At 70.1% G+C, this 95,334-nt stretch carries 93 protein-coding genes, 1 tRNA gene and 1 pseudogene; 52 read left to right on the forward strand and 43 right to left on the reverse strand.

Going from position 1 to position 95,334, the window contains the following annotated elements; translation table 11 throughout:
* The first annotated feature begins 94 nt into the window (after positions 1-94).
* Genes ABZW17_RS09220 through ABZW17_RS09240 form a run of 5 tightly spaced genes read left to right on the forward strand, consistent with a single transcriptional unit; the run spans position 95 to position 4,280 of the window.
* On the forward strand, positions 95-937 hold the full coding sequence (locus ABZW17_RS09220) for a TIGR03621 family F420-dependent LLM class oxidoreductase (protein WP_354811321.1): 843 nt from the start codon (positions 95-97) through the stop codon (positions 935-937).
* 14 nt (positions 938-951) lie between these two features.
* Positions 952-1,794, forward strand: a complete 843-nt coding sequence (locus ABZW17_RS09225) for an LLM class F420-dependent oxidoreductase (protein WP_354811323.1) — start codon at positions 952-954, stop codon at positions 1,792-1,794.
* Positions 1,791-2,396: an ABC transporter ATP-binding protein gene (locus ABZW17_RS09230; protein WP_354811325.1), complete on the forward strand. Its 606-nt coding sequence runs from the start codon at positions 1,791-1,793 to the stop codon at positions 2,394-2,396. The genes ABZW17_RS09225 and ABZW17_RS09230 overlap by 4 nt, the downstream gene beginning before the upstream one ends.
* Positions 2,390-3,670 carry a hypothetical protein gene (locus ABZW17_RS09235; RefSeq protein ID WP_354811327.1) on the forward strand — a complete coding sequence of 427 codons (1,281 nt, stop codon included), beginning with the start codon at positions 2,390-2,392 and terminating at the stop codon, positions 3,668-3,670. Before ABZW17_RS09230 ends, ABZW17_RS09235 begins: the two co-directional genes overlap by 7 nt.
* Positions 3,671-3,701: 31 nt before the next feature.
* The gene (locus tag ABZW17_RS09240; protein ID WP_354811329.1) at positions 3,702-4,280 is read left to right on the forward strand and encodes an EndoU domain-containing protein; all 579 of its coding nucleotides are present in this window, start codon (positions 3,702-3,704) and stop codon (positions 4,278-4,280) included.
* Here ABZW17_RS09240 and ABZW17_RS09245 read toward each other — a convergent pair.
* Together ABZW17_RS09245 and ABZW17_RS09250 are read right to left on the reverse strand one after the other, a co-directional pair.
* Complete coding sequence (locus tag ABZW17_RS09245) at positions 4,277-4,549, reverse strand: helix-turn-helix transcriptional regulator (protein WP_354811331.1); 273 nt, start codon at positions 4,547-4,549, stop codon at positions 4,277-4,279. The genes ABZW17_RS09240 and ABZW17_RS09245 overlap by 4 nt on opposite strands.
* 114 nt (positions 4,550-4,663) lie before the next feature.
* Positions 4,664-6,283 (reverse strand): alpha/beta hydrolase, encoded by a 1,620-nt coding sequence (locus tag ABZW17_RS09250; protein WP_354811333.1) that lies wholly within the window; start codon positions 6,281-6,283, stop codon positions 4,664-4,666.
* 187 nt (positions 6,284-6,470) lie between these two features.
* On the opposite strand from ABZW17_RS09250, the gene ABZW17_RS09255 reads away from it, so the two are divergent.
* A complete protein-coding gene (locus ABZW17_RS09255) occupies positions 6,471-6,749 on the forward strand; it encodes a DUF3311 domain-containing protein (RefSeq protein ID WP_003057992.1) in 279 nt (92 codons plus the stop codon).
* Entirely contained in the window at positions 6,746-8,401 is a 1,656-nt protein-coding gene (gene mctP / locus ABZW17_RS09260) for a monocarboxylate uptake permease MctP (protein WP_354811335.1), read from the forward strand. The genes ABZW17_RS09255 and mctP overlap by 4 nt, the downstream gene beginning before the upstream one ends.
* Here mctP and ABZW17_RS09265 read toward each other — a convergent pair.
* On the reverse strand, positions 8,398-8,991 hold the full coding sequence (locus ABZW17_RS09265) for a hypothetical protein (protein ID WP_354811337.1): 594 nt from the start codon (positions 8,989-8,991) through the stop codon (positions 8,398-8,400). The two genes, mctP and ABZW17_RS09265, sit on opposite strands and share 4 nt — an antisense overlap.
* A gap of 32 nt (positions 8,992-9,023) precedes the next feature.
* Between ABZW17_RS09265 and ABZW17_RS09270 the strand changes: the two genes are divergently transcribed.
* On the forward strand, positions 9,024-9,599 hold the full coding sequence (locus ABZW17_RS09270) for a peroxidase-related enzyme (RefSeq protein ID WP_354811339.1): 576 nt from the start codon (positions 9,024-9,026) through the stop codon (positions 9,597-9,599).
* On the opposite strand, the gene ABZW17_RS09275 is transcribed toward ABZW17_RS09270, so the two are convergent.
* The 4 genes from ABZW17_RS09275 to ABZW17_RS09290 all read right to left on the reverse strand — a co-directional run bounded on the left by ABZW17_RS09275 (position 9,596) and on the right by ABZW17_RS09290 (position 13,232).
* Positions 9,596-10,525: a helix-turn-helix domain-containing GNAT family N-acetyltransferase gene (locus tag ABZW17_RS09275; RefSeq protein ID WP_354811341.1), complete on the reverse strand. Its 930-nt coding sequence runs from the start codon at positions 10,523-10,525 to the stop codon at positions 9,596-9,598. The genes ABZW17_RS09270 and ABZW17_RS09275 overlap by 4 nt on opposite strands.
* A gap of 223 nt (positions 10,526-10,748) precedes the next feature.
* Positions 10,749-10,910 (reverse strand): hypothetical protein, encoded by a 162-nt coding sequence (locus ABZW17_RS09280; RefSeq protein WP_354811516.1) that lies wholly within the window; start codon positions 10,908-10,910, stop codon positions 10,749-10,751.
* Between the two features lie 248 nt (positions 10,911-11,158).
* Complete coding sequence (locus ABZW17_RS09285) at positions 11,159-12,349, reverse strand: ATP-binding protein (RefSeq protein WP_354811343.1); 1,191 nt, start codon at positions 12,347-12,349, stop codon at positions 11,159-11,161.
* A gap of 154 nt (positions 12,350-12,503) precedes the next feature.
* On the reverse strand, positions 12,504-13,232 hold the full coding sequence (locus tag ABZW17_RS09290; protein ID WP_354811345.1) for a MerR family transcriptional regulator: 729 nt from the start codon (positions 13,230-13,232) through the stop codon (positions 12,504-12,506).
* A 171-nt stretch (positions 13,233-13,403) separates the two neighbouring features.
* On the opposite strand from ABZW17_RS09290, the gene ABZW17_RS09295 reads away from it, so the two are divergent.
* Complete coding sequence (locus ABZW17_RS09295; RefSeq protein WP_354811347.1) at positions 13,404-13,949, forward strand: DoxX family membrane protein; 546 nt, start codon at positions 13,404-13,406, stop codon at positions 13,947-13,949.
* A 49-nt stretch (positions 13,950-13,998) separates the two neighbouring features.
* Here the strand turns inward: ABZW17_RS09295 and ABZW17_RS09300 are convergent, their stop codons facing one another.
* The gene (locus ABZW17_RS09300) at positions 13,999-15,288 is read right to left on the reverse strand and encodes an acetyl-CoA C-acetyltransferase (RefSeq protein WP_354811349.1); all 1,290 of its coding nucleotides are present in this window, start codon (positions 15,286-15,288) and stop codon (positions 13,999-14,001) included.
* Between the two features lie 92 nt (positions 15,289-15,380).
* On the opposite strand from ABZW17_RS09300, the gene ABZW17_RS09305 reads away from it, so the two are divergent.
* Both ABZW17_RS09305 and ABZW17_RS09310 read left to right on the forward strand, forming a co-directional pair.
* A complete protein-coding gene (locus ABZW17_RS09305) occupies positions 15,381-16,715 on the forward strand; it encodes a 3-oxoacyl-ACP reductase (RefSeq protein WP_354811351.1) in 1,335 nt (444 codons plus the stop codon).
* Between the two features lies 1 nt (position 16,716).
* Positions 16,717-17,550, forward strand: coding sequence for a MaoC/PaaZ C-terminal domain-containing protein (locus ABZW17_RS09310; RefSeq protein WP_354811353.1), 834 nt, complete (start codon positions 16,717-16,719; stop codon positions 17,548-17,550).
* Here the strand turns inward: ABZW17_RS09310 and ABZW17_RS09315 are convergent.
* Positions 17,542-18,198, reverse strand: a complete 657-nt coding sequence (locus ABZW17_RS09315) for a TetR/AcrR family transcriptional regulator (protein WP_086843734.1) — start codon at positions 18,196-18,198, stop codon at positions 17,542-17,544. The genes ABZW17_RS09310 and ABZW17_RS09315 overlap by 9 nt on opposite strands.
* Positions 18,199-18,325: 127 nt before the next feature.
* On the opposite strand from ABZW17_RS09315, the gene ABZW17_RS09320 reads away from it, so the two are divergent.
* The 4 genes from ABZW17_RS09320 to ABZW17_RS09335 all read left to right on the forward strand — a co-directional run bounded on the left by ABZW17_RS09320 (position 18,326) and on the right by ABZW17_RS09335 (position 21,345).
* Entirely contained in the window at positions 18,326-18,982 is a 657-nt protein-coding gene (locus ABZW17_RS09320; protein ID WP_354811355.1) for an SCP2 sterol-binding domain-containing protein, read from the forward strand.
* Positions 18,983-19,039: 57 nt separating this feature from the next.
* On the forward strand, positions 19,040-19,591 hold the full coding sequence (locus ABZW17_RS09325) for an SCP2 sterol-binding domain-containing protein (RefSeq protein ID WP_354811357.1): 552 nt from the start codon (positions 19,040-19,042) through the stop codon (positions 19,589-19,591).
* A 6-nt stretch (positions 19,592-19,597) separates the two neighbouring features.
* Positions 19,598-20,077, forward strand: coding sequence for a SitI3 family protein (locus tag ABZW17_RS09330; RefSeq protein WP_354811359.1), 480 nt, complete (start codon positions 19,598-19,600; stop codon positions 20,075-20,077).
* Between the two features lie 68 nt (positions 20,078-20,145).
* Positions 20,146-21,345: a YDG/SRA domain-containing protein gene (locus tag ABZW17_RS09335; RefSeq protein ID WP_354811361.1), complete on the forward strand. Its 1,200-nt coding sequence runs from the start codon at positions 20,146-20,148 to the stop codon at positions 21,343-21,345.
* Here the strand turns inward: ABZW17_RS09335 and ABZW17_RS09340 are convergent.
* Together ABZW17_RS09340 and ABZW17_RS09345 are read right to left on the reverse strand one after the other, a co-directional pair.
* Positions 21,332-21,796, reverse strand: coding sequence for an FxsA family protein (locus ABZW17_RS09340; protein ID WP_354811363.1), 465 nt, complete (start codon positions 21,794-21,796; stop codon positions 21,332-21,334). The two genes, ABZW17_RS09335 and ABZW17_RS09340, sit on opposite strands and share 14 nt — an antisense overlap.
* Before the next feature lie 41 nt (positions 21,797-21,837).
* The gene (locus tag ABZW17_RS09345) at positions 21,838-22,389 is read right to left on the reverse strand and encodes a helix-turn-helix domain-containing protein (RefSeq protein ID WP_354811365.1); all 552 of its coding nucleotides are present in this window, start codon (positions 22,387-22,389) and stop codon (positions 21,838-21,840) included.
* A gap of 80 nt (positions 22,390-22,469) precedes the next feature.
* Between ABZW17_RS09345 and ABZW17_RS09350 the strand changes: the two genes are divergently transcribed.
* The gene (locus ABZW17_RS09350) at positions 22,470-23,366 is read left to right on the forward strand and encodes a zinc-binding dehydrogenase (protein WP_354811367.1); all 897 of its coding nucleotides are present in this window, start codon (positions 22,470-22,472) and stop codon (positions 23,364-23,366) included.
* On the opposite strand, the gene ABZW17_RS09355 is transcribed toward ABZW17_RS09350, so the two are convergent.
* The 5 genes from ABZW17_RS09355 to pdhA all read right to left on the reverse strand — a co-directional run bounded on the left by ABZW17_RS09355 (position 23,363) and on the right by pdhA (position 29,586).
* Entirely contained in the window at positions 23,363-25,309 is a 1,947-nt protein-coding gene (locus tag ABZW17_RS09355; protein ID WP_354811369.1) for an ABC transporter ATP-binding protein, read from the reverse strand. The genes ABZW17_RS09350 and ABZW17_RS09355 overlap by 4 nt on opposite strands.
* Positions 25,310-25,329: 20 nt before the next feature.
* A complete protein-coding gene (locus ABZW17_RS09360) occupies positions 25,330-25,920 on the reverse strand; it encodes a TetR family transcriptional regulator (protein WP_354811506.1) in 591 nt (196 codons plus the stop codon).
* 123 nt (positions 25,921-26,043) lie between these two features.
* Entirely contained in the window at positions 26,044-27,372 is a 1,329-nt protein-coding gene (locus ABZW17_RS09365) for a dihydrolipoamide acetyltransferase family protein (protein ID WP_354811371.1), read from the reverse strand.
* 16 nt (positions 27,373-27,388) lie between these two features.
* Positions 27,389-28,381: an alpha-ketoacid dehydrogenase subunit beta gene (locus tag ABZW17_RS09370; protein ID WP_354811373.1), complete on the reverse strand. Its 993-nt coding sequence runs from the start codon at positions 28,379-28,381 to the stop codon at positions 27,389-27,391.
* A complete protein-coding gene (gene pdhA / locus ABZW17_RS09375) occupies positions 28,381-29,586 on the reverse strand; it encodes a pyruvate dehydrogenase (acetyl-transferring) E1 component subunit alpha (RefSeq protein WP_354811375.1) in 1,206 nt (401 codons plus the stop codon). Before pdhA ends, ABZW17_RS09370 begins: the two co-directional genes overlap by 1 nt.
* A gap of 371 nt (positions 29,587-29,957) precedes the next feature.
* Here pdhA and ABZW17_RS09380 point away from each other — a divergent pair, with 371 nt between their 5' ends.
* Positions 29,958-31,376, forward strand: coding sequence for a M20/M25/M40 family metallo-hydrolase (locus tag ABZW17_RS09380; protein WP_354811377.1), 1,419 nt, complete (start codon positions 29,958-29,960; stop codon positions 31,374-31,376).
* Here ABZW17_RS09380 and ABZW17_RS09385 read toward each other — a convergent pair.
* A complete protein-coding gene (locus ABZW17_RS09385; protein ID WP_354811379.1) occupies positions 31,373-31,933 on the reverse strand; it encodes a TetR family transcriptional regulator in 561 nt (186 codons plus the stop codon). The two genes, ABZW17_RS09380 and ABZW17_RS09385, sit on opposite strands and share 4 nt — an antisense overlap.
* Positions 31,934-32,014: 81 nt before the next feature.
* On the opposite strand from ABZW17_RS09385, the gene ABZW17_RS09390 reads away from it, so the two are divergent.
* Positions 32,015-33,016 carry a saccharopine dehydrogenase NADP-binding domain-containing protein gene (locus tag ABZW17_RS09390; RefSeq protein ID WP_354811381.1) on the forward strand — a complete coding sequence of 334 codons (1,002 nt, stop codon included), beginning with the start codon at positions 32,015-32,017 and terminating at the stop codon, positions 33,014-33,016.
* On the opposite strand, the gene ABZW17_RS09395 is transcribed toward ABZW17_RS09390, so the two are convergent.
* From ABZW17_RS09395 to ABZW17_RS09405, 3 genes are read right to left on the reverse strand one after another with little or no spacing between them, the layout of a single operon-like run.
* Positions 33,013-33,855 carry a transglutaminase family protein gene (locus ABZW17_RS09395; RefSeq protein WP_354811383.1) on the reverse strand — a complete coding sequence of 281 codons (843 nt, stop codon included), beginning with the start codon at positions 33,853-33,855 and terminating at the stop codon, positions 33,013-33,015. The genes ABZW17_RS09390 and ABZW17_RS09395 overlap by 4 nt on opposite strands.
* The gene (locus tag ABZW17_RS09400) at positions 33,852-34,799 is read right to left on the reverse strand and encodes an alpha-E domain-containing protein (protein ID WP_354811385.1); all 948 of its coding nucleotides are present in this window, start codon (positions 34,797-34,799) and stop codon (positions 33,852-33,854) included. The genes ABZW17_RS09395 and ABZW17_RS09400 overlap by 4 nt, the downstream gene beginning before the upstream one ends.
* Before the next feature lie 10 nt (positions 34,800-34,809).
* Positions 34,810-36,468 (reverse strand): circularly permuted type 2 ATP-grasp protein, encoded by a 1,659-nt coding sequence (locus ABZW17_RS09405; RefSeq protein ID WP_354811387.1) that lies wholly within the window; start codon positions 36,466-36,468, stop codon positions 34,810-34,812.
* Between the two features lie 138 nt (positions 36,469-36,606).
* Here ABZW17_RS09405 and ABZW17_RS09410 point away from each other — a divergent pair, with 138 nt between their 5' ends.
* The 5 genes from ABZW17_RS09410 (at position 36,607) to ABZW17_RS09430 (ending at position 42,751) form a co-directional block, all read left to right on the forward strand.
* Complete coding sequence (locus ABZW17_RS09410) at positions 36,607-37,542, forward strand: ABC transporter substrate-binding protein (RefSeq protein ID WP_354811389.1); 936 nt, start codon at positions 36,607-36,609, stop codon at positions 37,540-37,542.
* 15 nt (positions 37,543-37,557) lie between these two features.
* Positions 37,558-38,490, forward strand: a complete 933-nt coding sequence (locus ABZW17_RS09415) for an amino acid ABC transporter permease (protein WP_354811391.1) — start codon at positions 37,558-37,560, stop codon at positions 38,488-38,490.
* Complete coding sequence (locus ABZW17_RS09420) at positions 38,487-39,260, forward strand: amino acid ABC transporter ATP-binding protein (RefSeq protein ID WP_354811393.1); 774 nt, start codon at positions 38,487-38,489, stop codon at positions 39,258-39,260. Before ABZW17_RS09415 ends, ABZW17_RS09420 begins: the two co-directional genes overlap by 4 nt.
* Positions 39,261-39,316: 56 nt before the next feature.
* Positions 39,317-41,620, forward strand: a complete 2,304-nt coding sequence (locus tag ABZW17_RS09425; RefSeq protein WP_354811395.1) for an oxidoreductase — start codon at positions 39,317-39,319, stop codon at positions 41,618-41,620.
* Positions 41,621-42,280: 660 nt separating this feature from the next.
* The gene (locus ABZW17_RS09430; protein ID WP_354811397.1) at positions 42,281-42,751 is read left to right on the forward strand and encodes an SRPBCC family protein; all 471 of its coding nucleotides are present in this window, start codon (positions 42,281-42,283) and stop codon (positions 42,749-42,751) included.
* Here the strand turns inward: ABZW17_RS09430 and ABZW17_RS09435 are convergent.
* Positions 42,741-43,316, reverse strand: coding sequence for a hypothetical protein (locus ABZW17_RS09435; protein ID WP_354811399.1), 576 nt, complete (start codon positions 43,314-43,316; stop codon positions 42,741-42,743). The genes ABZW17_RS09430 and ABZW17_RS09435 overlap by 11 nt on opposite strands.
* A 153-nt stretch (positions 43,317-43,469) precedes the next feature.
* Here ABZW17_RS09435 and ABZW17_RS09440 point away from each other — a divergent pair, with 153 nt between their 5' ends.
* Genes ABZW17_RS09440 through ABZW17_RS09450 form a run of 3 tightly spaced genes read left to right on the forward strand, consistent with a single transcriptional unit; the run spans position 43,470 to position 47,723 of the window.
* A complete protein-coding gene (locus ABZW17_RS09440; protein ID WP_354811508.1) occupies positions 43,470-45,281 on the forward strand; it encodes an NHL domain-containing thioredoxin family protein in 1,812 nt (603 codons plus the stop codon).
* Between the two features lies 1 nt (position 45,282).
* Positions 45,283-45,615 carry a co-chaperone GroES gene (locus ABZW17_RS09445; RefSeq protein ID WP_354811401.1) on the forward strand — a complete coding sequence of 111 codons (333 nt, stop codon included), beginning with the start codon at positions 45,283-45,285 and terminating at the stop codon, positions 45,613-45,615.
* 29 nt (positions 45,616-45,644) lie between these two features.
* On the forward strand, positions 45,645-47,723 hold the full coding sequence (locus ABZW17_RS09450) for a VanW family protein (RefSeq protein WP_354811403.1): 2,079 nt from the start codon (positions 45,645-45,647) through the stop codon (positions 47,721-47,723).
* 4 nt (positions 47,724-47,727) lie between these two features.
* Here ABZW17_RS09450 and ABZW17_RS09455 read toward each other — a convergent pair whose 3' ends face one another.
* Both ABZW17_RS09455 and ABZW17_RS09460 read right to left on the reverse strand, forming a co-directional pair.
* Positions 47,728-48,435 carry a leucine-rich repeat domain-containing protein gene (locus tag ABZW17_RS09455; RefSeq protein WP_354811405.1) on the reverse strand — a complete coding sequence of 236 codons (708 nt, stop codon included), beginning with the start codon at positions 48,433-48,435 and terminating at the stop codon, positions 47,728-47,730.
* Positions 48,432-49,271 (reverse strand): helix-turn-helix transcriptional regulator, encoded by an 840-nt coding sequence (locus tag ABZW17_RS09460; RefSeq protein ID WP_354811407.1) that lies wholly within the window; start codon positions 49,269-49,271, stop codon positions 48,432-48,434. The genes ABZW17_RS09455 and ABZW17_RS09460 overlap by 4 nt, the downstream gene beginning before the upstream one ends.
* Before the next feature lie 111 nt (positions 49,272-49,382).
* On the opposite strand from ABZW17_RS09460, the gene ABZW17_RS09465 reads away from it, so the two are divergent.
* The gene (locus tag ABZW17_RS09465; protein ID WP_354811409.1) at positions 49,383-50,798 is read left to right on the forward strand and encodes an MFS transporter; all 1,416 of its coding nucleotides are present in this window, start codon (positions 49,383-49,385) and stop codon (positions 50,796-50,798) included.
* 63 nt (positions 50,799-50,861) lie between these two features.
* On the opposite strand, the gene ABZW17_RS09470 is transcribed toward ABZW17_RS09465, so the two are convergent.
* The 4 genes from ABZW17_RS09470 to mug form a co-directional block, all read right to left on the reverse strand.
* On the reverse strand, positions 50,862-51,137 hold the full coding sequence (locus ABZW17_RS09470; protein WP_354811411.1) for a GlsB/YeaQ/YmgE family stress response membrane protein: 276 nt from the start codon (positions 51,135-51,137) through the stop codon (positions 50,862-50,864).
* A 139-nt stretch (positions 51,138-51,276) separates the two neighbouring features.
* A complete protein-coding gene (locus tag ABZW17_RS09475; RefSeq protein WP_354811413.1) occupies positions 51,277-53,112 on the reverse strand; it encodes an acyl-CoA dehydrogenase in 1,836 nt (611 codons plus the stop codon).
* 139 nt (positions 53,113-53,251) lie between these two features.
* Entirely contained in the window at positions 53,252-54,028 is a 777-nt protein-coding gene (locus tag ABZW17_RS09480; protein ID WP_354811415.1) for a response regulator transcription factor, read from the reverse strand.
* Between the two features lie 262 nt (positions 54,029-54,290).
* Complete coding sequence (gene mug / locus ABZW17_RS09485) at positions 54,291-54,851, reverse strand: G/U mismatch-specific DNA glycosylase (RefSeq protein WP_354811417.1); 561 nt, start codon at positions 54,849-54,851, stop codon at positions 54,291-54,293.
* A gap of 27 nt (positions 54,852-54,878) precedes the next feature.
* Here mug and ABZW17_RS09490 point away from each other — a divergent pair, with 27 nt between their 5' ends.
* Both ABZW17_RS09490 and ABZW17_RS09495 read left to right on the forward strand, forming a co-directional pair.
* The gene (locus ABZW17_RS09490; protein ID WP_354811419.1) at positions 54,879-55,523 is read left to right on the forward strand and encodes a class I SAM-dependent methyltransferase; all 645 of its coding nucleotides are present in this window, start codon (positions 54,879-54,881) and stop codon (positions 55,521-55,523) included.
* Between the two features lie 65 nt (positions 55,524-55,588).
* A complete protein-coding gene (locus ABZW17_RS09495) occupies positions 55,589-55,765 on the forward strand; it encodes a hypothetical protein (protein ID WP_003058066.1) in 177 nt (58 codons plus the stop codon).
* Here the strand turns inward: ABZW17_RS09495 and ABZW17_RS09500 are convergent.
* Positions 55,706-56,332, reverse strand: coding sequence for a VanZ family protein (locus ABZW17_RS09500; protein WP_354811421.1), 627 nt, complete (start codon positions 56,330-56,332; stop codon positions 55,706-55,708). The genes ABZW17_RS09495 and ABZW17_RS09500 overlap by 60 nt on opposite strands.
* A gap of 209 nt (positions 56,333-56,541) precedes the next feature.
* On the opposite strand from ABZW17_RS09500, the gene ABZW17_RS09505 reads away from it, so the two are divergent.
* The 3 genes from ABZW17_RS09505 (at position 56,542) to ABZW17_RS09515 (ending at position 59,892) form a co-directional block, all read left to right on the forward strand.
* Positions 56,542-57,621 (forward strand): Gfo/Idh/MocA family oxidoreductase, encoded by a 1,080-nt coding sequence (locus ABZW17_RS09505; protein ID WP_354811423.1) that lies wholly within the window; start codon positions 56,542-56,544, stop codon positions 57,619-57,621.
* Positions 57,622-57,834: 213 nt separating this feature from the next.
* On the forward strand, positions 57,835-59,526 hold the full coding sequence (locus tag ABZW17_RS09510; RefSeq protein WP_354811510.1) for a bifunctional metallophosphatase/5'-nucleotidase: 1,692 nt from the start codon (positions 57,835-57,837) through the stop codon (positions 59,524-59,526).
* Between the two features lie 39 nt (positions 59,527-59,565).
* Complete coding sequence (locus ABZW17_RS09515) at positions 59,566-59,892, forward strand: MmcQ/YjbR family DNA-binding protein (protein ID WP_354811425.1); 327 nt, start codon at positions 59,566-59,568, stop codon at positions 59,890-59,892.
* Here the strand turns inward: ABZW17_RS09515 and ABZW17_RS09520 are convergent.
* Both ABZW17_RS09520 and ABZW17_RS09525 read right to left on the reverse strand, forming a co-directional pair.
* Positions 59,882-60,418, reverse strand: a complete 537-nt coding sequence (locus ABZW17_RS09520; RefSeq protein ID WP_354811427.1) for a GNAT family protein — start codon at positions 60,416-60,418, stop codon at positions 59,882-59,884. The genes ABZW17_RS09515 and ABZW17_RS09520 overlap by 11 nt on opposite strands.
* Before the next feature lie 8 nt (positions 60,419-60,426).
* The gene (locus tag ABZW17_RS09525) at positions 60,427-60,804 is read right to left on the reverse strand and encodes a nitroreductase family deazaflavin-dependent oxidoreductase (protein WP_354811429.1); all 378 of its coding nucleotides are present in this window, start codon (positions 60,802-60,804) and stop codon (positions 60,427-60,429) included.
* An 88-nt stretch (positions 60,805-60,892) separates the two neighbouring features.
* Between ABZW17_RS09525 and ABZW17_RS09530 the strand changes: the two genes are divergently transcribed.
* The 3 genes from ABZW17_RS09530 to ABZW17_RS09540 all read left to right on the forward strand — a co-directional run bounded on the left by ABZW17_RS09530 (position 60,893) and on the right by ABZW17_RS09540 (position 63,217).
* The gene (locus tag ABZW17_RS09530) at positions 60,893-61,543 is read left to right on the forward strand and encodes a hypothetical protein (protein ID WP_354811431.1); all 651 of its coding nucleotides are present in this window, start codon (positions 60,893-60,895) and stop codon (positions 61,541-61,543) included.
* A gap of 97 nt (positions 61,544-61,640) precedes the next feature.
* Positions 61,641-61,991: a YciI family protein gene (locus ABZW17_RS09535; protein WP_354811433.1), complete on the forward strand. Its 351-nt coding sequence runs from the start codon at positions 61,641-61,643 to the stop codon at positions 61,989-61,991.
* On the forward strand, positions 61,988-63,217 hold the full coding sequence (locus tag ABZW17_RS09540; RefSeq protein ID WP_354811435.1) for a DUF6596 domain-containing protein: 1,230 nt from the start codon (positions 61,988-61,990) through the stop codon (positions 63,215-63,217). Before ABZW17_RS09535 ends, ABZW17_RS09540 begins: the two co-directional genes overlap by 4 nt.
* On the opposite strand, the gene ABZW17_RS09545 is transcribed toward ABZW17_RS09540, so the two are convergent.
* Positions 63,209-63,279, reverse strand: a tRNA-Gly gene (locus ABZW17_RS09545). The two genes, ABZW17_RS09540 and ABZW17_RS09545, sit on opposite strands and share 9 nt — an antisense overlap.
* Positions 63,280-63,390: 111 nt before the next feature.
* On the opposite strand from ABZW17_RS09545, the gene ABZW17_RS09550 reads away from it, so the two are divergent.
* Positions 63,391-64,584 (forward strand): oxygenase MpaB family protein, encoded by a 1,194-nt coding sequence (locus ABZW17_RS09550; RefSeq protein WP_354811437.1) that lies wholly within the window; start codon positions 63,391-63,393, stop codon positions 64,582-64,584.
* Between the two features lie 22 nt (positions 64,585-64,606).
* Positions 64,607-65,188, forward strand: a complete 582-nt coding sequence (gene dcd, locus ABZW17_RS09555) for a dCTP deaminase (RefSeq protein ID WP_003058109.1) — start codon at positions 64,607-64,609, stop codon at positions 65,186-65,188.
* 36 nt (positions 65,189-65,224) lie between these two features.
* On the opposite strand, the gene ABZW17_RS09560 is transcribed toward dcd, so the two are convergent.
* Positions 65,225-66,418 carry an FAD-dependent monooxygenase gene (locus ABZW17_RS09560; RefSeq protein WP_354811439.1) on the reverse strand — a complete coding sequence of 398 codons (1,194 nt, stop codon included), beginning with the start codon at positions 66,416-66,418 and terminating at the stop codon, positions 65,225-65,227.
* Positions 66,419-66,491: 73 nt separating this feature from the next.
* Between ABZW17_RS09560 and ABZW17_RS09565 the strand changes: the two genes are divergently transcribed.
* From ABZW17_RS09565 to ABZW17_RS09575, 3 genes are all read left to right on the forward strand, one after another.
* Complete coding sequence (locus tag ABZW17_RS09565) at positions 66,492-66,962, forward strand: MarR family transcriptional regulator (protein WP_354811441.1); 471 nt, start codon at positions 66,492-66,494, stop codon at positions 66,960-66,962.
* Positions 66,963-67,028: 66 nt separating this feature from the next.
* Positions 67,029-71,414, forward strand: a complete 4,386-nt coding sequence (locus ABZW17_RS09570; protein ID WP_354811443.1) for a hypothetical protein — start codon at positions 67,029-67,031, stop codon at positions 71,412-71,414.
* Between the two features lie 145 nt (positions 71,415-71,559).
* Positions 71,560-72,261, forward strand: a complete 702-nt coding sequence (locus ABZW17_RS09575) for a CAP domain-containing protein (protein WP_354811445.1) — start codon at positions 71,560-71,562, stop codon at positions 72,259-72,261.
* A 12-nt stretch (positions 72,262-72,273) separates the two neighbouring features.
* Here ABZW17_RS09575 and ABZW17_RS09580 read toward each other — a convergent pair whose 3' ends face one another.
* The 3 genes from ABZW17_RS09580 to ABZW17_RS09590 form a co-directional block, all read right to left on the reverse strand.
* Complete coding sequence (locus tag ABZW17_RS09580) at positions 72,274-73,287, reverse strand: cation diffusion facilitator family transporter (RefSeq protein WP_354811447.1); 1,014 nt, start codon at positions 73,285-73,287, stop codon at positions 72,274-72,276.
* Positions 73,288-73,304: 17 nt separating this feature from the next.
* Positions 73,305-73,754, reverse strand: coding sequence for a DUF742 domain-containing protein (locus ABZW17_RS09585; RefSeq protein ID WP_354811449.1), 450 nt, complete (start codon positions 73,752-73,754; stop codon positions 73,305-73,307).
* Positions 73,755-74,073: 319 nt separating this feature from the next.
* Entirely contained in the window at positions 74,074-76,287 is a 2,214-nt protein-coding gene (locus ABZW17_RS09590; protein ID WP_354811451.1) for a (Fe-S)-binding protein, read from the reverse strand.
* Positions 76,288-76,455: 168 nt separating this feature from the next.
* Between ABZW17_RS09590 and ABZW17_RS09595 the strand changes: the two genes are divergently transcribed.
* Positions 76,456-77,016: a TetR family transcriptional regulator gene (locus ABZW17_RS09595; protein WP_354811512.1), complete on the forward strand. Its 561-nt coding sequence runs from the start codon at positions 76,456-76,458 to the stop codon at positions 77,014-77,016.
* Between the two features lie 21 nt (positions 77,017-77,037).
* A complete protein-coding gene (locus tag ABZW17_RS09600; RefSeq protein ID WP_354811453.1) occupies positions 77,038-77,475 on the forward strand; it encodes a GNAT family N-acetyltransferase in 438 nt (145 codons plus the stop codon).
* Here ABZW17_RS09600 and ABZW17_RS09605 read toward each other — a convergent pair.
* The 3 genes and pseudogenes from ABZW17_RS09605 to ABZW17_RS09615 form a co-directional block, all read right to left on the reverse strand.
* The gene (locus ABZW17_RS09605; protein ID WP_354811455.1) at positions 77,472-77,585 is read right to left on the reverse strand and encodes a DUF397 domain-containing protein; all 114 of its coding nucleotides are present in this window, start codon (positions 77,583-77,585) and stop codon (positions 77,472-77,474) included. The two genes, ABZW17_RS09600 and ABZW17_RS09605, sit on opposite strands and share 4 nt — an antisense overlap.
* Positions 77,586-77,647: 62 nt before the next feature.
* Positions 77,648-77,809, reverse strand: a pseudogene (locus ABZW17_RS09610) (Scr1 family TA system antitoxin-like transcriptional regulator); the annotation flags it as partial.
* 81 nt (positions 77,810-77,890) lie between these two features.
* Entirely contained in the window at positions 77,891-78,424 is a 534-nt protein-coding gene (locus ABZW17_RS09615) for a YbhB/YbcL family Raf kinase inhibitor-like protein (RefSeq protein WP_354811457.1), read from the reverse strand.
* A 174-nt stretch (positions 78,425-78,598) separates the two neighbouring features.
* On the opposite strand from ABZW17_RS09615, the gene ABZW17_RS09620 reads away from it, so the two are divergent.
* From ABZW17_RS09620 to ABZW17_RS09650, 7 genes are all read left to right on the forward strand, one after another.
* Positions 78,599-79,369, forward strand: coding sequence for a DUF4097 family beta strand repeat-containing protein (locus tag ABZW17_RS09620; RefSeq protein WP_354811459.1), 771 nt, complete (start codon positions 78,599-78,601; stop codon positions 79,367-79,369).
* Positions 79,370-79,400: 31 nt separating this feature from the next.
* Positions 79,401-79,634: a hypothetical protein gene (locus tag ABZW17_RS09625; protein ID WP_354811461.1), complete on the forward strand. Its 234-nt coding sequence runs from the start codon at positions 79,401-79,403 to the stop codon at positions 79,632-79,634.
* A gap of 67 nt (positions 79,635-79,701) precedes the next feature.
* Positions 79,702-81,144, forward strand: a complete 1,443-nt coding sequence (locus ABZW17_RS09630; protein ID WP_354811463.1) for an alpha/beta hydrolase — start codon at positions 79,702-79,704, stop codon at positions 81,142-81,144.
* 222 nt (positions 81,145-81,366) lie between these two features.
* Positions 81,367-83,241, forward strand: coding sequence for a molecular chaperone DnaK (dnaK, locus tag ABZW17_RS09635; protein ID WP_354811465.1), 1,875 nt, complete (start codon positions 81,367-81,369; stop codon positions 83,239-83,241).
* On the forward strand, positions 83,238-83,945 hold the full coding sequence (gene grpE, locus ABZW17_RS09640; RefSeq protein WP_354811467.1) for a nucleotide exchange factor GrpE: 708 nt from the start codon (positions 83,238-83,240) through the stop codon (positions 83,943-83,945). Before dnaK ends, grpE begins: the two co-directional genes overlap by 4 nt.
* Before the next feature lie 30 nt (positions 83,946-83,975).
* Positions 83,976-85,145 (forward strand): molecular chaperone DnaJ, encoded by a 1,170-nt coding sequence (gene dnaJ, locus ABZW17_RS09645; protein WP_354811469.1) that lies wholly within the window; start codon positions 83,976-83,978, stop codon positions 85,143-85,145.
* A 5-nt stretch (positions 85,146-85,150) separates the two neighbouring features.
* Positions 85,151-85,576 carry a helix-turn-helix transcriptional regulator gene (locus tag ABZW17_RS09650; RefSeq protein WP_354811514.1) on the forward strand — a complete coding sequence of 142 codons (426 nt, stop codon included), beginning with the start codon at positions 85,151-85,153 and terminating at the stop codon, positions 85,574-85,576.
* Between the two features lie 99 nt (positions 85,577-85,675).
* Here ABZW17_RS09650 and ABZW17_RS09655 read toward each other — a convergent pair whose 3' ends face one another.
* From ABZW17_RS09655 to ABZW17_RS09675, 5 genes are all read right to left on the reverse strand, one after another.
* Positions 85,676-86,209 (reverse strand): DUF305 domain-containing protein, encoded by a 534-nt coding sequence (locus ABZW17_RS09655; RefSeq protein WP_354811471.1) that lies wholly within the window; start codon positions 86,207-86,209, stop codon positions 85,676-85,678.
* The gene (locus tag ABZW17_RS09660; RefSeq protein WP_354811473.1) at positions 86,206-86,964 is read right to left on the reverse strand and encodes a lytic polysaccharide monooxygenase; all 759 of its coding nucleotides are present in this window, start codon (positions 86,962-86,964) and stop codon (positions 86,206-86,208) included. The genes ABZW17_RS09655 and ABZW17_RS09660 overlap by 4 nt, the downstream gene beginning before the upstream one ends.
* Positions 86,965-87,111: 147 nt before the next feature.
* Positions 87,112-87,828, reverse strand: coding sequence for a dienelactone hydrolase family protein (locus tag ABZW17_RS09665; protein ID WP_354811475.1), 717 nt, complete (start codon positions 87,826-87,828; stop codon positions 87,112-87,114).
* Between the two features lie 74 nt (positions 87,829-87,902).
* On the reverse strand, positions 87,903-89,048 hold the full coding sequence (locus tag ABZW17_RS09670; RefSeq protein ID WP_354811476.1) for a globin domain-containing protein: 1,146 nt from the start codon (positions 89,046-89,048) through the stop codon (positions 87,903-87,905).
* Positions 89,049-89,358: 310 nt separating this feature from the next.
* Entirely contained in the window at positions 89,359-90,534 is a 1,176-nt protein-coding gene (locus tag ABZW17_RS09675) for a globin domain-containing protein (RefSeq protein WP_354811478.1), read from the reverse strand.
* A gap of 254 nt (positions 90,535-90,788) precedes the next feature.
* On the opposite strand from ABZW17_RS09675, the gene ABZW17_RS09680 reads away from it, so the two are divergent.
* The 3 genes from ABZW17_RS09680 (at position 90,789) to clpB (ending at position 95,256) form a co-directional block, all read left to right on the forward strand.
* Positions 90,789-91,274, forward strand: coding sequence for a MarR family winged helix-turn-helix transcriptional regulator (locus tag ABZW17_RS09680; protein WP_354811480.1), 486 nt, complete (start codon positions 90,789-90,791; stop codon positions 91,272-91,274).
* Between the two features lie 99 nt (positions 91,275-91,373).
* Entirely contained in the window at positions 91,374-92,561 is a 1,188-nt protein-coding gene (locus ABZW17_RS09685) for an MFS transporter (protein WP_354811482.1), read from the forward strand.
* Positions 92,562-92,658: 97 nt separating this feature from the next.
* The gene (gene clpB / locus ABZW17_RS09690) at positions 92,659-95,256 is read left to right on the forward strand and encodes an ATP-dependent chaperone ClpB (RefSeq protein ID WP_354811484.1); all 2,598 of its coding nucleotides are present in this window, start codon (positions 92,659-92,661) and stop codon (positions 95,254-95,256) included.
* Positions 95,257-95,334 lie beyond the last annotated feature (78 nt).

Here is a 95,334-nt window from a genome sequence, read left to right on the forward strand (position 1 = left end):
CCCCTGCCCCCCCCCCGCTGTTTGCGTTTTGTTTTTCGTCTTTCTCAATCACACCCACCCCCCCCCCCCACCCCGGCGGCGGTAGCTTCGCGACATGAGACCGTTCCGCTTCGGCGTCGCGATGTACGTGCCCGGCTCACGGGCCGAGTGGATGGCGAAGTGCCGCAAAGCCGAAGACCTCGGCTACGACGTCGTCGGCGTGGTCGACCACCTCGGCCGGGTCGCCCCGGTACCGGCGTTGGTGCTGGCCGCCGAGGCCACCGAGCGGATCAAGCTGAACACCTACGTCCTCAACGCGAGCTTCCACAACCCGGTGCTGCTGGCCCGGGACGTCACCGCGCTCGACGAGTTCACCGGCGGCCGGCTGGAGATCGGCATCGGCGCCGGGTACGTCCAGGCGGAGTTCGAGGCCGCCGGGATCGACTGGGGCACGCCCGGCCGCCGGTTCGGCCGGGTGGTCGAGCTGGTCACCGAAATCGAGCGCGCGTTCACCGACCGTCCACGGCCGAAGTTGCTGCTCGGCGGCCGCGGCGACCGGATGCTGACCTTCGCCGCGGCGCACGCCGACACCATCGCCCTCACCGGCACCGCGCCCGGCGCGGCCGAGGGCCGGCTGGCCCTGGCCGATTCCGCCGCGCTGGCCGAGCGGGCCGGTTTCGTGAAGCGGGTGCTCGACGGCCGGGACGCCGAGCTGAACCTGATGGTCCACTTCGTCCGGATCACCGGCGACCGGCGGGCGGCCCTGCAAGAGGCCCACGAGCTCGTGCCGCACCTCGGCGTCGAAGAGCTCGGCGCGCTGGACACGGTGCTCGCCGGTTCCGCGGACGCGGCGGCCGACCAGCTGCGGCGCACCCGCGAAACCCTCGGTGTCAGCTACTTCACGGTGCTCGAAGACGATCTGGACCGGCTGGCGCCGGTGATCGAGCGGCTGCACTGAGTACCTTGGGCAGCATGACTGGGGAATTCCGTTTCGGTGTCAACATGGTCGTGCCCGGCAGCCGCACCGCCTGGGTCGAGAAGTGCCGCAAGGTCGAGGACCTCGGCTACGACGTCCTGTCCGCGGCCGACCACCTCGGCATGGCCCCGCCGTTCCCGGCGCTGGTGCTCGCCGGCGAGGCCACTTCGCGCGTCAAGCTGAACACCTACGTGCTGAACTGCGCGTTCTACAACCCGACGCTGCTGGCCCGGGAGGTCACCGGCACCGATCAGTTCACCGACGGCCGCCTGGAGCTGGGCCTGGGCGCCGGGTACGTCCAGGCGGAGTTCGAGGCCGCCGGGCTGCCGTTCCCGTCCGCGGGCGAGCGCGTCGGCCATCTCGAGCGGACGATCACCGAGCTCAAGCGGTGGTACGCGGACCCGGAGCACAAGCCGGCGCCGGTGCGGAAGGCCGGGCCGCCGCTGCTGATCGGCGGCCGCGGCGACCGCGTGCTCGGCCTGGCCGTCGAGCACGCCGACATCATCGGCTTCACCGGCGGGGTGAGCGCGGAGCAGGTCGACGAGCGCGTCGCGTTCGTCCGCGCGAAGCTCGGCGACCGCGAGCCGGAGTTCAACCTGCTCGGCCAGTTCGTCACCATCACCAACGACCGCGCGGCCGGCCTGGCCGCCCTCGCCGAGCGCCTGCAGGGCCGCCTGACGGTCGAGCAGCTCAGCGAGCTGCCGACGGCCTTCATCGGCACGCCGGCCCAGATCGCCGACCAGATCCGCGGCCACCGCGAGCGGTACGGCTTCACCTACTTCACGATCCTCGAGATGCACCTGGAGGAGTTCGCGCCGGTCCTCGAGCACCTCCGGTGATCGACGCGAAGGCGCTCGGCGTCCGGGCCGGCGAGCTGTGGCTGTTCGACGACCTGGACTTCGGCGTCGAACCCGGCGAGTGCGCCGCGATCGTCGGACCCAACGGCGTCGGCAAGTCGACCCTGCTGCGCTGCTTCTACGGCATGCAGCGGCCGCAGCGGGGCCGGGTGCTGGTGGACGGCAAGGCGCCGGACGAGCGGGACGTCGAGTTCCGGCGCAAGGTGTCGGTGCTCTTCGACGACTCCGACTTCTTCGCCGAACTCACGCCGCTGCAGCACCTGGACCTGCTGTCCGGTTCGTTCGGCGCCGACCTCGGTGACCACGAGGAACTGCTGCGTGACGCGGGCCTCGGCGACCGCATGCGCGTGACGGCCGGGCACTTCTCCGCGGGCCAGCGCCGTCGCCTGCTCCTGCTCGGCGTCACCGCCCGGCCGCACCGGGTGCTGCTGCTGGACGAGCCGGAACGCGCGCTGGACACCGCGGGCAAGGAGTGGCTGGTCGAGGTGATCGGCCGGTCGACGGCGGCCGGCGCGGCGGTCGTGGTGGCCACCCACCACCCGCCCTTGCTCGAAGCCGCGGACAGCGTGCTCGAGCTGTGGTGACCATCGCGCCGAGACGGATGCGGATCCCGGGCCGCAAGCGGTTCGGCGGGATCTTCAGCGGTGACACCGCCTCCTTCGTCTTCCTGTTCGCCTTCGGGTTCCTGTTCACCGCGTTCTTCCACGTCGGCAGCTGGCGCCCGGCCCTCTACGGATCGTCCGTTGTGGACTTCCCGGCCGTGCTCGGGCTGCTGACGCTCTGCTGCGCGGTGGGCTGGCGCGGCCTGTTGCGCCGCGGCTTCGCGTGGGTCGAACCGGCCCAGCTGACCTGGCTCGACTTCGCCCCGGTGGACCGCGGCCGCGTCGTCACGCTGCGGCTGCTCGGCGCGTGGACCGGCGTGGTCGCGGTGACCGGCTACCTGGCCGCGCTGCTGCTCGCCGTCGGCGGCGCGGGGCTGGACCAGTGGCGGGCCGCGGTCGCGATCGTCGCCGCGACCGGCGTGGCGGCCTTCGCGACGGCGAGGCGGACGTCGCTGCGGCTCGACGCGCTCGGCCCGCTGGCGCTCGCGGTCCTCGGCTTGGGAATCGCCGCGCTGCGCCTGGGCCCGGTGGCCGTCCAGGTCGTCGCGGCCGGGCTGCTGGTCGCGGCCCTGCCGCTGGCCTTCGGCGGCGAGCCGGTGTCGGGCGCGGGCCGGGCGGCGCTGCTCGCCGGGTGGGACGGCCGGGTGCTGCGCTCGGTCGCCGTCACCTTCCTCGACCCGATGATGCTGCTCCCGCCGTCCGCGCCGGCCGGCAGGCTTTCGTTGCGCCGCCCGACACCGCTGCGGCTGGCCTGGGCGGGCACGCTCGGCCGGTCCCGGTACGCGGGCGCGGCGCTGCTGATCGCCCTCGCGGTCGTCGTCGCGCACATCGCCGTGCCGACGGTGCCGGGCGCGGTCCTGATCGGCATCGGCGCGTACGTCGCGCTGACGCCGTTCGGCGGCGGGCTCGGCGAGCTCTGGCGCAACCCGGGCCGCCGGCGGTGGCTGGGCTCGGCGGACCGCGAGCTCGTCCTGGCCCACGGCCTGGTGCTCGCCGGCGTCGGCCTGCTCTGGGCGGCGGTGCTCGTCGTGGTCACCCTCGCGGGTGGGACGTCGTTCGCCGCGACGGCGTGGGTCGCCGTGCCGCTGGCGGTGCTCTCGATCCTGCGCACGGTCACCCGGACCGCCGTTGACTACGCGAATCCCGGGTTCGTCGACACCCCGGTGGGCCCGATGCCGGCCAACCTGACCCGGCAGCTGTTCCGCGGTCTCGACCTGCTGCTGGTCGGCATCGTGCTGCTCGCTGCCGCCGTTTGACCTACCCTCGGTGCGACGAAGGGAGCAGCCAGTGGGCGGCGGACACGCACCGGGCGTCGGACGGCGGGCGACCAGCGAGTTCCCGGCCGGCTGGAGCGACGAGCAGATCGTTTCGGTGGTCAAGGACGTCGCCAACGATCCCAGCGAGGCCCGCCGGCAGCAGCGCAACGGCCGCTGGCGGTGTGCCGGCGAGCGGTTCAACGTGCACCTGATCGTGCTGGTCGAGGCCAACGGGCACGTGCACACCGCCTACCCGGTGGCCGGGCCCGGCGTGGTCCGCAACCCCGACACCGCGCGCGACCCGGCGAACCCTACGGTCGCCGACCTGCAGGGCAACCGCATCAGCTTCTTCGCCGACAGCATCCTGACCCACCTCGCCAACCGGCTCTCGCCGGAGGACTACACGCACTACCGCACGCTGCTGTGGGCCGGCGAGTGGGAGGAGCTGGCCGACGTGCTGGCCGCGCACGCCGTCAAGCTCGGCTTCGGCTTCTCGGCCGACGAGTTCTCCGACTTCGAGAAGCTGCTCAACAGCTACGACCTGCCGGTGCCGGGCTGCGCGTTCCTCAACGACCGCGAGCACATCCTCAAGCAGCTGCGCCCGGTCTAACTGGCCTGCGATAGCGGCCGTGACGCGGCGGGCGTGACGGCCGCGCGCAACTCCTCCAGCGGCAGCCCGACGGCGTCGGCGATGGCCGCGACCGTGAAGAACGCCGGCGTCGGGATGCGCCCGGTCTCGATCTTCCGGAGCGTCTCGACCGAGATCCCGGCTTCGGCGGCGACGTCGACCATGCTCCGGCCGGCTCGTGCCGCCCGCAGCGCCAGGCCGAGGCGCTCGCCCCGTTCGCGCTCTTCGTCCGTCAGCGGTACACGCACCATGACCGGGATTCTAATACCAGTAGTTGTCCACTGCCTGTGGACAACTCTGTGCACAGGTGTGGAAAAGCCCCGCCGATCCGGAGATCGGCGGGGCTTCCACAACACCTGGTGGTGTCAGGCGCCCGGAGGCACCGGAAGTGGCATGCCGGGCAGGCTCTGGTCGTTCGGCACGACGCCGTCGACCAGGTAGGCCTCCACGACCTTGTCCACACCCGCGTTGCCGCCGGCGTAGATGCCGTGGTCACCCTCGCCGGTGATCGTCAGCATTCGCGAACCCGCGAACGCCTTGTGCGCGCGGCGCGCGCCTTCGATCGGCGTCGCCGGGTCGTGCTCCGACTCGACGATCAGCACCGGCGGGACACCCTTGCCGTCCAGGACGGGCAGCGGGGCCGGCGGCTTCTTCCAGAACAGGCACGGCTGGATGAACCAGCCCGCGCCGAGCAGGGGCAGCTGCTGGTCGATCAGCTTCTGCGACTGCTTGATGGCGCTCTGGGTCGAGCCGGTCCACGGACCCTCGTTGCACGGGATCGTCCAGAACGAGGCGTCGTAGGCGTCACCGTCGGTCGGGACCATCAGCGGCTGGGCACCGGAGGTCTCGGTGCTCTTGTCGGCGGCCTTGACCTTCTGCGCGGCCGACGACTTGGCCTGCGCCGACGCGGTGCCCTGGGTCAGCGTGCGGACGCTGACCAGGTAGTCGGCCAGGCCCGGGAAGGACCGCTTCGAGTAGATGTTCGACGCGATGAAGGAGTCCAGGCCGTTGGCCGACACGGTCGAGCCGTCGGGCAGGGTGACCGCGCCCTGGGTCAGGGCGTAGCGGACCTGCTCGTAGGTCTGGCGGGCGGCCTCGCCGGTGGTGCCGAAGTGGTAGAGCTTGTCGTACTTCGCCACCCACGGGAGGAAGTCGGCCCGGAAGCGGCGCTCGAAGCCGAGCGGCTGCCAGTCGAACGACTTCTGCCAGGTCGTGGTGAACTCCGTCGAGGAGTCGAGGACGAACCGGCCGGTGCGCGTCGGGAAGGCCTGCGCGTAGTGCGCGCCCATCCAGGTGCCCGCCGAGTAGCCGACCCAGTTGATCCTGTCGCGGCCGAGCAGCACGCGCAGCAGGTCGATGTCCTTGACCGTCTGGTCGGTGTTGATCAGCGGGCCCAGCTCGCCGGACTTCTGCTGGCAGGACAGCGCCGCGTACTTCGTCGCCTGGAGGATCAGGTTCAGGTTCTGCTTGCTGCGGTCACGCGGGTCGAGGTCCGAGCCGGTGCCGATGGCGCCACCGCAGGTGATGTTCGTGCTCTTGCCGGTGCCGCGCGGGTCGAACCCGACGATCTCCTGGTGCTCGCGCAGCTTCGGCTGGTTGCGCAGGCGGGCCGGGAAGTTGCGCCCGGGCGCCCCCGGGCCGCCCGGGTTGGTGACGACGCTGGCCGTCGCGTCCTTGGTCGCCTTCAGCCGGCTGACCGCGATGGTCAGGTCGATCTGGGCGCCCGCCTGGTACCAGTTGCGCGGCGTCTTGTAGGTCGCGCACTCCATGTCCTCGGCGCCCGCGGGCGGGGCCGTCGGCAGCTCGGCGGGGACGGCGCACTTGTGCCAGTCCAGCTTCTGGTTCGCGTACTGCGGCGGGATGTTCGTGGAGTTCAGCGGCTGCTTGCCGGCCGCGACCTCCGGCCCTGCGAACGCAGGGGTGAACCCGGCCAGCAGGGTGCCGGCGACGGCCGGGATCACCACCGCGTAGCGGAGTCGTGTCATACGGTTGCCCCTTATGGGTATTCGCGTGTGGAGTCGGGCTATTGATATCGGGCCCGTCCGGGCGGGGCAAGCGACGTTGGTCGGCATCGGCGGCCGGGGCGATCAAATCGATATCGGACAGACGTGACTCCCTGTCACCCAGGTTCTAAGGTCAGGCAGTCGGTTACGGGAGTGTTAGGTGAGGTCGATGTCGACGGTGAAACACGACGGAAAGGTGCGCGGGTTCCAGTTCAGCCCGTGGAACCTGCTCCTGATCGTCCCGCTGCTTGTCCTGGTCACGCCCCTGTTCAACCTGGACGGCCCGCGGCTGTTCGGGATGCCGTTCTTCTACTGGTTCCAGTTCCTCATGGTGGGCGTCGGGGTGCTGTCCACCTGGATCGTCTACCTGATGACGCGGGACAAGCCGACCGCTGACGCACCGGACAAGCTGAGCGTCGACGACCTGGACGAGGGGGACGCTCGATGAGCAACCTGCAGTGGCCCGAGCTGATCATCTTCACGGTCCTGTTCGCGCTGGTCACCGTCCTCGGCTTCATGGCGTCGCGGTGGCAGCGGGGCAGCACGCTGGACCACCTGGACGAATGGGGCCTCGGCGGCCGCAAGTTCGGCTCGTGGATCACCTGGTTCCTGCTCGGCGGCGACCTCTACACGGCGTACACGTTCGTCGCGGTCCCGGCGCTGGTCTTCAGCGCCGGTGCGCTCGGCCTCTACGCGCTGCCGTACACGATCGTCGTCTACCCGATCGTCCTGCTCCCAGCCCTGCGGATGTGGTCGGTTTCGCGGGTGCGCGGGTACGTCACCCCGGCCGACTTCGTGCGCGGCCGCTTCGGCTCACCGATCCTCGCGCTGCTGGTGGCGATCACCGGCATCGTCGCGACCATGCCGTACATCGCGCTGCAGCTGGTCGGCCTCGAAGCCGTGCTGCGGACGATGGGCATCAACGGCTCCGGCATCGTCGGGCACCTGCCGCTGCTGGTCGCCTTCGTCATCCTGGCCTTCTACACCTACCAGTCCGGCCTGCGGGCGCCCGCGCTGATCGCGTTCGTCAAGGACATCCTGATCTACATCGTGATCCTGGTGGCGATCATCTACCTGCCCTCGAAGCTGGGCGGCTGGTCGCACATCTTCGACGCGGCGGCGAAGAAGCTCGGCACCCCGAGCCCGACCACCGGCAAGCCGGCCGGGTCGATCCTGCTGACGGCCAACAACCAGCTGCAGTACGCGACGCTGGCCTTGGGTTCGGCGCTCGCGCTGTTCCTCTACCCGCACTCGCTGACCAGCGTGCTGGCTTCGCGCGGCCGCAACGTGATCAAGCGGAACATGGTCGCGCTGCCGGCGTACTCGCTGGTGCTGGGCCTGCTGGCGCTGCTCGGGTACGTGGCGATCACGGCGGGTGTCAAGCCGCTGACGAACGCGGCGACCGGCAAGGCGGACGGCAACACGATCGTCCCGGTGCTGTTCGACAGCCAGTTCTCCTCGTGGTTCGCCGGCATCGCGTTCGCCGCGATCGGCATCGGCGCCCTGGTGCCGGCGGCGATCATGTCGATCGCCGCGGCCAACCTGTGGACGCGCAACATCTACAAGGAGTACATCCGCAAGAACGCGACACCGGCCGAAGAGGCGAAGCAGGCCAAGCTCGCTTCGCTGGTCGTGAAGCTCGGCGCCGTGGCCGTGATCATCCTGATCGACCCGCAGTTCTCGATCGACCTCCAGCTCATCGGCGGCGTGCTGATCCTGCAGACGCTGCCGGCGGTCGCGCTGGCGCTGTACACGCGCTGGTTCCACCGCTGGGGCCTGATCGCGGGCTGGGTCGTCGGCATCGGCTGGGGTCTGATCATGCTGTACGGCATCCCCAACCCGGCCAACGGCAAGCAGCACTTCGGCGGCTCGGCGCTGGCGCTGGGCAACATGTCGATCTTCGGCTGGCACCCGTTCGCGGGCTCGGCGGTCCAGATCTACGTCGGCTTCGTGGCCCTGATCGCCAACCTGGTCGTGGCGGCGATCGTCACGGTGATCGCCCGCCAGCTGAAGGTGTTCAACGGGACGGACGACACCAACGCCGAGGACTACCACGCCGACGAGAACGACAAGGACCTCCGCCCGATCGGCGTCCACTAAGGACGGATCGCCGCGCGCGAAACGAGGTAGAGCACCAGCCCGTTGAGCAGGTGCCAAAGGAAGTGCGTGCCGACCGGGACGTAGTCGCACACGTCCCGGTCGAGCGTGCGCAAGCTCAGCGAGAGCGCGAAGACCGCGCCCGCCACGGCGAAGGTAGTCCAGGCGGTGTCGCGCTTGAAGGCGAGGATCGCGGCGAAGGCCGCTAGGCCGATCAAGGAACTCAGGTAGAGCCCGCCACCCGACAGCGCCGTGCTGACGGTGAGCGCGAGGAACGCGGGCGGCCCGAGCCACCACAACCGCCAGCCGAAGAACACGCGCGGGAACAACCCGGCGTACACGAGCACGAACACGAGGATCGCGCCCGAGTCCGCGACCGCGGCCCACCGCGTCGCGAGCAGGTGGAACACGCTGCTGGCCACGAAGATCAGCCCGATGAGCCCGGCCAGCAGGCGTCCTACGCGACTCCCGCCGGCCAGCCGCCACACCAGCACGGCGGCCACCAGGAAGGCCAGGTTGCTGAGACTGTTGAGCGGCTCACCCCAGAGCCCGGGCGCGACGCGTTCGCAGTACCCGTCGACGTAGTCCGTCACGCAACCAGCCAACCACGGCTAGCGTGAAACCCATGAGCGACGCGGTGAGCCGGTTCCCGGTGACGGAACTCGAAGACCTGCCCGAAGACCTGCGCGAGCGCGTCGGCGTGATCGCGGCGAAGTCCGGGTTCACGCCGAACATCTTCCGCGCCCTCGGCCACCGCCCGGCCGAGCTGCGCGCCTTCCTCGACTACCACGACGCCCTGATGGAACGCCCCGACGGGCTCACCAAGGCCGAGCGCGAGCTGGTCGTCGTGGCGACGTCCGGCGCCAACCACTGCACCTACTGCGTCGTCGCGCACGGTGCCATCCTGCGCATCCGCGCCAAGGACCCGGAATTGGCCGACCGCGTCTCGAGCAACCCGTGGCAGGTCGAGCTGGACGAGCGCGGCCGCGCGATCGTCGATCTCGCGCTGGCTCTCGCCCAGGACTCGGCCCTGTTCGGCGAGGGCGACCTCGAAGCCGCGCGCAACGCCGGTCTCACCGACGACGAGATCTGGGACGTCGGCGCGATCACGGCGTTGTTCGCGATGTCGAACCGCCTCGCCCACCTCACGGCGCTGCGGCCGAACCCGGAGTTCTTCCTCCTCGGCCGGCTCCCCCGCTAGAACTCCAGGCGCCAGAACTGCTGCACCAGCGCCGGCCCGAAGCCGTCGTGGGGCTCCTCCTTCACCAGCCGGAACCCGGCCGCCCGGTAGATCGCGTGGGCGGCGGTGAGCACCGACATCGTCCACAGCTCCAGCGCCCGGTAGCCGTGCGCCCGGGCGAACGACACGCACTCGGCCACCAGCCGCTTGCCCACGCCGTGGCCGCGGGCCGACGGCTCCAGCAACAGCAGCCGCAGTTGCGCGGTGCCGGGGTTCTCGCCGCGCGCGCAGCCGATGCTGCCCACGCGCTCGCCGTCGAGTTCCGCGATCCAGAACGCCTGCCCGGGGTCGTCCCGGCGGTCGGCGAACCCGGCCACCGCCCGCGCCACCAGACCTTCGAAGCGGGCGTCGAAGCCGTACTCCCGCGCGTACAGCGCGCCGTGACGTTCCACCACCCAGCCGAGGTCCCCCGGTCGTGGCGGGCGGAGGACGAGGGCCGGGTCACGGCGGCGGTCGCCGACCAGGTCGCCGATCGTGCGCATCGCCGTCAGCAGGCGCCGCTGGTCCTCGTCCGCGAACCGCCCCAGCAGGCCGCCGATCTGGTCGGTCGACCGGCGGTTCAGCACGGCGAAGGCGTCCCGGCCCGCGGTGGTCGGCCGCACGAGCTGGCGGCGGGCGTCCTCCTCGGACCGTTCGCGCACGACGAGCCCGCGCGACTCGAGGCGGGCGAGCAGCCTGCTCGCGTAGCCGGCGTCGAGCTCCAGGCGTTTCCGCAGTTCGGTGACCGGCATCGGGTCCTGGTGGGCGAGCTCGAACAGCACGCGGGCCTCCGGCAGCGAGTACTCCGCGTCGGCCGGCCCTTCGTCGAGCACGCCGATGACCCCGGTGTAGAGCCGGTTGAAGGCGCGGACCGCGGCGACCCGGTCGGCGAGCTGAGCGTCGTTCATTGACCACCTCAACAAATTCGTTGACGAAGTCAAAGATTACTCGGCACGTCGGCTCCGGCAAGGGGTTTTCCGGGGAAATGGGAAACCCCGCGATGCTGCCAGGTCGGGGGTCCGCCAGCATCACGGGGTCGTACTGGGTATCGACGCCCCTCGGGGCGGCGTTACACCGTGAGAAGTATGTGGCCTAGGTCACTCGAATGGGTGACCGCCACGGGGTGAGAGATCAGCGCATGTAGCCGGAGCGAGCCTGCGCGATCGCGATGAGTTCCTGACGGACCGTCGCGGTCGCGGCGGTGTCGATCGCCCGGTTCAGCGCCCGGCGAGTGCGAGTCTCGGCGCGACGAGCACGGAGCTTGGCGGCGATGTTGTTCATCGGTTTCTGCATCCCCTTCGAGGGTCTTGGTGGCTTGTAGGTCTAGTATGCGCCTTTTTTCACAAGGAAGCCAATGAATATCCGGTGATGTGGCACACTAGCCGATGAATCATCGGCAAACTTGGGTATCGACCGTAGAGATCGGGGGTGGCGGCGGTCACGGTCAAGCAACCCGCTACCACAGTCTAAGTCTCTATAGCAGAATTCAAATACGGTCTTAGGTACGCTCATAGACCGCGAGACAGCCGGAAAAGCCCAGGTCAGTCGCGTCCGAGCAGGTAGTGGCCGAAGTGCGGCACGGTGAAGGCGATCTGCCCCCGCTCGGCGGAGTACACGAGGCCCTTCTTCATCAGGCTGTCGCGCGCCGGCGAAAGCGATGACGGCTTCCGTCCGAGGAACACGGCGACGTCGGCGGTACCGGCCGGCTCGTCGCGGCCCTGGGTCAGCGAGGCCATCGCCTGCAGGTACTCCCGCTCCGCGGGCGTCGCGCGTTCGTACCGCGAGCCGAAGAAGCCGACCGCCAGCTCCGACTCGGCTTCGGGCGCCGCGACCTGGACGTCCTTGACGGTGATCGGATCGGACGGCGCCGCGTCCCAGGCCGCCTTGCCGTAGGCCTGGATGAAGTACGGGTAGCCGCCGGACGCGTCGAAGAGCGCGTCGAGGGCTTCCGGCTCGATGCCGGCGTCTTCACGCTCGATCGGCGCCATCACGGCGAAGTCGGCGTCCTCGCGGCTGAGCCGGTCGATGCGCGCGTACCGGAACAGCCGCTCGGAGTACGACTTGGACGCGGAAAGCACGGCGGGCACGTGCGGCAGCCCGGCCCCGACGACGACGAGCGGCGCGCCGGACTGCGAGAGCTCGTGGCAGGCCGCGCACAGCGCCGAGACGTCGTCAGGCTGCAGGTCCTGGATCTCGTCGATGAGCAGCGCGACGCCGGTCCCGACGTCCGCGGCCAGCTCGGCGACGTCGGTGAACAGCTCGACGAGGTCGATCTCGATGTCCCCGGAGTCGGCCCGGCCCTGCGCGGCGGGCACGTCGATGCCCGGCTGCCACCGGTCGCGCAGCTTGGCGTCGGCCTTGTTGGCCCGCAGCGCGAACGCCTTGAGCACGCCGAGCACCTCTTCGACCCGGTCCGGCGCCCGGTGCCGCACGGCGAGGTCCCGGATGGCCCGGTGCAGCGCGGCCGACAGCGGCCGCCGCAGTTCGGCGTCCGGCCGCGCTTCGATCTTCCCCGCACCCCACTTGTGCCGGACGGCCATCGCCCGCAGCTCCCCGAGGAGCACGGTCTTGCCGACCCCGCGCAGGCCGGTGAGGACGAGGCTGCGTTCGGGTCTCCCCCGCGCCACCCGCTCGAGAACCACTTCGAAGGCCTTGAGCTCACGCTCGCGCCCGGCCAGCTCGGGCGGCCGTTGCCCGGCGCCCGGCGCGAAGGGGTTGCGGATGGGGTCCACTCTGCCAAGTTATCGGCGTTTCTAGCGTGAGCCCGATATTCCGCCATAGACGGGTAGGCGTGTCGCCCGAGTTCGACCGGATGGCCGTACATAGAGCCGAACAGGTCTGCAGCCCTGCTCGGCTCTACCCCCAGTGCGCCCGTACGACGCACCACTAACCGCCCAGGTTCCGTTCCGCGTAGATCTTCATCGCGTCCCGGACGAACTCCGCCGTCGCGCCCTCGAACCCGTACCGCGGGTCGTCCACGTACAACTGCCCCAGACCCGCGAAGTACCCCGCGGAAACCGTCGACACCGCCGGTCGCAGCCACTCGTACAGCCGCCGCGTGATCGCCTGGACTTCGTCGGAGCCCGGGGCGAGCCCGGAAGCCGCACCGAAGGCCGCCGCGATGTCCCGCTGCTCCTGCTGGTGAGCCTGCTTCTCGTCGGCCGACAACGACGACCACCACTGGTCGCCATGCCGGTACGCGTCAGCGCCCCACCGCGAAGTGACTTCCTCCTCGTAGCGGGTGTGGTCGAAGCCGTCGAACACTTCTTCTGCCATCAGTCGTTCACCTCCCTTCAGTTTCCGGAGGGTCGTGCGGACCGACTCGATCTGCCGTCCGATCCGCTCCTGCTCCTGTTCGAGCAGGTCCAGGTGCCTTTCGAGGGCCGCGGCGCTGTCCCGCTGCCCGTCGAGCACCTCGGCGATCGCCGGCAGCCCGAGCCCGAGCTCGCGCAGCAGCAGGATCCGCTGCAGCCGGACGAGCGCCTGCTCGTCGTAGTAGCGGTAGCCGTTGCCGCCGATCCGGCTGGGCTCGAGCAGGCCGACCGCGCCGTAGTGGCGCAGCGTCCGGCTCGTGGTCCCCGCCGAGCGGGCGATGTCCTGGATCGACCACTCCATGCCGTCGACGATAGAAGTTGACGCTGCGTCAAGGTCAACCGCTAAGACTTCCTAGTGCTTTCTAGTGCCACAGCTATAAAGAGCCAGAAAGCCCGATGAGGATTCGAGCCCGGGCCGAGCGGGCATCCACGGAGTAGGTTCGACCAGGCAGCGGCCCGTACGAGGAAGGCTATGACCGTGATACTCCGTCGAGTGGCACGTCCCCTGCTCGCCACGATCTTCGTGACGGGCGGGATCAATGCGCTGAGGCAGGCCGAGGGCCACGCCAAGGCGGCGGAACCGTTCCTCAACAGCGCGTTCGAGAAGGTCGGCGACAAGGTGCCGGAGCAGGTCCCGCGCGACCCGGTGACGCTCGTCCGCATCGACGCCGCCGTGAAGATCGGCGCCGGCCTCGCGCTCGCGGCCGGCAAGGCGCCTCGGCTCGCGGCCGGGCTGCTGCTCGGCAGCCTGGTGCCGACGACGCTCGCGACGCACAGCTTCTGGACCATCAAGGACCCGGCCGAGAAGCAGCAGCAGCAGATCCAGTTCTTCAAGAACGCGAGCCTGGCCGGCGGTCTGCTGCTCGCGGTCAGCGACACGCACGGGAAGCCGTCGGCGGCCTGGCGCGCGAAGCACGCCGCGAAGGACGTCGGCGCCGCGGCCGGCAAGCTGAGCCGCAAGGGGCAGAAACGTGCCAACAAGCTCGCGAAGCGGGCTCAGAAGGCCCTCCCCAACTAGCACGCGAAAGGGCCGCCCCTCGTTCGGGGGCGGCCCTTTTCGTGCGTGCCTACTTCTCCAGGATCGCGGTGACGCCCTGGCCGCCGGCCGCGCAGATGGAGATCAGGCCGCGGCCGGACCCCTTCTCGTGCAGCAGCTTCGCCAGCGTCGCGACGATCCGGCCGCCGGTCGCGGCGAAGGGGTGCCCGGCCGCCAGCGACGAGCCGTTGACGTTCAGCTTCGCCCGGTCGATCGCGCCGAGCGGCTCACCCATGTCCAGCTTCTCCTTGGCGAACGCCGGGTCCTCCCACGCCTTGAGCGTGGCCAGCACCTGCGACGCGAACGCCTCGTGGATCTCGTAGAAGTCGAAGTCCTGCAGGGACAGCCCGGCCCGCGCGAGCATCCGCGGCACGGCGTACGCGGGCGCCATCAGCAGGCCCTCTTCGCCGTGGACGTAGTCGACGGCGGCGGTCTGCGAGAACGTCAGGTACGCCTGCACCGGCAGCTTGTGCGCCTTCGCCCACTCGTCGGTGGCGAGCAGGACGGTCGAGGCGCCGTCGGTCAGCGGCGTCGAGTTGCCCGCGGTCATCGTGCCGTCCGGGCCGCCGAACGCCGGCTTGAGCTTGGCGAGCTTCTCCGCGGTCGAGTCCGGGCGCAGGTTCTGGTCGCGCGCGAGCTTGAGGAACGGCGTCACGAGGTCGTCGAAGAACCCGCGGTCGTAGGCGGCGGCGAGCTTCTGGTGGCTGCTCGCGGCCAGTTCGTCCTGCGCCTCGCGCGTGATCTCCCAGATCTTCGCGGTCAGGGCCGCGTGCTCGCCCATCGAGAGACCCGTGCGCGGCTCCTCGTTGCGCGGGATCGCCGGGACAATGTGCCCGGGGCGGATCTTCGCGACGAGCTTGAGCCGGTCGCCGAGCGTCTTGGCCGCGTTGAGCCGGATGAGGATCTGGCGCAGGTCCTCGTTGACGGCCAGCGGCGCGTCGCTGGTGGTGTCGACGCCGCCGGCGATGGCCGAGTCGAGCTGGCCGAGGGCGATCTTGTTGGCGACGTTGACGATCGCCTGCAGGCCGGTGCCGCACGCCATCTGGACGTCGGACGCCGGCGTCGCGGGCGAGAGCTTGCTGCCGAGCACGCTCTCGCGGGCCAGGTTGAAGTCCTTCGAGTGCTTGAGCACGGCCCCGGCGGCGACCTCGCCGATCACCTCGTCCTGCAGCGAAAACCGGCTGACCAGACCATCGAGGGCGGCGGTGAACATGTCCTGGTTCGACGCCTTCGCGTACGGGCCGTTGGACCGCGCGAAGGGGATCCGGTTGCCCCCGATGATCGCGACCTTGCGCACGGCGGGTGTCTTCTTCGGCGGCATGACTTCACCTCTCTGGTCGTGTCCCTCACACTGTAACCTACTCGGGAGTAGGTTAGACTGCGACGTGACGCAGACGGCACGGGAGGCATCCGATGGCTGACAGGTACCAGCAGTTCACGAAAACCCCGGTGGGGAAGTTCGTGGTGCCGAAGCTCGGCCTGCCCAATCCCGCGACGCTGCGCCGGTACAAGCCCGGGCAACCCGCCCTCGAGGGTCCCGCACTGCTCGGCTCCGCGCCTGGTAGCCGGCTCGAGAAGACCCTTCGCGACCAGCTCGCCGACGCGGGCATCGAGGTCGTCACGTCGGCGTCCGACCGGCACGCGGCACTCGTCTTCGACGCCACCGGCGTCACCGACCCGTCGCGCCTGCGCGAGGTCTACGACTTCTTCCACCCGGTGATCCGCAGCGTCGGCCCGTCCGGCCGGGTCGTCATCGTGGGCACCCCGCCGGAGCAGGTCGAGGGCCGCGAGCGGATCGCTCAGCGCGCCCTCGAGGGCTTCGTGCGCTCCGTCGGTAAGGAGCTGAAGCGCGGCGCGACGGCTCAGCTCGTGTACGTCGCCGAAGGCGCCGAAGAGGCGACGGAGTCGACGCTGCGCTTCCTGCTCTCGGCGAAGTCGGCGTTCGTCGACGCGCAGGTGATCCGGATCGGCACCGAAGGCAAGACCGCCTCCGCGCCCGCGAGCTGGGAGAAGCCGCTCGACGGCAAGGTCGCGCTGGTCACCGGCGCGTCCCGCGGCATCGGCGCGGCGATCGCCGAGGTACTGGCCCGCGACGGCGCGCACGTCGTCGCGCTCGACATCCCGGCCCAGGGTGGCGATCTCTCGAAGGTGGCCAACAAGATCGGCGGCTCGTCGCTGCAACTCGACATCACTTCGCCGAGCGCGCCCGCGAAGGTCGCGGAGTACCTGAAGGAGCGTCACGGCGGCGTCGACGTCGTTGTGCACAACGCAGGCATTACCCGCGACAAGACGCTGGGGAACATGAGCGAGAGCGCGTGGGACTCGGTGATCGCGGTGAACCTGGCCTCGCAGCTCGCGGTGAACGACAAGCTCCTCGCCGACCAGGTGCTCAACGAGAACGGCCGCATCATCGGCGTTTCGTCGATCGCGGGCATCGCCGGGAACGTCGGCCAGACGAACTACGCGACGTCGAAGGCCGGCGTGATCGGGATGGTGAACGTCGGCGCGCCGCAGCTCGCGGCGTACGGCGGCACGATCAACGCCGTCGCGCCCGGGTTCATCGAGACCAAGATGACGGCCGCGGTGCCGCTGTTCATCCGCGAGGCCGGCCGGCGGCTGTCCAGCCTCGGCCAGGGTGGCCTGCCGGTCGACGTCGCCGAGACGATCGCCTGGTACGCGAACCCGGCGTCGGCCGCGGTCAACGGCAACGTGGTCCGCGTCTGCGGCCAGGCCCTGCTGGGGGCGTGACGTGGCGATCCGCGAACTCGACAGCACGCCCAGCCTGGCCACGCTGTACCCGAAGGCGCTGCTCGGCTTTCGCAAAGCGGGCTCGTCGCTGCCCGACACGGAGCTGGTCCGCACCGGCGTGGTCGTCGATCCGGCCCACCTGGCGGCGTACAACGCGGTGTGCGGCTTCCGGCTGAGCGACGAGCTGCCGGCGACGTACCCGCACATGCTGGCGTTCCCGCTGCAGATGGCGCTGATGACCGAGCCGGGGTTCCCGTTCCCGCTGCTCGGCATGGTGCACGTGGCGAACCGGATCACCCAGCACCGCGCGCTGCGGGTCGGCGAGCCGCTGACCGTGCGCGTGCGGGCGGAGAACCTGCGCCCGCACGAGAAGGGGCGTCAGTTCGACGTCGTCAGCGAGGCCTGGACCGGTGAGCACCTCGTGTGGACCGACGTCAGCACGTACCTGCGTCGCGGCGGCGGTTCGGGTGCTTCCTCCCGGCGCGACCAGCTCGCCCCGCCGACGCCGGACGCGCTCTGGCGCATCCCCGGTGACATCGGGCGCCGCTACGCGGAGGTCTCGGGCGACCGCAACCCGATCCACCTGCACCCGCTGACGGCCCGCCTGTTCGGCTTCCCCCGCGCGATCGCGCACGGCATGTGGACGAAGGCCCACGCGCTGGCGGCGTTCGAGGGACGGCTGCCGGAGGCGTTCACGGTGGACGTCCGCTTCAAGCAGCCGGTGCTGCTCCCGGCCAAGGCGGCGTTCACGTCCTGGTCCGTCGGCGACGGCTGGGCGTTCGAGCTGTGGAGCAAGTCGAAGCCGCACCTGGACGGGACGATCAGCTCACTCTGACGGCTTCCAGACCGCGCCCTCGATGAGGTCGTTGAAGCCGAGCCAGACGAGGTTCATCATCCACGAGGCCAGCACGCCGTCGGAGATGTCGGGGTGGTCGAGGGCCCAGTCGGCGAGCGACTCGGCCCCGCCGACCAGCGACGCGGCCAGGCCCTCGCCGGAGAATTCGGCCTGCTCGCCGACGCCCTTGCGGGTGCCGGCGGACACCACGAGCGCGGCGACGAGCTGGATCGCCCGCGCCCGCATGTCGGTGATTTCCGCGGCGAAGGCGCCGCCGACGGTGAGGGCCTGGCGGTGCAGGACCGTCCACGACTCGCGGTACTCGGCGACGAAGCGGTAGAAGGAGCGCAGGCCGTGCCAGAGCTGCATGTCGGGCGGCAGGTCGGGCTGCACGCCGGCCTGGATGGCCTCGAGCAGCCGCGTCGCCTCCCGGCGGATGCACGCGCCGAAGAGGTCCTCCTTCGAGCCGAGGTAGGTGTAGATCATCGGCTTCGAGACGCCGGCGACGTCGGAGATTTCGTCCATCGACGCGGCGTGGTAGCCGTGGCGCGAGAAGACCTGGACGGCCGCGTCCAGGATCTGCCGCTCGCGCACGGCACGCGGCAGCCGCCTGGCCCGTTCGGGCGGACGCTGATCTTCCTCTGACACGCTGGACCTCCTCGTTGCTGCCCGGAGACGGTACCGGGCGTTGCCACGCGTGGGTGATTTCGGCACGCTTGCCCGCGTACCTACTGGCGGGTAGCCTTACGCATGAGTAACCGGGAGAGGGGTGACCATGGCCGACAAGACGGAGATGACCAGCGCCGATCGCATCGCGGAACTCCGCGGCGCACCGCTGCTCGACGCCCTCGAGCGGCTCGACCCGCTGAGCCCCGAGGCCCACGCCCTCAACGTCAACGAGCTCGCCCTCGACCCCGCCGGCCTCCGCAAGGACGACTTCCGCAGGCTGCTGAAGGCCCTGCTCAGGCTGGCGGCCCAGGCCCCGGCGTTCGACCTGAGCAAGGTCGAGCCGGCCCGGTTCGCGTCCCTGGTGGCCTCGGCGTCGCGCGCGCAGCTGGAGAGCGTCGTCGCCGACCGCGCCCTGCGCGAGCGCCTCCTGGACGAGATCTTCGCCCGCATGGGCGCCCACATCCGCCCCGACCGAGCGCGCGATCTGCGGGCGGTGGTCCACTGGCGCCTGTCGGGAGGCATCGGCGAAGGCGGCTACGACCGCTACGAAACGGCGATCGCGGACGGCGTGTGCACGGTCAGCCGCGAGATGCTGTCTTCGGCGCGAGTAACGATCACGATCGCCCCGGTCGATTTCTTTCGCCTGATCACCCACCAGGCCACCCCGGCGGTGTTGTTCGTCACGGGAAGAATCAAAGTAAAAGGCGACCTGGCCTTCGCGGCGGGCTTGATCGGTTTCTTCGACCTACCCCACCCCGTATAGTCCGTCCCCGTGCCCCGGAAACCAAAATGGCGCCGCCCCCCTCGCGGCGGCCACGCGGTGAACGCGTTCGCGGAGAAGCTCGTCATCGCGCGGTTGACACCCGAGCAGTTCATCCAGGTCCTGGAGACATTGCACATGCTGGGTTCGGCGGGGGCGGGCATCGAGCTCAGTTCACTGTCGACGGACGTACTGGTGGACGTGGTCCGCCGAGCGTCTCGTGAGCAGCTGAAGGCGATCGCTACTCATCCGGAGCTGCGGGCCGTGTTTTTGGACGAGATATTCCGCCGGATGTCAGAGCATTTCTCACCGTCGCGGGCACGCCACGTGGATTTCGTGGTTTCCTGGCGTTTCTCGGATGGCTCGGGAGAAGATGGATTCGACCGCTTCCAGACGGTGATCGAGGACGAGATGTGCGTTTCATCGGCCGATCTGTCCCGCACCCCGGACACGACAATCACGCTGTCAGTGGACGACTTCATCCGGATGGCAACGGGCAACGCCGCAGCGGCGGCAATGTTCGTGACGGGCCGAGTGAAGGTGAAGGGCGAGTACGCCCCGGCGGTGCGGTTCTCGAGCTACTTCGACATCCCGAAGCCAACCGTGGACTAGCCGCTCATGGCTCTCTCTTACGATTTCGAAATGGCGACCCCGACGTCGCTGGAGCAAGTCGCGTGCGCACTGCTCGACGTCGGCCGCCCGTTGAAGCTCTTCGAGGCTTCGATAACGCCAGAGCAGGTATCCCACGACGGAGCAGTGACCCCGCGCGGCATGTGGGTCCGAACCTACGAACGACGGCCCGCGCCTTGGTCACCATTGGTGACGGACTTCGGGATCACCCCGACTGCGGCAATCGGGTTCAGCCTCTACAAACACGACCGGATTACTGAGCAACAGGACGACCTGGTCCGAGTGGTCACCGGCCTGCTGGACAGGCTCGCTGGCGACGCGGTGCTTTCCGGCATGGAGACGATCTGGCTCATGCGCCGCGATGGCGAGTTGCTCCTGAACGAGCGAGACGACATCTGGCCGGAGCGCCGCCTCGCCGCCCTGCGCCAGGCCTACCGACGGGACACCTTGGCCTTCGCCGAGCAGTGAAGGCGCGTTCCCTAGCTGTCGCACGTCGGGGACATCAAACTGTCGGTGTCCACCTTTAGTGTGGATCTATGAGTCTGACCGACGTCCAGCAGGAGCACGTCCTCAACGCCATCGAGGAGTTCGACGACCTCGGTCGCGATACCTTCATGGACAGGTATGGGTCCGCTGAGGCGTCCCGATATGTCGTCGTATATCGAGGCAAGGAGTACGACCTAGCTGCGCTGGCTCGCTCGGCTCACGGATCCGCGCTGGGAACTCCTCCTCGTTCGTCAGGCTTCACGGACCCGAGTGGCACGGTCGCCGCTCATTTGGCGAAGCTCGGCTTTTACTACCGCGACGTTCGAGGCAAGTCGACGAACAATGCCCACGTCTACGGTGAGGTGGCGGGGTGCCCGGAAGGCACCACCTTCGCGAGTCGAGCCGAAGTGGCCGCAAGTGGTGTGCACCGCGCTCTGCAAGCTGGCATCGTCGGAACCGGTGCGCTCGGTGCAGAGTCGATCGTGTCGTCTGGTGGCTACGCGGACGACGACGATCGCGGGGACGAACTCATCTACACCGGTCATGGCGGGCGGAACGACAGCGGCCGGCAGGTCGCCGACCAAACGTTCGCCAGCTCGGGCAACGCCGCCCTGTTGACGAGCAGGAGGACCGGTGCCCTAGTACGAGTTGTGCGCGGCGCGGACCTCGCGTCCCCACACGCTCCGGACCAGGGGTACCGCTACGAAGGGCTCTACCGAGTTCAGGAGGAGGCCTTGGTGCCGGGGCAAGGCGGCCACCTCGTGTGCCGGTTCCAATTGGTCAAGGTCGCTAGCCCTATTGATGTGATCTTCCCTGCCGGGGACTACATACTGCCGTCGGAGCCCAGCCCTGCCGCGGGCAACGCTCAACCCGGGCGTAAGGCCGTCACCACGCAGCGCATTGTCCGGACGACGAAGGTCGCCGAAGACGTGAAGAAGCTCTACGACCACACGTGTCAACTGTGTGACACCCGGTTGTCCCTCGGGGATGGCCAGGGCTATTCAGAGGGCGCGCACATCAAGGCTCTCGGCGGCTTGCACCGTGGCCCCGACTTCACGTCCAACGTGCTCTGCCTGTGCCCCAACTGCCACGTGCAGTTCGACCGCGGCGCGGTGGTGATCGCGCCGGATCGCACGGTGCTGCGCGAGGGCGCTCCAGCTGGCCGGTTGCGAGAGCTGCCAGGCCATGGGATCGAAGACGAGTACTTGGCTTACCACCGGGAGGTGCATTCCCGGCTCAGCCCTCGATGACCCGCCCCTCGATCACCGTCGGCTGGTCGCGGCGTGGCTGTTCACCGACCACTTCGCTGTCCACCACCATCACCGGCCCCCGACGGCGGTTGGCGAACCGCACCGCTCGCTTCTCCATCCGCCGCAACCACCACCGCCGAGCCAGCGCGCGCGATGGCGGCAGGATCAGCAGCAACCCCAGCACGTCGCTGACGAACCCGGGGACCAGGATCAGCACCCCACCCAGGCCGACCAGCATTCCGTCGGTCAGTTCCTTCTCCGCCGGACGGCCCGAGCGGGCCGCTGAGGTGAACGCCCTCATCGCTTTGGCGCCCTCGCGGCGGGCCAGCCAGGACCCCAGGATCGCGCCCGCCAGCAGGAGGCCCAGCGTGCCGAGGACGCCGACGGCCGAGCCCACCGCCCAGATCGCGGCGATTTCGGCGAAGACGTAGATCAGGAACGCGACAGCCATACCCGTACAACGAACGACCTGTCCGTTTTGCTCCCGGGTACTCAGCGCAGCAACGTCGAAACCATCGACCGCAGCGCCGCCGCCAGGCGGTCCGTTTCGCCGGTGCGCAAAAACCGCACCATCAGGTCGCTGTGCAGCGATCCCAGCAGCAGGTGCGCCACCAACGAGGCATCCAGCGCCGGTGACGCCGAAGCGATCAGCCCCGTCACGTGCGCGTGCCAGGCCACGTAGATCGGGCTGCTCAACCGGTCCGTCGACGCCTGCTCGAACGCCGCCAGCACCTTGACGTTCCGGGTGGCCAGCTCCACCACCGCGTCGAAGAACGCCGTCAAGCGCGCGGCCGGGGGTGCGCCCGGGCCCAAGGGCGGCGGCCCCGACGAAATCGCCGTGGACAGTGACTCGACCCGCGACTCCACCAGCGCCCGCATCAGCCCCTCGCGGTTGCCGAAGCGGTGGAACACCGTTCCCTTGCCGACGCCGGCCGCTGCCGCCACGCGATCCATCGACACCTCGGACACCTCGTGGGACGCCAGCAGCTCCTCCGCCGCGCGCAGGATCGCGCGGCGGTTCCGGGCCGCGTCGGCGCGCTCCATACAGACTCCCTCGACAACTTGACCGTCGGTCCATATAGTAGGCCAGCATAAGTTGACCGATGGTCCAGTTAGGGGAAACGATGCGCGCAGTGGTGCAGCACGGCACGGGTGGTCCGGACGTGCTCCGGGTCGAGGACCGGCCCGAACCGACGCGGGGACCCGGCGAAGTGCTGGTCCGGACCGAGGCCGTCGGGGTGCCGTTCTACGAGACCCAGCTGCGGTCCGGGCTGATCCCGGCCGGTCCGCCGGGCGTCTTCGGGCACGAGGCCGCCGGGATCGTGCTCGACGCCGACGACCTCGACATCAGAGGCAAAAGGGTCGTCACCATGTCCTACACCGGCGGGGCGTACGCCGAGGTCGTCGCCGCGAGCCACTACACGCTCGTGCCCGACGAGCTCACGCCCGAGGTGGCCGTCGCCGCGGCCGTTCCGGCCTCCGTGGCGCTCGGTCTGATGGCCGCCGCGGATGTCAAAGCCGGTGAAACCGTGCTGGTCGAGGCCGCGTCCGGGGCCATCGGCGGGTATCTGGTCCGGCTGGCCGAGCGACAAGGCGCCCGGGTCGTCACCACCGCCGGGAACGACGAGGCCGACATCGATCACCGCGACCCGGACTGGCGGCAGCGGGTGCCCCACGGCATCGACGTCGTCTTCGAATCGATCGGAGGCCCGCGCGCGGCCGAGCTCACCGCGAAACTCGCGCCGTACGGCCGGATCCTCGCCTACGGCTCGCTCAGCGGCGAATTCCCGGTCTACCCCGTCACCGGCCTGATCGCGCGCGGCCTGACCCTGATCGGTTTCGGCGGGCCGGACGCCTACGGCAAGCGGGTTGCGGCCGGCCGCGCCGAGGCGCTCGGCCTCGTCGCGGACGGCACGCTCACCCCCGTCATCGACCGCACCTACCCCCTCGCCGACGCCGCCGCGGCGCACGTGCGCGTCGAGAGCCGCGAAGGGGTCGGCAAGGTCGTGCTCATCCCCTAGCTCGGCACCTCGTCCAGGTACGCCTGCGCCTGCAGCGTGAACAACTCCGCGTACCCCGCCTTCGCCGCCATCAGCTCCTCGTGCGTCCCGTACTCCGCCACCTTCCCGTGGTCCAGCAGCAGGATCCGCTCCGCCTGCCGCACCGTCGAGAACCGGTGCGAGATGTACAACGTGGTCCGGCCCTCGGACAGCGAACGCAACCGCGAGAACAAATCGTGCTCGGCCTGCGCGTCCAGCGCCGACGTCGGCTCGTCCAAGATCAAAAGGGGTGCCTCGCGCTGGAACGCCCGCGCCAGCGCGATCTTCTGCCACTCCCCGCCGGACAACGAAACACCCTGGTCGAACCACCGCCCCAGCGGGCTGTCGTAGCCCGACGGCAGCCGCTCGATGCGCTCGTCCGCTCCCGCCCGGCGGGCCGAATCCTCGATGTGGGGACGGTCTTCCAGGCGGGAAAGGTCGCCCAGGCCGATGTTCTCCGCCGCCGTTCCCTGGTACGTCACGTAGTCCTGGAACATCGCGCTGATCCGCGTGCGCAGCTCGTCGGGGTCGTACTCGCGGATGTCGACACCGTCCAGCAGGATCCGGCCGGACGTCGGGTCGTACAACCGGCAGAGGAGTTTGAACAGCGTCGACTTGCCCGCGCCGTTGCGGCCCACCACCGCCACCGTTTCGCCCGGGCGGATCTCGAAGCTGACGTCCTCCAGCGCCGGCTCCTCCGCGCCCGGGTACGCGAACGTCACCGAGTCGAACTCGATGTGACCCTCCACAGTGGACGGCATCGGGCGCGGCGCGGCCGGCGCCGTGATCTCCGGCTTCGTGTCCAGGAAGCGGTACAGCGTGTCGAGGTACAGATTGTTCTCGTACATCCCGGAAAACGCCGTGAACAGCCCGGACACCGACGCCTGCACGGACGTCGCCGCGGCCGTGTACAGCGCCAGGTCGCCCAGCGTGAGCCGCCCGCCGACCGCCTCCAGGGCGATGTACAGGGCGATCGCCGAGCCCGCGAGCGTGCTCAGCAGCCCCCAGGCCGTCGAGCTGACGTTGCGGTTGATCGTCAGCTTCCGCTGGCGCTCGTACGACACGAGACCCAGCCGGCGGAACCGGTCGACGAAGTACGGGCCGAGCCCGAACAGCTTCGTCTCCTTCGCGTACGTGTCCGTCGTGACCAGCGACGACAGGTAGTCCATCCGCCGCTTGATCGGCGACATCAGGAACGTCAGCCAGAACGCGCGCGAGCCGTACTTGGACTGCGAGATGAACGCCGGGATCGGCGCCACGAGCGCGACCAGGGCCAGCAGCGGGCTGATCGAGACGAGCAGCGCGATCATGCTGCCGAACGTGATCAGCGTCCGCACCAGCCCCAGCGCGGAGTTCATCATCGACAGCGGCCGCGTCGGCGCCTCCTGCGCGGCCTGGCGCAGCATGTCGTAGGACGCCGATCCCTCGAAGTACGCCAGGTGCAGTTCGCTCGCGTGCGCCATCACCTGGTGGCGGATGGTCAGCGTCATGCGTTCCTGCAGCAGCGACTGCGCGATCGACGTCATCGCGCTGCTGATCGCCGTCGCCGCGAGCACGCCGAACTGGAACAAGGCCACGTTCACGATGTCGGCCGTCGTGCCGCGGTGCTGGATCGCCGCGACGACGGCGTCCAGCAGCAGCTTCGCGACGTACGCGGTCACGGTGGGCAGCAGCCCCGACAACAGCGTGATCAGCGCCAACAGGATCGTCAGGACCGGGCTCGCCTGCCAGGTCAGCTTCACGACCTTCGGCAGGCCGCGGACCGTGCCCGCGATGGACGTCTTCGCGCGCGACAGCCGCGACCGCAGGTCCTTCGGCTGGTCCTCCTGCTTAGGTTCCGGGATGTCGACGGGCCCGGTGAGCCCGCTCTCCGGCACCGTCACGGCGTGCCGCCGTCTTCCTCGCCGCGCCAGCATGAACTCCATGCCGCCCCCACCGCCCGGGATCACGGGGCCTCCACGGCGCCGTGCAGGAAGACGTCGACCACCTGGCGCGTGGTGGGCGCGTCGCCGTCCGCGGCCATCGGGCGGCCGCCGAAGAGCAGGGCCAGGAACAACGCTGCGAGCTGCTCGGGCGGCAGCCGCAGCCGGTCCTTCTCGGGGGTGAACAGGTCGACGATCGCCCCGCGCATGGCGGTCATCGACTCGCGGCGGCCGCTCTTCCAGGAGCCGCGGCGCTCCTTCAGCCGCTGCTCGGGGTCACGCAGCTTGTGCCGTCCCGACGCGTGCAGGGCGCCCATCAGCGCCCCCATCCGCTCGAGGTGGGCGCCGAGCGCTTCGGCGGCCTCGACGAGCCGGTCGGCCAGGGGCTGGTCCTGGGGGATGTCGGCGATCGCGTCGAGGGCGTGGTCGGGCCGCAGCGCCTCCGCGGTGCAGGCGTCGAAGAGCTCGTCCTTGTCCTTGAACGCGCGGAAGATGGTGCCCTCGCCGATGCCGGCGGCGCGGGCGATCTGGCTGGTGGTCACGTTGGTGCCGTGCTCCATCAGGAGCGGCAGCACCGCGTGCACGATCATGGCGCGCCGGTCTTCGGCGCTCATGCTCGGCGCTCTGCGCCGGGTCTCGGGTGCTGGTGTCATGCCACCAGTGTGCGGAGTGAGCGCTCACTCCGTCAAATGAGAAAACGTGAGGGCCGCCCGAAGACGGCCCTCACCTGCGGAAACTCAGTACGTCATGGCCATCGCCGGGTCGGCCAGGAGAGCGCCGACGTCGGCGAGGAACTCCGAACCCTGCTGGCCGTCGACCACGCGGTGGTCGAAGCTCAGCGACAGCTGGAGCACCTTCCGGACCTTGATCTCGCCGTCCACGACCCACGGCTGGTCCTTGATCGCGCCGAGGCACAGGATCGCGGACTCGCCGGGGTTGATGATCGGCGTACCCGTGTCGACGCCGAAGACGCCGACGTTGGTGATCGTGATCGTGCCGTTCGCCATGTCCGCCGGGGACGTCTTGCCCTCGCGAGCCACGTCCGTGAGCTGCGTCAACGCGACAGCCAGCTCCTTCAGCGACATCGCGTCGGCGTCCCGGACCTTGGGCACGATCAGGCCGCGCGGGGTGGCCGCGGCGATCCCGAGGTGCACGTAGTCCTTGAAGACGATCTCCTGCGCGGCCTCGTCCCACACCGCGTTGATATCCGGCGTGCGCTTCGCCGCCAGGCACACGGCCTTCGCCGCGAACGTCAGCGGCGTGACCTTGACCCCGGCGAACTCGCGCGACTTCTTCAGCTTCTCGCGGAACTCCATCATCGGCGTGACGTCGATGGTCAGGAACTCCGTGACGTGCGGAGCGGTGTACGCGCTCTGCACCATCGCGGCCGCCGTCATCTTGCGGACGCCCTTGATCGGCACGCGCCGCTCGCGGGAGCCGCTGTCTGCCACAACGGGCGCGACGACCGGAGCTCCGTTGGCGGCCCGTTCCACGTCCTCGCGGGTGATCACGCCACCGGACGCGGTCCCGGTGAGCGCGTGCAGGTCGACGCCGAGGTCCTTCGCGAGCTTCCGCACCGGCGGCTTTGCCAGCGGGACGTACCCACCGCGCGGAGCAACCGGAGCCGGAGCAGGCACGGGCGCCGGAGGAGCAGCGACGGCGGCAGCGGCAGCGGGAGCCGCCGGAGCAGCACCCTTCCGGGCCCGCCGCTGCGTGACGACGGCCTTCGAGCCGTAGCCGACCAGCGGCTTCATCTCCTCTTCCTCGGCCGGAGCCGAAGCAGGAGCAGCAGCGGCAGGCGCGGGTGCGGCAGCGCCACCCGGGTCGACGTCGATGGTCAGGATCGGCGTCCCGACCTCCACCGTCTGACCCGGCTCGACGTGCAGCTCCGTGACGACCCCGGCCCACGGGATCGGCAGCTCCACGGCGGCCTTCGCGGTCTCGATCTCGACCACGATCTGGTTCACCGTCACGGTGTCGCCCGGCTTCACGTGCCAGGACAGGATGTCGGCTTCGGTCAGCCCCTCCGCCGTGTCGGCCAGGGGAAACTGTTTGTACGTGGGCATTGCGCGGATATCCCCCTTACCAGGCGAGCGAGCGGTCGACGGCGTGCAGCACCCGGTCCAGGTCGGGGAGGTAGTGCTCCTCGAGCTTGGCCGGCGGGTACGGCGTGTCGAACCCGGTCACCCGGAGGACGGGCGCTTCCAGCGAGTAGAAGCACTCCTGCTGGACGCGCGCGGCGATCTCCGACGTCAGCGACGACTCCGACGGCGCCTCCGAGAGCGCGATCAGCCGTCCGGTCTTGCGCACCGACTCGAACACCGGGCCGAGGTCCAGCGGCGAGAGCGTGCGCAGGTCGATGACCTCGAGGGACTTGCCTTCGTCCTCGGCCGCGGCGGCCGCGTCGAGGGCGACCTTCACCGACGGGCCGTACGCGACCACGGTCGCCGTCGTGCCTTCGCGCACGACCTGCGACGAGAAGCACGGGACCGGGGTTCCGGCCACGTCGATCTCCGCGCGCAGCGCACCCGAGTGGTACAGCCGCTTCGGCTCGAAGAACAGCACCGGGTCGTCGGACTTGATCGCCTGCTGGATGCCCCAGTAGGCGTCGACGGCGTTCGAAATCGACACGACCTTGAGGCCCGGGATGTGCGCGAACAGCGACTCCGGCGACTCCGAGTGGTGCTCGACCGCACCGATCCCGCCGCCGAACGGCACCCGGATCACGACCGGCATCTTGATCTTGCCCTGCGTCCGGTAGTGCAACTTCGCCAGCTGCGAGGAGATCTGGTCGAAGCCGGGGAAGATGAAGCCCTCGAACTGGATCTCGCACACCGGCCGGAAGCCGCGCACGGCCAGGCCGACCGCGGTGCCGATGATGCCGGACTCCGCCAGCGGCGTGTCCAGCACGCGCTGCTCGCCGAAGTCCTTCTGCAGGCCGTCGGTGATCCGGAAGACGCCGCCGAGCTTGCCGACGTCCTCGCCCATGATCAGGACCTTGGGGTCCTCTTCCATCGCGCGCCGCAGGCCCTGGTTGAGGGCCTTGCCGATGGTGAGTTTCTGGAGGTCGGTCATCAGTGCTCACCCGCCGATACGAAGCCGTCGAGGTAGGACAGGAACTCTTCGCGCTGCGCGTCCAGCACCGGGTTGCCCTCGGCGTAGACGTTGCTGAAGATCCGCTCCGGCGGGGGTTCCGGCATGTTGAACGTGTACTCGCGCAGGTCGGCGGCGAAGGCGTCGGCCTCGGCCTGGACCTGGTCGAAGAAGTCGTGGTCGGCGCCGCCGTTGCGGGCCAGGAACGCCCGGACGCGCTCGATCGGGTCCTTGAGCTTCCACTCCTCCAGCTCGTCGGAGAGCCGGTAGCGGGTGGGGTCGTCGGTCGTCGTGTGCGCGTCCATCCGGTAGGTGAACGCCTCGATCAGGACCGGTCCGTTGCCGTGCCGGCACTCGTCGAGCGCCCAGCGGGACACCGCGAGGCAGGCCAGGACGTCGTTGCCGTCGACGCGGATGCCGGGGAAGCCGTAGCCGCGGGCGCGCTGGTACAGCGGCAGGCGCGACTGGCGCTCGGTCGGCTCGGAGATCGCCCACTGGTTGTTCTGGCAGAAGAACACCAGCGGCGCGTCGTAGACGGCGGCCCAGACGAACCCTTCGTGGACATCGCCCTGCGAAGTCGCTCCGTCACCGAAGTAGCAGATGGTCGCTTCGCCGTCGTCGTCGCCGACCTTGCCCTCGAACTTCTGGCCCATCGCGTAACCGGCGGCGTTGAGCACCTGGTTGCCGATCACGATGGTGTACGGGTGGAAGCCGGTGCCCTGGTAGTCCCAGCCGCTGTGGTCGGTGCAGCGGAAGATGCCCAGCAGGTCCTTCATGTCGACGCCGCGCGTGTACGCGACGCCGTGCTCGCGGTAGCTGGGGAATGCCATGTCGCCGGTCTTGAGGGCCCGGCCGGAGCCGATCTGCGCGGCCTCCTGGCCGAGCAGCGGGACCCAGATGCCCAGCTGGCCCTGGCGCTGCATGGCGTTCGCTTCGCGGTCGGCCCGCCGGACCAGCACCATGTCGCGGTAGAGGCCGCGGAGCGCTTCGGCGTCGATGTCGTCGACGTACTTGTCGAACTGGGGCGACGGAACCCGTTCGCCTTCGGGGGTGAGCAGCTGAGTCAGCTCAGCGCCACCTTCGCTCGTCGCTCGCAACCCGGCGATCACCTGCTCGGGGGACGGCTGGGCCGCTACCGCGGCCGGCCCGTCGCCGGGCTCCGGGTGCGTCCACTGTTCGGACGGCATGCGCAGTACTCCTCGGTGTCGGTGCCTCTGGCGGCCGCTTGTGGCGACCACAGCGACTGCACCGGCGGGGACCAGCGCGTCGGGTCCGAAGCGCTCAGTCACCGTCGGCGTTGACGGTTCACGCGGACATCCTGGCACGAAGGTCGTCGTCGTGGTGAGACGCGGTTGCTGATTTGTTGCTGAGAAACCCGTGCTGAACAGGGGAAACGCTAGGAAGCCCGAGCGTCGGAACTACGAGAGTTGGGGATCACCGCCAGCGCTCACCAGGCTCGTGAGTGGTAAGGCGCGTTCTAACCCGCCTTACCACTCACGAGGCGTGAGGCGGAGCTGTGATGTGCGGCACTGTCGTACCCCCGTGGCACGATGGCGGTGTGGAGCAGAAATCCGTGCGTGAATCCGTCGTGTCGTCGTGGACCAACGACGTCATCCCGAGCCTGTCCGGGCTGGTGGCGATCCCCGCCTTGTCCCCGGCCTTCGACGCCGAGTGGGCGAAGAGCGGGCACCTGGCCGCCGCCGTCGAGCACGTCCGCGAGTGGATCGCCGGGCGTGACCTGCCCGGCGCCACCCTCGAGGTCGTCCGGCTCGAAGACCGGACCCCCCTGCTGCTCGTCGACGTCCCGGCGACCCCGGGCGCGGCGGACAAGGGCACCGTCCTGATGTACGGCCACCTCGACAAGCAGCCCCCGGTGGGCGGCTGGTCCGAGGGCCTCGACCCGTGGACCCCGGTGATCCGCGACGGCCGGCTGTACGGCCGCGGGTCGGTCGACGACGGCTACTCCGGCTACGCGGCGACAACGGCGATCGAAGCCGTGCACGCGGCCGGCGGCGAGCACGCCCGGATCGTGCTGCTGCTGGAGACCGGCGAGGAGTCCGGCAGCCCCGACCTGCCCGCCTACGTCGAGCACCTGGCCGGCCGCATCGGTGACGTCTCGCTGGTGGTCTGCCTCGACGCCGGCGGCAGCGACTACGAGCGGTTGTGGCTGGTCACCAGCCTGCGCGGGATGCTGCACCTGGACGTCACCGTGCAGCTGCTGGGCTCGGCGCAGCACTCCGGCGTCGCTTCCGGCGTCGTCGCGAGCTCGTTCCGGATCCTGCGGCACCTGGTCGAGCGCCTCGAGGACAGCGAGACCGGCGAGCTGCTGCTGGACGAGCTCAAGGTCGAGGTCCCGGCGAACCGGCTGTCGGAGCTCAAGGCCGTTTCGCAGGACTTCCCGGAGGCGTTGTCGAAGGCGTTCCCGCTGGTCGAAGGCGGCCGCGTGATCACCGAAGACGCGCTGGAGCTGATGCTCAACAACGCGTGGCGCCCGACGCTGTCGGTGATCGGTGCCGACGGCTTCCCGAAGCCCGCCGACGCCGGCAACGTCCTGCGCGAGAGCACAACGTTGACGTTGAGCTTCCGCCTCCCGCCGACGGCCGACGCCGAGAAGGCGCTCGAAGCCGTGAAGCGCGTCCTGACCACCGACGTCCCGTACGGCGCGAAGGTGACCCTCGACTCGCCGCAGGCGGAGAACGGCTGGAACGCACCGACCGAGTCGCCGTGGCTGACGACGGCCCTGCGCACGGTCAGCGACGAGGTGTTCGGCCGCCCCCACCGCGCCACCGGCATGGGTGGCTCGATCCCGTTCATGGGCCTGCTCTCGCGGAAGTACCCGGAGGCGCAGTTCCTGGTCACCGGCGCGTGCGGGGCCGACTCGAACATCCACGTGCCGGACGAGTGGCTGCACCTGGACTACGCGCAGCAGGTCACCGAGGCCGTCGCGCACATCCTGGACGCGCACGCCCGCGGCTAGCGGCAGGCTTCCCGGAACGCCGCGGCGGCCGCGTCGAGGTGGACCGGGAAGCTCTCTGCGCCGTCGGCGTCGATCCAGCGGTCGAACGCGTCGCCGAAGATGATCGCCGCGACGTGCGCCGCCGGTTTCGCCAGCTCGGGCGGTGTTCCCCGCTGCCCGAGCGCGTCTCGGATCGCTGTCGTGATCGCCGCGCCCTTGCTCCGCTCGCGTTCGCGGAGCTCGGGCGTGGCCGCGATGACCGCCCGGCGTTCGGGCGACGGGTCGACGAGCTGCGTCACCTGCGTGCCGACCTCGGCCAGCGCGGCGAGTGCCGTGCGCAACGGCGACTCGCCTTCCGAGGCGGCGAGCACGGCTTCGGCGACCGCGGGCGGTAGCTGCTCCGCGCCTGCGAAGAGGACTTCGCGCTTGTCGGGGAAGTAGCGGAAGTACGTGCGGCGCGTGATCCCCGCGCGCTCGGCGATCTGCGTGATCGTCACGGCGTCGTACCCGTGCTCGGCGTACAGCTCCAGCGCGGCTTTCCGCAGCCGGTCCGCGGTCCCGGGATCCCATCTGGCCACGGCACACCCTAACTGACGTCTCAGTGTGTCATCACATGCTAGCCTCGGTGATGACACACTGAGACGTCACTGGAGGAAGCCATGGAGATCTGGGTACTCGGCGCCCTGGGCCGCACCGGCCGGGCCGTCACCGCCGAACTCGAGCGCCGGGACGTACCGGTCGTGCTGGTGGGCCGCACCCGGGACCGGCTGGCGGCGACCGGCTCGAAGTACGTCGTCGCCGACGGTGCCGACGCCATCGCGGCCGAAATCCGGCGGCAGCGGCCGGCGGTCGTCATCAACACGATCGGCGAGTACGCGGCGACGGCCCCGGCGATCGCCCGCGCGGGCCTGCCCGGGGGCCACTACCTCGACCTGGCCGCGGACCTCGTCGCCATCCCGCGGCTGCTCGACCTGCACGAAGAGGCCCAGGCCGGCGGCAGCACGTTCCTGACCGGGGTCGGCTTCGGCGTCCTGGCCACCGAGGCCGTCGTGGTGAAGCTGTGCGAAGGACGGCCGACGCCGGCCACCGTGCGGGTCGACGCGCTGGCGTCCGTCGCCGTCGAAGAAGGCGCCGTCGGGGTCTCGCTGGCCGCCAGCATCGTCGACGCCCTCGTCTCGGCCGAGCCCGGCGCGGCCCCGAGAACCATCGCCCTGCCGGACGGCGAATCGGTGACGGCGGCGGGTGCTTCCTCGGGCGAGCTGCTCGCCGCCCGGCGCGCGAGCGGCACGCCGGACGTCACCGTCTACTCCGGACTCGCGCCGGTCTCGCCGCTGGTCCGGGCACTGGTGCCCCTGCTCGGCCGGCTGGTGGCGATCCCGGTCGTGCGCCGGTTCGCCGTCCGGCGGCTCGCCGCGGTCCGCACGAAGCCCGCGCCACGCCCGCGCACGCATTCGTGGGGCCACGCCGTCGTGACCTGGCCCGACGGCACCACGCGCGAAGGCTGGCTGTGCGCGGGCGAGGCCATGGACTTCACCGCGGCGGTCGTGGCCGAAACCGCGGTCCGGCTCGCCCGCGGCGAAGGCAAGCCGGGCGCGTACACGCCGGGGGCGGCGTTCGGCGCCGGGCTGGCCGAGGCCGCGGGCGGCACCTTCCTGCTCTAGGCCAGCCGGGTCAGGTGCACCGAGACGTCCAATGTGGACTGCCCGCCACCGGTGAAGATCCCCTTCAGCGGCGCCACGTCCGCGTAGTCCCGGCCCATCGCCACCCACACGTGCCGCGGCCCGACCGGGATCGCGTTCGTCGGGTCGTAAGCCCACCAGCCGCCGGTCCAGACGTCGACCCAGGCGTGGGACTCGCCTTCGACGACCTCGCCGAGCTTCGCGTCCGGCTTGGTGTGCAGGTACCCCGACACGTACCGCGCCGGGACGCCGATCGCGCGCAGCATCACCAGCGTCACGTGCGCGAAGTCCTGGCACACGCCTTCACGCGCCTGCCAGGCGTCCGTCGCCGTCGAGTGGACGCCGGTCGTGCCCGGCTGGTACTTGAGCTGCTGGTTCACCCACTCGCACACGGCCAGGACCGCGTCCGCCGGGTCCAGGCCGGTGCGCAGGGCGCGGGCCTCGCGCGCCAGCGTCGTGTCGTGCGGGGTGTAGTCGGTCGGGGTCAGGTACTCGGTGCGGTGGTCGATCACCGTCTCCGACCGCAGGTCCTTCCACGACGCCGTGCGGATCGGCTCGGCCTCGTCCGCCGTCTCGACCACCGACGTCGCCAGCACGGTGAACTCCGTGTGCGGCGCGTGGAGGTCGAACGACGTCACGACCGTGCCCCAGTAGTCGGTGTACCGGTAGGCGCGGGTGGCCGGGGTCGTCTCGATGCGCGTCGCGACCGTCGTCTGGCGGCGGTCCGAGCGCGGGGTCAGCCGGGCCTCGTTGTAGGACTGCGTCGCCGGTGTCGCGTACCGGTACCCGGTCCGGTGCGCCACCCGCAGCTGCCACGTCACAGCGAAACCTCCGCGCCACTCCACGCCACCCACGGCGACGTGCTGAAGTACTGCATCGAGACCGCTTCCCCGATCTCCTTGATCGACGTCTGCAGCGCGCCGAGCCGCCGCGGCAGGTCGGTGAGCAGCTCCGACGGGCGGAGGAACTCGAGCTCGCTGCGGGCCCGGCCGAGCTCGCGCAGCGCCTCGGACTTCTCGTTGCTGCGCGCGCCGCCGCCGGGGTCGAGCCGCTGCAGGCACTCCTCGGCCTGCCGCAGCGCGTGGAACACCGAGCGCGGGAACAGCGTGTCGCGCAACAGGAACTGCACCACGCGGCCGGCGTCCAACGCGCCCCGGTACGTCCGCAGGTAGGTGTCCTGGGCGCCGGCCGAGCGCAGCACGGTGATCCAGCCCGGTGAGGACGCGCGGTCCGCGACCCGCGAGAGCAGCAGCCGCACGACCATGTCGGCGCGTTCGATCGAGCGGCCGAGCACCATGAACAGCCAGCCGTCGTCGCGGCTCATCGTCGAGTCCGCGAGCCCGGCGAACATCGCCGCGCGCTCCTCGACGAACGACAGGAACGCGTGCGGGCCGGCGCGGCGGGCGTAGCGCTGCCGGTCGGGCACCGCGTTCCACGTCGCGTTCAGGCATTCCCACAGCTCGGTCGAGACGACTTCGCGGGCGCCGCGCGTGTTCTCGCGCGCGGAGTTGATCGAGCCGACGATCGACGCCGGGTTGTCCTTCCCGTACGCCACCAGCTCGGTCAGCTTCCACACGTCGAGGTCCTGCGTGCCGGCCGGGTCGATGCCCAGCACGGCCAGCAGCTGCCGGCTGGCGTGGTCGGGGTCGACGGTCGCGTCTTCCAGCAGCTGGTGGACCGAGACGTTGAGGATGCGGGAGGTGTCGTCGGCGCGTTCGACGTACCGGCCGATCCAGTACAGCGATTCCGCGTTGCGTGCCAGCATTCGAACCTCCCTAGCTCTGCTGTTGCTGCTGCTGTTGCTGGGACGTCGACAGCTCGGGCCCCTGCTCGGCGACCAGGCCGTCCACAGTGGACATCACGCCGAGTGCCGGCTGTTCCAGCTCGCGCTCGGCGGTCGACGCCCGGGACGCCAGCACCCAGGTGTCCTTCGAGCCGCCGCCCTGCGAGGAGTTGACGACGAGGCTGCCCTCCGGCAGCGCCACCCGGGTCAGCCCGCCGGGCAGCACGAAGATGTCCTTGCCGTCGTTGACGGCGAACGGCCGCAGGTCGACGTGCCGCGGCGCCAGCCGGTCCTCCACCTTCGCGGGGACGGTCGAGAGCTGGACCACCGGCTGCGCGATCCAGCCGCGCCGGTTCGCGCGCACCTTGCGCCGCAGCGTCGCCAGCTCCGCCGGTGTCGCCTCCGGCCCGAACACGATCCCGTAGCCGCCCGAGCCCTCGACCGGCTTCACGACCAGCTCGTCGAGGTGGGCCATGACGTGGTCGAACTCGTCCGGCAGCCAGCACCGGAAGGTGTCCACATTGGGCAGCAGCGGCTTCTCGTTCAGGTAGTACTTCACCATCTCCGGCACGTAGGTGTAGACGAGCTTGTCGTCGCCGACGCCGTTGCCGATGGCGTTCGCGACCACGACGTTGCCCGCCCGGGCCGCGTTCAGCACGCCGGCCACGCCGAGCACGGAGTCCGGCCGGTAGTGCACCGGATCGAGGAACTCGTCGTCGATCCGCCGGTAGATGACGTCGACCTGGCGTTCACCCTCGGTGGTCCGCAGGTAGACGACGTTGTCGCGGCAGAACATGTCCCGGCCCTCGACCAGCTCGACGCCCATCAGGCGGGCCAGCAGCGAGTGCTCGAAGTACGCCGAGTTGTAGACGCCCGGGGTGAGCACGACGACGGTCGGGTCGGCGACGTTCGCCGCGGCCGCCGCGCGCAGCGCCCGCAGCAGGTGCGACGCGTAGTCGCCGACCGGTCGCACGCGGTGCTGCGCGAACAGGTCCGGGAAGACCCGCGCCATCGTGCGCCGGTTCTCCATCACGTACGACACCCCGGACGGGTTGCGCAGGTTGTCCTCCAGGACGCGGAACGTGCCCTCTTCGTCACGCACGAGGTCCACTCCGGACACGTGGATGCGCACGCCGTTCGGCGGGTTGATGCCGAACGCCTCCCGCTGGAAGTGCTCGCACGAGGTGATCAGCCGCCGCGGCAGCACGCCGTCGCGCAGGATCTGCCGGTCGCCGTAGACGTCGGCGAGGAACGCCTCCAGGGCGCGGACGCGCTGGGCGACACCGCGTTCGAGCTTCGTCCACTCGGCCGCCTGGATCACCCGCGGCACCAGGTCCAGCGGGAACGGCCGCTCCTGCCCGGACAGCGAGAACGTGATGCCCTGGTCGACCATCGCCCGGTCCAGCGCGAGCGACCGCGAGTTCAGGTCGTGCGCGTCGAGCGCCGCGATCGACTCGTACAGCGCGCGGTACGGGCCGCGGACCGTGCCGTCGGCGGCGAACATCTCGTCGTAGGCGCCCGCGTGCGGCCGCTCCGGCGAGAGGTAGCCGTCGAACCGGGCCCCCGGCCGGGTGATCCGGCTGGTCGTCGCCTTCCTCGCGCGTCGACCGGACGGGGGCAGCCGGGGCGGGGTCGCGTTCATGGTCGACATCCTCGCTCACCGTGCGCTCCCGACGCGACACTCGCGCGCTCCTCTAAACATCGCTGTAACTTCACGGTGCTGTGCTTTGGTATGGATGAGTGGCAATATGCGTGCTCTCAGAACCTGAGAACTACGAGGAGTGACGACGTGGCCCGAGGAACCCAGCTCAAGGCGATCGCCCTGCTGCCTGCGTTCGCCCTGGTCGGCTTGACCGTGGCGTGCGGCGCGGGAGGGAGCGGCGCGGGCAACGTCGGCTCCAGCAGCTCCGCTGCCCCGGGCACCGGATCGGGTGACGTGGGCGCGGTCGCCAAGGACGACGCGCTGGCCGCCATGGTGCCCGCCGACGTGAAGTCCGACGGCAAGATCGTGGTCGGACAGGACCAGAGCTACCCGCCGAACGAGTTCGTCGACGGCGGCAAGCCGGCCGGCTTCGACGTCGACCTCGGCACCGCCATCGGCCAGGTGCTCGGCGTCCAGATGGACTTCCAGAACGCTGCCTTCGACGGCATCATCCCCGGCATCGGCGCCAAGAAGTACGAGCTGGCGATGTCGTCGTTCAGCATCAACGCCGAGCGCCTGCAGTCGGTCGACATGATCTCCTACTACAGCGCGGGCACCTCGCTGGCCGTGCTGAAGGGCAACCCGGACGGCCTGAAGGTCGACGACCTGTGCGGCAAGAAGGTCGCCGTCCAGAAGGGCACCACGCAGGTCGAGGACCTGGACAAGAAGAACGCCGCCTGCACCGGCGCCGGCAAGCCCGCCATCGAGGTGACGCAGCTGCAGGCCCAGACCGACGTCAACCTGGCCCTCACCGCCAAGCGCGTCCAGGGCGAGCTGGCCGACTCCCCGGTCATCGACTACGCGGTCAAGCAGACCAACGGCCAGCTCGAGTCGGTCGGCACGCCGTACGACACGGCGCCGTACGGCATCGTGCTGCCCAAGAACAGCGGTGACTTCGGCAAGGCCGTCCAGGGCGCGATCCAGAAGCTGATCGACAGCGGCGCGTACAAGAAGATCCTGGACAAGTGGGGCCTCAACGCCGCGGGCGCGGTCACCAAGTCGGAGATCAACCCGGCTTCCTGAGATAGGACGTAGTTCGTGAGTTCCTCCGAAGCGCCTCCCGACGAGGCGCCGATCGAAGCCGAGCCCATCAAGGCCGTCCCGGTGCGCCACTACGGGCGCTGGGTGGCCGGGGTGGTCATCCTCTTCGTCGCGTTCATCGTGGTCCGCAGCGTGATCACGAACGACGCCCTGCAGTGGCCGGTCGTCGGCGACTACCTGTTCGACGACCGGGTGCTGCGCGGCCTGCAGAACACCCTGATCCTGACCGTGATCTCGATGCTGATCGGGATCGTCGGCGGCATCCTGCTGGCCGTGATGCGGCTGTCCCCGAACCCGCTGACCTCGGGCGCGGCGGGCATCTACATCTGGCTGTTCCGCGGCACGCCGCTGATCACGCAGCTGGTGATCTGGAACTTCCTGGCGCTGGCCTACCCGCGCCTCGGCCTGGGCATCCCGTTCGGGCCGGAGTTCGTCAGCTGGGACACCAACCAGCTGATCACGCAGTTCACCGCGTCGCTGCTCGGCCTCGGGCTCAACGAAGCCGCGTACATGGCGGAGATCGTGCGGGGTGGCATCCAGTCGGTCGACTCGGGCCAGCTGGAAGCGGCGAGCGCGCTGGGCATGAGCCGGACGAAGACGCTGCGGCGGATCATCCTGCCGCAGGCGATGCGGGTGATCATCCCGCCGACCGGCAACGAGACGATCTCCATGCTCAAGACGACGTCGCTGGTCGTGGCGATCGGGTACTTCGAGCTGATGGTCGCGGTGCAGACCATCTACTCGCAGAACTACAAGACGGTCCCGCTGCTGATCACGGCGGCCGCCTGGTACCTGTTCATGACGTCGGTGCTGACCCTGATCCAGATCCAGATCGAAAAGCGGTTCGCGCGCGGGACCTCGCGGGACGTGGTCCAGCGGCAGGGCTGGGCGGCGCGGATGTTCAGCCGGGGTGGAGGGAACGTCACATGACGCCCGTGGTGTCCGCGCAGCGGATCTACAAGAGCTTCGGCAGCGTCCACGTCCTCAAGGGCATCAACCTCGAGGTGCACGAGCGGGAGGTGCTCTGCCTGATCGGGCCGTCCGGCTCGGGCAAGTCGACGCTGCTGCGCTGCATCAACCACCTCGAGAAGATCGACGCCGGCCGGCTCTACGTCGACGGCGTGCTGGTGGGCTACCAGCAGCGCGGTGACAAGCTGCACGAGCTGCGCGAGAAGGAGGTGGCGATGCAGCGCAAGGACATCGGCATGGTGTTCCAGCGCTTCAACCTCTTCCCGCACATGACGGCGATCGAGAACGTCATGGAGGCGCCGATCCAGGTCCGGCGCGAGCCGAAGGCCCAGGTGCGGCAGCGTGCGCTGGACCTGCTGGAGCGCGTCGGCCTGGCCGACAAGGCGAAGAACTACCCGGCGCAGCTGTCCGGCGGGCAGCAGCAGCGGGTCGCGATCGCCCGGGCGCTGGCGATGGAGCCGAAGCTGATGCTGTTCGACGAGCCGACGTCCGCGCTGGACCCGGAGCTCGTCGGCGACGTCCTCGGCGTGATGAAGCAGCTCGCGAAGGACGGCATGACCATGGTCGTCGTCACCCACGAGATGCAGTTCGCGCGCGAGGTGGCGGACAAGGTCCTGTTCATGGACGGCGGGGTCGTCGTCGAAGAGGGCCCGCCCGAGCGGGTCATCGGGAGCCCGCGCGAGGAGCGGACCAAGTCGTTCCTGGCCCGGGTGCTCAACCCGAACGCCTGACGAAAGCCGGGTGGATTCGCTAGTTTGAAAGAGGGTGGCGGGAGGGGGCCGGCGTTTTGACGACCGAAAGCGCGTTGCCCCCGCTCGACCCGTTCGCCGGCATCCCGGACCGCCGTTACGAGGTCAAGGCCTCTGAACTGCTGAAACCGGGCAACGCGGGCCTGATGCGCTGGCGGCGGCAGGCCACGAACGCCCCGATCGTGTACGTCGAGGACGCCTACATCACCGGCACGCTGGACTTGCGGGCCGCGGACCTGAAGTACCTGTTCCGGTTCGAGCGCTGCCGGTTCGAGCAGCCGCCGGACGTGCGCGAGGCGAACCTGCTGGGCCTGGTGTTCCGCAAGTGCTGGCTGCCCGGGCTCAAGGCCCGCAACATGCGCAGCCGCAACGACGTCCGGCTGATCCGCAGTGTCGTGCAGGTCGACGGCGACGTCCGCGAGATCGAGGAGACGACGGTCCAGCGCGGCGACGACCGCGAGCGTGGCATGCCGAACGCCGCGGTCAACCTGACCGACGCGGTGATCGAGGGGTCGATGGTGCTGACCCGCACGGTGATCTCCCACCCGCACGGCAAGGCCATCCAGGCCGACCGGCTGGTGCTGACCGGCGCGTTGCTGGCCTACCGGATGGTCGCGAACGGCGAAGTCCGCCTCCCCGGCCTGCGGACCGGCGGTAACGTCAACTTTTCGGGCGCCACGCTGAACAACCCGGACGGCTTCGCGCTCAACGGCAACGGCCTGCACATCGGCGGCAGCCTGCTGTGCGAGGTGGACAACTACGGGCCCGCCAGCCAGCGCAAACGGTTCTCCGCGACGGGGATCATGTACCTGCCGAGCGCGACGGTGGACAGCGACATCTCGCTGCGCGAGGCCAAGCTGACGGTGTCCCAGCACGGCCCGATCGCCGTCGACGCGTGGAAGTCGAACGACCCGTACCTGGACCCGCGCCCGGCGCTGGTCGCGGACCGGATGCGCGTCGACGGCAACGTCGAGCTGTCCGACGGCCTCCAGGCGCTGGGCACGTTGCGCATGGTCAACGCCCGCATCGGCGGCTCGCTGCGCCTGGCCGGCGCGGAGATCCGCGTCGAGCGCGGCAAGACGGTCCCGTACTACGACCGCGCGCTGCACCTGGACGGAACCGAAATCGGCGGCGACATCGAGGCGACGAGCCTGCGCGTCCCGGCGGGCCAGCTGCGCCTGGCCGACGTCACGGTGGGCGGCAACTTCCTGGCCTGGAACTCGATGTTCCGCCACCCCGGCCGCGACGTGTTCTCGGCCCGCCGGTCGAAGATCGCGGGCAACTTCCAGCTGACGGACGCCACGATCCACGGCACGCTGCGCCTGCAGGGCGTGGACGTCGGCGGCAGCATCAACCTGGCGGGCACCAGGCTGACGGACCCGGGCCGCCGCGCAACCAGCAGTTATTCCCTCGACGTCCGGACGGGCCGGGTCGGCCGCGACCTGACCCTGCGCGACAACAACGGCCGCCCGTTCGTGGCCGAGGGCGGCGTCAACCTCGACGGCGCCCAGGTGGCACGCCGAGTGGACCTGCGCGGCTCGCAGCTGGGCTCCTTCCCGCCGTTCAACGTGGCCCTCGACGCGGGCGACGTGGCCTCGGACGAGTTCATCCTGACCCCGAGCGCACCCCCGGCCGGCCGAGTGGTGCTGCGCCGCGCGCACTGCGGAACGTTGAGCGACAACAACCAGTTCTGGGAAGCTTCGGCGGGCATCGAGCTGGAGGACTTCCGCTACGACGCGCTGAAGAAGGGAATCCCCCTCGACGACGACAAGGCGCTGGACGAGCGGATAGAGATGCTCCGCAAGGCCATGCGCGGCTACCGCCCGGGCCCGTACGACCAGCTGGCCCACATGCTCCGCGCGGCGGGTAACGAAGAGCACGCGTCGACGGTGGCTTTGCGCAAGCAGCAGTTCAGGTACGAGGCTTTGGCGCGTGGTTTCAAGTTCTTCGGCCCGGGAGTAAGGCTGTGGAGCTGGCTCCAGCGATCGATGGTCGGCTACGGCTACCGCCCGGTCCGCGCGCTGGGCTGGCTGCTGACCCTGCTGGTGCTGGGCAGCCTGTGGTTCGGCCTGGGTTCGGACGACTGCATCCACGACAAGTCCGGCAGGTACATGGTCAACGGCGACCGCTGCGTGGTGAACCAGCAGGACACGGGCCTGCAGTGGAACCCGGTGATCTACACGGCGGATCTGCTGGTCCCGATCGTGGACTTCGGCAACAAGTCACGGTGGTACATGCACGGAACGGACAACTGGGTGGCGGCGGGGTTCACGGCGTCTGGCTGGATTCTGGCGACGACCGTGGCGGCGGGTGTGAGCCGGATGTTGCGCCGGGAGAGCTGAGCAGCCCCCGTTTTCCACGGTAGCGGAGGGGACCGACGGTATCGGTGGCCTCGGAGGGGGTTGTCCACAGGTGCGGTTGGGTGCCGGGGGTTGTGTACAGCCGCAGGCGGACCGGCGGCGGGTGTGTGGATCGGCGGGTCGGTGTGTGGGTTGGCGCTGCGGACCGGTGGCCGGCAGCGGAAGGTGACCAACGACGTCACCAGGCCTCCCCCGCCCCTCATCCCAGCTGTCCCTTCAGTCGGCGGTCGGGTTTGTCAAGGCATCTTTCCCGCCTTGACAAACCCGGGCGGCGGCTGAAAATCCCGCCGGAGGGGCGGGGGAGGTCGGACCCGCACCCTGCCGCGGCAGAGCTGAGCCACCGCAGAGCTGAGTCTCGGCGAAAAGACAAAAGAATGTCCTCGCCGGACGGGCAGGCTCCGGGATGACCCTTCGTGCCGCTGTCATCTCACCTTGGAGAGGTGGGCCGCTGGGTGGTCATCCCGTCGCCTCATTGAGGCCTATCACTTTGAGCCGGGCCCGCAACCTCGCGCTGTCACCTCTGGCCTGGTCTGTGTGTTGCGGGCCCGGCTCAAAGTGATTTGACGGCCTCAGGCGACGGGATGACCACCCAGCTCCTCCATGGGGCGAGACAGGCCGCCGCTGCCGACATACCCTCAGTATGTGAATGCACCCACCGCCACCGGGCGGATTGAGATCGACGCGACTCCGCATGCCGTCTACGACCTGGTCAGCGACCCCGGGAAGCTCTCCCGCCTCGCTGAGGAATACGCCGGTTACCGCTGGGTCGGTGCCCTCCAAGGGCCCGCCGTTGGTGCTCGGTTCCGTGGGCGCAATCAGCGTGGCTTTCGTCGCTGGAGCACCCTCTCCACCATTACCGACGCGGATGCCGGGTGCCGGTTCGGCTTCGAGGTCACCTCCGTTGGCGGGCTGCCCGTTGCGCGGTGGCAGTACGACTTCGAACCCGTTGGTGACGGCTGCGTCGTTGTCGAAAGCATGTGGGAACGGCGGCCGACCTGGTTCAAGGTTGCCACCTCCACTGTCACCGGTGTCTGGGACCGTGAACAAACCAACACCGCCAACATTGCCGCCACCTTGAGCCGGCTGAAGCGGGCCGCTGAGGCTAGTCGATGAAGCGGGACCAGAACGGTATGTAGCGGGGGCCGTCTGGTGGGGCCGTGCTGATTCCGCCCGTTGCGAACTCGCGGTGCAGGTAATCGCGCAGGTCGGAGCCGTACACGATGATGTCCGTCTGGTACACCGACAGCACCGGGTACCCCGCCGTGTCCGGGAGGCCCGGCAGGTAGCGGTGCCCGCACACCGGCACCAGCTGTGGCACGCCGGCCAGGCGGTGGCGGGCCTCGCGGACCGCGTCCTCCGGGCCGACCGGGCGCGTGCCCCAGTCCGGGAGCCAGAACGAGTTGTGCTCGACGTCGTACAGCACGCCGTCGACTGGCCATGCCAAACGTTTGCGCAGCTGGTCCGCGTTACCGCAGCGCCAGTCGGGCCAGCGGTCGCCGATCGGGACGCCCGCGGACAGGAACGTCCGGTGGTCCGCTGCGAAGCGGAAGCCGAACCGGTGCTCGACGTCGTCGAGCTCGGCTTCGCTCAACCCCGGGCGCACCGGTTCCCGGAGGTTCTCCTGCAGGTGCCGCGCCTCCTCCGGAGTGAGGGCGCCGGCCGGTTGGACTGGGGTCATGAGCCGAGCCTAAGCGGCGGCTCACCCGCACGCCCGTCCTTTTTCCACCACCCACAAGGGGTGAGTTTGTTCTCTCATCGGGCGGACCGCGGAACAGAGCGTGAACGCGTGTAGTTCACTCATGCCGTGACTTCCCCACGACCGCAGAGCCGCGTGCGCGCCCCCGAGCTGCGCGGTGACGTCTGGCTGAACACCGGCGGCCGCCCGCTCACCCTCGTCGAGCTGCGTGGCCGCGTCGTGCTGCTGGACTTCTGGACCAGTGGCTGCATCAACTGCCTCCACGTGCTCGACGAGCTGCGCCCGCTGGAGGCCGAGTTCGCGGACGTGCTGGTCACGATCGGTGTCCACTCGCCGAAGTTCCTGCACGAGGGCGAACGCGCGTCGATCGAAGCCGCGGTCCGGCGCTACGACGTGCACCACCCGGTCGTCAACGACCCGCAGATGGAACTGTGGTCGCAGTACGCGGTCCGCGCGTGGCCGACGCTCGTGGTCGTCGACCCCGAGGGGTACGTCGTGCACGTCGCCGCCGGTGAAGGGCACGAAGAGGCGCTTCGTCGCGTCATCGCCGACCTGGTCACGAAGCACGAAGCCAAGGGGACGCTGCGCCGCGGCGGCAGCCCGTACGTGCCGGTCGAGGAGCAGCCCGGCGAGCTGCGGTTCCCGAGCAAGGCCGTCGCCACGGCCGAAGGACGCGTGCTGGTCGCCGACACCGGGCACCACGCGATCGTCGAGTTCGCTTCGGACGGCGAGACCGTCATCCGCCGCTTCGGCAGCGGCGAGCGCGGCGGGCAGGACGGTCCGTTCGACATCGCGACGTTCGCCGAGCCGTCGGGCATCGCGCTGCTGCCGTACGACGTCGCCGAGCGCGTCGGTTACCACGCCGTGGTCGCCGACACGGCCGGGCACCGGCTGCGCGGCCTCGACCTGATCACCGGCGAGGTGACGACGGTCGCCGGCACCGGCGCGCAGTGGCGAAACGGGCCGGACGCCGGCAAGGGTGCCGAGGTCGACCTCACCAGCCCGTGGGACGTCGCCTGGTGGGGCCCGGCCGGCGGGATCGTCGTCGCCATGGCGGGCAACCACACGCTCAGCGTCTTCGACCCGGTCGGCGGCACGATCCGCCGCTTCGCCGGGACGACCGTCGAGGGCCTCCGCGACGGCGATGTCAGCGAAGCGTTCTTCGCGCAGACGTCCGGCTTGGCCGTCGACGGCGACAAGCTGTGGCTCGTCGACGCGGAGACGTCGGCGTTGCGCTGGATCGAGCCCGACGGCGAGTCGTTCACCGTGCAGACGGCGATCGGCGTCGACCTCTTCTCCTTCGGCCACACCGACGGCCCGGCCGACAAGGCGCTGCTCCAGCACCCGCTGGGCTTGGCCGTGCTGCCCGGCGACAAGATCGCGATCGCCGACACCTACAACGGTGCTGTCCGCCGCTTCGACGTCTTCACCCGCGAGGTGACCACGATCGCCACCGGGCTCGCCGAGCCCCAGGGCCTGCTGCTGCACGACGGCGAGCTGCTGGTCGTCGAGTCGGCGGGCCACCGGATCGGCCCGCTGCCGGCCGCCGAGCCGACGGTCGTGGCCGGCGACGCGCACGCCGTGCGCCGCCCGCCGACGGTGCTGGCGCCGGGCGAGATCGACTTTTCGGTCGTGTTCACGGCACCGCCCGGCGAGAAGCTGGATGACCGGTTCGGCCCGTCGACGCGGCTGGAGATCAGCGCGTCGCCGCCGTCGCTGCTGGTCGACGGCGGCGGTACCGGCACGGACCTGAGCCGCAAGATCCGCCTGGCCGCGGGCGAAGGCGTGCTGCAGGTGGTGGCGCAGGCGGCCAGCTGCGATGACGGCGGCGAGCACCCGGCGTGCCGGATCACCCGGCAGGACTGGGGCGTGCCGGTGCGGCTGGAAAGCGGCGGGGCTCGGGAATTGAGTCTGGTCATGGCCGGTGAACCGCGGACTGCCGAGTAACATGCAGGCCGTGTCTGACGGGCCGAAACTCGAAATCCAGATGCTGCACGACCGGGTGCTCGTGCGGCTGTCGCCGGAAGAGGGGGAGCGCCGCAGCAGCGGCGGCATCGTGATCCCCGCGACGGCGCAGGTCGCGCGCCGCCTGGCCTGGGGTGATGTACTGGGCGTGGGCAACAGTGTGCGGAACGTCAAGGCGGGCGACCGCGTGCTGTTCAACCCGGAGGACCAGCTCGAGGTCGAAATCCAGGGCGAGGGGCACCTGGTGATGCGCGAACGCGACATCCACGCGGTGGCGACCGAGCGGACCGAGCACGGGACGGGGCTCTACCTGTAGGTCGGGTCGGGTCCCCGGGAGGCAGGGGCGTGGCGGACGAAGAGGTGACCGAGGGCGCGGACACACGCGAACTCGAACGCGGCGGCACGGACGCACCAGCCGAGCCCGTGGCGCCGGAGGCTACCCCGGCGGAGCCGGCCATCGAGGCTCCGAAGCCGGCGGCTGAGCCGGTGGCCGGGGCCGAGGAAGACCCCGGGCCGTCGGTGACCGCCGTCGAGATCGCTCCCGTGTTGCCGCCGGTCTGGCCCGCCGTCGAACCCGATGTGCCCGCCAAGCCCGCCGCCGCCAAACCCGCCGCCACCGGGACCGCCGTGGCCACCGATCTCTTTCCCGATGATCTGCTCGGCGAACTCCTCGAAACCCCGGCCCCACCGCCCGCTCCCGACACTCCCGCGCGGAAGCTGCGCAAGGGCGTCGCCCGGACCATGATGGCCATCGGGCTCGCGCTCGGCCTCTTCGTCATCCTCTACGCCATCGATCTCGCCGTCAGCGCCGGCGATGTTCCGCGCGGGGTGACTGTGGCCGGGATCGATGTCGGAGGGCTTTCGCACGCCGATGCCGAAGCCAAGCTGCGGCGGGAGCTCGAGCCGCGGCTGATCCGGCCCGTTGCCGTGCGGGGCGGGGACGTGCAGGCCGAACTCGTGCCCTCGCAGTCCGGGCTCGGGCTCGACTGGCCGAACACCCTCGGGCTCGCCGGGCACCAGCCGCTCAGCCCGATCACGCGGATCATGTCCTTCTTCACCAGCCGCGAGGTCGGGGTCGCCACGCGCACCGACCCCAACCGGATCAGCGACGCCCTGCGTGAGCTCGCCGAGGGCAGGCTGAACCACCCCGCCACCGAAGGCTCGGTCGGGTTCGCCCCGATCGCCGGCAGCGATGGCGGTGTCACGCCCTTCCCGATCCTGCCGCGGCAGGGTCAGCAGCTGACCGATCTCGCCGGCGCCGTGCACACCGTCACCGACCACTGGCTCGACCCCGGCGGGGTCAAGCTCGCCATGGCGGTCACGCCCGTGAAGGCGACCGCGGCCGGCGTGCAGGCCGCCTACCAGCAGATCGTCGTGCCCGCCGTCGCGAAGCCGGTCGTGGTCCACGGCCAGGGCAAGGACGTCCCGCTGAAGCCGGCCGCCATCGCCTCGTCGTTCCAGTTCGCCGCGGTCGAGGGCGGGGCCGTCGAGGTCCGGATCGACCAGGGCAAGCTGCAAGCCGCCCTCAAGGACGACCTCGCGAGCACCGAGACCGACGGCAAGGACGCGCAGATCGTCTTCAGCGGCGACCAGCCCACCGTCGAGCCCTCCGAGGACGCCCGCAAGGTCGACTGGGAGAAGACCTTCCTCCCCCTGATCGACGTGCTGAAGAAGACCGGCGAGCGCGATCTCCCGGTCGTCTACAGCGCGTCGGCGCCCAGCGTGACCACCGACGCCGCCAGTGCGCTCGGCATCAAGGAGGTCATCGGCGAGTTCACCACCGGTGGCCTGGCCGGCCCGGCCGCGACGAACAACCAGACCCTGGCCGCCCGGGTGTCCGGCACCATCGTCAAGCCCGGCGAGACCTTCAGCCTCGGCGGCCGCTCCGGGCCGCGCACCGCGGACGCCGGCTACGTGCCCGCCCCGGTCGACGAGGACGGCACGGGCGCGGACGTCGTCGGTGGCGGTGTCTCCCAGCTGGCGTCCACCTTGTACAACGCCGCCTACCTCGCCGGCCTCGCGGACGCCGGCCACCTGGAGCACGACCACTACCTCGACCGCTACCCCGCGGGCCGCGACGCCAAGGCCGTCAACGCCGACGGCAGCCCGGTCGAGCTCAAGCTGACCAACGACGCGGCGACCGGCATCGCCATCCAGGCCACCGTGTCCGGCGACTCGGTGACCGTCCGGATCTGGGGCACCCGGCACTTCCGCGTCGAGGGCCAGACCGGCGCGCAGACCCCCGGCGAACCACCCCCGATCCAGTTCGGCTCCGGTGGGAGCGGCCCGTGCCGGCCGTCGATCGGCTCGTCCGGGTTCAGCGTCACCGACACGCGCGTGCTCTACGACATCGCGAGCGGCACCGAGGTCAGGCGGACGTCGCACACGGCGACCTACGGTCCGCGTCCGACCGTTCTGTGTTGAGTTGTCAGCGAAGGACCATGCAACCAGCCTCCTCGAAGTCGCGCAGCCAGACCGGCTCCCGGAAGTGCTTGTTCCACCGCAGATCCAGTTTGTCCAGTTTGGACAGACGCGCGAGCGACGCCGGCAACGTCGTCAGCGCGTTCTCCCGCAGGTCCAGCTGACGCAGCTCACTCAGCGAGCCGATCGACGACGGCAGCGCGGTGAGCCGGTTGCCGCGCAGGTGCAGCTCCCGCAACGCGCTCAGCGAACCGATCGACTCCGGCAGCGCGGTCAGCTCGTTGCGGTAGAGCCGGAGTTCGCGCAGCGCCGCGAACCCGGAGAGGTCCGCGGGCAACGCCGTGAGCCGGTTGTCCGTGCACCCCAGGTACCGCAGCTTTCCCAGCCCGCACCAAGCGTCCGGGACCTTCGTCAGCCGGTTGTCGCTGACGTACAGGTACTCGGTGAGCCCGGCCAGCTCACCCAGCTCGTCCGGCAGCGAGTCGAACCGGTTGTGCGCCAAGTCGAGCGTGTGCAGCGACGTCAGCGCCGAGATCCCCGGCGGCAGCGCGGAAATCCGGTTCGCCGCGAGGTTCAGCACGCGCAGCGACGTCAGCGACCACAGTGACTCCGGCACCTCCGGAATCGAGTTCTTGTACAGGTCGAGCCGGGTGACCTCGGATGGCACCGAAGGCACCGACGTCAGCCCCTGATCGCTCAGATCGAGTGCCGTCACGACGACCTCCGAGTCCGCGGCAGCAACGCCCACGTCGAGGCGTTGTCCGGAGTGGACACCTGGATCCGCAGGCCCGGCGCCTCCGACACGGCCAGCTCGGTCAGCCGGAAGTGCATCCGGCCCGCCCGAGGGTGCTCGAACTCCCGCAGCCGCGGCCGCGGTTCGGCCACCTCGTGGCGCGCCCACAGCCCGGCGAACTCGGGGCTCAGCGCCGACAGCCGCCGGATGTCCTCCTCCCACGACGGGTCGCCGACGTGGCTGCCGTACTCGGCGCGCATTCGCGCGACCATGTGCGGCACCTCGTCGTCGTAGTTCAGCAGGAAGCTCCGCGCGTTCGGCTCGGTCACGCAGCACCACAGGAGGTTCTTGTGCAGGCACGGCAGGCTGTGCCACTCCCAGAAGAGGTCCTCCTGCGCCGCGTTCGACGCGAGGACGTCGAACCGGCCGTTGACCACCGTGGCCGGCAGCGGATCGAGCGCGCGCAGCACCTCGCGCACCGCCTCCGGCACCTCCTCGACCGACGACGGCAGCCGCGACGGCGTCAGCTCCGCCAGCCGGTAGAGGTGCTCCCGCTCGGGGTGGTCCATCCGCAGCGTGCGCGCCACGGCGTCGAGCACCTGCGAGCTCGCGTTGATCGGCCGCCCCTGTTCGAGCCACGTGTACCAGGTGACGCCGACGCCGGCGAGCAGCGCGACCTCCTCCCGCCGCAACCCGCTGGTGCGGCGGCGCACGCCGGGCGGCAGCCCGACCTCGGCCGGGCCGATCCGCGCCCGGCACGCCTTGAGGAACTGGCCGAGTTCCTCCCGGCGGCTGGCGTGGACCTGCGTTGACGTCATGCCGGACATGGTGCCCGAGGGGTACGACAATTTCGGGACAAGCAGGTGTTCCCGGTACCAGCATCAGCAGGCTCTCTCCGCCCGCAACCGCCGAACCCCAAGGTCGGAGCCATGACTTTGACCACCGATGCCCAGGCCACCCCGGACCGGGCCGCGCGGCCGGACCGGCGGCCGTGGTTCATGCTGGCCGTCCTCCTGCTCGGCCAGTTCATGGCGCTGCTCGACGTCACCGTCGTGAACGTCGCCATGACCGACATCCGCACCGACCTGCACGCGTCCGGCGCCGCGCTGCAGCTCGTCGTCTCCGGCTACACCGTGGGCTACGCGATGCTCCTGATCACCGGCGCCCGGCTCGGCGAGCTGTTCGGACGGCGACGGCTGTTCGTCACCGGCGTCGTCGCCTTCACCGTCTGCTCGCTGCTGTGCGGCTTCGCGCCCGACCCGGTGACGCTGATCGTCGCGCGCATCGCCCAGGGCGCCGGGGCCGCGCTGATGATGCCGCAGGTCATCAGCGTCATCCAGGCCCAGTTCACCGGCCCCGCGCGGGCCAGGGCGCTCAGCGCGTACACCGCGGTCATCTCGGTCGCGTTCGTGGCCGGCCAGGTCCTCGGCGGGGTGCTCGTCGGCGCGGACCTCTTCGGCGCGGGCTGGCGGCCGATCTTCCTGGTGAACGTGCCGATCGGCGTGGTCGTGGCCGTGCTCGCCCTGCGGCTGGTCCCCGGCGGGGCGGCCAAGGCGGGCCGCCGGCTCGACCTCGCCGGGCTCGCGATCGCCGTGCCCGCGGTGGTGCTCGTCGTGCTGCCGCTGGTCGTCGGGCACGAAACCGGCTGGCCCGCGTGGACGTTCGTCTCGCTCGCGGCCGGTCTGCTGCTGGCCGTGCTGTTCGTGGTCGTGGAACGCCGGGTGCGCGACCCGCTGGTCAACCTGGGCGTCCTCGAGGTCCGCGGGGTCGCCCCGGGACTGGCCGCCCTGGCCACCGGCGTGGCGTCCTACGGCGGGTTCCTCTTCTGCGTGGCGTTGCACCTGCAGGCGGGCCTCGGGGAGACGGCGCTGGCCGCCGGCCTCACCATGGCGCCCGGCGGCGTGGTCTTCGGCATCTGCGGCTTCTTCTGGAACAAGCTGCCGGACCGCGTCCACGCGGCGCTGACGCCGCTCGGTTACGTCGGATCGGCGATCGCGTACGCGCTGCTGGGGCTGAGCCTGCGGGACGGCGGCAAGGGCGGCGCGCTGTTCTTCGCCGCGCTCGTGCTGTTCGGCCTGTCCATGGGCCTGGCGTTCGGGTCGCTGATGGCGCACGCCCTCACGCACGTCCCGCTCGCGAGTGCGGCGGACGCCAGCGGTCTGCTCACGACGACGTTGCAGCTCGGCCAGGTCGTGGGGGTGGCGACGTTCGGGAGCCTGTTCCTGACGCTCGCCGGCGGCTCGTCCGCGCACGCCATCACCACGACGATGCTCTGGGCCGCGGCCCTGCTGCTGGTGGGCGCCGGGTTCGCCGTCGCGCTCGCGCGGGCCTCGACCGGGCGGTAGCCACGAAAAACGGCCCGGCCGGTTCACCCGAAGGTGGACTGGCCGGGCCGAGGTTCGTGGGGATTACCTGGTTACACCGCGACGGCCGTAGGCGCCCGCGGCGATGCTGACACCGATCGCGGCCAACACGACCTGGGTGAGGATCTCCAGCCAGTCGATGCCGTTGGTGTCGGCGTACCCGAGACCGCGCGCGATCGCCGTGCCGATGAAGGCGGCGATGATACCGATCACGATGGTCAGCCAGATCGGGATGTTCTGCTTGCCGGGAGCGACCAGCCGGCCCAGAACACCGATGATCAGCCCGACGATGATGGCGCTGATGATGCCGGCGATAGTCATCGACTTTTCTCCTCTCGGTGGTCGCGGGTCCGGCCACTCGGTCCCGCGAGCTCGCAGACGGAATTCCCCGGCGGTATGCCCTCGAAACGCCGAAGGGCCCCTTCCGGGTCGGAAGGGGCCCTTCGGCGGAATGCGTTGATCAGAACGCGGCTTCGTCGATCTCCATGAGCGCGTTGTCGGCGGCCTCCACGATGGCGCGGCGGGCGGTCAGCTCCGGCAGCACCTGCTTCGAGAAGAACGAGGCCACGGCGATCTTGCCCTCGTAGAACGGGACGTCCTTGGCGGACGCGCCCGCGTCGAGCTTGCCGATGGCGACCTCGGCGTGCTTGAGCAGCTGCCAGCCGATCAGCAGGTCGCCGACCGACATCAGCAGGCGGACCGTGTGCTGGCCGACCTTGTTGATGTTCTGCGGGTCTTCCTGCGACGTCGTCAGGTAGCCGATCAGCGAGCCGAGCATGCCCTGGGTGTCCTCGAGGGCCTGCTTGAGCAGCGCACGCTCGTTCTTGAGCCGGCCGTTGCCCGCCTCGGACTCGATGAACTTCGTGATCTCGCCGGCGACGAAGGCCAGGGACGCGCCCTTGTCGCGGATGATCTTGCGGAAGAAGAAGTCCAGCGACTGGATCGCCGTGGTGCCCTCGTACAGCGAGTCGATCTTGGCGTCGCGGATGTACTGCTCGATCGGGTAGTCCTGCAGGAAGCCGGAGCCGCCCAGGGTCTGCAGCGACTGCACGAGCTGCTCGGTGGCGCGCTCGGAGCCGACGCCCTTGACGATCGGCAGCAGCAGGTCGTTGACGCCGTGCGCGAGCTTCTGGTCGCCCTCGCCGGTCCACAGCTGGTCCTGGAACGACGCCGTGTAGAGGTACACCGCGCGGAGGCCCTCGGCGTACGCCTTCTGGAGCATCAGCGAGCGGCGGACGTCCGGGTGGTGCGTGATGGTGACGCGCGGAGCGGCCTTGTTCAGCATGTTCGGCAGGTCGGCGCCCTGGACGCGCTCCTTGGCGTACTCGAGCGCGTTGAGGTAGCCGGTCGACAGCGTCGCGATGGCCTTCGTGCCGACCATCATCCGGGCGTACTCGATGACCTGGAACATCTGCGCGATGCCGTCGTGGACCTCGCCGAGCAGCCAGCCCTTGGCCGGGGTGCCGTGCTGGCCGAAGGTCAGCTCGCAGGTCGTCGAGGCCTTGATGCCCATCTTGTGCTCGACGTTCGTGACGTAGGCGCCGTTGCGCTCGCCCAGCTCGCCGGTCTTCGAGTCGAAGTGGAACTTCGGTACGAGGAACAGCGACAGGCCCTTGGTGCCCGGCTTGGTCTCGATGCCGGGACCCTCGGGGCGCGCCAGCACGAGGTGCATGATGTTTTCGCTCATGTCGTGCTCGGCCGAGGTGATGAACCGCTTCACGCCGTCGATGTGCCAGGAGCCGTCCTCCTGCTGCACGGCCTTGGTGCGGCCCGCGCCGACGTCGGAGCCGGCGTCCGGCTCGGTCAGCACCATCGTGGCGCCCCAGGCCCGGTCGATCATGAGCTGGGCCCAGTGCTTCTGCTCTTCGGTGCCGTTCTTGTTCACGATCATGGCGAAGTTCGGGCCCGCCAGGTACATGAACAGCGGGGCGTTGGCGCCGAGGATGAGCTCGGACGCGGCCCACTGGACCGTGGGGGGCAGGCCGAAGCCGCCGAGGTCGTTGGTCAGGCCGAGGCGCCACCACTCGCCGTCCAGGAGCTGCTGGTAGCTCTTCTTGAACGACTCGGGGATCTTCACGCTGAACGTCTTCGGGTCGTACACCGGCGGGTTGCGGTCCGCGTCGGCGAAGGACTCGGCGAGCGGGCCGGTCGCGAGCTTGTTCAGCTCGGACAGCACCCCGCGGGCGGTCTCTTCGTCGGATTCGGCGAGCACACCCTGGCCAAGGCGCTCCTGCACGCCGAGCACCTCGAAGAGGTTGAACTCCAGGTCTCGGACGTTGCTCTTGTAGTGGCCCATGTCGTCACTCCAATGTGTTCGGCTCCCCGGCCGGGCACATGTTCGCCTTACTCGCCGGTAACTTCAGGATATTACCTGCGGGTAACCAGAGCAAGCAGATCCGCACTTCCGGGTAAGGGAAATCCGGGCCGTTTCCGGGTCAACGCTGGCCCGGAAGGGCCGTTGTGTCGGCAGTCACCGGGAGGTGACCGTCCTCGGCCCGGGCGACCAGGATCCCGCTGCGGAAGGCGATCGTCACCGCGTGTGTCCGGTCCCGGGCGGAAAGCTTCCGCAGGATGCTCTTCACGTGCGTCCGGACCGTCTCGACGGACAGGAAGAGCAGCTTCGCGATCGCCGAGTTCTCGAGACCCTCGGCGACCAGCTGGAGCACCTGGTACTCGCGCCGGGACAGCGGCATCCCGCCGCGCGGCGCCGGCGGGCTGTCGTCGCCCTTCGGGGTGGTCGTGCGCTTCGGCCGGGCGGTGAGGGCGGCCAGCGCCGGATCGATGTAACGGCGTTCGGTGTGCGCCCGCCGGATCGCTTCGGCGAGCCGTCGCGAATCGATCGACCGCGGCACGATCGCGTGCGCGCCCGCGGCGATCGCGGCCGCGAGGTACTGCTGCGTGCGGTTGGCGTCCCGGATCAGGGTGACCAGGATCAGCGCCGGGTCACCGGCGTTGAGCAGCTTGGTCAGGTGGCAGTTCGGGTCGAGCGCCGAGTCGAGCACGACGACGTCCGGTTTGACCTGCTCGCAGAGCTGCAGCGCGGCGTGGTGGCTGGCGGCCTGGCCCGCCCAGTGCAGCCCCTGGCTGCGGTGGACGAGCGCGGCGAGGCCGTCGCGGAAGATCGGGACCGGATCGACGACCGCCACGCCGAGACTGCGCCCGCCGGGTCCGGCCGGCCCGCTGGGCCTGCGGCTGGGCTCGATGCCGTGCATCGTGGGCCTCCGTCTCTGCGCCGTCGCTCCTGGGGACGCCTCCCGGCATCGTCCGGTCCCCCCTGCCGGGACCGGCCAGAAGTGACTCCTCCTGCTTGGTACGAGTCGCGATTGCGCAGCTCATGACGCCAATTCCCCCTCATGGCCCAACCCGCAGGTCACAGCAAACTGTGGGTAGAAGTCGATCTTGTCGAGTCGACCCGGCCGGCCAGGATGGGACCTGATGGGGCGGTTGGCGCTACTGAGGGTGGCCCGCAGCCGTTCAACGATTTCGACAGTCATCGGATGCGGCCCGCAGCCGCCCGAACTCGGCCCCCAGCCCGGCTGGCGTCCAGTGCGCGTTCAGCCCGCTGGGGTTGGGCAGCACCCACACCCGGGTGTCACCGATCCGGTGGTCCTGCGGGCCGACGTGCGCCTTCGGGAAGCCGAAAGCGGTCCGGTAGGCCCCGATCCCGACGACGGCCAGCCACCGGGGGCGGTACTCGAGCACCTTGGCGACGAGCAGTTTCCCGCCTTCACGCAGCTCGTCGTCGGAGAGCTCGTCGGCGCGGGCCGTGGTCCGGGCGACGACGTTCGTGATGCCGAGCTTGAGGTCGAGGAGGTCGTCCTGCTCATCGGGGGTGTAGCGGCGCGGGGTGAAGCCGCCGGCGTGCAGCGCGGGCCAGAAGCGGTTGCCGGGGCGCGCGAAGTGCTGCCCGAGGGCGCCGGAGTAGAGGCCGGGGTTGATGCCGCAGAAGAGGACGTCGAGGCCGGGGACGATGACGTCGGGGATGGTGGCGTTGTGCGCTGCGGCCAGCTGGTCCTTCGTGGGTCGGGTGCTCACGGGTCCAGTTTCCGGCACGCTCGGGTTGTGGAGGTCACTGCGGACGGCTCGCCGGTCGAGGTCTACCTGCTCCTGCCGCCGAACGGTGAGGCGGAGATCGTGCACGCGGCCGCTCCGCCGGGCGCCTCGATCCTCGAACTCGGCAGTGGCGCCGGCCGCGTCACGCACCCGCTCGTCGAGCTGGGGCACGAGGTCGTCGCCGTGGATGATTCGGCGGCCATGCTCGCGCACGTCCGTGCTCCGGCCGTTCGCGCGCGGATCGGGGATCTGGACCTCGGGCGGACCTTCGACGTCGTGCTCCTCGGCAGCCGGCTGGTCAACACCGAAAAGGACGCGGACCGGCAGGCGATGCTCGCCGCCGCGCGGCAGCACCTCGGGCCGGATGGGCGGCTGATCGTCGAGTGGCATCCGCCCGAGTGGTTCGACACCGTCGCGTCCGGGCAGGGCGGCCTGCTCGGCGACGTGGAGATCGAACTCTCCGACGTCGTCCGCCGCGGCGATCTGCTCTCGGCGACCGTCCACTACGCGGCGCGCGGGCGGCGGTGGCGTCAAGAGTTCACCTGCCGCCGCCTCGTTCTTGACGACGTCCTGACCTCGGCCGATCTCGCCTTCGACCGCTGGCTCACCCCCGACCGGAGCTGGTTCTCCGCCCGCCCCCGTCGCAGGGGGTAGCGAATTCACCACGAACCTGCGTAACCTATGTGATCTCCCGCACAGCGCCGTACCGAGGAGGATTCGTGCAGCTTCCGATCGTCCTCGGGCTGGTCGCGCTGGTCCTCGCCGTCGCCGCGCTCGTCGTCGTGCTCGAAGACCGGCGGGCCGCCAAGCGGGCTGCCCTGCAGCGGAAAGCCCGGTTAGCGCGTCTGGGCGAGGTGGACCCGCTCGCGCCGGGCCGGCTGCACGTGGACCGGTGAACGCCGGAGCGTCAGCAGCAGCGCGCCGAACACCCAGCCGACGCCCGCGCCGAACGTGTTGTTCATGAGGTCGTCGACGTCGAAGATGCGGTAGACGTACGGTGCCGTGCCGAAGTTGGCCGTGACCTGCGTGAACTCGATGAACAGTGACGCCGTGAAGCCGATCAGCGTCGTGCCGACGAGCCCTCGGCGCCAGAGGATCCGCGCGAACACCCCCAGCGGGACGAACAGCAGCACGTTCAGGCACGCCTGCTGGAACGTCTGCGTCGTGAACCACTCCCCGCCGTGCTTGAGGAGCTCCGTGTGGATGTCGGCGATCCACTGGAACGGGTGCAGCTGCACCGTCTGCGTCAGCCGGCGGGTGCCCGGGCCGGGCAGCGGCAGGAAGACGACCGCGAAGGTCATGCAGCCGTAGAGCAGCACCGCCGCCGTCGTGGCGAGGCCGCGCAGGCGCAGGCCGCCGTGGCGGGCCAGCTGGGTGATCAGCTGCGGGACGAGCACCACGACCCACAGCGCGAGGAACCCGATGAACCCGTACTGCAGGGCCGTGACCTGTGCGTTCGTCATGCCACCGACGGTATGGATCTTGCCCGGGGTGCCACTTCGGTCGAAGAGCCCGCGTGCATCGGCCACTCGGCCGACCCGCATGCGGCCGATCGGCGACCCGGCGGGTGACCGAAGTCATGCCGGCGTAACCGGATGCGGCTTGCGTCGACCCGGGAATGAGCACGACGCTCGGCACGTCGGAGTCTTTGCGGGCAACGAAAGGAACGCTCATGGCACCGGTCCGGGTCGGCATCGTCGGGCTCAGCGCGAACGGCGGCTGGGCCGCGACCGCGCACGTGCCCGCGCTGGCCGCGGTGGACGGCTACGAACTCCGGGCGCTCAGCGGCAGCAACGCGGAGTCGGCGCGGGTGGCCGGCGAGAAGTACGGCGTGCCGCTGACCTTCGGCGACGCCGGGGAGCTGGCCCGGCACCCGGAGGTCGACCTCGTGGTGGTCGCGGTGAAGGTGCCGGAGCACCGGGCGCTGATCGAGCCCGCGCTGGCCGCCGGCAAGCAGGTGCTGAGCGAGTGGCCGCTGGGTGTCAGCCTGGCCGAAACCGAGGCGCTGGCCGAAGCCGCTCGCGGGAAGGAAACCGCCGTCGGCCTGCAGGGACGCTCCGCGCCGGCGTTGCGCTACCTGCGTGACCTCATCAAGGACGGCTACGTCGGCCGCGTGCTTTCGACGTCGCTGATCGCTTCCGGCGCCAACTGGGGACCGAGCGTGCGGGCCGGCCGCGACTACCAGCTGCATCCCGAGGGCGGGGCGACCATGCTGACCATCCCGTTCGCGCACACCGTCGACGCGCTGGCCATGGTCCTCGGCGGCTTCACCGGGCTCTCGGCGACGATGGCGACCGTCCGGCCGCGGGTGCGCGACGAGGTCACCGGCGAGTCGGTCGCGATGACCGCGCCGGACCAGATCGCCGTCACCGGCGAGCTGACCGGTGGCGCGGTGGCGTCGCTGCACCTGCGCGGCGGGACGTCGCCCGCCACGGACTTCCACTGGGAGATCAACGGCACCGAGGGCACGCTGGTCGTCGAGGCCGCGGACCCGCTGTTCTGGATCGCGAAGCTGACGTTGCGCGGCAGCCGGACCGGCACGCTCGAAAAGCTGACCGTCCCCGCGCGGTACGAGCTGCCGCAGCTGGCCGGGCGCAGCGCCGAGCCGTCGTACAACGTGGCGCACGCCTACGCGCGGCACCTCAAGGGCGATTTGCCCGACTTCGCGCACGCCCTGCGGGTGCACCGCGTGCTGGACGCCGTCCAGCGGTCGGCCGACAGCGGGCGCCGGGTCGAACCGCACGTAGGGTGACCGTCACTCGCGGTTGCCCTCCGGAAGCCGGCAGGTGACATTCGCTTTACGTCCGTCTTTTGACCCTGGTAGGTGACTGCTTCGCGAGGCAGAATCCTCCGCCGTGCGCCCGTTCGGGGACCAAGGGCGCGAATCGGAGGAAGAACACTCATGAGGCATGTTTTCGGGGGTTCCGGGTGGCAGAGCCCCCGGCCCGGGGCGAAGCCCCGGTTGTTGCAGCTTTCGACCCGGCTCGCGGTGTTCGCCGCGGCCGCGCTGGCGACCACGGCGGTGACCACCGCACCCGCGTCCGCGGGCCAGCGCCCGGATCCCACCACCGACGTCCGGATCATCGGGTTCAACGACCTGCACGGCAACCTGGAGCCGCCGACCGGTTCCAGCGGCCGCGTGGTGCAGTCCGACGGGACCACTGTGGACGCCGGCGGTGCCGCTTACCTGGCCACGCACGTGAAGCAGCTGCGGGCGCAGGTGCGCAACTCGTTCGTCGTGTCCGCCGGTGACAACATCGGCGCGTCGCCGCTGACGTCGGCGCTGTTCCACGACGAGCCGACCATCGACTTCCTGAACCTGCTGGGCGTCGGCGCGTCCGTCGTCGGGAACCACGAGTTCGACGAGGGCTACAAGGAACTGCAGCGCATGCAGTTCGGCGGCTGCCACCCGACCGACGGTTGCCAGTTCGAGAAGACCTTCAAGGGTGCGAACTTCCCGTTCATCGGGTCCAATGTGTACTTCACCAACGGCCTGCCCGCGCTGTTGCCGTTCACCGTCAAGTTCGAAGGCGGCGTGCCGGTTGGTGTCATCGGCGCCACGCTGAAGGACCTGCCGTCCGTCGTCACGCCGGAGGCCATCAAGGGCCTGAAGTTCGGCGACGAGGTCGAGGCGATCAACCGGACCGCGAACCTGCTCGACTACTTCGGCGTCAAGGCCCAGGTCGTGCTCCTGCACCAGGGTGACGGCACCGAGGTCGAGGGCCCGAACGACTGCAAGCTGCGCCCCGGCCCGGCCGCCGCGATCGCGGCCGCGGTGACGCCGAAGGTCGACGCGTTCTTCACCGGCCACAGCCACCAGCAGTACAACTGCGTGATCAACGACCCGGCGGGCCAGCCGCGGCCGGTCATCCAGGGCTCGTCGTTCGGCCGGCTGCTGTCGGTCGTGGACCTGAAGATCAGCCTGAAGACCCGCGACGTCGTGCGCTCGCAGACCAAGGCGTTCAACGAGATCGTGACGCGCACGGTCACGCCGGACCCGGCCGTGGCCGCGCTGGTCGCGGACGCGAAGACCAAGTCGGCGCCGATCGCGAACAAGCAGGTCGGCACCATCACCGCGGACCTGCCGGCGGCGGGCAACGCGGCCGGCGAGTCGCCGCTCGGCGACGTCATCGCCGACGCGCAGCTCGCGGGCACGGCGTCGAACAGCGCGGTCGTCGCGATCACCAACCCGGGCGGCATCCGCGCCGACCTGACGTACAAGTCGTCCGCGAACAACGAGGGCGACGGCGTGGTGACCTACGGCGAGGCGTTCACCGTCCAGCCGTTCTCGAACATCATGCAGACGATCACGCTGACCGGCGCGAACCTGAAGAACGTGCTGGAACAGCAGTGGACCGCGGCCGGCACCAAGATCCTGCAGATCTCGAGCTCCCTGCACTACTCGTACTCGGCGGCGGCGCCGATCGGCTCGCGCGTTTCGAACATCACGGTCAACGGCACGCCGGTCGACCCGGCGGCGACGTTCCGCGTGTCGGTGAACAACTTCCTCGCCGCCGGCGGGGACGGCTTCACCGAGTTCACCAAGGGCACGAACCTGTCGGGCGGCCCGGTGGACCTCGACGCGCTGGTCGCCTACCTGGGCGCCCACCCGAACCTGGCCCCGCCCGCGGCGGACCGGATCACCCGCCTGCCGTAGTTCCCGTTTTTGCAAGCCACCTGGTCGACAATGGAACCCATGACGACCTGGGAAGACGTCGTGCGCCTCGCCTCCGCGCTGCCGGAGGTGGAGGCGGCGACGTGGTACCGCACGCCCGCGCTGAAGGTGGCGGGCAAGCGTTTCGCGCGGCTGCGCACCGAGGCCGAAGGCGGCCTGGTCGTGATGTGCGGGCTCGACGAGAAGGCCGCGTTGCTGGATTCCGGCGACGCGGCCTTCTTCACGACGCCGCACTACGACGGGCACGGCTCGATCATCGTCGACCTCGAGCGCGTGGACGTCGATCAGCTGCGCGAGCTGCTCGAAGAGGCGTGGCGGCGGAAGGCGCCGCGGCGGCTCACCACTTGAGCTCGCCCTTCAGCATGCTCATCAGGATCATGTCGTGCCGCGAGCCGTCTTCGCCGACGAACGCCTCGCGGTGCCGGCCCTCCTCGACGAACCCGACCTTGCGGTAGACGTGCCGGGCGACCTCGTTTTCGGCGACGACCCACAGCGTGATCTGGTGCAGCCGCATGTTGTTAAAGCCGTATCGGCACATCAGGCGCAGCGCCTCGGTGCCGTAGCCGCCGCCGGCGCGGTACTCGGCGTCGCCGATGTAGACGTCCAGGTAGGCCTCGCCGATTTCGGGCTCGGCGTCACGCAGGTCGATGACGCCGATGAGCTTGCGCCCGGCCTTGGCCTCGATGCCCAGGACGACCTTCTCGTAGGTGTTGACCGCGCGTTCTTCGCAGCGCTTGCGCACCTGGGCCAGCGAAAGCGGGTGGTCGTTCTCCATCCAGCGGCCGACCTCGGGGTCGGTCACGAACGCGTGGATCCGCTCGGCGTCCTCCGGTTCGAGCGCGCGCAGCCGGACGAGCTCCCCCTCGAGCAGCATTTCTCCCCCTAGTCCCGCTTGAGCAGCAGGAAGTCGTGGACGTTCAGCAGGCCGAGGAACTGGCGCACGGGCGTCGGCATCGCTCGGCGTGATTCATCATGCACGAGCTTGGGCGAGTGCACGCGGTAGTTTCTCCGCTGGGTGACGAGGGTGCAACTCTCCGCGGCCAGCACGTTCTTCACCCAGTCGGTGTCGGGGCCGTAGGTGAGCGCGACGACGAAGCCGCCTTCGGTGCGGAAGACGTTCAGCGGCGTGCGGTACTCCTTGCCGGATTTGCGTCCTTTGTGGACGAGAAGCCCGAAACCCGGAGCCCAGTTCACGACGTACTTGTTGATCCGGTTCGTCACGACGCGGTTGAACCGGGCGAGTCCCTTGGGCAGCACCATGACCCCGATGATATCAACAAATGATGAATTAACCGATCGGGCGACCCCGGCTCCCGGTGGGTGGTGCCGCGATGGTGGGATATGGCGCATGTCGACCGAATGGCCGCTGCGCCAGGACCCGGAAGGGCCGGTCATCATCGCGCTGGCCCTGGTGAACGACCCCGACGCGCTGGGTTTCGTCGTGCTGGACGACGAGGACGACTGGTTCATCAGCGACGGCACCGAGCTGTCCGACGACGTGCTGGTCAACCGCGAGAGCTTCGGCAAGCTGTCGCTGCGCGAAGCTTTCGAACTGCTGCCGCAGCTGGCCGCCCTGGCGACCCTGCCGACGGGCATGGCTGCGGACTGGGACCCGGAGCGCCGCACCTGGCTGCTGTCGTCGGTGACCGGCTCCGACGACGAGGACGAGGACATCCGCCTGCTCGCCCAACGCCGCGCGGCGTGGGAGTTCGAGGGTTCGCCGGACGACGAGGCCCAGATCAGCACGGGTCTCACCGAGATCCCGACGGGACCGCAGCAGCCGGTGCGCGCGGTCCGCCAGGTCGTCCGCGAGCAGGACGGAACCTGGCTGTTCGTCGGCTTCGAGGTCCCCGAGGCGGAGGACTTCGAGGTCGAGGGCCTGGAGCTGGAGCACGTCGCGAACCTGTACCCGGACGTGCGGACGGTGCTGAAGGCCGCGCCGGGCCAGGTGTACGACCGCGCGACGCCGGACTCGGAGTGGGAGCTCGTCGAGGGCTAGAAAAAGCCCGGCGCGGTTGTCCCGGCGCGGCTTCCCCCGTTCGTCCTTACAGTGAGAACCGGCGATCGGCGCCGGTCAGGATCTGTGAGGAGCAGCCATGCCCCAGTACGCCGCGATCATCTACGCCTCCGACGTCGACCCGACCCGGCCCGAAGCCGTCGACATGATGAAGGACTACGACGAGTTCGGCGCCGGTGCGGCCGCGGTCATCCGCGGCGGCGCGGCGCTGTACCCGACGGCGACCGCGACGACCGTCCGCGTCACCGGTGGCAAGGGCGGCGACATCGTCACCAGCGACGGCCCGTACGCCGAGACGAAGGAAGCCCTCACCGGCTTCTACCTGCTCGAATGCGCGGACCTCGACGAAGCCGTCAAGGTCGCGGCGCAGATCCCGGGCGCCTGGGACGGCGCCATCGAGGTCCGGCCGGTCGTCGACTTCGGCCGGTGAGCGGCACCGGGGACGCGGTCGCGCGGCTGGTCCGGGACGAGGGCACCCGGGTACTGGCCACGCTGGTCCGCGTCACCGGAAGCGTCGACCTGGCCGAAGACGCGGTGCAGGACGCCGTCGTGCGCGCGCTCGAGACGTGGCCGCGCGACGGCGTCCCCGGCAACCCGCGCGGCTGGCTGCTGGTCGCGGCCCGTCGCCGCGCGGTCGACGTGGTCCGCCGCGAGGCGAAGCGGCTCGGGAAGGAGGCGGACGCGATGCCGGCCGTCGACCCGTTCCCGGACCCGGTTTCGGTCCGCGATGACCTGCTGCGCCTGGTTTTCACGTGCTGCCACCCGGCGTTGTCGCTGGACGCGCAGGTGGCGCTGGCCCTCCGGACATTGGGCGGCTTGTCGACATCGGAGGTCGCGCGCGCCTTGCTGGTGCCCGAGGCGACGATGGCGAAGCGGCTGACTCGGGCGAAGCAGAAGATCGCCACTGCTCGTATCCCGTATCGGGTGCCGTCGGCGGAGGAACTGCCCGCGCGCTTGGCCGGCGTCGCGTCCACGGTGTACTTGATCTTCAACGAGGGCTACACGGGACGCGTTTCGTTGCTCGCGGAAGGCGTCCGCCTGGCCCGGTTGCTGGCGTCCCTGATGCCGGACGAGCCGACGGCGTTGGGGCTGCTGGCGTTGGTGTTGCTGCAGGACGCCCGCAGCCCGGCGCGGTTCTTGCCGGACGGCTCGCCGGCGTTGCTTTCGTTGCAGGACCGTTCGTTGTGGGACGCATCGCTGATCAAGGAGGGCGTGGAGCTGGTGGGCCGCGGCCTGCGCCGCACACCGACGACCCCGAACGCGTACGTGGTCCAGGCGGCGATCGCGGCTTGCCACGACCTGGCGCCGTCGTACGCGGAGACCCAGTGGGACGCGGTGATTTCCTGGTACGACGTGCTGTTGACGGTCCTGGACACCCCGGTGGTGAGGTTGAACCGCGCGGCAGCGGTGGCGGAACGGGACGGCCCGGCGGCGGGTTTGGCGCTGGTGGACGCATTGCCGGGGTTGACGGAGTACGCGTGGTGGCACGCGTCGAGGGCGGAGTTGTTGCACCGCTTGGGTTCCTCTGTGGCTGCCGAGGCGTTGGAGCGCGCCGAGGCGACCGGCTTGCCTGCTGCGCATGTGGCGCATTTGCGGGGAAGAATGGAAAGCAAAAACCCCGGACGGAATGCCCGGGGTTTCGACGAGAGCGGATGACGGGAATCGAACCCGCGTATTCAGCTTGGGAAGCTGATGTTCTACCATTGAACTACATCCGCAGTGCGTCGTCAGCATACACGGCACCGTGATCCCCTTGTCCAGGACCCTCCTCCTTGACTCGCGCGCGTCAATGTGACAACACTTGTTGTCGACGTCGGAGGTGAGCGGTCATGGATGAACCCGAGCTGTTCCGGCAAGGCGGGTTCCGGCTGGCCCAACGGCTGTTCATCGAGGGTGACATCCGCGGTGACGAACGCCAGATCGCGCGCCTCAGGGAGTTCGCGCAGGTCGAGGACCGGCTCGCGGACGACGTCGTCGCCTGGATGGTGCAGCAGCCGAAGGGGCACGGGCGCCGGCTCTTCGAGGACGCGCTCAAGGGTGGTGCGAAGGCCGCCGGGCCGCTGAAAGACTTCTTCGACCAGGTTGATTCCAAGCCCTACTGGGTTGATGACGAGCGGCTCGAGCGCGGTGCCAAAGCCATCACCCGGGCCGGGTTGCTGGGGCTCTTTCCGCTCGGTGACATGTCGCTGATGGGCGGTTACCTCGCCTCGCGCGCCACGAAATCGCTGGTCGGGACCGGTGAGATCGAACACAAGGCCACGCGGCGGCTCGTCGAGACCGCCGCCTGGTGGATCGACGTCACCACGCCCGGGGCCCTCACGCACGGCGGGACGGGGTACGCCGCCGCGTTGCGGATTCGGGTTGTCCATGCTCATGTGCGGGCCGCCATGAACCGGCGGGAGGACTGGGACTACGCCGCCTGGGATCGGCCCGTCAACCAGGTTCAGACCGCCGGGACGCTGCTGCTCTTCTCGCTCGTCTACGTCTTCGGCACGCAGCTGCTCGGGCTGCGCTACTCCGCCCGCGAACGCGGGGACATCCTGCACCTCTGGCGGTACATCGGCTGGCTCATGGGCGTCGACGACGAGCTCCTGCCCACCTCCGAAGAGGACGCCTGGCGGCTGCTGTGGCTGCTCGCCGCCACCGAGTTCATCCCCGACGACGATTCGAAGCGGCTCGCGAAGTCGCTGATCGAGGCCAACGCGGCCGTCGGGGAGGGGCGTGGGGCCGTCGGGAAGGTGCTCTCGCACGTCTCCGTGGCCGTGCACTCGTCGATCAGCCGGCTCGTGCTCGGGAAGACCAACGCCGACTTCCTCGGGCTGCCGAACGATCCCGTCGCGCAGGCCGCGATCGTCGCCGTGGCCGGGGTCAACTTCGCCGCCGAGACCGTCCGGCGGTTCATTCCCGGGGCCACCGCGCTGCAGGAACGGATCGGGCAGGCCGGTCGCCGCGGGTACGTGAAGCGGCTCGAGAAGCTCTTCGCGCCCGACACCACCTACGCGCAGCACATGCGGGCGGCCTGAACCCACCGGATAGGCTTCGGCCGTGCTGCTCAGTGACCGTGACCTCCGCAAAGAGCTCGACGCCGGCCGGCTCGGCATCGACCCCTTCGATGCCGGCATGGTCCAGCCGTCGAGCATCGACGTCCGGCTCGACCGGTTCTTCCGCGTCTTCGACAACAGCAAGTACACCCACATCGACCCGCAGCTGCAGCAGGACGAGCTCACCTCGCTGGTCGAAAAGGAGGGCGACGAGCCCTTCGTGCTGCACCCGGGCGAGTTCGTGCTCGGGTCCACCTTCGAGCTCGTCACCCTGGCCGACGACCTGGCCGGCCGGCTCGAAGGCAAGTCCTCGCTGGGCCGGCTCGGGCTGCTCACGCACTCGACCGCCGGGTTCATCGATCCCGGCTTCTCCGGGCACATCACGCTCGAGCTGTCGAACGTCGCCAACCTGCCGATCACGCTCTGGCCCGGCATGAAGATCGGCCAGCTGTGCATCTTCCGGCTGTCGAGCTCAGCCGAGCACCCGTACGGCTCCAGCGAGGCCGGGTCCCGCTACCAGGGGCAGCGCGGCCCGACCCCGAGCCGGGCGTACAAGAACTTCCACCGCGTCGACACCTGGCGGTAGTGGATTCGCCCTCGGCTGAGGCAAGTACCTCGGGCGCTAGGCCGCGACCTTCTCGTCCCAGTCGATGCGGTGGTTCCACATGAAGGCGTTCGGGTCGTCGTCGAACGGCTTCGAGAACACCCGCTTGAGGAAGAAGTCGCGGACGACGCGCCCGACCGGGCCGATCACCTTGTCGTCGCCGTTGCGTTTGCCGGCCGCGACCACGGCCTCCACGCGTTCGCGGCGCAGACCCTCGTACGTGGTCAGCGCGCGCTCGATGCCCGGCACGTCGCGGAGGCATTTGCCCAGCGTGACGGCGTCTTCGATGGCCATCGAGGCGCCCTGGCCCGCCGCCGGGGACGTGGCGTGCGCCGCGTCGCCGATGATCACCATGCGGCCGCGGTGCCAGACCGGGACCGTCGGGAAGTCGTACGTCGGCCAGGCCGGGTAGATCCGGCGGGTCGCGCGGATGATGTCGGTGGCCGGCGTCCGGTCGCGGGCCACCAGGTGCAGCAGCTCGGCGCGCAGCTTGTCCCCGGCGAGCGTGGCCAGCTCCGACGGTGACGGCTCGGTCTTGCGGGCCGGGTTCGCGAACCACCAGACGCGGCCGTCCGGGCTGACGACGTGGCAGAAGAACACCCGCTTGCCGAACACCATGTTGAGCACGCCGGGCTCGTCGGGCAGGTCCAGGCCTTCGGCGAACCCGCCGGTGTTCAGCAGCCGGACGTACCGCGGCGGTGGCGCGTCCGGGTCGATGATCGTGCGGACCCGCGAGCGAAGGCCGTCGGCGCCGATCAAGAGGTCGCCCTCGGCGTGGGACCCGTCCGCGAAGTCCGCGGTGACGTGCGTGTCCGTCTGGCTCGCGCCGGTCAGGCGCTTGCCGTATTCGATCCGGATCCCGCGGCGCACAGCCTCGTCGCGCAAGGCCACGTAGAGGTCGGAGCGCAGGACGGTCTGGCTCACCGTGCCGTCCTGGAGGGCGCCGCCCAGGGGGAACCCGGCGAGCCGGGTGCCGTTGCCGAGGCCGATCGACATCCGCGGCGAGTCGAAGCCCACGCTGCGGACCACGTCCTTGAGGCCGAGCGGGACCAGCGCGTCCAGGCCGTTGACCGCCAGCGTGAGGAACGCGCCGACGCCCTCCGAGTCGCGGTCGTAGGCCTCGAACACCACTGGCTCGTGCCCGGCTTCGTGCAGGGCGATGGCCGTGATCGTGCCCGCCACGCCGCCCCCGATGATCAGTGCCCGTGTCATGTCGTTCGTCCCCTCGAATCTCTTAGAAAGTAATTCGTTCTATCGAACTAAAGAGTGGGCTAGGCTGGTCCCCGTGTCAAGCGAGCGCGCGAAACTGGTCGAAGAGGTCCTGCTCAGGTCGCGGGAGCTGTCGACGGAGACGGTCATGTTCCACACCGCGATCGCCGAGACCCGGGGTCTGTCGGCGGTCGAGACCAAGGTGCTGGACTACCTCGCGCGGTTCGGCTCGCAGACGCCCAAGGACCTGGCGCGGCTTTCGGGGCTCGCGCCGGCGTCGGTGACGGCGATGATCGACCGGCTGGAGCACAAGGGCATCGTCAACCGCGAGCGCCACCCCGACGACCGGCGCAAGGTCCTCATCGCCCTCGACCTGCAGTCGATCGCGAAAGGCGTGCACCTGTGGGACCACCTCGTCAAAGGCATGCACGAGCTCTGCGACCGCTACACCGACGACGAACTCCGGACGATCATCGGGTTCGTCGAGGCCGCCACCACGCTCACCCACGAGTCGACGGAGAAGCTGACGGCCGCCACGAAAGAGTGAGTTTGGCGGCGTGAACGCGGGTCTCGTGCCACGCTCCCAAGGTCGTCTCGGCCTCGGAGGTGGCTGTTGCCCGAAAGACCGCTGCGCCTGGTTCTGGTGCTGGCACTGGTCTTCCTGGCCTCGACCGTCGTGCCGGCGGCGGGCGCGGCCGTCGCCCCGCCCTTCGCGGTCGGCTACGACGACGTCGTCTACGGCGACTTCCTCTACGCGGGCAACGGCGTCCTGCGCTGCCCGGTCGCCGCCGACCACGCGCCGGCCGGCGCCGCGGTGGGCACGCCCGCGGCGTGCGCCAACACCGCGGACCGCAAGGACATCCTGGTCAACGACGACTTCTTCATGCAGTGGGCCGACGTCGACGCCGACCCGGCGACGTTCGATTCGGCGCGGGCCTCGGTGAGCATCCCGCCGGGCGCACACATCGCCTTTGCCCGGCTCAACTGGGCGGGCAGCACGACCTGCGGCACGTCGGCGGTCGCGCCGCCGGGGACGCCCGCGAAGCAGGACGTCCGGCTGTCCGTGGGCAGCGCGAAGCCCGTCGACGTGCCGCCCTCGGGGTACGCCGAAGACGCGGGCTACTACTCGGCCCACTCCGACGTGACCGCCCGGTTCGCGAGCGCCGCGGGCACGCTCGACGTCACGGTCGGGAACGTCTGGGCCCCGAAGGGATTCGACTGCGTCGGCGGCTGGTCGATGGTGCTGGTCTACGCCTACCCCGAGCGCAATCCCGACTTCGCGCCGGAGAAGCGCAAGGTCGTCGTCTACGACGGGCACGTCCGGCAGACCGCCGGCGCGCCGCCGACGGAGACGACGATCACCGGCTTCCGCGCGGCAGCCGCCGACGCCCACCTCGGCGTCACGGCCTACGACGGCGACTGGGGCGCCTCCGGCGACCAGTTCCTCATCGACGGCACCCCGGCCGCCGAGCCCGCGACCGGCGGTACGTCGAACTTCTTCGTCTCCAACGCCGACAACGCGGCCGCACCGGCCGCGAAGAACAACTTCAGCGTGGACGCGAAGGCGTTCAACGTCGACAGCATCCCCACCGGCGCGACGAGCACCAAGCTCGCCTTCGTCACCAGCGGCGACGCGTTCCTGGCGCAGAGCCTCGCGTTTTCCGTGCCGGTGCCCGAGATCCGGGTCGGCCTGCGCGCGACCCAGCCGAAGGCGCACGCCGGTGAGCCGGTGACGTTCGCGGTCGTCGTGACCAACCCGGGCACCGTCCCGGCGTCCGACGTCCAAGTCGCTGACGACGTCGTTCCGGCGTGCTCGAAGCCGCTCGGCACGCTCGCCCCGGGCCAGACGGTGACGTACTCGTGCACCGGAACCGCGCCACCCGACGACTTCACGAACACCGCGAAGGCGACCGGCACGAGCGCGCTCGGCGACCACCTCGACGGCGCTGCCACCGCCCACGTCGACGTCGTCCACCCGGCCCTCGGCCTCACGAAGACCGCCGACCGCCCGGCCTACCGCGCCGGCGAAGCCGCGACGTTCACGGTCAAGGCGACGAACACCGGCGACACCGGCCTCGGCGACCTGCGCGTGACCGACCCGAAGACACCGTCGTGCGCCCTCACCGGCGCACTCGCCCCGGGCGAAAGCCGCACGACGACGTGCACGGCGAAGGCACCCATCGCCGACGGCGTCAACACGGCGAACGCGGCCGCGACCGACGAGCTCGGCAAACAGGTCACGGCCACCGCCGACGCGCCCGCGCCGACGATCGCCCCCGCCGTCGAGGTCACCAAGACCGCGGACCCGCCGGTGATCCACGCGGGCGACGCCGTCACCTGGACGGTCGCCGTCCGCAACACCGGCGACAGCCCCCTCGCCCCGGTACAGGTCACCGACGACACGACGGCATCGTGCGCGCGCACCATCGCCGGCCTGGCCGCGGGCGCGACGCAGGCGTACACGTGCACGGCCAACCCGTCCCGCACGACGACGTCCCGGGCGACCGCCACCGGCACCGACCTGGCCGGCCGGCCCGTGACCGCCACCGCGTCGGCCACCGTCACGGTGATCACCCCGGCCCTGACGCTGGCTGCGGACGCCTCACCCGGCATCGCACGCGCCGGCGACCCGATCACGTACACGATCACGGTCGCCAACGCCGGCGACGCACCGCTGACGGACACCGCTGTCACCGACACGGTCCCGGCGTGCGCCAAGCCGCTCGGCACGCTCGCGCCCGGCCAGACGGTCACCTACCGGTGCACCGCACCGGCCCCGCCGGACGACCTCGCCACGACGGCCACCGCCACCGGCAAGGACCAGCTCGGCCGCGTGGTGAAGGTGACGGACGACGCCACGGTCGACGTCATCCACCCGGCGGTGACGCTGGCCGCGCACGCCGAACCCGCGCAGGTCCGCGAAGGCGACAAGGTGACGTTCGCGGTGCTGGTCGAGAACACCGGCGACGTGCCCCTGACGGGCGTCGCGGTGACGGACGACCAGGTGGCCGCGTGCGCGAAGCAGCTGGGTGCGCTCCAGCCGAAGGCGCAGCAGACGTACGAGTGCACGACGGTGGCGGGCACGGCGGGCATCGCGAACAAGCCGACGGTGACGGGCACCGATCCGACGGGCCGCCCGGTGACAGCGGCGGCCGAAGCGGCGTTCGCGGTGCAGCACCCGGCGGCCGCGATCACGGCGGCCGTCACGGGCGGCCCGTTCCGCGAAGGCGACAAGGTGCCGTTCCGGCTCACGGTTCGCAACACGGGCGACGTGCCGCTGACCGGCCTCCGGCTCACGGGCACCCAACGAGACCCCGGCTGCACCCAGACCATCGACGGCCCCCTCGCGCCCGGCAGCACGAGAGAGACCACCTGCACCACCACGGCCCCGGCCGACGACGTCACCCGGAGCTTCCGGCTCAGCGCCACCCCACCGGTGGGCCCGGAGGTCACCGCCTCCGCCGAAACGACCGTCGACGTCATCCACCCGGCCATCGCGATCACCAGGACCGCCACCCCGGACGTCGTCCGCGCCGGCGACACCGTCACCTCGACGATCACCGTCACCAACACCGGGGACAGCGCGCTCCAGGACGTCGCCGTGGCCGACCCGATCGCCGCGGGCTGCACGAAGAACCTGGGCCGCCTTGAGCCGCAGGCGAAGCAGACCTACACCTGCACGCAGACCGCAGCCAACGCGGACTTCGAAGCCGTCGCGAAAGCCACCGGTACCGACGCCACGAACCGTCCGGTGACCGCCACCGCCGGGGTCCCGGTCGACGTCATCCACCCCGCGGTCACGATCACGAACGACGCTGCGCCCGCCCGAGTCCGGCAAGGCGACACCGTGACGTTCACGCTCGTCGTCACGAACACCGGCGATGTCCCGCTGACCAACGTCTCCAGTGTGGACAGCAGCATCCCGGCGTGCGCTCAGACCATCGGCACCCTCCTCCCCGGCGCCTGGCAGCGCCGCTCCTGCAAGGTAGACGCCGGCACCGACAATTTCGTGAGCTCGGCCACCGCAAAAGCCACCGATCCGACGAATCGCCAGGTCACGGCGACCGCCGAAGCGTCGTACGCCGTCCTCCACCCCGCGCTCGCGATCGCCCAGGACGTCCACGGCGGCCCCTTCCACCCGGGCGACACCGTCACGACGACCGTCACCGTCACCAACACCGGCGACACCCCGCTGACCGCCGTAGAAGCCACAACGCCCTGCGCCAAGGCCTTCGACGAGCTGAAACCCGGCGCGAAACAGCAGTTCGACTGCACGACGACCGCCCCAGCGGACGACGTCGTCAGCACGGCGAAGGCCACGGCGGCCCCGCCGATCGGCCCACCGGTCATCGCGAGCGACACCCATGGCATCGACGTCATCCACCCGGCGCTGCAGGTCACAGTGGACGCCAAACCCGCGACCGTGCGCGCAGGCGACGACGTCACCTTCACCATCACCGCGCGCAACACCGGCGACGTCCCGCTGACCACAGTGTCCGTTGTGGACAAACGCAGGCAGGCCACCTGCGCGGCCGAGTTCGGCACCCTTCCGCCCGGCGCGGCGAAGACCTGCACCTGCACGCGCAAAGCGCCGGACGACGACTTCGAACAAGCCGTCGAGATCAGCGGAATCGATCCCACCGGTCGCACCGTGCACTCGACCGGTGACGCAAAAGTGGATGTCGTCCACCCCGAGATCGCCGTGATGAAAGACGCCACCCCGTACGAAGTCCGGGAAGGCGCCACCGTCACCTTTTCGATTTTGGTCAAGAACACCGGCGACGTGCCGCTGACCGACGTCGAGGTCGTGGACGCCCACACGCCGTCCTGCGCGCACACCGCGCCGGAACTGGCCGTGGACGCGGAAATCTCGTACAAGTGCACAACGGTCGCGGGCAAAGTTGGCTTCGTGGGCAAAGCAACCGCCTCCGGTCAAGATCCGACCCGTCGTCCGGTGAGTGCTTCGGCCGAAGCGGCCTTCGTCGTCCGGATGAGCTGAATGGAGTAACGCGGAAGCGTCCGATTGCCGCGAATTCCGTGCCTGTCGCCGATGGGAAATGTGACCAGTGCGTTCGTAGGGTTCTCGCCGTAATCGTCCCGTGATACGTTCCTGCGCCGTGTCCCCCATTGGTGAACGTGCTCACGTGGTGATGGTGTCACTCAGTGTGCTGCTCGGCGTTTTTTCCGCCGCGGCCGGCACCTGGCTGGCCACCGCGGAAGGAAACACCGCCGAGCTCGGCGCCGCGGCCCTGGTGCTGCCCAACGCGCCCGCCGGAGCCGGCAGCGGCAGCGGCACCGACCTCGCCGGCGGCCAGGTCCAGACCACCACCCCCGGTCAGCCTGCCGCGCCCTCGTCCTCGGCCCCCGCCCCGACGACGTCCTCCGCGGCGCCCACGCCGACGGAGACGTCCGCGGCGCCGCCGGCCACGTCCTCCGAGGCCCCGCCGCCCAGCACCAAGGCCGCGGCTCGCGTCGCGCCCTCGACCGCCGCCCAGGTCCTGTCGCTGGTCAACGACGAGCGCGCGAAGGCCGGCTGTGACCCGCTGACCGAGGAATCCCACCTGACGAAGGCCGCGCAGGACTACAGCGACCAGATGTCGGCCGGGAACTTCTTCTCCCACACCAGCCCCGACGGCACCACGTTCGACCAGCGCATCAAGCAGGCCGGCTACTCGAAGCCCGGCGCGGAGAACATCGCGAAGGGGCAGACGTCGGCCGCGCAGGTGATGGACGCCTGGATGAACTCCGAGGGCCACCGCGCGAACATCTTGAACTGCTCGCTCAAGAAGCTCGGCGTCGGCGTCACGACCGCGGGCTGGTACTGGGTGCAGGACTTCGGCTACTGAGACAGCTGAGGCTTACGGGGACTTGCTCCACCGCTCGGCGACGTCGCCGTACCGCGCCAGCACCGTCGCCCGCAGCTCCGGATCCGACCGCGGCACCGGCTCGATGAACACCTCGGTGACGTCGTGCATCCGGTCCGTCAGTTCGGACGCCAGCCGCACGCAAGCGCGTTCCAGGTCGGCGGCGCCGAGCGAGTCGTCGAAGTCCACGCGGGTGCAGACGAGCACCTGGTCGGTGCCCATGAGCATGGTCTGCAGGTCCACGACGGCCTCGATCTCGGGCGCGTCGGCGAGGTGCTCGCGGATCTCGCGCACCAGCCGCGGGTGGGCCTGCCGGCCGACGAGCAGGCCGCGGTTGGTCCGGCCGAGCAGGTAGGCGACGCAGGCGAGCAGCAGGCCGATGGCGATCGACGCGATCCCGTCCCACATCTCCGAGCCGGTCAGCTGGTGCAGCCCGATGCCGCCGAACGCCAGCAGCAGGCCGATCAGCGCGGCCGAGTCCTCGAACAGGACGGTCTTCGGCGTCGGGTCGTCGATCAGCCGCAGGTACGTCCCGAGCGACTGGTTCTCGGCCTTCGATTCGCGCACGACCTGGCGCACGGCCTGCACCCACGACGTGCCTTCGAGCACGAACGCCACGGCCAGGACGATGTAGCTGAGCAACGACGTGCTCTGCGACTCGCCGTGCCCGAAGAGCGTCGAGATGCCTTCATACAGCGCGAACATCGCGCCCGAGGCGAAGATCGAGACGGCCGCGAGCAACGACCAGAAGTAGCGCTCCTTGCCGTAGCCGAAGGGGTGCACGCGGTCGGCCGGGCGCGCCGAGCGCTTCAACGCCGTCAGCAGCAGGACCTCGGTGATCGTGTCGGCCACCGAGTGCGCCGCTTCGGACAGCATCGCGCCGGAGCCGGTGATGATGCCCGCGATCAGCTTCATCACGGCGATCGCCAGGTTCACCCCGCCGGCGAGCAGGACGGTCAGGGTGCTTTCGCCACCGGACGCACCGGAGTTCGCGGATTCCTCGCTCACTCCTGTCAGCGTAATGCTCAGAGGCGCCGCAGGCCGTGCAGAACGCGTTCCATGAGCGCCACCGCGGGACGGCCGTCCGAGTTCGTGCGGCTGTCGTGGATGGTGACCAGGCCCTGCTCGGCCATGTCGTCCAGCAGCACGCGGACGACGCCGAGCGGCACGCTCAGGTTGGCCGCGACCTCGGCGACCGAGCGCGGCTGGTGGCAGAGGGTGCGCACGGACCGGAACTCACCGGTCAGCCGGGCGCCGTTCCAGTGCGCGCCGGCCCGCGTCGAGACCATCGCTTCGATGGCGAGGTGCCGCCGCGACTGCGTCCGGCCGCGCGTCAGGACGTACGGGCGCACGAGTGTCCGCTGGGCCGGAACGGGGTCCTGGCCGACCGGGACCGGGAACCGGTCCACCACCACTTCGTCGGGTGCGGTGCGGAGAGCGTGCCGTCCGGTGGTCGTCCGCCGGTCCTCGGCCATCCGTGCCGCCCCCTGATTCCGTGATCGTCAATGGTGCCCTCGCTGGCAACGGCGGCGGCGAGGAAAGGCCAGGATACGCCGCTTGTCCAGGGTTCAGGCCGTCGTTTCTCCTTCACACGATGGGCCATTTCGGTGATTATCGTGAACATTATTCGGGATAACGATTACCGCGACGAAGTCCCAGCTAGCGAGCTTGCAGCACAGGACAAAGATGTGACAAGGGGTAGTGGAATGGCTACCGCGCCGGCGATCTTTCCGGCCACGGAAAACGGCCCCGATCAGGAGGTCCTGACCGGGGCCGCGGCGCGAAAGTTTCGCGTCACTCCTCCGCGAGCGACGGCGCCCCGAGCGCAATCGGCTTCGGTTCCGGCTTGCGCTTGACCGACTCCAGCAGCATCTGCGCGACGTCGACGATCTCGACCTTCTCGCTCGCGCTGCCGTCGGCCTGGCGGGCCGTGAGGCCGTCGTTCAGCATCACCTTGCAGAACGGGCAGCCGGTCGCGATCTTCGACGGCGCGGTGCCGAGCGCCTCGTCGACGCGCTCGACGTTGATCCGCTTGCCGATCTTCTCTTCCATCCACATCCGCGCGCCGCCGGCTCCGCAGCACATCGACTTGTCGCCGTGCCGCGGCATCTCGCGCAGCTGCGCACCGGTCGCGCCGACGAGCTCACGCGGCGCCTCGTACACCTTGTTGTGGCGGCCGAGGTAGCACGGGTCGTGGTAGGTGACGTCCTCGGCGACCGGCGCCACGGGCACCAGCTGCTTCTCGCGAACCAGGCGGTTCAGCAGCTGCGTGTGGTGCACGACGTCGAACTGGCCGCCCAGCTCGGGGTACTCGTTGGCGAGGGTGTTGAAGCAGTGCGCGCAGGTCACGACGACCTTGCGGGCCTTGCGCTCGCGGCCCTCGAACACCGAGTTCAGCACCTCGACGTTCTGCTGCGCCAGCATCTGGAACAGGAACTCGTTGCCGGCGCGGCGGGCCGGGTCACCGGTGCAGGACTCCTCCGAGCCGAGCACGGTGTACTTGACGCCCGCCATGTGCAGCAGCTCCGCGACCGCGCGGGTCGTCTTCTTCGCGCGGTCCTCGAACGCGCCCGCGCAGCCGACCCAGAACAGGTACTCGGCGTCGCCCAGGTCGCCGTCGAAGACCGGCACCTCGAAGTCGAGGTCCTCGGTCCAGGCCAGCCGGTCCTTGGCGTTCTGGCCCCACGGGTTGCCCTTGTTCTCCAGGTTCTTGAACATGCCGTTCAGCTCGCTGGGGAACGCCGACTCGATCATCACCTGGTAGCGGCGCATGTCGACGATGTGGTCGACGTGCTCGATGTCGACCGGGCACTGCTCGACGCAGGCGCCGCAGCTGGTGCAGGACCACAGGACGTCCGGGTCGATGACGCCGCCGTCGTCGCCGATCAGGGCCTTCTGCGACTCCGCGATCGCCAGGACGTCGATCCCGGCGTACATGTTGTCGCCGGACAGGCCCACCTCGTCGCCCGCCATGTCCCGCTTGCCGCCGGCCATCAGGTACGGCGCCTTCGCGTAGGCGTGGTCACGCAGCTGCGTGATGACCAGCTTCGGCGACAGCGGCTTGCCCGTGTTCCACGCGGGGCACTGTTCCTGGCAGCGGCCGCACTCGGTGCACGTCGAGAAGTCCAGCCAGCCCTTCCAGCTGAAGTCCTCGATCTTGCCGACGCCGAAGGTGTCCTCGTCCGGGTCGGCTTCCTCGAGGTCGAGGACCTTGCCGCCGCTCATCATCGGCTTGAGCGCGCCGAGCGCGACGCCGCCGTCGCCCTCGCGCTTGAAGTAGATGTTGAAGAAGGCGCTGAAGCGGTGCCAGGCGATGCCCATGGTCATCGTGCGCGCGACGACGATCAGCCAGACCGTGGCGCTCATCAGCTTGACGAACGCGAAGACCGTGACGAGGTTCGGGCTGGCCGGCAGCAGCTCGCCGATCGGGTTGGAGACGAAGGCGGCCCAGGTCGGCGTCTCGTGCGCGCCCAGCGCGGCCTTCGCGGCCCGGACGCCGATGATGCCGATGCCCTCGATCAGGACGACGGCCTCGATGAAGTACGCCCACTTGAAGTTGGAGCCCTGGAAGCGGCTCTGGCGGTCGGCGCGGCGCGGGTGGTTGCGCTGGCGGATGGCCATCAGCACCAGGATGCCGACGATCGTGCCGAGCCCGAGCAGCTCCATGAGCAGCTGGAACGGCGGGAAGTCGTCGAGGATCGGCCAGCCCCAGGTCGGGACGAAGACCTCGCCGTAGGCCTCGAACAGGGCGAGCGAGCCGAGCAGGAAGCCCCACATCACCAGCCAGTGGGCCGGGCCGACGCTGCGCTTGCGGTTCATCCGCGTGTGCGCGGCGAACTCCTTGATCAGCGTCTTCATCCGCGGCATGAACGGCCCGTTGCGCGTCGAGTCGGGCTGGCCGAGACGGATCACCCGCACGAAACGGGCGATGGTCGCGGCGAACATGCCCCAGGCGACGAGGCCGAGCACGACGGAAATCCCGCCGAGCGTCAGTTGCAGAGCGCCCATCGTTCGGGTGCCTTTCGTCCGGGTACTGCGTTGGTCAAAGCAGTGGTGGTGCCGGGAGACTAACCGTCCTTACTGATGAGTAACCCGTTGAGTGGCCTTAAGTCCCACCGATGTGGTGTACGTCGCTCTTTGTTTCGGGACGATCGTCCAGGTAGTTTTCACCCTATGGTGAAGCTCCAAGTCGACGGCCGGAAGGCGCGGGGCGAGAAGCGGCGCGCCGAACTCATCGAGGCCACGCTGCGGATCATCGAGCGTGACGGCGTCGCGGGCGTCACCCACCGGACGGTCGCCGCCGAGGCCGGCGTGCCGACGACGTCCACGACCTACCACTTCTCGTCGCTGGACGACCTGCTGGTCGCGACGCTCATCTCCTGCGCCCGTGACATGGCGACCGAGGTCTACTGGATGATCGACCGGGCGCGTTCGCGCGGGTCACGCGGTGCCGAGGAGGTCGCCGGCCTGCTCGCCGAGGCACTCGGGCCGCGGCGTGGGCGCACGATGGCCGAGTACGAGCTCTACCTGCTGGCCGCGCGCAAGCCCGAGCTGCGCCCGGCCGCGCGGCGCTGGCTGGACGTCCTGACCTCGATGGTCCGCCACGACGACGAAGTGGCGTTCCGGGTCTTCCTCGCGGGCATCGACGGGCTGCTCATCCAGGGCCTGATCGACGACGAGCCGCCGTCAGCGGAGGAGCTGCGGCCGGTGGTCGACTACCTGCTGAAACCGCGTTGACGGCTCGGTTAGCTTCGGATCATGCGGACCTTTGGCGACTACGAACTCGACGACGACCGCGCGCGGCTGGACCTCGACGTGGTGTGGAAGTTCCTCTCCACCGAGGCCTACTGGGGCCGCTGGCGCACGCGTGAGCAGGTCGAAGCCGCGATCGGCGGCTCGTGGCGGGTCGTCGGCGCCTACCGCGGCGGTTCGATGGTGGGGTTCGCCCGCGCGTTCTCCGACGGCGTCTCCTCCGCCTACCTCGCCGACGTCTTCGTCGTCGACTCCGCCCGCGGCACCGGCCTCGGCAAGGAGATCGTGCGGGAGATGATCGACAACGGCCCCGGCGCCCGGTTCCGCTGGATGCTCCACACCGCCGACGCGCACGGGCTGTACCGGCAGTTCGGCTTCGACGAGCACACCAAGGGCCACTACCTGGAGCGCGAGGGGCCCAACGCGGGGAACTTCGTCCGCTAACGCAGGTCGGTGAGGAGGGCGTCCCACGATCGGGTGGACGTTTCGAGGGTTCCGCCCGGGCGGTCCTTCGTGTCGCGGATCCGCACCACCTGGGCGAGCGAGGCTTCCACGCATTCGGCTTCTTGCCCGGTAAGGCCGCCTGCCGGACCCTGCGCACGTGCAACCGCTGCTCGACCAGCTCTGCGGGGGAACCGCCGTACGAGAGGATCGCGCGGGCGTAGTCCGGCGTCTGCAGCAGTCCGTGCACCAGCATCGGCTGCCGGCTGAAGATCGCGGCCGCCGTGCGCTCGAACCCCAGCGCTCTCGACCGGGGTGTCGCTATAGGTGGTGACATGAGCGCAGTGTGTCATCGGGGTCCGACAAAAACGGGCCCGGCTCCGTTGCCGATCCGCAACGGCGCCGGGCCCGGGAAAACTCAGCCCTTGTTCTCGTACACCGGTGTCAGCACCGCGCGGGCGAGGGTGTGGCCGAACATGTTGAAGCCGAGGAACGCCGGGGTTGCGTCCTCCGGCACCTCCAGCTTGTCGAGGTCGAGGGCGTGCACCGCGAAGTAGTAGCGGTGCGGGCCGTGCCCGGGCGGGGGCGCCGCGCCGAGGAACTGCTTGACCCCGCCGTCGCCCTTGAGCGTCACCGCTCCTTCCGGCAGACCGGAGCCGTCGCCCGCGCCGGAGGCCAGTTCCGTCACCGAAACCGGCACGTTGAACACCGCCCAGTGCCAGAATCCGCTGCCGGTCGGGGCGTCCGGGTCGTAGCAGGTGATCGCGAAGCTCTTCGTCTCCGCCGGGAAGCCCTCCCACGCCAGGTGCGGCGAACGGTCCTCGCCGCCGGCGCCGAAAATGCCGGACAGGTGGGGCGTGGCCAGGGTTTCGCCGTCGGCGACGTCGGTGCTGCGGAGGGTGAAGGACGGCACGTCGGGCAGGGATTCGTACGGGCCGGGTGCTTGCGGCATGGATCCTCCTGATCACGGAACCGGTGACTTGCGCCAGGTTAGGCCCAGAGCGCCACCCCTGCGTCTCAGGGCGGGATCTCAGGGTCTTTCGGGGGGTTACCCCCATGTACGGCCCGCTCACCCCGTCATAACGTTCTTCACGCAGAGGAAACAACACTGAGGGGACCAACGACCATGGCGCGCCCGCTTCTGGCTCTGGGAGGCATCGTCCTGATCGGCGTCGGCCTGGCGACCGCGCTCGGGTGGGGCTGGGGTTCGGATTTCGCAAACACCGACACCGTTTCGCAGACCATCCGCAGCGTGAAGCTGGAAGCCGACTCGGGGTCGGTGAAGATCCGCTCCGGTTCGGGGGCGACGACGGTGCGCCAGGAGGTCGGCTACCACTGGCGCAGCAAGCCGTCGGGGCCCTTCTACCGCGTCGAAGGCGACCAGCTGGTGCTCGGCTCGTGCGGCACGAACTGCACGGTCGACTTCGAGGTCGTCGTACCCGCGGGGGTGCCGGTGACCGGGGACATCGACTCGGGCGAGCTGGACGTCGCCGACATGTCCAGTGTGGACGTCCACGTCGATTCCGGGCACGCGAAGGTCGAGGACGTGGCCGGCGCGGTGAAACTGCGGATGGACAGCGGATCGACCGACCTGGCCAACGTCGGGCCGGTCCAGCTGCAGAGCGAGTCCGGCAGCATCACCGGCAGCGAGGTGAACGGTCCGGTCGACGTGACGTCCTCCAGCGGCAGCGTCGAATTCACGCTGGTGCGGGCGAACGACGTGAAGGTGCACGCCGAGAGCGGCGGCATCGACCTGACCGTGCCGGGCGGGTCGTACCGCGTCGAGGGCGGCAGCGACAGCGGGCACCGCGACATCGGCGTGCGCAACGACGGGACCGCCCAGCACGTGCTGGACCTGACGACCGAGAGCGGCAACGTCACGGTCCGCGCGGCCTGACCTCTTCTTCTTACTACGGGGGCATTTTCCGATGGGCAGGATCGAACGGCGCGTGCTGGTGGCCGCGCTGCTGGGGGCGATCGCGACGTTCGGCGTCGTGGGCTTCACGCGCGGGGAGTCCGCGGAGACGCCGGCACAGGGGGTGCCGGTCTCCGTGGATTCCCACTATCGAGTGACTTCTTGGGTCGGCACGCCGGCGGAAGTCGTTGTACAGCAAGGAAACCCGGATTTCTTCCTCACTTCCTGGACCGGCCGCCGCTCCTGATTTGTCGGTGGTCGCTGTTAGGAAGGAAGCACGCCGAAGGCCGGCGTGCAGGGGGAGGAAACGGATCATGGACATGCGCCGGGTTGCCGCGGTCGTGCTGGCGGTCGTGGTCATGGCGGCGGTACCGGCCGTCGCCGCCGCATCGGTGCTGACGTGGCACGCGTGTGCCACGCAGCAGGAACCGACGGCGGAGTGCGCGACGGTCGAGGTGCCGATCGACCGGACACGACCGGAACCGGGGTCGGCACAACTCGCGCTGGCGAGGCTGCCCGCGCTCGATCCGGCTCATCGGATCGGTTCCCTGCTGGTGAACCCGGGCGGTCCGGGTGGCTCCGGCGTCGGGTTCGTGCAGTTCGGCGGGCTGGCGTCACCGGACCTGGCGCCGCTGCGGCAGCGCTTCGACATCGTGGGGTTCGACCCGCGCGGCGACTGGTTCAGCACGCCCCGCATCACGTGCGACGCCGCGACTCTGTTCGACCCGGCGCTGGACCGGTTCCCGTCGACGCGGGCGGGGTTCGACGCGCTGGCCGCGCACAACCGGAAGGCGGGCGCGGACTGCCTGGCCCGGACCGGGCCGCTGCTGGCGAACGCGGACACGCAGAGCGCGGCCGAGGACATCGAGACGATCCGGGCCGCGCTCGGCGAACCTCGAATTTCCTGGCTGGGCCTCTCCTACGGCACCGAACTGGGCGCGATCTACGCGTCGAAGCACCCGGACCGGGTCCGGGCGATGGTGCTCGACGGCGCGGTCGACCACGCGCGGCCGTTGCGCCAGGCGATCCTCGAGGAGGCCGCGGCCACCGAGGACGCGCTGGTCCGGTTCGCGGGCTGGTGCCGTGGGTCGGCTGACTGCGCCCTGCACGGCCAGGACGTCCTCCGCTTCTACGACGACGTCGTGGCCCGGGCGGCTCGCGGCACGATCTGGTCCGGCGACCTCGGGCGTCCCGCGACGGCCGACGAGGTGTCGGCGGGCGTCTACAACCACCTCTACATCCGGGACGAATGGCCGGCCCTGGGCAAGGCGCTGGCCGCGGCCGGCGGCGAGTTCCCGGACGCGCGGGCGCTGACCGAGCGGAACCAGTTCCTGACCCCGATCTACGGCGCCTACCGGGCGATCGGCTGCCACGACTTCCCGGCGCCGTTCACCGGTCCGGCGGACATGGGGTTCATGGCCGGGCTGCTCCGCACGGCGGCCCCGCACAGCTGGCGGTACTCGGAGTTCTGGGACCTGACGAGCGGGTGCGTGGGCTGGCCGGTCCCGGCGAAGAACCCACCGCAGCCGCACCCGGTCCACGGCGCCCCGCCGATCCTGGTGGTGGGCGGCGCGCACGACCCGGCGACACCCCTGTCCTGGGCGCGGGGCCTGGCGGCGAGCATCGACCGCGCGGCCCTGCTGACCCGCGATGACGACGGACACACGGGGCTGTTCAACTCCGCGTGTGCGCGGGCGGCCGAGGTGGGGTACCTGGTGAGCGGGGTCGTGCCCGGTCTTGGGGCGGCCTGCCGGTGAACCGCACCGACGGTGATCGGTGTCACAGCGCAATCAGCCACCGGGGTCGGGAACAAGAAGGCCGACAGCCTCGTTAGGCTGGGTACAGAGGTTGAGCGCAGTCGACTCAAGTCCGGCTTGACGAGGTGCGCGGAGGCCCGATAAAACTTGCCAGGGGCTCGCTCAAGGCGAGAACGAACCTGCAGGTCACGAACATAGCAGCCGTACACAGGAGGAAGCACCATGGCGCGAGCGGTCGGCATCGACCTCGGCACGACCAACTCGGTCGTCGCCGTCCTTGAGGGCGGCGAGCCGACGGTCATCGCCAACTCGGAAGGCTCCCGGACCACCCCTTCGATCGTCGCCTTCGCCAAGAACGGTGAAGTGCTGACCGGTCAGCCGGCGAAGAACCAGGCCGTCACGAACGTCGACCGGACGATCCGGTCCGTGAAGCGGCACATCGGCACCGACTGGAAGACCGAGATCGACGGGAAGAACTACACCTCCCAGGAAATCAGCGCGCGCGTGCTGATGAAGCTGAAGCGCGACGCCGAGGCGTACCTGGGCGAGACGATCACCGACGCGGTCATCACCGTCCCGGCGTACTTCGAGGACGCCCAGCGGCAGGCCACCAAGGAAGCCGGGCAGATCGCCGGCCTGAACGTGCTCCGCATCGTCAACGAGCCGACCGCCGCCGCGCTGGCGTACGGCCTCGACAAGGGCGAAAAAGAGCAGACCATCCTGGTCTTCGACCTCGGTGGTGGCACCTTCGACGTCTCGCTGCTGGAAATCGGCGAGGGCGTCGTCGAGGTCCGCGCCACCTCCGGTGACAACCACCTCGGTGGTGACGACTGGGACGAGCGCATCGTCAAGTGGCTGGTCGACAAGTTCAAGGCCACCAACGGCATCGACCTGACCAAGGACAAGATGGCGCTGCAGCGCATCCGCGAGGCAGCCGAAAAGGCGAAGATCGAGCTGTCCAGCTCGAACTCGGCCAGCATCAACCTGCCGTACATCACCGTGGACGCGGACAAGAACCCGCTGTTCCTCGACGAAACCCTCTCGCGCGCCGAGTTCCAGAAGATCACCGCGGACCTGCTCGAGCGCACCCGGAACCCGTTCAACAACGTCATCCGGGACGCGGGCATCGCCGTCGGCGACATCGACCACGTCGTGCTCGTGGGTGGCTCCACCCGCATGCCGGCCGTGTCGGACCTGGTCAAGGAGCTGACCGGTGGCCGCGAGCCGAACAAGGGCGTGAACCCGGACGAGGTCGTCGCCGTCGGCGCGGCGCTGCAGGCCGGTGTGCTGAAGGGCGAGGTCAAGGACGTCCTGCTGCTGGACGTCACGCCGCTGTCGCTGGGCATCGAGACCAAGGGTGGCGTGTTCACCAAGCTCATCGAGCGCAACACCACGATCCCGACCAAGCGCTCGGAGATCTTCTCCACCGCGGACGACAACCAGCCGTCGGTGCAGATCCAGGTGTTCCAGGGTGAGCGCGAGATCGCCGCGCACAACAAGAAGCTCGGCATGTTCGAGCTGACCGGTCTCCCGCCGGCCCCGCGTGGCGTGCCGCAGATCGAGGTCACCTTCGACATCGACGCCAACGGCATCGTGCACGTGACCGCGAAGGACCTGGGCACGAACAAGGAACAGTCGATGACGATCACCGGTGGCTCCGCGCTGCCGAAGGACGACATCGAGCGCATGGTCAAGGACGCCGAGGCGCACGCCGAGGAAGACAAGACCCGGCGCGAAGAGGCCGAGACCCGCAACCAGGCCGAGACGCTGGTCTACCAGACCGAGAAGTTCCTCAAGGACAACGACGACAAGCTGCCCGAGGACCTCAAGGGCAAGGTCAAGTCCGCGATCGACGAGTCGAACGAGGCGCTCAAGGGCACCGACTCGACCAAGATCCGCGAGTCGATCGAGAAGCTGAACGCCGCTTCGCAGGAGCTGGGCACCGCCCTGTACGCCAACGCGAACGCCGACGCCGCGGCCGGTGCCGCGGGCGGCGCGGGTGCGGGTGCGGCCGGGGACGCCGGTGCGGCCGGCGGCCAGGCCAAGGCCGATGACGTGGTGGACGCCGAGATCGTCGAAGAGGACCCGAAGAAGTGACCCACAGCTACGACGAATCCGAGAACCAGGGCCGCGGCCCCGAGGAGCCGGTGGTCGTGCGGGACCGGCGCCGGGTGGATCCCCAGACCGGGCAGGTCCGCCCGCCCGGTCCGGCCCACGCCGCGCCGGACCCCGACGAGGCGCCCGTGGAGCACGCGGGCCCCTCGCTGGGTGAGTCCATTGTGGACGATTCGGTGTCGGTCGTCTCCGATGTGGAGAAGGAGCTGGCCGAGCGCACCGCCGACCTCCAGCGCCTGCAGGCCGAGTACGCCAACTACCGCAAGCGGGTCGAGCGCGACCGCGAGGCGGTCGTGATCGGCGCGAAGGCGACCGTGGTGAACGACCTGCTGCCGCTGCTGGACGACCTCGAGCGGGCCGACCAGCACGGTGACCTCACCGGCGCGTTCAAGGCGGTCGGCGACAAGCTGATCAGCGGCCTGCAGCGCGCGGGGCTCGAGTCGTTCGGCACCGAGGGCGAGCCCTTCGACCCGAGCGTGCACGAGGCCGTGCAGCACAACACCTCGCCGGACGTGGCGGGCCCGACGGTCACCGTGGTCATGCGCCGCGGGTACCGCTTCGGGGACCGCGTGCTCCGGGCGGCGCTGGTCGGCGTGACCGACCACGAGCCCGGCGCGGCCCCGGGGGACCCGTCCGTCGGTGGCGAGCTGCCACTCGGCGGCGGAGTCGATGAGCAGCAGCAGTAGCGGAAACCCAGTGGGAGGAGGAGACGCCCGATGAGTGCACGGGAATGGATCGGTAAGGACTTCTACCGTGAGCTGGGCGTCTCCTCCGACGCCACCGCGGACGAAATCAAAAAGGCCTACCGGAAGCTGGCCAAGGAGAACCACCCGGACGCGAACGCCGGCAACGCGGAAGCGGAGCAGAAGTTCAAAGCCGTCTCCGAGGCCTACGGCGTGCTCTCCGACGCGAGCAAGCGCAAGGAGTACGACGAGGCGCGGCGGCTGTTCGGCGGCGGGGGCGGGTTCAACTTCCCCGGTGGCGGCGGCACCGGCAGCTTCGACGTCGGCGACATCTTCGGCCAGGCCGGTGCCGGCCAACAGGGCGGTTTCGGCGGGCTCGGCGACATCCTCGGCGGGCTGTTCGGCCGCGGCCGGACGACGGCGGGCGCGACGGCGAACCGGCCGCAGCGCGGTGCCGACGTCGAGACGGACGTCCGGATCGACTTCACCGAGGCGGTCAAGGGCGCGACCCTGCCGCTGCGGCTGTCGAGCCCGGCGACCTGCGCGACGTGCAGCGGCAACGGGGCCCGGCCGGGCACCTCGCCGCGGACCTGTCCGACCTGTTCCGGTTCGGGACTGGTCAGCCGCAGCCAGGGTGCGTTCGCGTTCTCGGAGCCGTGCCGCGACTGCCGCGGCCGCGGGACGATCATCGACGACCCGTGCCCGGAGTGCGGCGGCGAAGGCATCAGCACGCGGACCCGCACGCTGACCGTCCGGATCCCGCCGGGCGTCGACGACGACCAGCGCATCCGGCTGGCCGGCCAGGGCGAGCCGGGCCGCGGCGGGGCGCAGGCGGGCGACCTGTACGTCCGGGTGCACGTGGCGCCGCACGCGCTGTTCGGGCGCAAGGGGCTCGACCTGACGATCACCGTGCCGGTGGACTTCACGGAGCTGACGCTCGGCACCACGATCACGGTGCCGACGCTGGAAGGCAAGGTCTCACTCAAGGTGCCGCCGGGCACGGCGAGCGGGCGGGTGCTGCGCGTACGCGGCAAGGGCATCGCCAAGCGCGACGGCGCCCAGGGTGACCTGCTCGTCACCCTCCAGGCGGCGATCCCCGCCAAACTGGACGACAAGGCGCGCGAGGCACTGCAGGCGTACGCCGAGGCGATGGCCGGGCACGACCCCCGGCCCGAGATCACCGAGCTGCTGCAAGGTAGGTGAGTGTGGTGTTCGGCGGGATTCCCCAGGAAGGGGACGAGGAGACCCCGGTGTTCGTCATCTCGGTGGCGGCCCAGCTCGCCGGGATGCACGCGCAGACGTTGCGCACGTACGACCGCCAGGGCCTGGTGTCACCGGGCCGCACGGCCGGCGGCGGGCGGCGCTACTCGATGCGGGACATCGCGCTGCTGCGCGAGGTCCAGCGCCTGTCGCAGGAGGACGGGGTCAACCTGGCGGGCATCAAGCGCATCATCGAGTTGGAGAACCAGGTAGACGCGCTCCGGGCCCGCATCACCGAGCTGACCGAGGAGCTGGCGGCGGCGTACGTGGCGGCGGAACAGGCGACGGCGGCGGCGCACGCGTCCTACCGCCGGGACCTGGTGCCGCTCAACCAGCAGACGGCGCTGGTGGTCTGGCGGCCCAAGCGCCGCTGACGACCAGCCGACGAAGGCCTCCCCGGGCGACCGGGGAGGCCTTTTCGCGTAGTGGGGCCGCGAGCAGTCCCTCCCGGCTGCTCGCGGCCGCGCCGCGGGTTACGTCTTGACGTTCAACAGCTGCTTGACCTCGGCGGTCCGCGACTCGATCACCCGCCGTGCCAGGTCCCGGGCCTGGGCGTTCACCCCGCCGCTGGTCCCGTTCTCGGTCTGGGCCAGCTCGACCGCGCCCTGCTGCTGGCCCGTCAGCACGTCCAGGAACCGGCGGGTGAACTCGCTGTCCGGTGCCGTCCGGAGCGCTCCCACCAGGTCCGGCGACGTCATCTTCATGCCGCCGTGGCCCGCGTGGGCCTCCGGGGCCACCGTCTCCGGCTGGTTCCACTCGGCCAGCCAGCGGCGCATGTCCGTCACCTCGGTCTGCTGCGTCACCTCGATCGCCTTCGCCAGCTCCTTCACCGCCGCCGGGACCGGGCGGGCCGCAGCCAGCCGCACGATCTCGATCCCCTGCTCGTTCTGGGGGATCAGCATCTGCAGGAACATCACGTCGGCCGCGTTGTGCTGCGGGGTGGCCGCCGTCGTGCCGCTGCCGCATCCGGTCAGCAGCAGCGCGACGACGGCCAGGACCAACCTCACTGGCGCTGCCACAGCGCCGGGGTGTTCGGCGGCTCCCAGCCCGCGATCGCCGTGTGCGGCTGGAGGCAGCGGTAGCTCACGCCGTTGTACGTCACGACGTCGCCGGCCTTGTACGCCGTGCCCGCCGACCACGTTCCGCTGGACGGCGGGGTGGTCGTCGTGGTGGGGGGCGGGGTGGTCGTGGTCGGTGGGGGCGTCGTGGTGGTCGGCGGCGGGGTGGTGGTCGGGCCGCCGCCACCGACCTGCAGGTCGATGCAGCTGTAGAACGCGTTGGCCGTGTCCGCGATGTTCCAGATGGCCAGCACCTTGATCCGGCCCGAGTACCCGGCCAGGTTCACCGTGTGCGACAGCGTCGACGGCGGCTGCTGGTTGTTGCCGTTGAACAGCGCGACGCGGGTGTTGCCGACGTAGTACTCGTAGCTCAACGTCGAGTGCCGGGCGGTGAAGACCCAGTTGAACGTCACCGTGGTGCCCACCGACTTCGCGGGCCACGGCTTCGACTCGTCGGCCAGCTCGGCGAACTGGGACAGGCCGCCGTTGCAGCTGCGCAGCCCCTTCGGGCCTTCGACGCTCTGCGGTTCGTAGATGATCTCGCCGCAGTTGGGGACCTTGCCGGCCGCGCAGTTGGCCTGCCGGCTGGGCGGATCCGACACGTAACCGTGGGCACTCGCGCTGGTGGCGGGGAGGACGACGACCAGCACCGGCGCCAGCAGGGCACCGGACGCGGCCGCGAAGAGCTTGCGTTTCCAGGTCATTTTCGGCTCCTCGAAGGGGAACAGCGTCGTTCCGCCAGGAAGGACGAACGAGCACATCCGGGGAAGATGTGGTCTAGACCATAAGTCGATTCGTACACAACGGTCAACGAACTACCGCCGTTCGACGATTTCGCTGCTCCGTCCGGCTCAGTGCGAAGGTGGGGCCGGCTGCTGCAGGTGTTCGCCGAAGAACGCCGTCACCCGGCGCCACGCGTCTTCGGCCGATTCGTGGTGGTAGGTGAAGCCGACCACCTTGAGCAGCAGGTTCAGCGGCGCCGCAGTGTTGATCTTGTTGGCGAACCCGTGGCTGGCGTCCGGGTACTCCTTGACGTCGTGCGGGATGCCACGCTCGGTGAGCGCCGTCTCGAGCTTCGCCGCGGCGCCGCGCAGGCCGAAGTCCTTCTTGCCGAAGCTCGCGACGATCGGGCAGGCGTCGTCGAGCACCGACAGGTTCTTCGGCAGCTGCCCGTAGTACGGCGCGGACGCCTCGAAGCCGCGTGACGCCGCGACGAGCGCGAAGCCGCCGCCCATGCAGAAGCCGGCGATGCCGACCCGGCCGGAGCTGTCCTCCCGGCCGGTCAGGAGCGTGCGGGCCGCCTCGATGTCGTCGAACGAACGACCCCGGCGGGCGAACATGTCCGTGAACACCTGCCGCACGCAGCGGCGCATGCCGCCGCGGGAATAGAGGTCCGGGCTGAGCGCGAGATATCCCTCGCGGGCGAAGCGGTCGGTGATGTTCTTCGTGTCCTGGCTCAGCCCGAACGCGTCGTGGATGAGCACCACGCCCGGGTGCGGCCCGGCACCCCCGGGTTCCGCGAGGTAGCCGCCGATCGTGCCGTCCGAAACCGGAATAGTCATCTCCATATCGGTGAAGATAGCGAGAAACTCCCGGTCCGGCGCGTCCCGCTGAGAGTCTCTCAGCGCATTCCGGACAAAGCTCAGTCCAGCGTGAACGGGTCGTACGATATTCGTTCCAGATCGATCCCCTTGGCCAGCAGTTTCGCGACGGTCGCCTGGATCATCGGCGGCGAACCGGAAACGAGGACGTCGTGGTTCCGCCACGTGCCGCGCTGGGTCACGGCGTGGGCGAGCGTCCCGCGGTCGCCGCCGGCCAGCGCGCCCTCCTCGGTGACCGGGGTGACCGTCAGCCACTTCGACGTCGCCGCCAGCCGGCGGAGCTCGTCCAGCGCGTACAGGTCCTCCGGCCGCTTGCCCCCGAAGAACAGGTGCACCGGCGGGTTCCGCTTCCAGCGCGAAAGGTCGTCGAGGATCGCCAGCAGGGGCGTGATGCCGGTGCCGCCGCCGATCATCAGCAGCCGCCGCTTCGTCGAGGTCGGACGCACGTTCAGCACGCCCATCGACGGCCCGAGGCGCCAGACGTCGCCCGGTTGCGTGTGGTTGACGATGCTGCCGCTGACCCAGCCGCCGGGCACCGCGCGCACGTGGAAGGTGAGCTGGCCGTCGCCGCGGGGCGCGTTCGCCGGCGAGAGGTACCGCCAGAACCGCGGGCGCTGCGGCACTTCCACGCTGACGTACCCGCCCGAGCGGTACGGCAGCAGGCCCTCGGTGCGCACCTTCACCAGCGCGACGTCGCGGGAGAGCTTCCGGTGCTCCAGCACGGTCGCCGACCACGCGGCCGGCCCGGTCTCCGCCTGGGCGGCCTCGCGCATGGTCTTGGCGATGAGCCCGTAGGCCGTCGTCCACGCGGACTCCACCTCGGGGGTCCACTTCTCCTTGAGAAATCGTTTGAGCGCGGCGATCAGCGCGACGCCGACGGCGTCGTAGTGGCGGGCGACGACGGCGAACTTCCGGTGGTCGCGGCCCAGCTGCCCGAGGAAGGTGGCCAGCTCGTCGGGCCGGTCGACCATCTGCACCACGTACACGAGCGCGCGCAGCAGCCGGCTCCGCTGGGTGGTCATGGTGACCGGGAACAGGTCGCGGCAATCGGGCGCGACCACGAACAACGCGCCGTAGAAGTACTGCGCCAGTTCGTCGGCTTTCGGTTCGATCTCCGCAAAACTTTCACGAATCAACCGGGCCAGTTCACGACCTTCCACGGCCGAAACGGGCAGCGGTTCGGGCATTGCGGAGACCTTCACGGATTCAGCACTCATCGGGAACGGTAATCTCCAGTCCTGCAAAGGCTTTTTTGCGACCGTGCACGCGGCGTCGCTGTGCGGTGCCGCCCCCGAGGGTTCCCGACTGTAGGCGAATTCCCGTGCAGATGCGCGGGATTACGCGCGTTCCCGCTCGAACGGAGCAATTCGGCCACGCGCGGTCAACCCCGCCTGGCATAGCGTAAAAATGATCACGGCTGCCGGAAAAATCCGTTACCCGTTGCTGATTCTCGAAGCGTAACGAAATTGCGCGCCGGAACGACCCGGCCGCGCCGTGCTAGTCGATCGTGAACGGGTCGTACTGGATCTGGTCCAGCGCGCTGCCCGCGACCAGCATCCGCGACACCGTCGCGCGGATCATCGCCGGCGAGCCGGACACGAGGATGTCGTGGCCGGGCCAGGCGCCGTACCGCGTGACGGCTTCGGCCAGCGTGCCCTGCTCGAACCCGGGGACGTCACCGCCGCGTTCCACCACCGGCGTCACGTTCAGCCACGGGTTCGTGGCTGCGAGCGCGCGCAGTTCTTCGAGGTCGTAGAGGTCCTCACGCGCCGGACCGCCGTAGAACAGGTGCGTCTTCGGGTTCTCGCCCCACAGCGCGAGGTGGTCGAGGATCGCCCGCACCGGCGCGACCCCGGTCCCGCCGGCCACCATCAGCACGCCCCGCGACGACTCGCGGTCGACCGTCAGGCGGCCCAGCGGCGGGCCGAGCCGCCAGACGTCCCCGGGCTGCGTGTGGCTGACGATGGCGCGGGACACCCAGCCGCCGTCGATGGCGCGGACGTGGAACTCGATGCCGCCGTCCTCGCGCGGCGCGTTCGCCGGCGAGAGGTACCGCCACAGCCGCGGCCGCTGCGGCACTTCGACGCTCACGTACTGGCCCGGGTGGTACGGGAGGGGCTGGCTGGGCACCAGGCGCACCAGGGCCAGGTCCCAGGTCAGCCGCCGGTGTTCGACCACGGTGGCCGACCACGACGGCGGGTTCGTGTCGGACGCGGCGGCGTCCTGCATGGCCCGCGCGGCGATGGTGAACGCCTCGGCCCACGCGCGCTCGACCTCGGGCGTCCACTCCCGGCCGAGGTGGTTCTTCAGCGACGCGAGCAGCGCGGTGCCGACGGCTTCGTAGTGACGCGGGACCACGCCGAACTTGCGGTGGTCGCGGCCCAGCTGGCGCAGGAACGGCGCGAGGTCGTCGGGCCGGTCGACCATCTGCACGATGTGCACCAGCGCGCGGACCAGCCGGCCGCGCTGGATCTCCATGTTGATCGGGAAGAAGTCGCGCGTGGTCGGGGCGAGGGTGAACAGCATCCCGTAGAAGAACTGCGAGATGTCCGCGATGTAGGGCTCCGACCTGGCCCAGCTGTCCCGGATGAGCCGGACCATCGCCGTGACGGCCGCGGGGGCTTCACGCGGGGCCGAAGACCTGGGGAGCGGGCTGACGGAATCCGCTGTCATGGGAGGTTGTTCACGGGTCGGGGACCGCCTCCTGGGTCCTGTACCACTGCTGCCACCTCGTCACTCGACGTCACCGGAATGCGCCGCGCGCACCACCCGTCCGCAGGGTAGCGGCCGGGCGCCCTTTTGCCCGCATTGTTGCTCCGACCGGGTGTATCACCGCCGATCGGGCGTGGGCGACCTCACCGGCGAGATGGTTGTCCCGAGCAAGCGTCCGGCAATAAACTTGTATGGCACAACTAAGGGAGGTTCCGATGGGCTTCGACGACACCGACGACGACGTCCGGGTCGAGCTCATGCGCGAGCTGAAGACCGCTTCCCAGCTCCAGCACGCCTGGATCATGCAGGCCTGGCAGAGCGAGCCCGGGCTGCACCCGGCGGCCGCGATGCTGCTGTCCGACCTGGCGAAGAACGGCGAGGCCCGGCCGTCCGAGCTGGCCAAACGCCGGTTCGTCGACCTCTCGGTCGTGAGCAGGCAGATCACCCAGCTCTCCGCCGCCGGGCTGGTCGACCGCCGTCCCGCGCCCGAGGACGGCCGGGCGTCGCTGGTGAGCGTGTCCGAGAAGGGCCGGGCCGAGCTCGCCCGCTGGCGCGTCAACTACGTCGAGTTCATGGAGAAGGCCCTCGGCGGCTGGGACGACGAGCGCGTCAGCGACCTCACCGCGCGGCTCGCGGAGATGAACACCGACCTCCGGCGCGCGCTCGGCAGCGCCGCCTGCCTCGCTGACACGAACAAGTGACGCGGGTCCGCACGGGCACACCCGAAGTGGCTTTTTGCTCCCTCGAAACTGTCCGTTCGGTCCTGACCTAGGAGCATTCCGCGGCGTTAACGTCGGTGGGTGAGGCGTGACCGGGTCGCACTGCTGTGCGCGCTGGGGATCGACAACTTCGGCTCGGGTCTGTTCCTCCCGTTGGCGCTGGTCTACGTGACGCAGGTGGTCGGGGTGCCGCTGGCCGTGGCCGGCACCGCGGTCACCCTCGGTGCCGTCGGGGGGCTCGTCATCCCGCCGCTCGCCGGGCGGCTCGTGGACCGCGTCGGACCCCGCGCCGTGGTGGTCGGCGCCCAGCTGCTGCAGGCCGCGGGTGCGGGGGCGTACCTGCTCGCCGACGGCGCGGGCCCGGTGATGGCGGCCGCCGTCCTGCTGTCCGCCGGGCAGCAGCTGTTCTACAGCTCCCTGTTCGTGCTCATCGCCGACGTCGCGGGCGACGTCCCGAAGGATCGGCCGTTCGCCGAGGTCGGGATGGTGCGGGCCGCCTGCTTCGGCCTCGGCGGGCTGGCGGCCGGCCTGCTGCTGACGTGGCTCGGGAACACGGGCTACCGCATCGCGCTCGCCGTGGACGCGCTGACGTTCTTCGCGGCCGCGTCCATCCTCGTCTTCTTCGTCCGGCTCGGGCGGCCGCACCGGCAGGAGCGCGAACGGTCGGTCCGGGTGCTGCGCGACCGGCCGTACCTCGCGTTGATCCTCTTCAGCGGGCTCTTCGGGCTGTCGCTGGACTTCTTCCTGATCGGCACGCCGGTGTTCGTGCTCGACCGGCTGCACGGCCCGGCCTGGCTGCCGGGCGCGATCCTCGCCCTGCTCACCGTGGTGACCAGCGTCGGCGGCACGCTCGCGCTGAAGCTCACCGCCCGGCTGACGCGGATCGCGGCGATGCGGGCCGGTTCGGCGTTGTTCTCCGTGTGGTGCGTGGTCAGCCTGGGCGTGCTGCTGGTGCCCGACGGCTGGCAGGTGGCCTACCTGCTGGCGTCGACGCTGGTGTTCGCGGCCGGTGACCTGGTCTTCGGGCCCCGGTCGGGGGCGCTCGCCGAAGCCGCGGCACCACCGGTCGCCCGCGGACGTTATCTCGCTGCGTACCAGTACGCGTTCACCGTGGCGCAGGTGCTGGCCCCCGCCGTGGTCTCGCTGTTCTCGGTCGCCGACTGGCTACCCTGGGTGCTGGTCGGGGCGTGCGCGGGCCTGGCCGTGGCCGGGCTCGGCATGCTCGGTTCGCGGTTGCCGGCGAGCGCCGTCGCTCCCGGTCGAAGTTGAGCGGAACAGACTCAAGTTTTCGTGCGTTAGAGATAGTGTCAGGCCACGGTCAGGGCCTGTCACCAGGACTTTTGAAGTACCGAGCATGAGGTGAGGGATGGACGCTTTCAACCCGACCACGAAGACCCAGCAGGCGATCTCGTCCGCGGCGCAGGCGGCCACCATGGCCGGCAACCCGCACGTGGCGGCCGCCCACCTGCTGGGCGCCCTGCTGGCGCAGGGTGAGGGGCTGACCGCTCCGCTGCTGACCGCGGTCGGGGCCGACCCGGGGGTGGTGCACAAGGAGCTGGAGCCGCTCATCGCGGCGCTGCCGTCCGCGACCGGGGCGACCGTGTCGAGCCCGCAGTTCGACACCAACGCGGTCAAGTCGCTGACCCGCGCCCAGAAGCTGGCCACCGAGCTGGGCGACGAGTACGTCTCGACCGAGCACCTGCTCGTCGGGCTCGCGACCGAGGGCGGCCAGGTCGCCGACCTGCTCAAGCGGCACGGCGCGACGCCGGACGCGCTGCAGGAGGCGTTCGCCAAGGTCCGCGGCTCGGCCCGGATCACCAGCGCGGACCCGGAGAGCACGTTCAAGGCGCTCGAGAAGTACGGCGTCGACCTCACCGACCGCGCCCGCGCCGGCGAGCTCGACCCGGTCATCGGCCGCGACACCGAGATCCGCCGCGTCGTGCAGGTGCTGTCGCGGCGCACGAAGAACAACCCGGTCCTGATCGGCGAGCCGGGTGTCGGCAAGACGGCCATCGTCGAAGGGCTGGCCCAGCGGATCGTCGCCGGGGACGTGCCGGAGTCGCTGCGCGGCAAGCGCGTCGTCGCCCTCGACCTCGGGTCGATGGTGGCCGGCGCGAAGTACCGCGGCGAGTTCGAGGAGCGGCTGAAGGCCGTGCTCAAGGAGATCACCGACTCCGCGGGCGAGGTCATCACCTTCATCGACGAGCTGCACACGATCGTCGGCGCCGGCGCGACCGGCGAGGGCGGCGCGATGGACGCGGGCAACATGATCAAGCCGATGCTCGCCCGCGGCGAGCTGCGGATGGTCGGCGCGACCACGCTCGACGAGTACCGCCAGCACATCGAGAAGGACGCCGCCCTGGAGCGGCGCTTCCAGCAGGTGCTCGTCGGCGAGCCGTCGCCGGAGGACACCATCGCGATCCTGCGCGGCCTCAAGGAGCGCTACGAGGTGCACCACGGGGTCCGGATCACGGACGCCGCCCTGGTCGCCGCCGCGACGCTGTCCGACCGCTACATCACCGCGCGCTTCCTGCCGGACAAGGCGATCGACCTGGTCGACGAGGCCGCGTCCAAGCTGCGCATGGAGATCGACTCGCGGCCGGTGGAGATCGACGAGGTCGAGCGCGCGGTGCGTCGCCTGGAGATCGAGGAGATGGCGCTCGCGAAGGAGAGCGACGCCGCTTCGAAGGAGCGTCTCAACAACCTGCGGGCCGAGCTGGCCGAGAAGCGCGAGACGCTGACGGCCCTGACCGCGCGCTGGCAGAACGAGAAGGGCTCGATCGAGCGCGTTCGCGAGCTCAAGGAGCAGCTCGAGCAGCTGCGCGGCGAGTCCGAGCGCGCCGAGCGCGACGGCGACCTCGGCAAGGCCGCCGAGCTGCGCTACGGCCGGATCCCCGCGCTGGAGAAGGAGTTCGAAGCGGCCACCGCGGCAAGCGAGGCCAGCCAGCAGAACGTCATGCTCAAGGAAGAGGTCGGCGCGGACGACGTCGCCGACGTGGTCAGCGCGTGGACCGGCATCCCGGCCGGCCGGCTGCTGGAGGGCGAGACCGGCAAGCTGCTCCGGATGGAGGAGGAGCTGGGCCGGCGCGTCATCGGGCAACCCGAGGCCGTGCAGGTCGTCGCGGACGCGGTGCGCCGCAGCCGGGCCGGCGTCGCCGACCCCGACCGGCCGACCGGCTCGTTCCTGTTCCTCGGCCCGACCGGTGTCGGCAAGACCGAGCTGGCCAAGGCGCTGGCGGAGTTCCTGTTCGACGACGAGCGCGCGATGCAGCGCATCGACATGAGCGAGTACGCCGAGAAGCACTCGGTGGCGCGCCTGGTCGGCGCCCCGCCCGGGTACGTCGGCTACGACCAGGGCGGCCAGCTCACCGAGGCCGTCCGGCGCCGCCCGTACTCGGTGGTGCTGCTGGACGAGGTCGAGAAGGCCCACCCGGACGTCTTCGACGTGCTGCTGCAGGTCCTCGACGACGGGCGGCTGACCGACGGACAGGGCCGGACGGTGGACTTCCGCAACACCATCCTGATCCTGACGTCGAACCTCGGCTCGCAGGCCATCGCCGACCCCGGGCTCGACGAGCGGCAGCGGCGGGACGCGGTGCTCGAGGTGGTGCAGCGGCAGTTCAAGCCGGAGTTCCTCAACCGGCTCGACGACATCGTCGTGTTCCACTCGCTCGGCACCGAGCAGCTGACGTCCATTGTGGACATCCAGGTGGCCAAGCTCGCCAAGCGGCTGGCCCAGCGCCGGCTGAACCTGGAGGTCACCGACGGTGCCCGCGAGTGGCTCGCGCTCAACGGCTTCGACCCGATCTACGGCGCCCGCCCGCTGCGACGGCTGGTCCAGTCGGCGATCGGCGACAAGCTGGCGAAGGAGCTGCTGTCGGGCGAGGTCAGGGACGGCGACACGGTGCGCGTCGACAGCCCGGAGCTCGAAGCCGGTGACTCGCTGACCGTCACCCGCGTCTGACCGGTCGTGAGTGGTAAGGCGGGTTCTAACCCGCCTTACCACTCACGACAGCCGCGGCAGACTGCGAAGCCTGGGGCG

This window comes from Amycolatopsis sp. NPDC004625, assembly GCF_040609695.1.
In the GTDB taxonomy this organism is placed as follows: domain Bacteria; phylum Actinomycetota; class Actinomycetes; order Mycobacteriales; family Pseudonocardiaceae; genus Amycolatopsis.

What these genes read in the sequence shown, in the direction of transcription:
- ABZW17_RS09220 (WP_354811321.1), top strand. Translation starts at nt 95, where the DNA reads ATGAGACCGTTCCGCTTCGGCGTCGCGATGTACGTGCCCGGCTCACGG.
- ABZW17_RS09225 (WP_354811323.1), top strand. Translation starts at nt 952, where the DNA reads ATGACTGGGGAATTCCGTTTCGGTGTCAACATGGTCGTGCCCGGCAGC.
- ABZW17_RS09245 (WP_354811331.1), bottom strand. Translation starts at nt 4,549, where the DNA reads ATGGTGCGTGTACCGCTGACGGACGAAGAGCGCGAACGGGGCGAGCGC.
- ABZW17_RS09250 (WP_354811333.1), bottom strand. Translation starts at nt 6,283, where the DNA reads ATGACACGACTCCGCTACGCGGTGGTGATCCCGGCCGTCGCCGGCACC.
- ABZW17_RS09255 (WP_003057992.1), top strand. Translation starts at nt 6,471, where the DNA reads ATGTCGACGGTGAAACACGACGGAAAGGTGCGCGGGTTCCAGTTCAGC.
- mctP (WP_354811335.1), top strand. Translation starts at nt 6,746, where the DNA reads ATGAGCAACCTGCAGTGGCCCGAGCTGATCATCTTCACGGTCCTGTTC.
- ABZW17_RS09270 (WP_354811339.1), top strand. Translation starts at nt 9,024, where the DNA reads ATGAGCGACGCGGTGAGCCGGTTCCCGGTGACGGAACTCGAAGACCTG.
- ABZW17_RS09275 (WP_354811341.1), bottom strand. Translation starts at nt 10,525, where the DNA reads ATGAACGACGCTCAGCTCGCCGACCGGGTCGCCGCGGTCCGCGCCTTC.
- ABZW17_RS09280 (WP_354811516.1), bottom strand. Translation starts at nt 10,910, where the DNA reads ATGCAGAAACCGATGAACAACATCGCCGCCAAGCTCCGTGCTCGTCGC.
- ABZW17_RS09290 (WP_354811345.1), bottom strand. Translation starts at nt 13,232, where the DNA reads ATGGAGTGGTCGATCCAGGACATCGCCCGCTCGGCGGGGACCACGAGC.
- ABZW17_RS09295 (WP_354811347.1), top strand. Translation starts at nt 13,404, where the DNA reads ATGACCGTGATACTCCGTCGAGTGGCACGTCCCCTGCTCGCCACGATC.
- ABZW17_RS09300 (WP_354811349.1), bottom strand. Translation starts at nt 15,288, where the DNA reads ATGCCGCCGAAGAAGACACCCGCCGTGCGCAAGGTCGCGATCATCGGG.
- ABZW17_RS09305 (WP_354811351.1), top strand. Translation starts at nt 15,381, where the DNA reads ATGGCTGACAGGTACCAGCAGTTCACGAAAACCCCGGTGGGGAAGTTC.
- ABZW17_RS09320 (WP_354811355.1), top strand. Translation starts at nt 18,326, where the DNA reads ATGGCCGACAAGACGGAGATGACCAGCGCCGATCGCATCGCGGAACTC.
- ABZW17_RS09330 (WP_354811359.1), top strand. Translation starts at nt 19,598, where the DNA reads ATGGCTCTCTCTTACGATTTCGAAATGGCGACCCCGACGTCGCTGGAG.
- ABZW17_RS09335 (WP_354811361.1), top strand. Translation starts at nt 20,146, where the DNA reads ATGAGTCTGACCGACGTCCAGCAGGAGCACGTCCTCAACGCCATCGAG.
- ABZW17_RS09340 (WP_354811363.1), bottom strand. Translation starts at nt 21,796, where the DNA reads ATGGCTGTCGCGTTCCTGATCTACGTCTTCGCCGAAATCGCCGCGATC.
- ABZW17_RS09345 (WP_354811365.1), bottom strand. Translation starts at nt 22,389, where the DNA reads ATGGAGCGCGCCGACGCGGCCCGGAACCGCCGCGCGATCCTGCGCGCG.
- ABZW17_RS09350 (WP_354811367.1), top strand. Translation starts at nt 22,470, where the DNA reads ATGCGCGCAGTGGTGCAGCACGGCACGGGTGGTCCGGACGTGCTCCGG.
- ABZW17_RS09355 (WP_354811369.1), bottom strand. Translation starts at nt 25,309, where the DNA reads ATGGAGTTCATGCTGGCGCGGCGAGGAAGACGGCGGCACGCCGTGACG.
- ABZW17_RS09360 (WP_354811506.1), bottom strand. Translation starts at nt 25,920, where the DNA reads ATGAGCGCCGAAGACCGGCGCGCCATGATCGTGCACGCGGTGCTGCCG.
- ABZW17_RS09365 (WP_354811371.1), bottom strand. Translation starts at nt 27,372, where the DNA reads ATGCCCACGTACAAACAGTTTCCCCTGGCCGACACGGCGGAGGGGCTG.
- ABZW17_RS09370 (WP_354811373.1), bottom strand. Translation starts at nt 28,381, where the DNA reads ATGACCGACCTCCAGAAACTCACCATCGGCAAGGCCCTCAACCAGGGC.
- pdhA (WP_354811375.1), bottom strand. Translation starts at nt 29,586, where the DNA reads ATGCCGTCCGAACAGTGGACGCACCCGGAGCCCGGCGACGGGCCGGCC.
- ABZW17_RS09390 (WP_354811381.1), top strand. Translation starts at nt 32,015, where the DNA reads ATGGAGATCTGGGTACTCGGCGCCCTGGGCCGCACCGGCCGGGCCGTC.
- ABZW17_RS09400 (WP_354811385.1), bottom strand. Translation starts at nt 34,799, where the DNA reads ATGCTGGCACGCAACGCGGAATCGCTGTACTGGATCGGCCGGTACGTC.
- ABZW17_RS09405 (WP_354811387.1), bottom strand. Translation starts at nt 36,468, where the DNA reads ATGTCGACCATGAACGCGACCCCGCCCCGGCTGCCCCCGTCCGGTCGA.
- ABZW17_RS09420 (WP_354811393.1), top strand. Translation starts at nt 38,487, where the DNA reads ATGACGCCCGTGGTGTCCGCGCAGCGGATCTACAAGAGCTTCGGCAGC.
- ABZW17_RS09435 (WP_354811399.1), bottom strand. Translation starts at nt 43,316, where the DNA reads ATGACCCCAGTCCAACCGGCCGGCGCCCTCACTCCGGAGGAGGCGCGG.
- ABZW17_RS09445 (WP_354811401.1), top strand. Translation starts at nt 45,283, where the DNA reads ATGCAGGCCGTGTCTGACGGGCCGAAACTCGAAATCCAGATGCTGCAC.
- ABZW17_RS09460 (WP_354811407.1), bottom strand. Translation starts at nt 49,271, where the DNA reads ATGACGTCAACGCAGGTCCACGCCAGCCGCCGGGAGGAACTCGGCCAG.
- ABZW17_RS09465 (WP_354811409.1), top strand. Translation starts at nt 49,383, where the DNA reads ATGACTTTGACCACCGATGCCCAGGCCACCCCGGACCGGGCCGCGCGG.
- ABZW17_RS09470 (WP_354811411.1), bottom strand. Translation starts at nt 51,137, where the DNA reads ATGACTATCGCCGGCATCATCAGCGCCATCATCGTCGGGCTGATCATC.
- ABZW17_RS09475 (WP_354811413.1), bottom strand. Translation starts at nt 53,112, where the DNA reads ATGGGCCACTACAAGAGCAACGTCCGAGACCTGGAGTTCAACCTCTTC.
- ABZW17_RS09480 (WP_354811415.1), bottom strand. Translation starts at nt 54,028, where the DNA reads ATGCACGGCATCGAGCCCAGCCGCAGGCCCAGCGGGCCGGCCGGACCC.
- ABZW17_RS09500 (WP_354811421.1), bottom strand. Translation starts at nt 56,332, where the DNA reads ATGACGAACGCACAGGTCACGGCCCTGCAGTACGGGTTCATCGGGTTC.
- ABZW17_RS09505 (WP_354811423.1), top strand. Translation starts at nt 56,542, where the DNA reads ATGGCACCGGTCCGGGTCGGCATCGTCGGGCTCAGCGCGAACGGCGGC.
- ABZW17_RS09515 (WP_354811425.1), top strand. Translation starts at nt 59,566, where the DNA reads ATGACGACCTGGGAAGACGTCGTGCGCCTCGCCTCCGCGCTGCCGGAG.
- ABZW17_RS09520 (WP_354811427.1), bottom strand. Translation starts at nt 60,418, where the DNA reads ATGCTGCTCGAGGGGGAGCTCGTCCGGCTGCGCGCGCTCGAACCGGAG.
- ABZW17_RS09525 (WP_354811429.1), bottom strand. Translation starts at nt 60,804, where the DNA reads ATGGTGCTGCCCAAGGGACTCGCCCGGTTCAACCGCGTCGTGACGAAC.
- ABZW17_RS09530 (WP_354811431.1), top strand. Translation starts at nt 60,893, where the DNA reads ATGTCGACCGAATGGCCGCTGCGCCAGGACCCGGAAGGGCCGGTCATC.
- ABZW17_RS09535 (WP_354811433.1), top strand. Translation starts at nt 61,641, where the DNA reads ATGCCCCAGTACGCCGCGATCATCTACGCCTCCGACGTCGACCCGACC.
- ABZW17_RS09550 (WP_354811437.1), top strand. Translation starts at nt 63,391, where the DNA reads ATGGATGAACCCGAGCTGTTCCGGCAAGGCGGGTTCCGGCTGGCCCAA.
- ABZW17_RS09560 (WP_354811439.1), bottom strand. Translation starts at nt 66,418, where the DNA reads ATGACACGGGCACTGATCATCGGGGGCGGCGTGGCGGGCACGATCACG.
- ABZW17_RS09585 (WP_354811449.1), bottom strand. Translation starts at nt 73,754, where the DNA reads ATGGCCGAGGACCGGCGGACGACCACCGGACGGCACGCTCTCCGCACC.
- ABZW17_RS09590 (WP_354811451.1), bottom strand. Translation starts at nt 76,287, where the DNA reads ATGGGCGCTCTGCAACTGACGCTCGGCGGGATTTCCGTCGTGCTCGGC.
- ABZW17_RS09600 (WP_354811453.1), top strand. Translation starts at nt 77,038, where the DNA reads ATGCGGACCTTTGGCGACTACGAACTCGACGACGACCGCGCGCGGCTG.
- ABZW17_RS09615 (WP_354811457.1), bottom strand. Translation starts at nt 78,424, where the DNA reads ATGCCGCAAGCACCCGGCCCGTACGAATCCCTGCCCGACGTGCCGTCC.
- ABZW17_RS09620 (WP_354811459.1), top strand. Translation starts at nt 78,599, where the DNA reads ATGGCGCGCCCGCTTCTGGCTCTGGGAGGCATCGTCCTGATCGGCGTC.
- ABZW17_RS09625 (WP_354811461.1), top strand. Translation starts at nt 79,401, where the DNA reads ATGGGCAGGATCGAACGGCGCGTGCTGGTGGCCGCGCTGCTGGGGGCG.
- ABZW17_RS09630 (WP_354811463.1), top strand. Translation starts at nt 79,702, where the DNA reads ATGGACATGCGCCGGGTTGCCGCGGTCGTGCTGGCGGTCGTGGTCATG.
- dnaK (WP_354811465.1), top strand. Translation starts at nt 81,367, where the DNA reads ATGGCGCGAGCGGTCGGCATCGACCTCGGCACGACCAACTCGGTCGTC.
- dnaJ (WP_354811469.1), top strand. Translation starts at nt 83,976, where the DNA reads ATGAGTGCACGGGAATGGATCGGTAAGGACTTCTACCGTGAGCTGGGC.
- ABZW17_RS09660 (WP_354811473.1), bottom strand. Translation starts at nt 86,964, where the DNA reads ATGACCTGGAAACGCAAGCTCTTCGCGGCCGCGTCCGGTGCCCTGCTG.
- ABZW17_RS09665 (WP_354811475.1), bottom strand. Translation starts at nt 87,828, where the DNA reads ATGGAGATGACTATTCCGGTTTCGGACGGCACGATCGGCGGCTACCTC.
- ABZW17_RS09670 (WP_354811476.1), bottom strand. Translation starts at nt 89,048, where the DNA reads ATGCCCGAACCGCTGCCCGTTTCGGCCGTGGAAGGTCGTGAACTGGCC.
- ABZW17_RS09675 (WP_354811478.1), bottom strand. Translation starts at nt 90,534, where the DNA reads ATGACAGCGGATTCCGTCAGCCCGCTCCCCAGGTCTTCGGCCCCGCGT.
- ABZW17_RS09680 (WP_354811480.1), top strand. Translation starts at nt 90,789, where the DNA reads ATGGGCTTCGACGACACCGACGACGACGTCCGGGTCGAGCTCATGCGC.
- clpB (WP_354811484.1), top strand. Translation starts at nt 92,659, where the DNA reads ATGGACGCTTTCAACCCGACCACGAAGACCCAGCAGGCGATCTCGTCC.